Genomic DNA, 115,343 nt, shown 5'->3' with positions numbered 1-115,343 from the left:
CACTGAGCATTTTACTTACGGTTTTAACATCGCGAGTCAGTGGCGTTTGTAAAAATGCGGTGTCGCCAAATAATATTAGGCCTAACCTGTCGCCTTGGCGCTGTTCTATAAAGTCACTCAATACCGCTTTTACCATAGTGAGGCGATCAACATATTGGCCGTTGTAAGCCATGTCTTGTTCGGTCATTGAGCCAGATAAATCGACCGCAAGCATTATATCGCGCCCTTCGTTTGGTAATGAAATAGGGTCGTCTAACCATGTCGGGTTGGCTGCAGCAGTGACCAGTAATAGCCAAAGTAGCCATTCAAAAATAGTTAGTTTACGTGCGCTTTTTTCAAGGCTTTGGCTGGCTAAATTATGTTTGGCAAAGCTTGGAATACGTAACCGGGTATGGGCGTTACTGGCAGCAGGTTTTAATAATAAAAGTAATAAGGGCAGCGGTAGTAATAAAAACAACCATGGCCAGCTAAATTCAAACATGTACTGGCTCCTTTAGTTTAAATTGCTTTATGGCTTGGCGTAATTTTTCGTTAAGCGCGTCATTGGTTTGCTGCGCATTATACAGGCTTAAAAGCTCATGCTCGGTAAAGCTTAAACCGGTTAAGGTATTAAGTGTGTTACACCAGTTAGCTGTTGATTGCGTTGCTAGGCGTTTATCGTAATACTCTATTACTAGGCGCTTTAAAATAATATGAAGTGTTTGCGCGCTTTGCTCGCTGTGGCTTAAATCGATTGCGTAGCGCTTAGGCTTTTTAAATTTATAATTTTTGTAAAACCAAAAAGCAGCTGCACAGATTGCTATGAACAGCAGGGTAATAATAACCCACCAAGCAGGGGCAAGTGGCCACCAACTAACTTGGCTTGGCGCTATTATATCGTGCAGGCCATCGAGTGGATTGGTTTGCATGGTTATTTTCTCACTAATTGCAGCTCAAGCGGGCTCGCTGCATTGAATGATATTAAGTTAAGACCCGATTTAGTTAAGCGATTTAGGCGTGTGCTAAATGCTTGCTCGGCGTTTTTTGCAAAGCGCTCTCTAAAGCTTTTATCCATAAGCGGTAGCGCAAAATCTTGGCCGTTGGCATTAACAGTGACAGCGTTTTTAAACGCGGGGAGCGTATGTTCAAACGGATCACTTATATGACAGCCTATCAGCTCACAGTGGCGGCTTAATATTTCTAATTGTTTAAAGCTTGCATCATCTAAGGCATTAAAGTCAGAGACTAAATACACTAAGCTGCCAGGTTTAGCTAAGTGGTTAAGGCGTTTTAAATTATCGCTAAAGTTGTTGGTTGCTTGTTTGTCTATATTGTTAAGTGCTTGCTGGTGGCTGTCGCATAGATTATGACACAGCTTTAATACCGCTTTTTCGCGGGCGCTGGGCTTTAGTTCTAAATGCGAGTGTTGATTAAACACAATACCGCCAATTCTATCTCCGCGTTGACACGCCGACCACGCAACTAGCGCGCTAATGTGCGCAGCCTGTACCGACTTAAGCAGCAGCTTTGAGCCAAATAGCATAGAGTTTGAAAAATCAGTAAATACAAAAACTGGGCGCTCTTTTTCTTCTTGAAAAAGCTTTGTATGGGTTTCGCCGGTACGCGCTGTTACTCGCCAGTCAATAGAGCGAATGTCATCACCTTGCTGGTAATGACGCACTTCGGCAAACTCCATGCCTCGGCCTTTATGGGGCGCAAGGTATTGCCCAGTTAAACTGTTTTTAATTTTAACTTTAGGTGCCAGCTCTAATAACTGTGCTTTAGCTTTGTAATACAGCAGTTCTTTTAGCGCTAAATTTACACCGTGGCTGTGGCTTTCTTTTAGCCACGCCTTTGAGTCTAATTGTGTTTGCATAACTTAGGGTACGGCTACAAGTTCAACAATGCGGCTTATAACCTGATCTTTAGTAATGCCATCAGCCTGTGCTTCGTAGCTTAAAATAATACGATGGCGCAGTACATTATGTACAACGGCTTGAATGTCATCGGGTGCTACAAAATCGCGGCCATGTAACCAAGCGTGGGCACGGGCACATTTATCAAGTGCAATGGTAGCACGCGGGCTTGCGCCAAACTCAATCCAACGGCCAAGTTGCTCATCAAACTTAGCTCCTTCACGAGTGGCAATAATAAGCTGTACTAAATATTGCTCAAGCGGCTCGGCTAAATACAAGCCTAAAATAGCTTGGCGAGCGGCAAATAAATCGCTTTGGGTAATTTGTTGCATAACCGCTTGTTGTTCATTAAGTGCTTCACCACGGGTTAACCGCAGTATGTCTAGCTCGTGCTCTGCACCTGGGTAATCAATGCTTAAATGTAATAAAAAGCGGTCTAATTGTGCCTCTGGCAGCGGGTAAGTCCCTTCTTGCTCCAGCGGGTTTTGGGTCGCCATTACCATAAACAAATCGCTTAGCGGATAGGTGTTTTTGCCTACCGTTACTTGGCGCTCTGCCATGGCTTCTAGTAGTGCTGATTGTACTTTTGCTGGGGCACGGTTTATTTCATCGGCTAAAATAAGGTTATGAAATAAAGGGCCTTTCTCAAACACAAACTCGCTGGTTTGTTGGCGATAAATATCGGTGCCAGTTACATCGGCAGGTAATAAGTCGGGCGTAAACTGTACGCGCTGGAACGAGCCTTCAATACCTTTAGCAAGGGCGTTAACAGCACGGGTTTTTGCAAGCCCTGGCGGGCCTTCTACTAATAGATGGCCATCAGCTAAAATGGCAATAAGGAGTGCTTGAGTAAGCTCTGGCTGGCCAATAATTTGTGTATCTAAGTACGTTTTTAATTGTTTGAATGCGTTAGCTGCCATAATAAATAGACTTCCTCGTCAGCTGGATTTGTACCTAATTTATTTTAGGTGATTAATACTGACCTAGTTATAAGGTTTATAAGTGAGTAACTCAAGAGTTAGACTGTATTTTTAAAAATAGTTCGTTATTTTTTAACGGTTTTTAGCGTACCACAAAACTTTGTAAAAACGCGTAAAAAAGCCTATTGTGGTAGTCAATATTAAGCACTATGTATATATCTACCTTTAGTGCTTTTGTATAAATTTGTGTTTATCTATTGGCTTTAGCACACGGGTTGTTTAGAATCGAGGAAAACAAACAGGTCAGACCTGTCAGCGGGAGAGCATAAATGTCTGAGCAAAACATACTAAAAACACCAAAAGGCGACCGTATTGCCATCGTTAGCGGCTTACGTACTCCTTTTGCAAAACAAGCAACAGCGTTTCACCATGTACCAGCCCTTGATATGGGTAAGTTGGTGGTCAACGAAATGCTTGAACGATTAAATTTCGACAAGTCAGAAATCGATCAACTTGTATTTGGTCAAGTAGTACAAATGCCAGAAGCGCCAAATATTGCACGTGAAATTGTTTTGGGTACGGGTATGCCAGTAGGCGTAGACGCGTATTCAGTATCGCGTGCGTGTGCTACCAGCTTTCAGGCCATTGCTAATGTAGCTGAGTCTATTATGGCAGGCTCTGTAAATGTAGGTATTGCCGGTGGCGCCGACTCATCTTCAGTATTACCTATTGGCGTAAGTAAAAAATTGGCAGGTAGCTTAGTTGATTTAAACAAAGCACGTACCTTAGGCCAGCGTTTACAAATATTCTCAAAATTGCGTTTAAAAGATTTATTACCAGTACCGCCTGCGGTTGCTGAATACTCAACAGGCCTTTCAATGGGGCAAACTGCTGAGCAAATGGCTAAAACACATAACATAAGCCGTGAAGATCAAGATGCACTAGCGCATCGCTCGCATTCACTTGCAACCCAAGCATGGGCCGATGGCAAGTTAAAAGATGAAGTAATGACGGCACACTTACCGCCATATAAAAGCTTTATTGAAGAAGATAATAACATTCGTAAAAATTCTACAGTTGAAGGCTACGCTAAGCTTAAACCAGTATTTGACCGCCAACATGGCTCGGTTACCGCTGCAAATGCAACACCATTAACCGATGGTGCAGCTGCCGTACTGATGATGAGCGAAAGCAAAGCAAAAGCACTAGGCTACGAAATTTTAGGTTATGTACGTAGCTTTGCGTTTTCGGCAATTGGTGTAGAAAAAGACATGCTAATGGGCCCAGCGCATTCAACGCCTATCGCACTTGATAGAGCAGGAATTACACTTGCTGATTTAGATTTAATTGAAATGCACGAAGCCTTTGCATCGCAAACACTAGCCAATATGAAAATGTTTGCATCAGATAAGTTTGCGCAAGAGCAACTTGGTCGTAGCAAAGCAATTGGCGAAATTAACATGGATAAGTTTAACGTTAACGGCGGCTCACTAGCATATGGTCACCCATTTGCAGCAACCGGTGCTCGCTTAATTACGCAAAGCTTACACGAGCTTAAACGTCGTGGTGGCGGTTTAGCATTAACAACAGCGTGTGCTGCTGGTGGTTTAGGTGCAGCCTTTGTATTGGAGAGCGCGTAATGACAGATTCAGTATTTAATTTAACGGTAGATGAAAACAAAATTGCCGTAGTAACCATTGATGTGCCGGGTGAGAAAATGAACACCCTGCGCGACTCATTCGCTGATGACTTAAAAGCTTTACTTGAAGCGGCTAAGCAAGAGTCAGTAAAGGGGATGGTATTTATAAGTGGTAAAAGCGATAACTTTATCGCGGGCGCTGATGTAAAAATGCTTGATAGCGTGCAAAAGCGTGAAGATGCGTTAGCAATTAGTGAACTTTGTCATCAAGCCTTTTTTGATATGACAAAACTACCTTATACAACAGTAAGTGCAATACATGGTGCTGCGCTTGGTGGTGGTTTAGAGTTTGCTTTAGCGTGTGATTACCGCGTAGGCACAGATAGCGATATGACTAAAGTAGGCCTGCCTGAAGTACAACTTGGTTTATTACCAGGTGGCGGCGGTACGCAGCGTTTAACTAAAATTGTAGGCATTCAAAAAGCACTTGAATGGATGCTAACAGGCAAGCAGATTCGCCCTAAGCAAGCTAAAAAAGCAGGCGTATTAGATGATGTAGTACCACAAAGCGTATTACTAAAAGTCGCTAAAGAATTTGCCGCTAAGAAAAAGCCTGCAGATAAAGAGCCAAAGCTTGATAAAGTAAGCAAATTATTAGAGTCAAACCCGTTTGGCCGTAACTTTATCTTTAAAAAAGCCAAAGAAAACGTCCTTAAAAAAACCGGCGGACATTACCCTGCGCCGCTTGCAATTATTAAGGCTGTGCGTGCAAGTGTAGAGCTTGATAAATTAAAAGCATACAAAACAGAAGCTGAAAGCTTTGCAACACTTGTAATGAGTGATGAATCTAAAGCGCTTCGCGGTATTTTCTTTGCAACCACTGAAATGAAAAAAGAGTGGCGCAACGACGATGCGCCAGCAATTAGTAAAACAGCTGTTTTAGGTGGCGGCCTAATGGGTGCCGGTATTGCGCATGTAAGCGCAGTAAAAGCCAAAGTACCTGTACGTATTAAAGATGTAGCAGAGCAGGGCATTAGTAATGCCATGAACTACACCTACAAAATTTTAGATAAGCGCCTTAAACGCCGCATTATGTCTAAAGCTGATATGCAGTTAACAATGAACCGTATTACCGGTACTACCGACTACAGTGGCTTTAAACACATTGATTTAGTAGTAGAAGCTGTTTTTGAAGATTTAGCCTTAAAGCAAGGTATGGTTGCCGATATAGAGCAGCAATGCCAAAGCAATACTATTTTTGCAAGTAACACGTCATCACTGCCTATTTCACAAATTGCAGCACAGGCACAGCGCCCTGAAAACGTGATAGGCCTGCATTACTTCTCGCCAGTTGAAAAAATGCCACTCGTGGAGATTATTCCGCACGAAGGGACTTCACAAGAGACTATAGCGCGCGTAGTTAACTTTGCACGTAAGCAAGGTAAAACGCCCATTGTGGTAAAAGACATGGCAGGTTTTTACGTAAACCGTATTTTAGCGCCTTATGTAAATGAAGCAGCTAATTTAATGCTTGCCGGTGAGCCAATTGAAAAAATTGATGCAGCCCTTGTAGAGTTTGGTTTCCCAGTTGGGCCGCTTGCTTTACTTGATGAAGTAGGGATTGATATAGGCTCTAAAATTGCCCCAATTCTTGAAAAAGAATTAGGCGAGCGATTTAAAGCGCCTGATGCATTTTCTCGTATGATTGATTCAAAACGCCTAGGCCGCAAAACGGGTCGTGGTTTTTATGAGTACGATAAAAAGAGCAAAAAAGTTGACGAGTCAGTGTATGAGCTATTAGGTGTAACCCCTGCACCGCGTTTAAATAAAAGCGAAATTGCTAAGCGCTGTGTATCACAAATGCTTAACGAAGCCGTGCGTTGTTTAGACGATGGCATTATTGCCAGCCCACGTGATGGCGACATTGGCGCTATATTTGGTATTGGCTTCCCACCATTTTTAGGTGGACCGTTTAGCTATATGGATAAATTGGGTGCCAGCAAGGTTAGCTCTGATATGTCTACATTAGCTAATAGCAATGCAAATTTTGCCCCATGCGACACGTTAGTAAGTATGGCTGAATCAGGCGCTAAGTTTTTTCAAACGCAGCCTGTTGCAGATGAGCCAAGCCCAGCACCTGTTGCTGAACAAGCTATAGAAGCAGAGCCTGCTGATGAGCAACCTCAAGAAGAGAGCGTTGACTCACCAAAACAAGACTCGTAAAACAGCTTGATTAAAAAAACCGCATTATATGCGGTTTTTTTATATCTGCTATTTGTAAATATAGAATTCTAGGGCGCAATAATACCAACCCGCAATAATACTTAATCATTCTGCGGGGCTAAACGTGTCGTTACCTGTGTTAAAAACGTGCATTTATAAAACCTAAATTGCCAGTTTTTATTTAGTTATCGACAGGTTTTTACCCTCAAATAAGACTTATAATTAAGTGGCTTGCTATAAAGTATGTTAGCTTAATTTGCAGCTAAGCAGATAAGAGGTAAACCATTATGCAGTTGTTTACAGCACGATTGGCAATGCGCCCGCTTCAAAGCAGTGATTGGCCATTATTTTTGCAGTTACATCAAAATCCTACCGTGATCCGTTATTGCTACGATATGCCCAGCGAAGCGTTTGTACGCAGCCGCTTTGAACAACGTTTAAAAAGTTGGGATAGCACTTCTACTCATCCACTTTGCCTTGTGGTATTTGATAAGCATTCAAATGAGCCCATGGGTGTAACGGGGTTTACATACGAACTTGAGCAAGCTGAGCTAGGCTATTTGTTTTTACCCGCGTATTTTAATCAAGGCTTTGCCAGTGAGTCATTGCGTGCCGTGATTGAGTGGGCATGGCAACAATGCGGTATTACACAGTTTAAAGCCGTGGTTACAAAGGGGAATATAGGGTCTGAAAAGGTATTACAAAAGTGTGGATTAACGTTAACTGGCATTAATACGCAAGCGCACACTATTAATAATACACGTTATGACGATTTGATATACACATTAAAATTGTAGCAAATAGGGCTAGCAAGCTAGCCCGTGATGGTGGTTTCTATAGATGTGCTTCAATTGCTTTACGGTCTTTTTCTGGCATATTCTCAACAACTAATTTGAACGAATTATCGATCATTCTTTCAATTTCGCCTTGTGGAATAGAGCCATCTAATATCACCGTATTCCAAAGCCGCTTGTTCATATGATAGCCAGGGATCACCGCAGGAAAAATATCACGCAATTTAAGTGCTTCATCGGGATCGCACTTTAAATTAAGCCACCAAATAGGATCTCCATCATCATTAACGTCTCCATCATTACCTAAGGCAAGGGTGGCAAACATTTTATGATTTACTTTATAAACATCAACCTCTTGAGCAAATGGTTTTGTCACTTGCACCAAGGGCTTCTTTACTAAATACTCATGTACTGTGTTTTGGTCCATGATCCAATCCTTGAAGTCATACTCGGTAGAGATACCATAGCAGTTTTTTTCGCTTTTGATTATAGGTATTTAGTTTTAAATTAAAAATTTGCAAGTCTATATTAAATGTAGCCCCAAATTAACGTATTTTTAGTTGAACAATACCCAGTTCGTGGTATGTTTCTGGCAATCAAAAAAATAATAGGAAAACCCCCATGCCAAAGGCGAGTGAAGTTAAAAAAGGAACCGCGATTGAGTTTAATAATCGCGTGTTGGTAGTTAAAGATATTGTACGTTCAGTACCACAAGGTCGTGCAGGCGGTAGTTTGTACCGTATGCGTTTATACGATGTAGTAACAGGTGCAAAAGTAGACGAAACCTTCAAAGACAGCGACATGCTAACCCTAGCAGATTTAACTCGCCGCGAAGCAATGCTTTCTTACATTGATGGCGATGAATACGTGTTTATGGATAATGAAGACTACACGCCGTATAACTTAAACAAAGAGGCGATTGCAGAAGAAATTCAATTCGTTAACGAAGAAACGCAAGGCGTACACGTTATTGTAATTGATGGCTCGCCTGTAGGTTTAGATTTGCCATCAAGCGTAGAGCTGGTTGTTGAAGAAACAGACCCTTCAATCAAAGGCGCTTCTGCCAGTGCACGCTCTAAGCCTGCACGCCTGAGCACGGGCTTAACCATTTCGGTGCCTGAGCATATATCTACGGGCGACCGTATCCGTATTAATACGGTTGAGCACAAGTTTATGGGTCGCGCTGAAAAGTAACCCAAGCTATACAATAAAGCTGGAAAGCTGGCGCTATGCCGGCTTTTTTTATGCCTAAATTTTTAAACTAGGTAATAGTAATCTGCATCAATACTTAATTTATATGCGCTGATAGCTAAAATGGCGACTCATTGGCTTATCAAGCCTGCTGCTTTAAAAGTGTGTTATTTGCCGTTAAAATGCGCAGCGTTGTTTTGAGCTCAACTGGGGTGATGTTTGCTTTTCGTTTTTATTAATGCTCTATGTGCTTTGGCCATTTACATTCAAGCGCTTAAAAAAGGCATGCCAATTAAACGGTGGATTTTATTAGGGGCGCTAATAGGCCCTGGCGCATGGTGCTTATTCGGTTTGCATTACAGGCGTGCTTTTATACGCAACGTAGGAGCTGGTGCGTGTATATGGCGCCCGTAACATTACCTTATTTGCGCTAAATGTTTATTAGCACTAATAAGGCTTGGCGTAGAGTTGCTTTGTTGCTGTTTTAAAAAGGCCGTAAATTCATCTTTTGAAAGCGGTTTTGAATAGAAGTAGCCCTGTACGGTTTCACAATTTAGCGTTTTAAGTATGTCAATTTGGCTTGCTTGCTCCACACCTTCAGCAACCACATGTAAATCGAGGTTTTGCGCAATCGTCACGATAGAGTCAACCATGTTGCGGCCACGTTCGGTTTTCATGTCATCAATAAATGCTTTGTCTACTTTTAAGGTATTCAGCGGAAATTGTTTTAAGTACGCTAAAGATGAATAGCCTGTACCAAAATCGTCCATGGCTAAATGAATACCACGGGCACTTAGCGAGCGCATAATTGCAATGGCTTCTTGTGGGTCGTCCATTACCGTGCCTTCGGTAATTTCCAGCTCTAAAAAGTAAGAAGGTAGCTCGTTTTTTTGCAATATCACGTCAATACGGGTCGTTAAATCTGGCAAGCTAAACTGCTTAGCCGATAAGTTAACTGCAACGCGGCCGCTAAATAGTCCATCGTCTAGCCATTGTTTTACATCGCGACATGCTTTGTTTAAAACCACTTCACCAATTTCTATTATTTGCCCGGTTTCCTCAGCAATAGGAATAAATACACCGGGGCTGATAACGCCTTTTTTAGGGGTTATAAAGCGCACTAATGCTTCCATTCCGGTAAGTTTACCAGTGCGAATATTCATTTTTGGTTGGTAATACACTTCAAAATGGTTTTCTTTTAGACCAAAGCGCATTAGGTTTTCTATTTGTAAGCGTTTAACCGCTTGGCGGTTCATGGTGTCGTTAAAAAACAGGTAACTATTGCCTTTCTTTTTAGCATGATACATTGCGGTATCTGCGTTTTTTAATAACAGCTCTGGGGTACTGCCATCTTCAGGGAATAACACTATGCCTACGCTTGAGGTAATAGCGAGCTCGTGGCCTGCCATTTTAAATGGGGTCGCAATTGCAGCTAAAAATTGCTTTGCCATGCGAGTAATAACATGAATATCATTAGTATCTGCCATAACTAAGGCAAATTCATCACCCCCTAAGCGGTAAAAAACATCATTCTCACGGGTTAATTTATTTAATCGCATAGCCAGTTTTGCTAACAGGCTGTCGCCTAGCTGGTGGCCTAATGAATCATTAATTTTTTTAAAATTATCTAAATCAAATACCAAAAGGGCATGGTGGGTATTTTGTTTTACTAGCTTTTGTAGGTCGGTAAAAAATAAATTTCTGTTAGGTAAACTGGTCGTACGGTCTCTATTTGATAAATTATGCAGTTGCGATTGTGCATTTTTACGTTCGGTTAAATCTGAATAAACCACTACATAGTTTGTTATTTGGTGTTGTTCGTTTTTTATCTCATCAATAGAAATCTCTATTGGCAGTAACACTCGCTCACTATTGCGCAGTTTTACCTCTTGTTGAATTCGCTCACGCTCTCGTACTATATTTTTAATGTTTTCTGTGTAGCTTTTATCGTAACCAGGTAAGTTAAAAGGCTTTTTGAGATATTGCTCTCTAACGCCACCAAAAAGCGTTAAAAAGCTGGGGTTAATATCAACTAAGTTAAAGTTTTTATCATATATAGCAAGTGCATCAGTGAGTGATTCTACACACTTAGCAAATAAATTGAGGCGCTCTTGTGTTGATTTTAACACTGAAATATCGCGCACTGTGCCGGTCATTCTCAGTGGCGCTAAGTTGGCATCTTTTTCTATTATTTTTCCGCGGTCTAATACCCAGTGCCAGTGGCCAAAGGTGTCTTTAATACGGTAAGTGGCTTCAAAAAAAGCAGACTTTTGAGCAAAGTGTTTTTTTAATAAATGCTCTACTGAGGCAATATCGTGTGGGTGGATCAAGCTTTTATTTGGCGGAAAACCCATTAACGTTGTTGAATCCATCATGTATTTATCGTTAATACGAATAACTTCGCCAGTTTTTATATTCCAATCCCAAAGAGTATCGCCACTGCCTTCAACCGTGCTTTTTAAGCGCTTTTCCGAGAGGCTGTGCTGTAACCGAGAGCGCTTTAATTTATAAATTACAAATAATAGGTATGGCAAAGCCAGCGCAAGTAGGGCACTGGCAATAATTAAAACGGTGTTGGTATTTATATTAAAGGCGTGTTCAAAGGCAACCGCTGCGGGTGCTAGGCTTAGCAGCAACCAGTAAAAACCACATTTTATTGTTGTTATTTTTATCATTTGTTTTATTACTACTAATTAACAAATGATAATTTAAATCATGCCACTTGCAGAGTCAAAGAGATTGCGAGCAAAGCGGCATTTTTTGCGATTTATTTACTTTTGCGCTACTTAATAACTCATACCTTGGCCTATCTTTAGAAAAAGTAGCTATGGCATAGCTTTTCATTTCTTCTAGGCTGAGGGCGTGCAGTGCCTCTAGCAGGCGTTTTTGCATATGAAAGTCATGATCTTTATTGCCTATTGCAAGCCAAAAGCGCTGTGAACGTAACCGTAAGTTTTTATCTTTTTCAGCAATATGAGTTGTCAAACCTTGTTTATGCTGCTGCCATGTTGTTTCATCCAGGGAGTCTAGGTTAGCAATAAACTGGCTTACAAAATGATTATGCCTGTGCAGTAGAGTCTGAGCTTCAAATTTTGGTGATTGAATATAAAAAGCAATACCGGCGCGGGTGTTAAATGGTGCATAGCCAGAGCCAACTAAGTAACCTAGCTGTTGTGTGGTTCTCAGCTCGTTAAAATAGTCTTGGTTAATTATATGGTTAAGTGCCATTAATTTAATTTTTTCATCCACTTCTGCACTTTGTGCTTGGTAGTAAATGACCATGGCGTTATCACTGCATGGCAGTTCAAGTTCGCAGCGAGTCACTTGGTCTATCTCGTGCAGCGGGCGTGTTAAATCTTCAATAGCCGTGGCGTTTTTTAAATGCTCAGCCACTTTTTTATGAAATACCTTCGCGTCTGTTTGTTGCCAATTACCGTGTAAAAACGACTCAACATGTAGGGCTTTAAAAAAGTCGGCTCTAAATTCGTTAAATTGCTGAAAACACGTATTTTTAAGTGCCGTGGCTAACTCGTCAGGTTGTGGGTTCCATGGCATTATTTTGGCACCTAACACGCTAAATAATTTACTCACGGGTTTATTTTGGTTGCTGTTGCGCCAGTGCCTTACCAATTGCTTTTTGTATTCGGCAAAGCGGCGTGCGCAAATATCAACATTAAATAGCGCATCAAGTAATTGCTCCACCAACTCTAGCTGACTAGTCGATAGCCCAGCGGTGTGCAACGTAAGCCCGCCTTGGTGAGAGGTTAAATGATAACTTAAACCTGCCAATTCTGCGGGGTAAAACTGCTCGCCAACACTGTCCATAAATAAGTCACTAAAAAGGCGCGTTAATGCCATGTGCTTTACATCTTTTACTGCAAAGTGCGAGTCCATTGCTAAATAAAAATGACCTTTGGCCACTCTAAAGGTGTTGTCTTGTTTAAACCAAAAGTCAAACCCAGGCTCTTTAACTAACAGTAAAGGCTTGGTTTGAGGTTTTTCGACTTCGTATAGCACCACTTCTTTTGTTAAATAGGGGTTTGCTGTGGGCAGCAGCATAGTGCTCAGCGGTTTATTTATGTGCGCAAGCGACTCCAGCCAATGCGGCGAAATTGGCTCAACTTTGTAAGGGGTGTTGTACCACGCGGTGGTGTGCTCTGCCTCTACGCCTGGATGAATAAGTACTAAGCGCATATTATGTGGGTTAAGCCATTGCATCGCCATTTCGTGAGTGGCTTTATTAAAGCCCTCCATTAAGTAATCGCCTTGCACATAGTTAGCTTCGTCGTAGTGCTGCATATTAATGCTTAGGTTACTTACCCAATCTATTAAGCGTGATTTTTCTTGGTTATCAAACGCAATTTGTAACAGGTTTTTTTTATCTTGATATAGGCGCGGTAGTTTGTCGGTGTTATCGTTGATTAGGCAAATATACTCAAACACAATTTCTATTATGTCTTCAAAGTATTCAATGCCTTCATCGGTAAGCGCCATGCTAATGTTAAAATCTTTAAAGTTACTGCCATTTATACCGCCGCCGGCAGAAAGTGCGTTAATCCACCCTTGCTCTTTTAAAATTGAGTACAACGAGCCTGCGCCTTCGTAGCCGAGTAAATGGGCTATAAAGCTGACGGTTTTGTGGCGATAAAAGTCATCGATATTTGGCATAGCAAAACTAATAATGAGTTTTTGCATGTGCTTGTGTGGTTCAATGTGCAGTACTTTGCCAATATCTTGCGCGCGATATAATGGCTCCTCAATAGGGGCTTTAAGCGCACCTTTATGGCCATTAATGCCACTAAAATAGCGATGTGTCCACTGCGCGAGTGTATTAAGCGGTTCGTTGGCACAAATTACCAGTGTCATCCACTGCGCTTGATAGTGCTTATTAAAAAAATCTCTTAACTCGTCACTTATGCAGCGCTCTCTATCGGCGAGGGTATGTAAATTACCCACCGAAAATTTAGCAAAGGGGTGGGCTGGGTTTACGGTTTCTTTATGAGCCTGATAAATACGACGCCCATCATCTTTTATTTTTAATTTAAACTCAGCCTCTATGGCATTACGTTCTTTTTCGGTTTCAGCTGGGTTTAATAATGGGGCAATAAAAAAACGGCTAAATTGCGCAAGTGCTTTTTCAATGGCTTGGTTATTAATATCAAAGTAATAGCACGTGTGCTCAGTGCCGGTCCAGGCGTTGGTGTTACCGCCCGATTGAGACACAAAATTATTAAAGCTTCCAGAATCAGGGTATTGGTCGGTACCTAAAAAAAGCATATGCTCTAAAAAGTGTGCAAGGCCTTGCCTGTCAAGGGGGTCATCAAAATGGCCAGCGTTAACTGCCATAGAAGCAGCGGCTTTAGTTGAATCTTTATCTTGCACTAATAATACTTTTAGCCCATTGTCGAGTGTAATGGCGCGGTATGCTCTGTTATCATTGCGGCTGATATTCAAATGATGCTCCTGAAACTAGACGTTTACTTGTTAACAACAGATGATAGCTTCAGGACAGCGAAAAAATAGCGAAAAGATTTACCTGAATATCATGAGAGAATTATTCTTTGGAATAATAGTTAATATAGCGGACAAATGGGCAAACTGGCTACTGTTTTATATTCATTAATCGGTTGATTTTTTATGAAAACAATCTTAATTATGCGCCACGGCGAAGCGACACCGATGCAAGCTAACGACGCAGCAAGAAACCTAACACCGAAAGGCCATGCAGAAGCAGAAAAAATGGGCTTATGGCTACACAAACACTTTTCTGTTGATGCGTTATTGGTAAGTCCTTACTCGCGCGCGCAGCAAACAGCTAAAGAAGTTGAAAAAAACAATGTATTTAAATTTAGTGAAACCTGTAGCGACATAATCCCCGAGGGAAAGCCGCAAATAGCAGCTGATTATTTAGAAACACTTATTGCTATGCATCCTCAGTGTAATACCTGGTTAGTGGTCGCCCATATGCCCATAGTGAGCTATATAGTTGATCAGCTCAGCCCGGGTAATATGCCTATTTTTAACACCGCAGCGGTTGCTGTAATTCAGTATGATGAAACCTCACAGCGCAGTGAATATGTAAATATTAACGCGCCTGCAAACATATAGAGAAAAGAGATAACAATGAGTATAGAACGCCTTGAAACGGGTGCGCGCATGAGCCGTATAGTTAAACATAATGGAACCGTTTATTTATGCGGACAAGTATGCAGCGATGCAGAGCAAAACATTACAGAGCAAACACAAACTATGCTCGACAAAGTAGAGGCCTTACTTGAGCAGGCAGGGAGTTCTAAAAAGCATATGCTAAGCGCAACTATTTACGTTAAGAGCATGGAATATTTTGCCGATATGAATGCAGTATGGGATGCATGGGTGCCAGAAGGTTATGCACCAGCACGCGCCTGTGTTGAAGCTAAAATGGCGCGCGATGCGCTATTGGTTGAAATTTCGGTAGTGGCCGCACTTAAATAAGCGATTTTATAAAAGCACAGCAAGCCAAAACGAAAAGCTTACTACACTAAGCACCGTTGAAAGCACCACTGCACCGGCGAGCGTAACTTGATGCGTATTTAATTGGCTTGCAATTAAATACGCATTAACGCCAACAGGCGAGGCGCTTAGCAATACCAGTACGTTACGAATTTGCGTATCTAGTACAAACACCCACGTAGCTGCTACACACACAGCAGCAGGCAAAATCAGTATTTTTAACAGAGAAGAAATAAGGGCCGGCTGCCAATTTGCTGCCACCTTATAAAACACCAAATTAGCGCCTAACACAAATAAAGCACATGCAATAGCAGGGCTGGCGAGTAGCTCTAAGGCATTGGCTAAATTAGCAAATAATGTAATTCCCGACACATTTAAAAGTAATCCACAGCCAATACTTAACACTATAGGGTTAAGGACCATGTTTTTAGCAAATTTTGCCCACGAGAAGTCAGCTGTGTTTCCTTTCGCGCCTATTAAATAAGTTAACGCAAAAAGCAGCGTGCTATGAAATGTGATGATCATAAAGGCGATAGCAATCATGTCTTTGCCAAGTGAAGCAATAACAATGGGTATACCCACTAACACCATATTTGAATAACTACCGGCAAGACCAAACACACTATGCTGTTGATAATTTCCAGTATTGGCTTGTTTAGTTAAATAGTACCTATCAATAAGTATGCCCAAAGCAAATACCGCTAATACAGGAATATAAAAGCTTAAAAATGCTTCGAGGCTAATACTTTGATGCAAATTTATTTGCGACATATTGAGCATTAAAAAGGCGGGTAAGCTCACATAAAAAGTAAATTTACTTAAGCCGGCAATATGCTGCTGATTAAAAAATTTAAAATAACAACAGGTGTAACCCAGTGCGACAATAAAAATTAAGGGAAAAATAATCGAAAAAATTTGCACGTATTCTTCCTTTAATTAGCGTCTAAACTCATCGCTTTGTGGTAAATCAATTAAAATCAGCACGGCACCGCGCCCGCCATATTCAAGCGGTGCTTGATGCATGGCAATTACATCGGGGTGCTGTACCAAATACTGCGGTACTTTGTGTTTTAAAACACGCTCGCCAATGCCATGCACTATGCACGCGCAGTAATAATGCTGTTTTTTGCACTCGTGGATGAGTCCCGCGAGTTCATCTTTTGCACGTTCTTTATTAAGCCCGTGCAGGTCGAGTGTTAAATCGGGCGCAAAGTCGCCGCGTCGTAACTGTTTTGCTAAAAAAGAGTCGTGGCCATTTTGCACGTAATTAATGGTGCTATTTGTGTCTATATCGGGAATATATTCGTCAGAGAAGAAAAATTCAGACTCAACCTGCTTTTTTTGCTGGGCAAATTGCTTCGCTTGTGACACCTTAGGTTTTGTATCAAACCTATGGGTATCTTGTTTAAACACCTTAGCGCCTGTAATTGTTTGGCGAAAAAGGTCAATGTCGTCATTGCTTAGGGACGATTGTGATGAGATGTCTTTTTTCATAAATTTTACCTAAACAAAAAAACGTAAAAACGCAGCGCAAAAGGCGGTACAATATAAAGGTGAGGGGCAATTGTAATTTGCTCAGCACAGTTAGGCAATGCAATCGTCGCAAAGACTCAAAACAGTCAGTTAGCTAAAACAGGTAAAAAATATGAGTGATTTACAAATAGAAGAAGCAACACTTGATGAAGCTGTTGCAGAACTGTCAACGTTACATGACTGGTTACGCTGGACTACAAGCCAATTTGCAAGTAGTGGAATATTTTTTGGACATGGCACAGATAACGCGTGGGATGAAGCAGTTAGCTTATTACTTCCTGCACTAAGTTTACCTATTGATGCCCCCAAAGAGTTAATGCATGCGCGGTTAACAAGCACAGAAAAAAACCGCCTAGCAGGGTTAATCGCAGAGCGTATAAATGACTGCACGCCGGTTCCTTATTTAACAAACATTGCTTGGTTCGCGGGCATGCCATTTTATGTTGATGAGCGTGTGCTTATTCCGCGCTCGCCGTTTGCAGAACTTATTGCTAATAAGTTTTCACCGTGGCTTGAGCAGCCGCAAAGCGTTAACCGTATTTTAGATTTATGCACAGGCTCTGCTTGTATTGCTATTGCGCTTGCTCAGGCGTTTGAAACGGCGCAAGTAGATGCGGTTGATATTTCGTATGAAGCGCTTGAAGTAGCAGATATAAACATAAACGACTATATGCTAAGTGACCGCGTACTGCCTATTCAGTCAGATGTATTTAGTGGTGTACCAGGGCAAAAGTATGACCTAATAGTAGCCAACCCACCGTATGTTGATGCTGAGGACATGGCTGATTTACCACGAGAATTTCATCATGAGCCTGAGCTTGGTTTAGCATCTGGGCATGATGGCTTAGACGTTACCCGTACTATTTTAGAGCATGCTAGCAATCATCTAACTGATAACGGTTTGTTATTTGTAGAAGTTGGTAACTCTATGGTACATATGGATGCTTTGTATCCGGGCGCACCATTTGAGTGGGTTGAGTTTGAGCAAGGCGGCTTAGGTGTATTTGTAATAAGCAAAGCGCAGCTTGATACGTATTTTGCAAAATAAATTTTAGGCCGAGCGTATGCTCGGCAACTTTTGTAGTCATTAGGAATGAGGAAAGTTAATGGCAGGTAATAGCATAGGGCAGTTGTTTAAAGTGTCCACCTTTGGTGAGAGCCACGGCGTTGCCCTAGGCGGTGTTGTAGATGGTACTCCCGCAGGCCTTGAGATCACAGAGGCTGACTTACAAATTGATTTAGACCGTCGTAAACCAGGGCAAAGCCGCTATACAACGCAGCGCCGAGAAGACGATCAGATAAAAATTCTTTCAGGCGTTTTTGAAGGTAAAACCACAGGCACAAGCATTGGTTTACTTATCGAAAATACCGATCAGCGCTCAAAAGACTACGGTAAAATTAAAGATGTGTTTCGCCCAGGTCATGGCGATTACACTTACTGGCACAAATACGGCCTGCGCGATTATCGCGGCGGTGGTCGTTCTTCTGCTCGTGAAACCGCAATTCGTGTAGCGGCAGGCGCAATTGCTAAAAAATACTTAAAGCAGTTTCATGGTATTGAAGTAAAAGCATGTTTAAGCCAACTTGGGCCAATAAAAGCTGAAAGCTACGACTGGGATGAAGTTGAAAACAACTTATTCTTTTTCCCTGATGCAAGTAAGCTAGAAGCGCTTGATGAGTACATGCGAGACCTTAAAAAGCAAGGTGACTCAGTGGGCGCTAAAGTAAAAGTAGTGGCTAGCAACGTACCGGTAGGATTAGGCGAGCCTGTATTTGATAGGCTAGATGCTGAGATTGCGCATTCACTAATGAGCATTAATGCCGTTAAAGGTGTAGAAATTGGCGATGGCTTTGATGTGGTTGAGCAAAAAGGCTCCGAGCATCGTGATGAGTTAACCCCAGAAGGCTTTACCTCAAACCACGCGGGTGGCGTACTTGCTGGTATTTCTACAGGGCAAGATATTATTGCCTCTATTGCGCTTAAGCCTACATCAAGTATCACTATTCCAGGTAAAAGTATTAATACTGAAAACGAAGCAGTAGAGATGATCACCAAAGGGCGCCACGATCCGTGTGTTGGTATTCGTGCAATTCCTATTGCTGAGGCAATGATGGCCATTACCTTAATGGACCATTTACTGCGCCAGCGCGGGCAAAACCCTCATGTTAACCACGAACATGGACCAATTAATGGCTCTGTTTAACCGTTAATATTTTAAAAAAGCGCGGAGTACCGCGTTTTTTTGTGCCTGTAATTTGCTTTTAAGCCTTTCAGGGGTTGTTCAAGTTTGCGCTATATACTGTTTTAAGGAGGAGAGTAATCATGAACGATAATAAGCACGATAACACACACCTTGAAACCCAAGCTGCTATAGCAAGGCTAGAGCGCTTTAGTAAGCTTACAGACAGCAGCATTGGTATCCCTTTTACTAAATTTAATATTGGCCTAGAGGCTGTGATTGGTTTAATACCCGTTATAGGTGATGCCGCAGGGCTTATTTTATCAAGCTATGTACTGGTAGAGGCGCAGCGTTTGGGCGTAAGTAAACGCATAAAAACGAAGATGATCATTAATATGCTGATTGATTTTGTAGGCGGCTTAGTTCCATTTTTTGGCGATATATTTGATGCTTTTTTTAAAGCCAACACCCGCAATACCCGTTTATTAAAAAAACATTTAAATGCGCAGTTAGCTAATTGATAGTAATACTGTTTATTTTAGAGGCTTTAAATTTAGCATTAAGAATAAAAAACAAAGTGTTGTTGGTTGTTTAATCACCTAGTAAAGTAGGGAAGCCTATTCACTTTGGTATATACAAAATGCAATTATTTATCGGTAATAAAAACTATTCTAGCTGGTCATTACGCGCATGGTATTTAATGAGTAAATTTGATGTCCCGTTTGACGAAACCCAGCTTGTGCTCGACACCAGTGACTTTTACGACGAACTAAAACAACACTTCCACGTTCAAAAAGTGCCGGCGTTAATTGATGGTGATTTGCAGGTGTGGGACTCGCTCGCAATTTGTGAATATATTAACGATGCCCATTTATCGGGAGCAGGGTGGCCTAAATATATTACTCAGCGAGCTACAGCGCGCGCATTAAGCGCTGAAATGCATGCAGGCTTTATGGCACTGAGAAACGAAATGCCGATGAATATAAGAGCCACACGTAAAGTAACGCTATCAAGTGCTGCACTAAAAGATATTCAACGTATTGATGAGATATTTTCCCAGCAGCAAGATATGTTTCCTAATGAATGGTTTTTTGGCGACTTTAGTATTGCCGATGCGATGTACGCCCCCATTGTACTTCGTTTAAAAACGTATCAGATTACCTTATCCCCAGCGGCGCAGCAGTATTGTGATTTTGTGATGCGTTGCCCTGTTTTGCAAAAGTGGATAACCCAAGCACTTACAGAAACCGATATAGTGCAGTGCGATGAGGCGGGAGTAGAGGTATAACTCGCTCATCACTTTTACTTTAAAGGTAAAAGCCCGTACAATTCGTCTCGTTTTTAGTGCGCTAATTTTGCGCTGTAACCGAGACGAATTAATCAGTTTTTATGCATCATATAGCCGATCTTATATCTATTTTCGATAGTGTTTTTTATCAAAGCCATAACACTCGCTTAGTAAAAGGCGATGATGAGCCTGTTTATCTACCTGCCAATAATACCCATGGTTTTAATCAAATTGTATTTGCACACGGCTTTTACGCCAGTGCCCTACATGAAATAGCGCATTGGTTAGTGGCTGGCAATAAACGCAGAGAGCTTGAAGATTATGGGTATTGGTACTGCCCAGATGGGCGAGATAAACACCAGCAGGCTGAATTTGAAAACGTAGAAATAAAACCACAAGCCATAGAGTGGCTGCTCAGCACCGCTGCTGGCTTTGATTTTAATGTGTCGGTAGATAACTTGAACGGTGAGCAAACTTGTCGGTTTGACTTTCAGGCGCGAGTACACCAGCAAGTATTAATGTTATTAGAGCAGGGAGTTAACGCACGTACCCATGCATTATTAAAAGCGTTAAGTGATTTTTATAAAACACCGTGGCCGTTAACCGCTCAACAATTTAATTGGCACCACCCTCAGGAGTTACAAAATGCAGTTTAAGTTAGGCTTAATTATTAACCCTGTTGCAGGGCTTGGTGGCAGCGTTGCTTTAAAAGGCAGTGATGGCGAAAACACTGCTGCAAAAGCAATTGAGCTGGGTGCGCAAGCCAAAGCTAACAGCCGCACACAGGCAGCCCTAGAAGTACTTGTACCCTATAAAGAGCAGTTAACAATTTATACTGTAAATGGCGATATGGGCGAAAAAGCAGCACGCGCACTAGGCTTTAATGTTGAGGTAATTTATACCGCCAATACCATAACAAGCGCCGATGATACAGAGGCTAGCGCAAAGCTACTTAAAAATTTAGGCGTAGATTTAGTCCTTTTTGCTGGTGGTGATGGTACTGCGCGCAATATTTGTCATGCGATAGAAGATACCGTACCAGTGCTGGGTATACCTGCTGGCTGTAAAATTCACTCTGGCGTATATGCAATTACACCTAAAGCAGCAGGGCGCGTAGTAGAAATGCTAGTAAAAGGCGAGCTAGTTACACTTGCAGATGCCGATGTAATGGATATTGATGAAGAGGCGTTTAGGCAAGGCACCGTAAAAGCTAAGCGCTACGGAGAAATGCAAATACCAAGCGAAGTACGTTATGTACAAGCGGTTAAAAATGGTGGTAAAGAAACAGACGAATTAGTACTTGCCGACATTGCAGCGCATGTGGTGAGCGAAATGGATGAAGACACTTATTACATTATGGGTAGTGGCTCAACTGTTGAAGCAATAATGCAAGAAATGGGGCTGGATAATACTTTATTAGGCGTAGATTTAATTAAAGGTCAAACCCTAGTTGCGCAAGACTTAACTGCTAAACAGCTACTTGAGTACACGCATGGGCAAGCTACTCAATTAGTTATTACATTAATAGGCGGGCAAGGCCATATTTTTGGTCGAGGGAATCAGCAGCTAAGCCCTGAGCTTATTCGCACCATTGGCAAAGAAAACATTATTGTGGTGGCAACTAAAACCAAATTACACGCGTTGAACGGGCGTCCACTTATTTGTGACACCGGCGACAGCGCTTTAGATGATGAATTAACAGGTTACATTAAAGTAACCACCGGCTATAACGACCATATTATGTATGCTGTCGGTTATGAAAACCAGGAGAAGTAACACAATGAGTTTAGTGAATTATATTGATGCTGCGCAGCAATACTTTGATGATTTAGTAATTAAAGCAACAGATGATGAGCTGTTCGCTGGTGGTTACTTGCGCGGACATTACGACCTTGCAGTAGGCTATGCAGAAGTAGAAGAGCTGACAATTTCTATTGATGAGCTCAACGAAACCGTGGAGCAAAGCTTAGTTAAAGCATACCGCAATGGCGAGCTAAACGAAGAAGATAAAACCTTGGTTGTTAGGCTTTGGGAAGAAGTGAAAGCCCTCGCTTAAACGTTGTTTAGTTCACAATTATAAAAACGCGGCGACGATAATGAAGCCGCGTTTTTTTATGCTCTATTTGTGCCCATAATAGATTTATTAGTTAATTTACTGTTACACATTAATAGTATATTGTTACTTAAACCTATTTTGGGAGCTTTAAATGAACAATAATAATCAAGCTGCGGTACCTACAGGGTTAATCGCGCGTTTTTTAAACTTTGTGGAGCGAGTTGGTAACAAACTTCCCGATCCGGCGATTATTTTCTTATTCGCTATGTTACTTATTTGGTTGTGCTCGTGGTTACTGTCGGGGGTGAGCTTTGACGCGTTAGACCCACGGACAGGCCAAGCCATTGTTGTAAATAACCTATTAGAGGGCGACTCACTTGCCTCGTTTTTATCTTCCATGGTAAAAACCTTTACAGGCTTTGCACCGCTAGGGGTGGTATTGGTTGCCATGTTAGGTGTGGGAGTGGCTGAGCACTCGGGTTATATCAATACAGGCCTTAAGCTAATGCTTAAAGTTACCCCAAGGCAACTGCTGACCCCTTCAGTCATTTTAGTAGCTATTGTAAGCCATACAGCAACCGATGCTGGCTACGTATTAGTGATCCCATTAGCGGGTGTTATTTTCTTTGCCGCAGGGCGACATCCATTAGCGGGTATTGCAGCCGCATTTGCTGGTGTGAGTGGTGGGTTTGGGGCTAACTTTATCCCGTCAGGAATAGACCCATTACTGCAAAGCTTTACCCAAAGTGCAGCGCAAATTATTAACCCCGATATGTCGATTAACCCGCTTAATAACTGGGCGTTCACTTCTGCCTCGAGTTTATTTATTGTGTTATTAGGCTGGTATATCACTGATAAAATAATAGAGCCTCGGTTAAAAAACACAGCACTTAATGAAGACACCCAAAACTTACCCGCGTTTGATGAAGCTAAAAGTAATGAAAAACGTGCTTTTTTTATAGCCAGTAGCGTAATGATTGCAGGACTTGCTTTACTTGCATTTGTATCCGCTCCTGCCGATTCAGCAATGCGCAGTGCTGATGGCTCACTAACTAATTTTAGATCGCCCCTGATGCAATCTATCGTGCCTTTAATCTTTTTATTATTTTGGATACCCGGTGCCGTGTATGGTTTTACCGTTGGTACCTTTAAAACCTCAAAAGATATGATAGATGCGATGAGTACCGCGATGAGTGGCATGGCTTATTACATTGTAATGGCGTTCTTTTGTGCGTTGTTTATTGCAGCGTTTTCTAAGTCTAACTTAGGGGCATTAATGGCCATTGAAGGGGCGCAGCTTTTAAAAGCAATGGAGTTGCCCAGCGCCGTAACGGTTGTAGGTATTATATTTTTAACCGGCTTTGTAAACTTGTTCGTTGGCTCAAGCTCTGCAAAATGGGCGTTACTGGGACCTATTTTTGTACCAATGTTAATGCAGCTAGGTATATCACCCGATTTAACCCAAGCGGCTTACAGAATCGGAGACTCTAGCTCAAACATTATTACCCCACTTATGCCGTATTTCCCATTGGTTGTGGTGTACTGCCAAAAGTACGTAAAAGATACTGGTATAGGCACGCTTATCGCGCTTATGATCCCTTACTCAATCGCGTTTATGATTGGCTGGAGTATTTTCTTGCTAGGGTATTGGGCACTCGGTATTCCGTTAGGGTTAGATGCGAGTTACGTTTATCCGGCGTTACCTTAACTTAAACCTTAATTTATGAACCTCACTCACTTGAGTGAGGTTTTTATATAAAATTGCTGCAATGTAAAAAGAAGTTTTAATTACCTTTCTAATTCTCTCACTATATAGCCAAACAAACTGGCCTCACCAACAATATACACATAATCGTTTTTGTTATTCATTATTGTAGATTTATCGTCGTACCATCTAAAATCGTGCGTTTTGTTAGTTGTAGGGTCTTTAAAGTATAAACGAGTACAACTATCTTCATAATCAGACCCACATTCTTGTACATCAGTGAGGATATATTCCTTATACCAATAATCGCCTTGCGTGTAGTAAGCCCATAACTCAATGGGGGCAGAGAGTAAAAAATAGAGAGTTGCATAGATTAACAAAGGGAGTAATGGGTAGATGAAGATTAATGATAACTTCATTTTTGTATCTGAAAAGCTATCTTTAAGGTGCTCTCTATAGTCACTGCAACGTCTATATTTTTTGATTACAAGTACATGGAGATAGATAAATGATGCCCCGCAAAAAATAGGAAGCGCTATATAAAAAATAGCCTCATAAATTTTATTTTCGATAAATGGCGGATCGGTAAAATCCATTAACATAAGCATGGCAATGCTCAGTATTGGAAAGCTTATTATTGCTGCAAAGAGCAAGTTGTCATAATGTTTTTTCAATTTTAATTCATCCGTGAATTATAGTTTTTTCTTAGTTTACAGAATTTTTATTTTTTACAAAAGCAGTGGCTTTAAAACAAAAAAACCTTGGCACTTTCGTGGCAAGGTTTTTTATAACGTAAGCTATAAAGCTTAGTTAGATGTGAAGCTCACAGGGCGACGTTCTTTACGAGGACCGCCACGCTTATCACCGCGTTGGTTGTCTTTGTTAAAGCTACGCTTTTTATCACCACTTGGGCGCTCAGCGCGTTCACCACGTGGCTCAGCTGGACCTTGATCTTGTGTTAGTGTCATACCCATTGGGCGTTTACAAATAAACACTTTTTGGAAGTGATCAAGTACATCTTTAGGCATGTTTTGCGGTAATTGTACCGTACTGTGACTGTCGTGTAGACGAATGTCACCAATAAACTTGCTTGAGATATCAGCTTCGTTAGCAATCGCGCCAACAATGTTTTTAACCTGTACACCGTGCTCACGACCCACTTCGATACGGTAAGTATCCATAGGGCCTGCATCGCGGCTGTTACGCTCGCGAGGTTTACGCTCAGGGCGGTCACCACGTTCGTTACGACGACGGTCATTACGATCGCCACGCTCGTTACGTGTATTACGCTCGTTGCGAGGTTGAATCTTAACTTCTTCAACTTTAATTGGCGACTGTTGCTGTGCTAAACACAGTAATGCACCCGCTAGGTCTTCTAAAGATAAGTCTAGTTTTTGTGCCATGCTAGCAGCAACTTCATTGAAGAACGTAATGTCTTTGTTTTCAAGAGCAAGCGTAAGCTTTTCTTTTAACGCATTAATACGTTTTTCTTCAACTACTTTAGCTGTAGGTAGCTCAACTTGTGCAATTTCAGACTTAGTATGGCGAATAATATTTTTAAGCAAGTAACGTTCGTTATGCTTAACAAATAAAATTGCTTTACCAGTACGACCAGCACGACCTGTACGGCCGATACGGTGAACGTAGGCTTCTGAGTCTTGTGGAATATCGTAGTTGATAACTAAGCTTAAACGGTCTACATCAAGACCACGTGCTGCTACGTCTGTTGCAATAACAACGTTTAGCATACCGCTTTTTAAGCGATCTACCGTGCGTTCACGTGCTTGCTGGTTCATGTCACCATTGAGTGGCGCAGCAGAGAAACCTTCGCGCTCTAGTAACTCAGCAAGTTGCACAGTGTCGTTACGTGTACGTACGAAAACAATAGCACCTTCGTATTGCTCTGCTTCTAAGAAACGAACAATGGCTTTGTTTTTATGTACGTGTGCATTCCAAAACACTTGCTCAACAGATGATACAGTTGAGTTACGCGCAGATATATGAACCTGTTCAGGGTTATTCATATATTTGCTGCTGATGTTTTGAATTTGCTTAGGCATGGTCGCAGAGAAAAGACATGTTTGCTTTTCGCGCGGTGTTTTTTCCATGATGTTTTCAACATCATCGATAAAGCCCATACGTAACATTTCATCGGCTTCATCAAGTACAAGTGCTTGTAAAGCATCAAACTTGATAGTGCCACGGTTTATGTGATCGATTAATCGACCCGGAGTAGCAACAATAATTTGTGCGCCACGACGAAGTGCGCTTAATTGAATGCTGTAGCTTTGGCCACCGTACAGTGCTAATACTTCAACACCACGAGTACCTTTTGCATATTGTTCAAATGCCTCAGCAACTTGGATCGCAAGCTCACGTGTTGGTGTGAGTACAAGGATCTGTGGCTGTTTCACAGACGGGTCAATATTGTTTAGTAACGGCAGTGCAAATGCTGCAGTTTTACCTGTACCCGTTTGTGCTAGTCCCAGTACGTCCTTTCTTTCTAGCAATAACGGTATACATTGAGCTTGGATTTCAGATGGTGTCTTGTAACCCAACTCTTCAACTGCCTTTAAAATTGCAGGAGAAAGATTTAGAGATTCAAACGTGACTGGTTCTGACATTAATACGCCTCAACGAATTTAAAGAGGCGCGCATTGTATAGGAAATACGAGGCAATTGCTTGTATAAATTACAACTAATTTGTATGTGCTTGATGTTGGTCGAAATTTAACCAGTTTAAATTTTTGATTTTTTAAACTGGTTAACAAGCTATATACAAAGCGTTATTTATATAGGCCTAGATTTTCTTTTGCGTAAGCTTCAAATTCAGTAAAACCACCAATGTGAGTTTGATCTACAAAAATTTGCGGCACAGTTGGGCATGGTTTTCCTGCAGACTTTTCTAAATCCGCTTTGCTAATGCCTTCTTTGATAATATCGATGTAACGAAACTTAAAATCATCACGCTCATTTGATAGTTGCTCGGCAACGTCTTTAGCACGTACACAAAATGGGCAGCCTGCGCGGCCAAAAATTACTGTAAGCATAATACTCTCCTCAATTTAGTTGGGTTCATATTAAACGATTAATTAATAATTTAAAGCGCAAAAAATCGATTGGTTAATTCTGTTTTACTGTTAACTCGCTTAATTACTCATTTGCCATGCATTTTGAATTGCAATTTGCAAAAGCGCATTTATGCAAAGGATGTGTAATTTTTAAATCTAATGAATTCATCGTATTAGTAAAGGCGCTGCAAGTGGCATGTAAATTGATATTTAACTACAGAGCCATTCTTATTAGGAACGATGATGAGTAATAACAGCCATGTTTTAGAAATTATTCAAGGGGTAATTGCCCGCTTTTGCAAAGCAGACAACACAAATGTGGCAATTACACTCATCAACAAATTACAGTGTAATTATATTTGTTTACAGGTGTCTCCTGAGCAAATGATTATCCAGTGTGAAGCGTTTATTTTGCCTTCGCTAAAAGCCGCTAAAAGCCATTTTGTGCTAACAGTAGAGGCCAATTTACAGGGTATTAATTTAAATTACTGGGTAGATTCGAATCCTGAAATGCACACCATTGATATACACGGTTTACTTGCAACCCGTGAGCCAATTTCATCGGTAGATACAAACAAAGAGCTCATTAGCGCAGCTAATAGTAAAGTCGACTTAGAGCAAAGCATTCATTACCTAGTTAACTTTAGTGCGCAAAAGTATGGTTTAAAACTCGCCGACAGCAACCACACCAACGCTTTAAAAATTGAAGATGCGCGTCACCTATCTGCAGAGCAACTTGCGAGTAACTTTTTAAATAATGGGGCGTCTCAGAGTATAAAAATTTGCGCATTTGATGCGCTCAGTGAGCTGCAAAGCCAACACGCCATTTCTCAACCTGTATTGGCGTGGCCGTTTTTTGATACGGACTTAGTGAATGCGGTAAATAATTTAAATACCCACAGCAAATTATCTGTATTGGTTGCTGATGACAGCTTGCCAAGCCAAGTTGCGACCAAAGTCATGCTTGAAATGCTTGGCTGCGCAGTAACCTGTGCAGAAAATGGCTCAAGTGCCTTACTTATTGCCCAGCAAGAACCTTTTGATTTACTGCTGTTAGATGAGCGTATGCCAGGTATGTTTGGCAGTGATGTAGCTCAGCAGCTCATTAAACAAAACACCCCAAACGATAACACGCCAAAAGTTATTTTAACGGGCATTACTGAGGAGCAACAAATTGCTCAGTTGTTCGAAAAAGGGGTGACGCACTATCTTCAAAAACCGGTAACAAAAGCTGTATTAGAAGAGTTTATTAAGCCTTGGCAAGCTGCCTAAAGGCCCGTTTAGGAGGACGTTATGAACGATTTATCAAAAACAGCTTTGCTGCTCATTGGTTTTCAAAATGATTACTTTTCGCCTGATGGCATTTTATACCAAGTGGTTGAAGAGTCATCAAGAGTAACCGGTGTGGTAAATAACACGTTAGCGCTGCTAGACAAATACATAGATAAATTTGCATTAGTGCTCAGTACGCCTATTCACTTTACACAAGATTATAGCGAGCTTAAAAACCCAATTGGTATTTTAAAAGTGATTGCCGAAGTAGGGGCTTTTAAAGCCGACTCTTATGGTGCTCAAGGCATTAAAGAATTTGATAAATATGGCAAACGTATTATGCAAATACCCGGTAAACGCGGGTTAAATGCGTTTACTCATACAGAGCTTGCAAATGTGCTTAATAAAAATGGCATCAATAACATTGTTTTAGCAGGCACCGTGACCTCTATTTGCATTGACTCTACCGCGCGTTCTGCGGTAGAGCTTGGCTTTAATGTGACGGTACTTAATGACTGTACATCAAGCAGAACGCCGTTTGAGCAATCATTTTACTGTGAAGAGGTTTTTCCGCTTTATGCCAAGGTGTGCAGCCATACAGAATTAGTAAATGAATGAGGCGCATATGGAAGAAAAAGACGAGCTACAAGTACAAGTTCATTACGCGCTAATAGAGCAGCTTTCTGCAAACACCCGCAGGCAGACTAAGTTACTTGCCTTACTTGATGAGTGTGTATTTGAATGTGATAAACATTTAGTGTTTAGCTACGTGAACGAAGCATGGCTTAATAAGTTGGGTTTTACGCCGGCCATGCTCATAGGTAAAAAAATCACATCACTGCTAGAGACCAAAGACTCGTTAAAGCTGTCAGCGTATATTGAGTCTATTTTTGAAGGCGTTTTTAGTGCCAGTATAGAGCTGCAAGTAAAAAATAATGACGGCCTTACTAACTGGTTTGAAATGCGCTTGGCCTGCGACGATAGCGGCGGGTTTATTGGCTCGTTACACGACATTCAACGACATAAAGATTACCAATACTTACTCACCCAGCAACAAGAGTACGCTAAGCGACTTTCGTTAGTGGCAAGCCACACCAATAATTTAGTTATAATTACCGACCGATTTGGCAAAATAGAATGGGTTAATAAAAGCTTTGAAACGCTTACTAGTTATAAATGTGAGGAAGTCATCGGGCTTAGCCCCGGTAAACTGTTGCAAGGGCCTAAAACCAGCCTAGAGTCGCGCCAGTTAATGGCTAAAGCGATTAAAAATGCCGAGCCTTTTCAAATAGAAACCATTAATTATGATAAAAATAAAAACGAATACTGGGTTGCTATTGATGCCACCCCCGTAAAAGATGATGACGGTAATGTTAAGCATTTTATAGCCATAGAAACCAACATTACCCAGCGTGTAAAAGCTGAACAAGCCATGGCAGAAATAGAATATAACTACCACTCTGTGGTCGATAACATCCCTGATATTGTATTGAGGTTAGATGCGCAGGGCGGGTTATTGTTTATGAACAAAGCATGGCAAGATTTTTTCCAAACAGACATAAATAAACACCTTGGCTTACCCATTGCTAATTTTGTAATGAGCGAGGATGTGGAAAAGCTAAACACAGCACTTACAGGCTACAGTAGTGGCAACCGAGAAGTTAAACGTTTGGATATTAGGTTAACCAACGCGCTTAATGAGCCAAATTGGGTTGAAATGACCCTCACACCCATTACTTCATTTAATGGCACACACTTAACGTCTATAGCGGCGACCGTGGTTGATATTCAAGAACGTGTGATAGCTGAACAAATACTCTTAGATGCTAAGCACCAGGCTGAATCGTTGGCTGAGTCTAAAAGTCGCTTTATGGCCAATATAAGCCATGAAATACGCACACCTTTAAATGCAGTGATTGGCTGTGCAGATATCTTACACGACACTGGGCTTACAACAGATCAAAAACGTTACACCCAAATGATTAAAACAAGTTCAGATGCATTATTGAGTATTTTAGATGACGTGCTGACCTACTCACGCTTTGAAGCGCAAGCAATCTCAATAGATAATCAGCCATTTAGCCTCGATATTTGCTTAGAAGAGGCTATTGATATTGTAAGTGAAAGCGCCGTGCAAAAAGGCCTCGAACTTATTTTTGATCTGCACCCTGATGTTCCTGCGCAGGTGGTGGGCGATCATGGTCGTATAAGGCAAATTGCAATAAATTTACTCTCAAATGCCATTAAGTTTACTCAAAAAGGTTCACTTATAGTGACAGCACAGTGTGTTGAGTTTGAAAATAATAAATTTACGTTGCATCTTAGCTTTAAAGATACAGGAATAGGCATTGCGCAAAACAAGCTCGAGAGTATGTTTAAGCCGTTTATACAATCGGATAACTCTATCACTCGGGAATATGGCGGAAGTGGCTTAGGCTTAGCCATATGTAAGCAAATATGTGATGCTGCAGGGGGCAGTATTACGGTTAACTCGCAGTTTGGTAAAGGGAGTGAGTTTATTGTGAATTACCCTTTATTAATAGATACAAGCGAGCAGGTGCAAAGAGAAGGCTTTTCTGCCAGAGCTAAAAAGCCCTATGTATGTGTGAACAGCAAAAACTTGCCATTAAACAATGCGATAGAGCATATGCTTACTCGCCATTCGATAGATTTTTCACGCCTTGAAAACATCGAAAAGCTAGACATTATCGATACGCCCGACGCTATTGTTACCACTAACAAAGCCGATTTAGACGCAGCGCAACAATTTTTAAAAAGTTACAAGAGCCTAAATAAACCGTGTTTATTACTCATAGACCTACTGGGTAAAAACCAAAAAACAGAGGCGCCGAGCTCTGGTATGTTGATGTTTAATGGGCCTTTTAAGCCTTCGCATTTACCCAGAGCGATTGCTGCGCTTGAGGAAGAGCTTTTTCATCTTGATATTATTTTTACTAATAAAAAAGAAACCACACTAAACACAGCCACTATTAATGCTCAGCCATTTAAAGGTACCCACGTACTCGTGGTTGAAGACAATAAAAATAACCAAATTGTGATTCAGCAATTTTTAGAGCAGCAAGGGTGCTTAGTTAAAATAGCCAGTAATGGGCAAGAGGCGATTGAAAAAGTTAAAACGCAAACAATAGATTTAATATTTATGGATATTCAAATGCCAATTTTAGACGGTATTTCTGCTACTAAAAAAATCAGAGAGTTAGCTATTGTCACCCCTATTATAGCGTTAACAGCGAATGCGATTCATGGAGATAAAGAGCGTTTTATTAAAGCAGGAATGAATGACTATTTAGCTAAACCAATTATTAGCGAAAAACTCAATTTGCTCTTAAATCAATACTTACCAAAACTTAATGATGCTAAACACTCTAAGTTAGAGCGCATTAACGAAATTTGGTCGTTATTAAAGTAACAAGCAATGCAACCGTGCTTTTAGGTTAATAGTTACTGGTGGCCTTAAGGTATTTGCGATTAAATTTTTAATTTGTTAAGTGAACAAACATAAATAGTGGGTTTAGCAAAAATTTAACCTCAAAAGGTTAAAATTGACTGTTTTCTCAAAAAAGCGGTGGCGATTGAGTATTGCGTAGTCAATTACTTTTACTGCCTAAAAAGCCTTAATATATTAAGCAAAACTGTAAATAATGCTGAAATACTAATCCTTTTTAATTGATTGGGTTGTGTAGGTAGGTTCTTAATGGTTATTTTTAAATTGGTTTGCATTTTGCAAATCAAAATGAAATTGAAATCTCATAATGCAAATATCCGCTCAGCTATTTTTTATTATCCCTATCAAAGTAATTAATTTACCCATTGATTTATAAAGACTTAAATTTTTTATCATCATTAAATTTATTTTGGCATGGCTTTCGCAATATAAACACCAAGTAGAGCGAAGTTATCATTGATATAAATTTGCTAAGTAGTTAAATAAATTTTAAGGGTGTCCATTATGCAAACTAATACTAAAGTTAAACAGCAACCAAAAAAAATGTCTTTTGTTCTTACTCCAGAGTTAATGGTGCTGTCTATTATTATTGTTGCAGCTGTTATTGTTGGTGCAACAGCACTGCGAGGCACCGTTACTATTGAACCTGTTAATAAAGGTAATACCGAGATGTTCACCAATAAATTTAGCAATAGTGATTTAGATAATGCCACTATTGAAAGCAACACATTAAACTACGCTCAAAACATAGATGAGCAATCTGCCCAATCAGGCACTCAAGGTTTAAACAACTAAACAATACTTCTCCTTTAGTATTTATTTCGGCTGACTCTAAGCAATTAGGTCAGCCTTTTTATTTTTAAAGCCACTTTATACCCAAACCATCGCTTACTCCCGCTCCCACTTTAAATCAGCTTGCGTGTCAGTGTGATTTGCAAAATGCAAATATATATATCAATAATTTTAGACTAACAGCCCGACTTTAACTAATTGAATTTTATGTGTTTATTTTTTGTTTTTGACGGCTCGTTTTGGTCTGTAATTTGCAATTTATGTAACAAGCTTACGGTGAGCCCTTATTTGTGGAGAAATTTATGAATGCTTTTAAAAGTTTAGAGCCTATCAATACGGTCAACATTGCACGCTGGCATGAACTTGAGCAAATTATGGCTCATGCAATGAAAAACCATTGTTTTAATATGGTGTACCAGCCGCTTGTATCTTTAACAAGTGGGCAATTAGTTGGCTTTGAATCATTAGTGCGCTGCGAATCTTCACGCTATGGTGTTGTTGGCCCAGATGAATTTATTCCGCATGTAGAACAGTCAGGTATGATTTTAGATTTAGGTGATTGGATTTTTAAGCAAACCCTAAGCGATTTAGGCCAAATGAGAAAAATAGGTATGAATGATATAACTATTTCATTGAATATTTCGCCGGTACAAATTATTGAAGGGGATGTGTTTTCCAAAGTAATGAGCTTACTTGACAAGTATCAAATAGACCCCGCAGCCATAAAAGTAGAATTAACAGAAACAGCATTAATAAAAAGTCCGCAGCGTATTGCTAAAACATTTGAGCATTTTCATAAAGAAGGGGTAAAAATTTGGCTAGACGATTTTGGAACGGGCTATGCCTCTTTAGGCCTTTTAAGGCAGTTTAATATTGATGGGCTAAAAATAGATCGCAGCTTTATAAGTGGCATTACAACGAACAATGAAGACTTTACTCTGTGTAGTGCAATTATTGCTATGGCGCAAAGACTCGGGTTAGAAACCATTGCTGAGGGGATTGAACAGCGCGAGCAATTACAAATATTAGAGCAGCTAGGGTGTGATGTAGCACAAGGTTACTTACTCGGAAGACCAAGTAGTTTAGCTAATAATACGGCGACATGGGTAAAAATGTACACTTAACTTAATGTTTAGATTTGCAAAATGCGAAAAACGACTTACTCTAAAAGTATAAAAGCTTTGTATCACAATAATAAATAAAGGCCTAATATGCCAATACCTGAAGAATATATTGATAACACCATCACTCAAGCTCATGTGCTAGCGCAATTAGAGCAAGATGTTGGCTCACTCACTTTAGTAAGGCTGGTAAACTTATTTATTAATGAATTAGAAGAAATGCGAGTTCGTCTTAAAAATGCAATTGATGAGCAAGATGAAGATAATATTAAAGATATAATGCACGTACTTAAAAATTCTGCGGCGCTATATGGCGCATTAACTTTGGCAGCCCTTGCCAGTCAATTACATGATTACCCCCCCGTTACCATTGAAGAAAATATTCACGCTGCTCAGATCGTTCAACATAATCTAGAAAAAACCCACGCTGCATACCAAGTTATTGCTAATAATATTACTTAAAAGGCTCTGCCATGAACGATTCTCAAAAAAAATCACTGGTTTATATAGTAGAAGACAGCATTGCAAGCGGGGCTCTTTATGCGAGTCAATTAGAGCAAGTAGGGCACGAATGTAAACACTTTACCGATGGCTACTCTGCCTTGGTAGGTATAAAAGAGGTGATGCCTGATGTCATTGTCCAAGATGTTTGTTTACCCGATATTAGTGGCTTAGAAGTGCTGCAGTTTGTTAAAAAGCAAGAAAAGCCCGCTAACGTAGTCATGATCACCTCAAATAGCTCTATTGATGTTGCAGTAGAGGCAATGCGTTTAGGTGGTTTTGATTTTTTAGAAAAACCGTTTTCAGGCCAGCGCTTAGTAAGTGCCGTAGATAGCGCGCTTTCGCAAAAAGCACCTCCTGCAGTTAAAATTCAAGAACAAAAAGCGCAAAACACTTCCGGGTTTATTGGTGAATCGTTAGCAATGCAAACGGTGTTTAGGCTTTTAGATAGTGCAGCGCGAAGCAAAGCATGTGTTTTTATTACCGGTGAGAGTGGCACAGGTAAAGAGGTGTGCGCGCAAACTTTGCACGACACTAGCCCACGAAGTGAAGGGCCGTTTATTGCAATTAACTGTGCTGCTATTCCAGGAGAGTTATTTGAGTCAGAGTTTTTTGGCCATGTAAAAGGGGCCTTTAGCGGAGCGCTAAGTGACAGGAAAGGGGCTGTAGAAGTTGCAAACGGCGGTACTTTATTTTTAGATGAGCTGTGTGAAATGGAGCTCAACCTACAGGCTAAGTTATTGCGTTTTTTACAAACGGGTGCGTTTAATCGGGTAGGTAGTAGCGAGGTTTTACACAGTAATGTAAGGCTAGTGTGTGCAACAAATAGAAGCCCTGTAGTTGAAGTTGCCGAAGGGCGTTTTAGAGAAGATTTATACTATAGGCTTAATGTTATTCCTGTAAAGTTACCTCCGCTACGCGAGCGAGCTGGCGATATAATGTTGCTTGCAAAGCATATTTTAAAGCAAAAAAGTGAAAGTAACGCTAAGTTATTCCATCGCTTTTCAAAAGAAGTTGAAAACCTTTTTTGTAACTACGATTGGCCCGGTAATATCCGCGAGCTGCAAAATGTTATCGAAAATATCGTTGTTATCAACGAGGGTGACGTAGTTGAGTTAGATATGTTGCCAAGCTCATTTGGTGTTAATTCTGCTATTCCAATCAAAAATACCAGCTCGTCTCAATCTGCAGAGCAAATACAAACTAACTCGCTTATGGGCGTACACGACATAGAGCCCCTGTGGCAAGTTGAAAAAAGGGCAATAGAGTCGGCAATAGCCGTATGCGATGATAACATTCCACTTGCTGCGGCCTATTTAGGCGTAAGCGCCTCGACTATTTACAGAAAAATAAAAGGCTGGAGTTAGCTTTACGCTTCTTACATACACCTGCTTGGTGTTTATACTGTGCTAATGCTAGTTAAAAAGAGCAAGATGCCTGTTTTATCTAACATTTTATTATTCTGCTTACAGCTTATAATTCTCCTAATCACGTTAAACAAGGCTACTTAATAAAAGCGAGGCGCCTGCCATTTCGTTCTCAGTTACATTTTCATGGTTGAAATAAACAAAGATACCCTAAGCTCTATTACTACACCCCAAGTTTAATAGTAAAAGGAGATCACAATGAGTAACGTTAATTTACAGCCAGCGAGTGTAATGCAGCCTTTAGTGGTAAGCGATTTAGATAACAATGACGTGAATTTAGTTGACCGCGTAAGCGACAAACCTTGGAAAATGATAGTGGTGTACAGAGGCCAGCATTGCCCTAAATGTACCGAGCAACTCAACGAGCTTGCAACAATGCATGACGATTTTGCCAGCGCAGGTGTAGAAGTTGTAGCAGTAAGTGGCGATAGCGAAGAGCAGCTTAAAAAGCATCTTGAAAAAATAGACGTAAATTTCCCTCTTTATTACAATTTAACCATTGAGCAAATGACTGATTTAGGCTTATACATTAGTGAACCGCGCAGTGATGCTGAAACAGATCACCCATTTTCTGAGCCTTGTATTATTGTTTTAAACGAAGATAACCAAGTACAGATGCTTGATAAATCAAATAGTCCATTTGTTCGCCCAAGCCTTAAGCAGGTGCTAGGCGGTATTAAATTTTCACGCGAAAACGACTACCCAATTCGCGGTACTTTTATTAAGTAACGTGTATTGAGTAATTTGATGAATATACGAAGAGGGCACATTTTTGTGCCCTTTTTTATTTTTTTTCACTTTTTTTAATTTAATTACTTGAAAACTATTTTACTGCCCATAAATAGTTTAGTGAGGACGCCTGATGGGTCCCAAAAAATACAGAAGTTATTGAAATTTATATTATTAATTTAATTATGTTGTACTTGTTCAAACGAAAAGTAACAACATTATATCGCTTAAATATGAGGATATTATTATGCGTACAGTAGACTTATCACCACTTTATCGTTCATTCATCGGCTTTGATCATTTAGCATCTTTAATGGATGCGGCAGCTCGTACAGACAAGCAGCCTAGCTTTCCTCCTTATAATATCGAAGCACTAGATAAAGACAAATACAGAATCACTATGGCCGTTGCTGGTTTTAGTGAAAATGAACTGACCATTGAGTCAGAGAACAACACTTTAAAAGTTGCAGGCACGAAACCAAACAAAGATGAAAATGAAGAGCGCAAGTTTATTCATCAAGGTATTGCTGAACGTAACTTTGAGCGTAAGTTTCAACTAGGGGATCATGTAAAAGTACTCGGTGCCGATTTAGCCAACGGTCTGCTTAGCATTGACCTGGAGCGCGAAATCCCAGAAGCACTTAAACCTCGTAAAATTGAAATTGGCGGTGGAAACCTAATCGAAGGTAAATAATAGCTAATAAACATTTTCCCTGATTGTAGCCGCCTCAACTGAGGCGGCTTTTTCGTTTTTATAACTCGTTTATATGCGTTAAATAATAATTTGCTTGGGCTAAGGTCTGCTGTTGAAGTTGGGGTGTTTGTTTATCCCAGTTTCTATAAACCATGCCAATGCGTGGGTTTTTTTCAAGTAATGCGCGGTGTTTATCCATAAATTGCCAATATAAGCTGTTGTAAGGACACGCCTTCTCACCTATTTTTTGCTTAACATCATAATGACAGTTTTTGCAGTAATCACTCATTTTATTGATGTAATTACCACTGGCTGCATAGGGTTTAGTGGCGATAATAGCATCATCTGCAAATTGGCTCATGCCACGGGTGTTAGGCATTTCAACCCATTCAATGGCATCAATATAAACCCCTAAATACCACTGGTCGACTTCATTAGGCTCGATGCCTGTTAATAAACAAAAATTACCAATGATCATTAATCTTTGAATATGATGAGCGTATGCGGTGTATAAGCTCTGCGTTAATGCATGGCTTAAACAGTTCATTTTTACATTACCCTGCCAAAAGTACTCCGGTAACGACTGGTTAGCCTGTAATTGGTTTTTTTGTGCATAGTCGGGCATGTTTGCCCAATATATACAGCGAACATATTCACGCCAACCTAGGATTTGCCTAACAAAGCCCTCTACTTGAGAAATCGAAATTGTGTCGGGGTGAGCATTAAATTCGTCAATTACACGCCTAATAACGTACAGCGGGTGGATTAACTTGGCGTTTAAAGCAAATGATAAACGGCTATGGTACAAGCTGGCGTTATTTGTAACTTGGTCGGTCATTGCATCTTGAAACTGGCCGAAATTTTTTAGCAGGTGGGTACAAAAATACTCTAAACACGTTTTGGCTTGTTTGCGAGTGAGCGGCCATGGCAACTGCTGAGGATTTATTTCACCAAAGTAATTTACGTTATGTTTTTTAAGTCTGCTAATGATAGAGCTTACATCGTTATTAAATAATTTTGGCGGGGGGATAGCGTTTAAATCTGCTTTTTTAAATTTGTTTCTGTTATTGCTATCAAAGTTCCATTGCCCTCCTTGCGGGCTACTCCCATCCATAAGAATAGTGTATTGCTTGCGCATAGCACGATAAAAGTGCTCCATAGTCACATGTTTGTTTTTTTCAAACCGATCGTTAATTCGCTCAAATGGCAGCATAAAATGCTCGGTGTCATAGGCTTTAACAAGAAGATCAGACTCTTTTTTAAATTTACTTAGCTGTGCTTTGAGGCGAAATTCATCAGGGTACTGATAATGTATTTCACTGCAATGATACAGTTTAGCTATGCGCGTGAGTAAATCAGGCAAGGTTTTGTCTTGGTGGGTATCATCAAGGGTAAGGTGCAGTGTGCTGTAATCCGCACTTTGTAAAGCTGAAGCAAAACGCTCCATCGCATAAAAAAAAGCACATAACTTTTGCACATGGTGCTTAACGTAATTGGTTTCTTGTTTTAACTCAGCAATTAAATAAAGCGTATCGGGCTCTTTTTCTTTAAACCACGAATGCGAAGCATTGAGTTGATCACCTAAAATTAGGCGCAACACTTTATAATGAGCCATAAACCACCTAAATTTAGTTGTACGTAAAAAGCGACAACGTGGATCTAGGTAGTTTGCTCATACGTGCATAAAAGCTGGAGCTTGTGTTACTTAAAGCTTACTTGTGCGAAGTTGAGTGATTTTTTGCTCAAGCGAAATAACATTTGTTTTGTTAAACAAGGTTGTATTAGCAAAACTTTCAAAATAACGAAGCGCTTTTTGCCAAGCAAATTGTGTTTGTGCGGTGAATAAACGCCCTAGGTGCTCGTTTAAGGTATCGTAAAAGGCATCGCATAGTAGCGATATTTCTTTTGGCGTAACGCCCATCTTTTTTAAGTATTGCAAGTGAAAGGTTAAAAATGGGGCAACAGAAGATGGGTTATCTAAATGCCTAACTATACGTTCTAAAACACAATATAAAATATAACTTTTTTCGTTAAAATAAGCGGCACTTGGATACTGCATTGTTATATTTGACTCTTCAAGCTTTGCATGAAAGCGCGCGGTAAACGCATGAAAGTTTGGCTTAACTATATGCAAACTTTTAATTAACTGTGGCTGATAAGTATTCATTAGCAATCTCATTAAATTTTGTAATTTTTATTTTTATCCACATCGGTGAGCTTTTAGTATAGTGCGTTGCTCAAATATCGCACGTAATCTAAACGTAAAAAGCACAAAATTGTATCAGTTTTATGAATTTTAGATATTTTATTTATGAATATACGGCTTTTTACGTACATATTAGTGACGTTACGATTACCATTTTAACGTCTGCATAATCATAGTACATACTGGTGAAGCTTAAAATGGGGGGTCACTGATTTTATCAAACTTATTAGTTATTATGGTTGCTAATTACCCCGTATATCCTTATAATAGCCGCCATTGTTTAGCGGTTGATTAACCACTAACAGCGATATTGAATTTTAGGTTTAATATCTATTGGCGCGGGATGGAGCAGCCTGGTAGCTCGTCGGGCTCATAACCCGAAGGTCGTCGGTTCAAATCCGGCTCCCGCAACCAATTTTTATAGTAGGTATATCCTTACTAATTCTATATCGCGCATTCTAAGTAATGCGCGTTTTGCGTTTAAGCTAATGTAGTTTAATTTGGTCAGTGTAATGACCCGCAGCCAAGCTTGGCCTGAGGCCACACAGTTTTATGCTTTATTGGTGTGACGCCCCGCTTGGTTCGGGGCGTTGTTGTATCTGCACCATTGATTTATGGCTTTGTCATTAAATCAAAACTTAAACTCAGTATTTTAGGGCTATAAGCCCTTTTTTTGTTTGTATGGAGGATTTTCGTGACAAAACTTGAGCAAGATTTATTAACCATGCTTACGCCTGCAGTAGAAATGTTAGGCTTTGAATTACATGGTCTTGAGTTTGTACAAGCAGGCCGCCATTCTACCTTAAGGGTTTATATTGACCATGAGGATGGAATATCTGTTGATAATTGTGCGGATGCGAGTCGCCAAATTAGTGCGATTTTAGACGTCGAAGACCCAATTACAAACGAATATGATTTGGAAGTATCGTCTCCTGGTGTTGATCGTCCATTATTCAAACAAGATCACTACGAGAAGGCGCAAGGAGAGGAAGTACGCGTGCGTACTAAGCTTCCACAAGACGGTCGCCGTAATTTTAAAGGCGACTTAGTAGCAGTTAGCAGTGATATGATCACACTTAAAAGCGATGGCGAAGAGCACTTAATCATGCTTAGCAATATCGAACGTGCGAACATCATCGCAAAGTTTTAATTCGAGTGCGAAGGAATAGGGCAAGCGAGGCATTACCCATGGCAAAAGAGATATTATTGGTTGCTGAAGCCGTTTCCAATGAGAAAGCGGTTCCAAAAGAAAAGATTTTTGAAGCGTTAGAGTTCGCTCTAGCAACAGCGACAAAGAAAAAACACGATGGCGAAATTGAAGTACGTGTATCAATCGACCGTAAAACCGGTGATTACGACACGTTCCGTCGTTGGCAGATTGCAGAAGTTCAAGAAGATGGTTCTTTAGAAAACCCTTACAGCGAAATCACATTAGAAGCAGCTCAAGTTGAAGAACCTGACTTGCAACTGGGTGATTATGTTGAAGAACAGATTGAATCTATCAAATTCGACCGCATAACTACACAAATGGCAAAGCAAGTTATCGTACAAAAAGTACGTGAAGCTGAGCGCGCTTTAGTTGTAGAAGCTTATAAAGACCAAGAAGGCGAGCTAGTAACAGGTGTCGTTAAAAAAGCAACACGTGATGCAATCGTACTTGATTTAGGTAACAACGCAGAAGCGGTTATTTACCGTGACGATATGCTGCCACGTGAAAACTTCCGTCCAGGAGATCGTATCCGTGGTCTTCTTTACGAAGTTAAACCTGAAGCACGCGGCGCACAGTTATTTGTAACGCGTTCAAAACCAGAAATGCTGATGGAATTATTCCGCATTGAGGTGCCAGAGATTGGCGAAGAAATGATTGAGCTTCGTGCTGCAGCACGCGATCCGGGTTCACGCGCTAAAATCGCCGTTAAATCTAACGACAAGCGTATTGACCCAGTAGGTGCGTGTGTTGGTATGCGTGGTGCACGTGTTCAAGCTGTATCATCAGAACTTGGTGGCGAGCGTGTTGATATCGTACTTTACGATGACAACCCAGCGCAGTTTGTTATTAACGCAATGGCACCGGCTGAAGTAGCTTCAATCGTAATGGATGAAGACACTCATTCAATGGATATCGCTGTAGAAGCTGATAACCTAGCACAAGCAATTGGTCGCAATGGTCAAAATGTTCGTTTAGCAAGCCAATTAACTGGCTGGGAACTAAACGTAATGACAGTTGAAGACATGCGCGCTAAAAACGAAGCAGAGTCAGATAAGTTAATTAACTTATTTACTGAAAACTTAGATATTGATGATGAATTTGCATCATTACTTATCAACGAAGGTTTCTCAACACTTGAAGAAGTAGCATATGTGCCAGCTTCTGAGTTTTTAGAAATCGATGGCCTAGATGAAGAAACGGTTGATTTACTGCGCTCACGTGCAAAAGATGCATTAACCACTAAAGCGCTTAAAACGGAAGAAAGCTTAGAAGGTGTAGAGCCTGCTGAAGACTTACTTGCGCTTGAAGGCTTAGAGCGTCATCTAGCATTTGTTATGGCAAGCAAGGGTGTAATTACACTTGAAGACTTAGCTGAGCAAGGTATTGATGAATTGGTAGATATTACAGAGCTAACACCTGAAAAAGCAGGTGAGCTAATTATGGCTGCACGTAATATTTGTTGGTTCGCAGACGAGTAATTTATTAACGGAGGTATTACACACTATGGCAGAAGTAAATGTTGAAAAACTAGCCGGCGATATAGGTACAACTGTTGATAAATTGCTTCAGCAATTTTCACAAGCGGGTATCACTAAAAAAGCAGGTGATAATGTAACTGAAGCTGAAAAAGCACAGTTACTTGATCACTTAAGCAAATCGCACGGTGGTACTGGTTCAGATGGCCCAGCACGTATGACTTTACAACGTAAGAGCAAAAGCACATTAAGTGTAACGGGCTCTACGGGTAAGGCAAAAGCTGTTCAAGTTGAAGTTCGCAAAACACGTACTTACGTGAAAAAGAGCGCAATGGAGCAAGAGCAAGAACAGCAACGTCTAGCCGCTGAAGAAAAAGCGCGTATCGAAGAGCAGCAAAAAGCTGCACAAGAAGCCGCTGAATTAAAAGCGAAACAAGAGGCAGAACGTAAAGCAAAAGAAGACGCTGATCGGAAAGCCAAAGAAGAAGCTAAACGCAAAGCAGATGCAGAGCGTAAAGCTAAACAACAGCAGATGACCCCAGAGCAAAGTGCTAAGTCTGAGAAAGATCGCATCGAAGCTGAGCGTCTGCAGAAAGAAGCAGAAGAGGCCGCATTGAAGAAAGCTGAAGAAGAAGCGAAACGTCAAGCAGAAGAGGCAAGAAAGCTAGCTGAAGAAAATGAAGCTCGCTGGAAAAAAGAAGAAGAAGAACGTAAGAAACGCGAAGAAACCGCGGATCACCATCTTACGACTTCTACTTATGCACGTGAGGCAGAAGATGTTGCCGATGCACGTGATGAGCAAGGTTCACGCCGCGCGAAGAAAAAGAAAAAAGCCCCAGCAAAAGATAAATTTGCAGGCGCTAAAGGCCGTAAAGGCAAGCTAAAAGCACCTACATCATTGCAACATGGTTTCCAAAAACCAACTGCCGATGTTAAAAATGAAGTGCGTATTAGCGAAACAATTACAGTAGCTGAGCTTGCATCGCGCATGGCTGTTAAAGGCGCTGAAGTTGTTAAAACTATGATGAAAATGGGTGACATGGTTACCATTAACCAAGTGATTGACCAAGAAACAGCACAACTTGTTGCTGAAGAAATGGGTCACAAAGTTATCATCGTTAAAGAAAACGAATTAGAGCAAACAGTACTAAATGACCGTCATGAAGATGGTAAGTCTGAGCCGCGTGCGCCAGTAGTAACTGTAATGGGTCACGTTGACCATGGTAAAACATCAACGCTTGATTACATTCGTTCAGCTAAAGTTGCATCAGGCGAAGCCGGTGGTATTACACAGCACATTGGTGCATACCACGTTGAAACTAACGGCAACATGATCACTTTCTTAGATACACCAGGTCACGCCGCGTTTACATCAATGCGTGCACGTGGTGCTAAAGCGACAGATATCGTAATCCTAGTGGTTGCAGCAGACGATGGTGTAATGCCACAAACTAAAGAAGCGGTACAGCATGCTCGCGCAGCTGGCGTTCCTTTAATCATTGCTGTAAACAAAATGGATAAAGAAGGCGCAGATCCAGATCGCGTTAAAAACGAGCTAGCTCAGCTAGACGTTATCCCTGAAGATTGGGGCGGCGATACGCAGTACGTTCATATCTCAGCTAAAACAGGCTTAGGTATTGATGACTTACTAGAAGCTGTTCTTATGCAATCTGAGCTTTTAGAGCTTCGTGCTCCATCAGAAGGCATGGCAGCAGGTGTTGTAATTGAATCTCGTCTTGATAAAGGGCGTGGTCCGGTTGCTTCTATCTTAGTTCAATCAGGTACCCTTAACCAAGGTGATATCGTACTGTGTGGTCTTGAATACGGCCGTGTTCGTGCAATGAAAGACGAAAACGGTAAAGACATTAAATCAGCAGGTCCTTCTATTCCAGTTGAAATTTTAGGTCTATCTGGTATTCCGGCTGCAGGTGATGAAGCGACTGTTGTTAAAGATGAGCGTAAAGCGCGTGAAGTTGCTTTATACCGTCAAGGTAAATTCCGCGACGTTAAATTGGCTCGTCAGCAAAAAGCGAAGCTTGAAAACATGTTTACTAACATGGCTGAAGGCGATGTATCAGAAGTTAACGTGGTACTTAAAGCAGACGTTCAAGGTTCAATCGAAGCAATTTCAGACTCACTAACTAAGCTTTCTACTGATGAAGTAAAAGTGAAGATTGTTGGTTCTGGCGTAGGTGGTATCACCGAAACTGATGCAACACTTGCTGCTGCATCTAACGCAATCGTAGTTGGCTTCAACGTTCGTGCCGATGCATCTGCACGTAAAGTGATTGATACTGAAAACTTAGACCTTCGCTACTACAGCGTAATCTACGCGCTAATCGAAGAAGTTAAGCAAGCCATGTCTGGTATGCTTGCTCCTGAGTTTAAGCAAGAGATTATTGGTCTTGCTGAAGTTCGTGACGTGTTTAAGTCTCCAAAAATTGGCGCAATTGCTGGTTGTATGGTTACTGAAGGTACTATTAAACGCAGCGCACCAATTCGTGTACTACGTGATAACGTGGTTATTTACGAAGGTGAGCTTGAGTCACTACGTCGCTTTAAAGATGACGTTCAAGATGTTCGTAACGGCATGGAATGTGGTATTGGCGTTAAGAACTACAACGATGTTCGCGTTGGTGACCAAATCGAAGTATTCGAAACAGTTGAAGTACAACGTACACTTTAATTGCTCGTAAACTAAGATTGTAAATGGGGGCTTTGCCCCCATTTCTGTATCCATTATTTAATTAACTTATTATTTTAATTCAGTAAGTTATGATTTTAGGAAAACAATCATGAGAGAATTTTCTCGCACTGATCGTGTTGCTCAGCAAATTCAAAAAGAAATTGCTGTAATTTTACAACGCGAAATTAAAGATCCGCGCTTAGGCATGGTGACAGTGTCTGCGGTAGAAGTATCGCGCGATTTATCTTACGCAAAAGTTTTTATTACGGTGTTTAATACCGAAGATGAAAACAAAGCAAAAGAAAGCGCAAAAATACTTAACGAAGCAACGGGCTATATCCGCTCGTTACTGGGTAAGCGTATTCGTGCTCGTATAATGCCTGAGCTTAAATTTGTAGTAGATAACTCACTAATGGAAGGGATGCGTATCTCTAACTTAGTGGACTCAGTTATTCGCGAAGATAACGCTAAACATGTTGATGATGAAACTGATAGCGAAGAAGGCACTAAAGACTAATGGCAAGACGCAGTAAAGGCCGTCCGATTGATGGTATTTTGTTGTTAAACAAACCTCAAGGCATTTCATCGAACAAAGCCCTACAGCAAGCTAAAGGTATTTATTTTGCCCAAAAAGCTGGCCATACCGGTGCGCTAGACCCACTGGCCACTGGCATGCTACCTATTTGCTTTGGTGAAGCGACCAAGTTTACCCAATTTTTGCTCGATACAGATAAAACTTATGTGGTAAGAGCAAAGCTAGGTGAGCGCACAACTACCTCTGATTCAGATGGCGAAGTGGTTGAAACCCGTGATGTAAACGTTACCACTGAACAGTTAGCTGCAGAAATTGAAAAGTTTTTAGGCGAGTCAGATCAGTACCCATCAATGTACTCAGCGCTTAAATATGAAGGTAAGCCTTTATATAAATACGCGCGTGAGGGCATTGAAGTACCGCGTAAATGCCGAAAAATAAACGTGTTTAGCTTAACGCTTGATGAGTTTGATGAAGCAAATAACGAAGTACAAATGACTGCCCATGTATCTAAAGGGACCTACATTCGTACTATTGTTGATGATTTAGGCGAAAACCTAGGCTGTGGCGCACATGTTATTATGCTGCATCGCTCAGCGGTTGGCCATTACCCTAAAGATAAAATGGTATCGCTTGAGCACCTTGAAACCTTGTTAGCTAAGGCTAAAGAAGAAGAGGTTGCCCCTTCTACATACCTTGATGAATTACTATTGCCAATGGATAGTGCATTGGTTGATTTACCCGTTGTAGAAATTAGCAAAGAGCAGGGTGTTTCGTTTAGCCATGGCCAAGCAGTCGTATTAGGCACTGATTTACCCGTAGGGGCAATTAAAGTCCTGGCTGATGGTGTGTTTATTGGCACCGGTGAGCGCAACCCTGACGGGCATTTAAAATCAAAGCGTGGCTTGTCTAATCAGCAACCCGAGTAAACTTTAACTTGTAGTTATTCTCATAGTTGGTAGAATACGCCCGCTTAATCGTTTTGGCTGAATTAGTGATCGGCTAAAGCACCTATTAAATTTAACTTTTGGAGTTATTATGTCACTAAGCAATCAAGAAAAAATCGATATCATTGCTAAATTTGCACGTGCTGAAGGCGACACTGGTTCACCTGAAGTACAAGTAGCTTTACTTACTTTTGATATCAACAAGCTTCAAGGTCACTTTGCTGACCACAAGCATGACTTCCACTCACGTCGTGGTCTGCTTCGTAAAGTAAGTACTCGCCGTAAATTGCTTGATTACCTTAAAGGTAAAGATATCTCGCGTTATACTGCGTTAATCCAAGAGCTTGGCCTACGTCGCTAAGAACTTGATTACGAGAAAAGGAGCTTTATAGCTCCTTTTTTTGTGCCTAAATTTAAAGCTTCACACCCCATCGTTAACTTAACCTCCCTTTAATATAAATAACACCAACCTTGTGCTAGCACTTAACAATTAAGGGTAGGCAACGCTTGCAACAACTGCGTTAAAATTATCTTTAAGAACAATTTAATAGCGAATTATTCACCTAGCTATCTAAAGGTTTTTAATAGCTAAAAATTACACGCTTAATTAAACGCTTTGCGATAAAACAATTAAAAAATAATGTGGCAAAAGCGATTACGTTTTATCTTTGGGTAGGCTCGCAATTTTACGTCGCTTTGGTATATACTATGCGCGTAGATAAATAGGTTATCTGCAGTCATTAAAAATTTTGCCAATTGTAGTACTTAATTGATTTCCAACTGAATACAATTATGTACTGTAATTGGCCCTTTTAATGACACTTATTAATGAAATATAAAAACATTTAAGGAATATTTTAAGTGCAAGCAATTATTAAAGAATTTCAACTAGGTCAACACACAGTTACCCTAGAAACAGGTGCAATCGCACGTCAAGCAGACGGCGCAGTATTAGCAAGCATCGGCGACACGTCAGTATTAGTTACTGTCGTTGGTAAGCGTGAAGCTCAACCTGGTCAAGACTTTTTCCCACTAACAGTTAACTACCAAGAGCGTATGTACGCTGCGGGTCGTATCCCGGGTGGTTTCTTAAAGCGTGAAGGTCGTCCTAACGATGGCGAAACACTTATTGCACGTCTTATTGACCGTCCAATTCGTCCGCTTTTCCCAAATGGTTTCGTAAACGAAGTACAAGTTATTGCAACTGTTGTTTCTGTAAACCCTGAAATCCAACCAGATATGGTTGCGATGATTGGTACATCAGCAGCACTTGCTATCTCTGGCATCCCATTTAGCGGCCCAATTGGTGCTTCTCGCGTTGGTTACATCAACGGTGAGTACGTACTTAACCCTACACTAAAAGAGCTTGAAGAAAGCCAACTTGATTTAGTAGTTGCAGGTACTGATAACGCAGTACTAATGGTTGAATCAGAAGCTGACGTACTAGCTGAAGACGTAATGCTAGGCGCAGTTGTATACGGCCATGAGCAATCTCAAGCTATTATCAACGCAATCAACGAATTTAAAGCAGAAGCGGGCAAGCCTACATGGGATTGGTCTGCACCTGAGAAAAACGTATCGCTTGAAGAAAAAGTAGCTGAACTTGCTGCTGATAAAGTAGGTGAAGCTTACCGTATTACCGATAAAGTAGCGCGTAAAGAAGCATTAACTGCAGCAAAAGACGCTGTAATTGAAGCGCTTACAAGCGAGCTTGCTGAAGATGAAACACTTGATAAGCAAGAAGTAGGTAAAGTATTTGGTTCTTTAGAGAAGAAAATTGTACGTGGCCGCATCACTGCTGGTGAAAAACGTATCGATGGTCGCGAACCAGACATGATCCGTGCATTAGACGTAATGACAGGCGTATTACCACGTACTCACGGTTCTGCAATCTTTACTCGTGGTGAAACTCAAGCATTAGTTACAGCTACACTTGGTACAGAACGTGATTCACAGTTAATCGATGATTTAACGGGTACTCACAAAAACCACTTTATGCTTAACTACAACTTCCCTCCATTCTGTGTAGGTGAAACTGGTTTTGTAGGTTCTCCTAAGCGTCGTGAAATTGGTCACGGTAACCTAGCTAAGCGTGGTATTTCTGCTGTAATGCCTACACTTACTGAGTTCCCTTACTCAATTCGTGTTGTATCTGAAATCACTGAATCTAACGGTTCGTCTTCAATGGCATCTGTTTGTGGTACGTCACTAGCTCTTATGAACGCGGGTGTACCAATTAAAGCGTCTGTTGCGGGTATCGCGATGGGTCTTGTGAAAGAAGATGAGAAGTTTGTTGTTCTTTCAGATATCTTAGGTGATGAAGATCACTTAGGTGACATGGACTTTAAAGTAGCAGGTACTACTAACGGTATCACTGCACTACAAATGGATATCAAGATTGAAGGTATCACACAAGAAATCATGCAAATTGCGCTTAAACAAGCAAAAGCTGCACGTTTACACATTTTAGGTGTGATGGATGAAGCGATTTCTGCTCCTTCTGAAGAATTATCAATGTTTGCTCCTCGCATCTACACTATGCAAATTCCTGCTAAGAAGATTGCTGAAGTAATTGGTAAAGGTGGCGCTACAATCCGTCAACTTACTGAAGAGACTGGCACAACAATTGAAATTGAAGACGACGGTACAATTAAGATTGCTGCAACAGACGGTGAAAGCGCGCAAAACGCAATTACACGTATTGAGCAATTAACAGCAGAACTAGAAGTAGGTACTATCTACACTGGTAAAGTTGTACGTATTGTTGACTTTGGTGCGTTTGTAAACATTCTTCCTGGTAAAGATGGCCTAGTGCATATTTCTCAAATCAGCACAGAGCGTGTTAACAACGTAACTGACCACTTAAGTGAAGGTCAAGAAGTTAAAGTTAAAGTACTAGAAGTAGACCGCCAAGGCCGTGTACGTCTAAGCATTAAAGAAGCAATGGAATCAGCAGCACCTGCAGCTGATGAGTCGAAAGACGCATAATTGCTAAACTTTAACCCGTTAATATACGCGGGATAATAAAAAAGGGGCTGTTTAGCCCCTTTTTTTATGCTTTAATGAAACCTTATTAGACAAGGTCTGTCTTATTTTTATTGCGATATATCTTGGTATTAAGGATTTTAATGATACTCAAACATTTAGCTTTGGCATCTTTTGCTATTTTGTCTTTAAGCGCTTGCCAAACCACGACTGAATCAAAACCTACGCCGATTGTTAATGTGCCTTTTACTGCACCCCTTGCATCTGACTTTAGAAGTGAAATTGCGATTGCACGTTACTCTGAGCTGTTAAATAGAGCCGATTTAAGTACCGAGCAACAAGCTAAGCTTTATTATGACCGTGGGGTATTATTTGATAGCTTAGGAATGACCACGTTATCGCGCATTGATTTTAACCGCGCTATAAAACTAAAGCCTGATTTAGCTGAGGTGTATAACTTTTTAGGTATTCAGCACACTTTAATGCAGCAATACGAAAAAGCGTATGAGTTTTTTGACTCAGCCCTTGAGCTTAATGAAGAGCATGAATACGCTTATTTAAACCGTGGCATTGCACTGTATTATGGTGAAAGAGCAAACCTAGCGCAAAGTGACTTTGATGAGTTTTTAGCGCGTTCACCAAACGATCCTTATCGTGTGTTATGGCTTTACCTTGCACAATCACAAGAGGATAAACAACAAGCATTAGCGGCTCTTAAAACAAATGCTGCAGCCCTTGATGAATCGCAATGGGCGTATCAGTTAATTTCGCTTTATACCGGCGATATGAGTGAGCATACGTTTTTATCGGGTATTAGCGAGGGCGTTAAGTCAGAGCAAGAATACGCACAGCGCTTGTGCGAGGCGTACTTTTATTTAGCCAAAATGCACCAAGCAGCCGGGGAGCAGTTTTTAGCTGCTGATTACTTTAGGTTGGCATTATCCACTAATGTGCATGAGTTTATTGAATACAAATATGCACGTTTAGAGCTTGAGCTTATGGCTGGTGCAGACGCTAGTTAAATACGTGTGTTATCTGATTGGTTTGCTATTTAGCCTGCTTATTGCAGGCTCTAGCAACCACTTAAGCAGCATTAGCTTTTGGCATGTACTTCACGCTCAGGCTAATCCGCTGCAAAGTTATTGGCAATTCCCCCGTTACTTTTCAAATAATATTGCACATCTTCCCGAGCTGACCTTAGGCTTTTTAGCGCGTAAAAATATCCCATCAGCCCAGTACAATTATTCTTTGACGCTTATCAATGCAAGCAAAAACGAACAAGCAAAGTTATTTTGGCTACAAAGTATTGAGCATGTTGGGCATAACAAGCGCCAACAACTCGCGCATGCTCTTTTAAAGCAAGGTCGCTGGAATGACCTTCAACTATTGTTAACCCAAAACTTACTGCCTAAAGGCGCGGCATTTAACCATTTAGCGCTGCACAAAGGGAGTGACTATGAGCAAGTTTCGCCTTCCTTTTTACATCAACTTGGTTTTGCAGCGTTAAATACACGCCCGCCGATTAACAATAGCTGTAGTTACAATGTGCTGCTATTAGGTGTAAATAGAGAAGCCTTGTTTAAGTTATCAAGTTTTGCCGCGCAGTATAATAAAAAACCTGAGCCGCAAAGCGGGGCGTATTGCTTAAGTAAACCGGTTTACGCTGGGGGCGCAATTGACTGCGCTACCACTTCGGGCATGGCTAATTGCCTATGGCAAAAGGCGTACTTAAAAGCGCAGTCTACTAACGGCTATGACTACACTGTAATTATGGGTACGAGCGGCAGCGCCAATGTAACAGGTAAAAAAATGCAGCTAAGTACCCAAGCAAACTATAATGTATTTTTGCATGAGCTAATGCACTTTAGTGGTTTTGAAGATGAATATACGCTGCCTATTTCTAAACAGCGTTGGTTGTGTAAACGCCAAGGATACGTGGCCCCAAATTTATATATTTCGCAAGGTGAGGCTGCGCCAAATGGATGGTACAAAAGCTTAAGTTGCCAGCAAGGCGGCGTGGCATATAAGCCAGCTAAGCAATGGTCAATTATGCAGTATCAACAACTAGGTTTATCAAAGCGGTACAGGGCTTTGTGGGTTGATCAAATCAATGCTGCTAAAACCGCTCAGCTTGATTAAATTTAAATCGATTAGGCTTGCTATCTATAGACAAAATGGCCGTTTATAAGTATAACTGTACGTATTAATGTCGTTTAAAAACAGACAGTAAAAGCATCTTTTCGTGATGTATAAAACGTAAGGATAAACTTATGATTATAAAAGGCCCTACATTATGACTTTGCTCTGGATACCTTTGTTATCCTTAATTGGCAGTGTTATTTCTTCATGCACCGGCAAACTATCCCGTACGCAAGCTGCAGCTGTCACTGTACTTGCCCCTTTAGCAGCATTAGGTATTACGCTATACCACACCCCCGCTATTTTAGCAGGTGAAACAATTCGTTATGCTGTAACGTGGATCCCCGCTGTTGGACTGGACTTATCATTTCGTCTTGATGGCTTGAGCTTACTGTTTATGTTTATGATTTTAGGCATAGGCATACTGGTAATTACCTACGCACGTTATTATCTGAGTAAAAACGACTCCTTAGCTAAGCTGTATAGTTACTTATTGCTATTTATGACCGCAATGCTGGGCATTGTTATGTCTAACAATGTTATTCAGCTTTGGCTGTTTTGGGAACTGACCAGCATTAGCTCGTTTTTATTAATTAGCTATTGGTGGCATAAAACAGAAGCACGAAAGGGCGCTCGCATGGCGCTAGCTGTTACTGGTGCCGGTGGCTTAGCATTGCTGGCAGGTTTAATGTTAGTGGCCGATATAGTTGGCAGTTACGACCTAGATGTAATTTTAGCTAGCAAGGCAATTGTTCAATCACATGATTTATACGAAACAGCACTGGTATTAGTTTTGCTAGGTGCATTTACTAAATCGGCACAGTTTCCATTTCATTTTTGGCTACCTCACGCTATGGCAGCCCCAACCCCTGTTAGCGCGTATTTACACTCTGCGACTATGGTAAAAGCAGGTATATTTTTATTAGCGCGTTTTCACCCAGTACTTTCTGGTACAGATACTTGGTTTTTACTGGTTGGTTTAACCGGTTTAACAACGCTTTTATTTGGCGCTTATATCGCCTTATTTAAACACGATTTAAAGGGCCTGTTAGCGTACTCAACCATTAGCCATTTAGGGTTAATTACCCTGTTATTGGGCCTAGATACTGAGCTCTCTACTGTGGCGGCAATATTCCATATTATTAATCATGCCACGTTTAAAGCCTCGCTATTTATGGCAGCAGGTATAATTGACCATGAAACCGGCACTCGTGATATGCGTAAGCTTAATGGTATGTGGCGGTATTTACCGTATACGGCCACACTTGCCATGGTTGCGGCTGCTTCAATGGCGGGTGTGCCATTGCTTAACGGCTTTTTATCTAAAGAAATGTTTTTTGCCGAAACCTTACATCAGCAAGTGCTTGGCTCTATGTCGTGGTTAATCCCGGTGTTAGCCACTATTGCAGGGGCGTTATCGGTGGCTTATTCGTCGCGTTTTATTCACGATGTATTTTTTAATGGCGAACCAATTGATCTACCACGCCAGCCGCATGAGGCTCCGCGTTACATGCGACTACCCATTGAAGTACTGGTTGTGCTGTGTGTGCTGGTTGGTTTGTTCCCGCATTTTTCAGTCGATGGCATTTTATCTGCTGCGTCTTTGGCTGTACTTGGTCAAAAGGTACCAGAGTATGAACTGGCTATATGGCATGGTTTTAACTTACCGCTATTAATGAGCGCCATGGCAGTAGTGGGTGGTTTGTTTATTTATATAAATCGTAAATACCTATTTCAATTTCAAGCATCATTACCGCCACTTAATGCTAAAAAAACCTTTGAGCTAATTGTGCTTAAAGTTATTAATTGGTGCCAAAGCAGGGTAAACACTATCGAAAACGGCTCATTACAACGCTACATTTTTGTAATGCTGGCGGTGGTATTGTTATGTGCCGGTTGGCCATTATTTGAAATGCAACAATTAGCGGGCAGTATGCCGCGTATTCCGGTTGATGTGCATAACGCAATAGGTGCAGGCCTACTGATTATAGGTGCTTTTGCTACCGTTATTTGGCATCGCTCACGCGTAGTTGCGTTACTAATGATTTCTATTGTAGGACTCATGGTGTCGGTGGCGTTTACGCGTTTTTCTGCGCCCGACTTAGCGCTTACGCAATTAACGGTAGAAGTAGCAACCGTTATTTTATTAATGTTGGCATTGTTTTTCTTACCACAACATACGCCTAAAGAGTCTAGCTCGTTACGAGTACTCAGGGATTTAGGGATAGCCTCAACATTAGGTGTTGTGGTGGCAAGTATATGTTATGCATTACTTACACGCCCACTCGAATCGATATCAGATTTTTTCATAGCCAATGCCAAAACAGGAGGTGGCGGTACCAATGTAGTAAACGTTATTTTGGTTGATTTTAGGGGCTTTGACACCCTAGGCGAAATAACCGTATTGGGTATTGCAGCGTTGGGTATATTTAAAGTGCTTTCTCGTATTCCATTGTTCATGCCAGCAAGTGATGGTGAAGGGCGCCCATGGGCTCGCGAGCGCCACCCTATACTACTTGCCAGTATTTCGCATAGCTTATTACCGCTTGCATTATTAGTATCGGCTTATATTTTCTTACGTGGTCATAACTTACCTGGCGGCGGCTTTATTGCAGGTTTAGTAACATCAATTGCCTTTATATTGCAGTACATGGCTCATGGCTCAGCTTGGATAAGCGAGCGCTTTGCAGTCAACTACCGTAAAATTATTGCATCAGGTATCGGTATTGCCTTGTTTACTGGGGTCGGTAGCTGGTTCTTTGAACGGCCGTTTTTAACTACGTGGTTTGATTATTTCGATATCCCATTTATTGGCAAAACAGAACTTGCAAGCGCAATTGTGTTTGATTTAGGCGTTTATTTAACAGTGGTTGGAGCCACGTTAATGATATTAGCAAGCCTTGGCAACATGACAGCAGATACCCAGAAAAAAGAGGTAAATATTTAATGGAGCTATTGTACGCATCTTGCGTTGGTGTATTAGTTAGTTGTGGAGTGTTTTTACTGCTAAGAGCCCGTACGTTTCCGGTAGTGCTTGGCCTTACTATGATTTCCTATGCCGTTAACTTATTTTTGTTTTCTGCGGGTCGCTTAACCATAAATAAAGCGGTTGTGCTTGGTACAGGGGCTGAATATGCCGACCCTTTACCTCAAGCACTAGTACTTACTGCAATAGTGATAGGGTTTGCAATGACTGCGTTTGTGGTTATTTTGGCTATACGTGGTAGAGCCGATTTAGGAAGCGATCATGTTGATGGGCAAATCATCAAAAGTGCAGCCGATAGCAAGGAGCAAAAATGATTCAACATTTAACCTCTTTGCCTATTTTATTACCTATGTTGGCAGCGGTAATATTGCTTTTGCCACCCTGTGGTAAAAGTTTACGTATTCGCCGTATTGCCTCGTCAATCATGGCGGTGATCACATTTATTGTCAGTGCATTGCTGTTAATCCATGTATATAACAGTGGTATCAATGTATACGCTATTGGTAATTGGTCTGCTCCTTTTGGCATAGTGCTTGTTGCCGATATGCTTTCTACTTTATTGGTTGCACTTACATCCTTTTTAGGAATGGGAGTCATTTTATATGGCTGTGCCGGCGATGATGCAAAAGGAAACTTTTTTCATCCATTAGTTCATTTTTTAATATTAGGCGTTAATGGGGCATTTTTAACGGGTGACTTATTTAATGTATTTGTATTTTTTGAGGTGTTGTTGATTGCTTCATACTCACTACTTATGCATGCCGGAGATAAACAAAATACCCGTGCAGCGCTCCAATACGTCATATTAAATTTGGTTGGCTCGAGCGTATTTTTAATTGGTTTAGGTATTTTATACGGCGTACTGGGTACATTAAACATCGCTGATATGACGCAAAAAGTAGCCCTGTTAACGGGCGATGATGTCTTTTTGGCAAAGGCCGGCGGCTTACTGCTGTTAGTTGTATTTGCTTTAAAAGCCGCATTGCTCCCCTTGCACTTATGGCTACCTAATACTTATGCCAGTGCAAAGCCTGTGGTTGCCGCTTTATTTGCTATTATGACCAAGGTGGGTGTATACGCCATGCTGCGCGTTTATACCGTTATTTTTGGTGAGCAAGCCGGTGAGCTTGAACATATGGCGCAATCGTGGTTATGGGGCTTAGCCATTGCGACTATAGTGGTTGGTGCAATTGGCGTAATGGCTGCGCAAGATTTACGTAAGTTAACGGCAAATTTAGTTGTTGTATCAGTGGGCACGTTAGTCGCTCTAATTGCACTGCAAAACGTCACTGCAACAGCTGCACTGCTTTATTATTTAGTGCACTCCACATTAGTCAGCGCTGCACTATTTTTATTAGCTGATTTAATTGCCACACAAAGGGGCAAAGTAGGGGATAGACTGGTTGCCGGACGAGCCGTAAACCAACCTTACTTATTGGGAGCATGCTTTGTAATTGCTGCATTAACCGTAGTAGGTATGCCGCCGCTATCGGGGTTTGTTGGAAAAGTTTGGATCCTCAAAACAACCTTAAATAGCGAGCAAGCCTTACTATTTTGGCCTGTTTATTTAATTGCTAGCTTTGTTTTATTAGTTGCACTTTCTCGTGCTGGTACAAGTCTGTTTTGGGAAAGAAAAGGCAATAAAACAGAAAGCGCCGAGGGCGAAAATGCTCACCCATTACAAGTGATGATAATTGTAGGGCTACTTGCGTGCTCACCTTTGTTAGTTGTTTTTGGCGGACCAATAAGTGAATACATGGTCAGTGCTGCTACGCAATTGCATGATATAAGTGGTGGCATTAATGCAGTTATGAAGGGAGGTGAGTAATGAGGTTACAAGCCCGTTATCGTTGGTTGCCAACGCCGTTTCGTAGTTTGTTTTTATTTTTAATTTGGTTGTTGCTTAATAATAGTGTATCCGCAGGGCATATAGTATTAGCTACGTTTTTTGCGATATTTATTCCGCTATTAAGTGTTTCATTACGTGATCCGCAACCTTTAATACTAAAACCAGGTTTGGCACTAAAACAATTGCTCATTGTACTTTACGATATAGTGGTTGCTAATTTACAGGTAGCCTTATTAATCATTGGTCCAGCTAAAAAGTTACGTCCTGCTTTTGTTAAAGTGCCTATAGATTTAATACACGATATGCCCATTACTATTCTTGCCAGTTGTGTATCTCTTACACCTGGTACAGTAAGTGCCGAGGTATATCCTATTCCTGAGTCACTAGATGAAGGCGAAAAGCCTAAACAGCGCTATTTACTTATACATGTGCTTGATTTAAAAGATGAAGAGGCACTTATTAAACAAATTAAACAGCGCTACGAAGCTCCCCTAAAGGAGATATTTCAATGTTAGATACTGTATTACTTATTGTATTTGCCATGATAGGTTTATCGTTACTGTTAAACCTATGGCGATTAATTATAGGCCCCTCAGTGCCTGATAGAGTTTTAGCCCTAGATACTATGTACATTAATGTTATCGCGTTAATTATTTTATACAGTATTAGTATGGGCACTGGTTTGTACTTTGAAGCAGCGTTATTAATCGCGATGCTTGGCTTTATAAGTACTGTTGCAGTTTGTAAGTATTTACTACGCGGCGACTTAATTGAATAGGATATTAAAATGATAAGCGAGTGGGTTGTATCAATATTACTACTTTTTGGTGGGCTATTTATTTTAATAGGGTCGCTGGGCTTAATTAAATTACCTGATTTTTACATGCGCTTACACGGCCCTACTAAAGCAACAACATTGGGTATGGCCAGCATATTAATTGCTGCAATGGTGTTTTTTGCCACGTCGGTGCACACCATAAGCGTAAAAGAGATTTTAATTACCGTGTTTTTATTAATTACTGCCCCTATTAGTGGGTATATGTTAATAAAATCAGCGATTCATCATAAGCTTAAAGCAAAGGAAGGCACAAAAGGGCTCGATAACGTAGAAGACGATTAGCCCCTGTGCACTGATAAAAAGGCCAAATAAACATGTTTTATTTGGCCTTTTTAGTATGGGTTTACACATTTACAAACTATTTTATACCCGTTCGCATAATTAAGTAATTTACTCTGAGGCTGGTAAAACGTGTTGATAATTTAGTAAAAAATTAGCTATTTAATTGTTCTGAATGAGCATTTTTTAACGTAAGTAACGGCACGTTTAGCCCCGCAAAATGAGTAAGTATTATTGCGGATTGATATTAATCATGTGAGTATGGTCTTACTTTTTATATTTAAGGATATGACAATGGCTAAGGCACTATTACTTTCGTTACTTATATTTTCTGGCAGCGTATTGGCTGACGAGGCAACTAAGCAGCAAAAAATAGATGAGCTGATAAACGTGATGAACATGGATGCTATGGTTGATTCTATGTACGGGCAAGTTGAAGGCATGATGAAAAACATGTCTGCACAAATGGGTGTTAAGCCCTCTGAGCAAGCTATTTTTGATAAATACTACGCAGATATGACCAACGTACTTAAAACCGAAATGAGCTGGAAAAAAATGCAGCCGATGATGGTTAACGTTTACGACAAACATTTTAACGAGCAAGAAATTGCCGACATGCTGGCGTTTTATAAAACTGAAACAGGGCAAAAAATTCTTCAAAAAATGCCTGTAGTAATGCAAGAGTCTATGCAAATGTCGCAAAGCCTAGTACAAGATGCAATGCCAAAAATTCAGCAAATAGCCGGAGAGCTAAGTGAAGAGCTAAAAGCCTCTCGCCAACAAGAAAATTAATCTCTCTGCCTCTTTTTAAGCGCGCTCATTAGCGCGCTTTTATTTTATCAGCTCCAGTAAATTTAAATTATGCTTTAATGCTCCCCTCTATTGACCTGTGTGTCACACATAGGTTTACAATTGAGCTCTAAAATCTAAGGGGGCTAAATTATGTATGTTAAGCAATTAGCGACGTTAATGGGTGTAACGCCTGATACAGTTCGTCATTACACACGAATAGGCCTTTTAACGCCCATACGTAGCCAAAGTAATGGTTATCAACAATATACAAAAGCAGACCGCCAACGTTTACAGTTTATTATAAGCGCCCGAAAGCTCGGGTTTTCCCTAAAAGATATACAGCATATCATTGGCGAGTCAGAACAAGGGCATTGCCCATGCCCACTTACACGGCAAATTATTGCAAAACGTTTAGAAGAAACCGAAGCCTTGTTTCAAGAAACCCTTAAATTACGAGTGCGTATGCAAGCGGCGTTAAAACAGTGGGAAACATCGGCAGACGGCGCTGTTGCAAGTGATGTGTGTAGCTTAATAGAGACGTTTGTTGACCCACTTGTTGAGCCAAACAAAAGCGGAGATGTGCAATGAGTAGCAGTAAAACAACAGAGCAAAACTTTATTATTGAAGGTGCTAATTGTGGCAGTTGTGTAGCCAAAATAGAAAAAGCCCTCAATAGTGTGCAAGGCGCAAACAATGTCGAAATGAACTTTGCAGATCGCACCGTACGAGTAGAGGGCAGCGCGCAGCAAAGCACATTAATTAGCGCCGTTGAAAATATAGGTTACGGCGCAAAACCTATGGATAACACATCAGAGCAAGATGCGCTTGATGAAAAAGCCAAGTCAGACGAGGCACATTACAAAAAGCTAATGCGCAACATGATGCTGGCTTTAGGTGTGGGCGTACCGCTTATGATTTATGGGCTTATTTTTGATATGAGCGTGACAACCACTAACCAGCGAATTGCATGGGGTGTGGTCAGTATTATCACGTTTGTCGTTATGGCTGTAGCAGGTAAGCAATTTTATAAAGGTGCTTGGCAGTCATTTAAAAATCATGGTGCTAACATGGATACGCTTATTGCTTTGGGAACGGGCACTGCGTGGTTATATTCAATGTTTGTTGTACTTGCGCCTAGCTTACTACCTGAGGTTGCAAGGCACGTTTATTTTGAAGCTTCTTCAATGATAATTGGGTTAATTAGTTTAGGCCTAGCTTTTGAAGTGAAAGCGCGTGGACGTACTTCGCAGGCTATTAAGCGTTTAATTGGCTTACAAGCAAAAACAGCCCGTGTAATACGCGATGGCGCAGAGCAAGATATAGACATTAGTGATGTGCAAAAGGGCGACCATGTAAGGGTACGCCCAGGCGAAAAAATCCCGGTAGATGGTGAAGTGCTCGAAGGTAGCAGCAGATTAGATGAATCTATGCTCACGGGTGAGCCTATGCCAGTGAGTAAGCAAGCTGGCGATAAAGTGGTTGCTGGCAGCATTAATAAAAGTGGTACATTATTATTTGAAGCCACACATATAGGCCAAGAAACAACCCTTGCCAATATCATTAATATGGTAAAACGCGCGCAAAACTCTAAGCCTTCAATAGGGCGATTAGCCGATGTTATATCGGGCATTTTTGTGCCCACAGTAATGATAATTGCGATACTAGCAGCCCTTGCATGGTTGAATTTTGGCCCAGCCCCTTCAATTGCTTATGCAGTGGTAGCGTTAACCACCGTGCTGATTATTGCATGCCCGTGTGCGTTGGGTTTAGCAACGCCTATGTCGGTAATGGTGGGAATAGGTAAAGCCGCCGAGTTTGGCATATTAATTCGCAATGGCGAGTCACTGCAAACTACCTCTAAAATTACTACCATGATTTTAGATAAAACCGGCACTATCACCCAAGGTGCACCACAGGTAACAGATGTTGTAACGTTTAATAACGCAGATGAAAATAACGTAATGCAATTAGTTGCAAGCCTCGAGAGTAGCTCTGAGCACCCACTTGCGGAGGCGATTACACAGTACGCTCAAAAACAAAATGTAACCTTGAGTAAAGTTACCGACTTTGATGCCATTACCGGTAAAGGTGTAAGTGGAACGGTGAATGAGCAAACACTGTTATTTGGCAATAAAGCGCTTATGGATAAATACGAGATTGCAGTTGATGACGCCACAGAGCAAGCACACACCTTTGCAAATGATGCAAAAACCCCGATGTACTTTGCCTGTAATAACCAACTTATGGCCTTAATTGCGGTGGCGGACCCGCTAAAAGAAGACTCAGTACAGGCAATCAAGCGCCTGCAAAATGAAGGTATTCATCTAGTAATGCTCACTGGCGATAATAAAGCGACCGCACACGCTGTGGCTAAAAAAGTCGGTATTGATGATTTTATCGCAGAAGTGTTGCCAGAGGATAAAGTAAACGAAGTCACTAAACGTCAACAGCAAGGCGAGATTGTAGGCATGACGGGTGATGGGATCAATGATGCCCCCGCGCTTGCTAAAGCAGATGTCGGTTTTGCAATTGGCACAGGTACAGATGTAGCCATAGAAAGCGCCGATATTACCTTAATGCGTGGCTCACTGCATGGCCTTGCCGATGCTATTGCCATTAGCAGCGCAACAATTAAAAACATTAAACAAAACTTGTTTGGTGCATTTATTTATAATGTTGCGGGCATTCCTATTGCAGCTGGTGTGTTGTATCCGTTTATTGGTGTACTGCTAAACCCAGTAGTAGCGGGCGCAGCTATGGCGCTTTCATCACTGACAGTAGTCACCAATGCTAATCGCTTACGTTTTTATAAACCCAATAAGCGCTAAGGAGTCGATAATGTTAATGATAAATTTACTTGGTGCAGTATTAATAGTGGTCATTATTTATTGGTTTTGGCTTTATAAGCCAAAGCAAATACACAGTAATGATAATACGCAAACCATAGTGGTAGATAACGGCGTTTATCAACCAAGTCATATAAAGGTGGCGGCCAATAAAAAAGTCACACTTACATTTGATAGAAAAGACAGTGCACCGTGCGCCGAAACTATGGTGTTCCCGCAGCTTGATGTAAGTGAAAGCCTTGCAATGGGAGATAATACAATCACTTTGCCTGCACTAAAAGCAGGTGAGTACGACTTTCATTGCCAAATGAAAATGTATAAAGGTAAGTTAATCGCTGAGTAACCAATAAGTTGATGAAGTAACATTAATACGGCCTAACTTTATGTTGAGCTAAACAACGGGTTATGTCGTATTAGTGTTAATTAAGCACACTAGATTATTTAATGAATAACTTAAACCCTAAAAAATTACTAAACAGTAAGTGGACTGCCACTCCAGCTATCAATAAAGAAAAACACTTTATCATTGTAGAAGTAGAATACGATGAAGAGGGTAATGTAATTGAGTGCCTTACCGAGTCGGTATTTTCTAAAAATCAGTACTCAATACGCTGGCGAGATTTAAAAGACACACAAAAATGGCGTCAAGGCTGGAAGTAGTTAAATTGTTTTTATACTTTAAAAACGCCAATTTGTTATGCCCAACTAAATGCAATGCGCTCTTTTTTTAATCCCTGCCTTTTACTAAATTCGCCATTTGGCAACAAATGCCTGTTTTTTACAGGCTTGCCATGCTTTTAAAAAATAAACGCTAAATATTTTTTAAATATCAATATATTTCAATTGGTTATGTTTTAGGTTTTATGACGTTTAATTGTTTTAATTAAGCTGTTCAGCTTTAGTTTATTCTTAAACTTCCCCAGATTATGTTTTTAGTTAGCTTTTAGCTCATGTGTGGCTTTTTTATAAATCATAAGCTGTTGATTCTATTGCTTTATTTTAAGTGGCTCATCTAACTGTTGCTAAAAAGCAACAAAAATACCCCTCGAAACTTAATTTTTCCATATACTTATCGCATAACTCATTGTTTATTAATTGAAAATAAAACATGGCACTGAAGTTGTAACTGAAGTTGTAATAGTTAAGCTGTATTAAGCAAAACGTGGGTAACGCCAATTGGCTACTCCCCTAACCCTATGAAGGATTTCATTATGAAAAAGGCACAATCAACATTGGTATTAATGGCTTTAGCCTCTTCATCAGCGGCTTTTGCAGTAACAGATTTTGACACACTCGATAAAGATGGCAGTGGCACATTAAGCCCGTTAGAAGCATCTGCTGATGCTGAATTAATGAGTCAGTTTACAAAACTTGATACTGACAAAAACAACGAGCTATCTAAGAGTGAGTTCGACAAAGCATAAGTGAGTGCTTTGAGTAGTTAACGCCCAGTGGCACGTTAATTCTGAGTTGCCAAAGACAACCTAAGTAGGCAAGGGAGCTTACCATAAAGAATAACAAGGACAGTGTAATACACAGGGCATTTTATTATAAACGCATAGCGAAGGAATCGATATGTAAAAGCGATACCCAACTTTGCTTGCAATAGCGCTGGTATTTTCTGGCACATTTGCAAAGTTTGACACCAACACAAACGGTAAACTTTTTAAAGCAGAGGTTTTACAAGCGTAGACGATTAATGCGCTGTGGTGTAAGCATAATTCTGAGTTGCCAAAGACAACCTAAATAGGCAAGGGAGCCTATTAAAAAGAATAACAAGGAAGTGAATTGTAACCACCTCAGTGCAAATTTATACAGGTAATGCATATTATTGAAGGATTACATTATGACTAAGCTGAAAACAACACTTGTACTTATCACCTTGGTGTCATCATCGGTGGTATTGGCAAATACAGAGTTTAAAACACCTATGCAAGGCGAAGGTGGTTTAACAAACCAAAGTGATCAATCAGCAGAACAAATAATGCAGCAATTAAATATGCAAAGCCGAAATAGCCTAACCGAAAACGATTTTTTTGAATACAAATAACCGATTCTCCCTTTATGGATCTCAGAAAAGGATTTCTTCCCCTTTGCCAGGCACTTAACCTAAGGAAATGATTATGAAAAAATTTATCGCACTTCTAGCCCTTGCCTCTTCATCAGCGGCGTTTGCCGCGGTCGACTTTAACAGTTTTGATGCCAATGGCGATGGCGTAATTAGCAAAACAGAAGCACAAGCCAACGCACAGTTAGCACGGTTGTTTGATAAGCTCGATACAGATAAAAATGGTGAGCTTTCACAGCAAGAGTTTTCTAAAGTACAATAATTTTATGGCGTAGTTTTACGCGCTTAAAATTTATCAGGTCATACTCACAAAGCAGTTAAGTAACATTTACTTAGCTGCTTTTTTTGTGCATGGCGCAGGCATAACTGCTTTTTCACCAAATAGGTGCAAATGAGCGCAAGTTAAAACCTTAACCTGATGAATAAAAACACTTTTTATACTTGGTTTTAAACTTGCTTAGTTAACGCTATAGCAACTGAGTGAGTACACAATTATGGCGCGAATGAGTTATATAAGTAGTGTTGAGCGCTACCATGAGTATGAGCAAGTAATACACAGCTTGCTTGACTCTATTTTAATGAGTATTGAAGACGGGCTTAACAAAAATCGAGATACGCGTTTTTTAGTAAAGCAATATCCCTTTTTAGAGCTGCAATATTGTTTAAACGAATCTGGGCTTCAGCAAGGCAATAACGTTTGCTTTAAGCGTGCCTATAAAAAATTAGCCGAGCAAGGCAATCAGCAAGACTTAAGTGAGCGCCCTTACTTTTTACAATCTAAACAAACCGATTCGGTGTGCTTTACCGATCCGTATATTTCTATCGCAACTAATCATGTATGTATTTCGGCTATTAAAGAGCTAAAAAAGCCAATTAACCAGCAGCATTATTTAGTGTTAGACGTATGCTTAACCCAGTTAATTGAGTTTGTAATGGGAGACAGCGCGCGTGCCGGTATTTCGCCTTATTTTAAAGCGGGTTATGGGGTGATTGTGGCGTGTTTATTTACTTTGGTACTCTTTTTACTGAGCATAGTATTTAACGATATATATGCATTATTAACCCACTTTGACTCAGCGTCTGATCCCCTCGAGCCCTTTAGCATTATTATATATATTACTTTAGCGTTGGCCGTGTTTGATTTAGGAAAGACCATTCTCGAAGAAGAGATTTTAATGCATAAGGATATATTTAGGCACTCTTCTACACGGCGCACAATTACCCGGTTTATATCTACCGTGCTAATTGCAATATCTATTGAGGCGCTATTAACCATGTTTAAGGCAGCGTTGGGGCAGGCTGAATACTTATTACCGGCCATTGCGATGATGCTTGCGGTGGTAGGGCTTTTAATAGCCTTGGCTATTTATGTGTATTTAGGGGCCAAAGCCGAAACCTTACTAATGCGGGCGCGCTCAAAATTAAAATCCTCCAAGTAGGAGGATTTTAATGCGATTGGTATGATTATTATTTAGCTTTAAACTTTACCTGCTAATGCGGCTTATCTTGCTCGCGCTTTGCTTTAAAGTCTGAGTCACTCGTCCATATAGGCCAATCGCCATTGTTAGCAAGCTGTGTGGCTATATCAACAATAAGCTCTATGTCTTGCTTTACGCCACCTAATGACCACTGCGGCGAGTAATCGTCGGCTTCTTTATGGTATTTATGCGCAATGTAATCAGGGTCGGTATCGCCAAGGCTCATAAATAATAAACTAGGCACACCTTGCTTAGCTAAAGAAAAATGATCTGATCTAAAAAACAAACCGTTTTGCGGGCGAGGGTCCATTTTAACAACGCGACCTTGCGCTTTTGCCGCGTTTGCTAGGTAGTTTTCTAGGGTGGATAAATCGTTACCGTATTGCAAAATGTAATCGGTGCCATCTAGCACGTTCATTCCGTCAATATTCAATAGCCCGACCATTTGTTTAGTGGGCACAACGCCACCGGTTGCAAATTCTTGCGAGCCAATGAGGCCAGTCTCTTCTGCGGTAAAATTAGCAAATAAAATAGAGCGTTTAAACTGTGTTTGCTGGTGGATTTGATTCATAATGCGGGCAATTTCAAGTGTGGCCGCTGTGCCAGAGGCATTATCCACTGCACCGTTATAAATTTTAGGGCCGCTGTCGGTTTGCTTGGTACCAAAATGATCCCAATGAGCACCTATTACCACGTACTCATTAGGGGCGTCGCTTCCTGTAATTTGCGCAACTACGTTATGTGATTTGGCATGCGATACTTCGTTTTTAAATGAAAGGTTGGCTGTTAAATTAAGCGCTGTGGCTTTAAAGTCATCACTTAAAGCCTTTTGTTTTAAATTTTGATAGTTAAGCTGTGCGGCATTAAAAATTTGCTCAGTAGTATTAAGTGTTAGCCAGCCCATAACTGGGAGCTTAGAAGCGTTTAGGTTATTGTCCATCAGGGTGTATTTAGTCCCTGTGTTTGAGCTTTCAACCACGCCCCAAGGGTAAGCCGCAGGGGCAGTTTCGTGCACAATAAATACTGCTTTGGCACCTTGGCGTGCGGCTTCTTCGTATTTGTAAGTCCAGCGGCCGTAGTAGGTCATAGCATTACCTGTAAATAACGCATCGTTTTGTGTAGCAAAGCCAGGGTCGTTTACCAATACAATAACGGTTTTACCTTCAACATTAATGTTTTCGTAATCGTTCCAGTTGTATTCGGGGGCATTAATACCGTAACCCACAAATACAATGTCAGAGTTTCGTACATCTATTACTGGCTGTAATTGCTCTGTACGGGCGGTAAAATCGTTACCTGCTTTAAACTTTAAGTCGCCCACCTGCAATTGCATATTTTGATTGGCCGTGACCATTGCCATTTTTACCGGCTGTAAAAACTTACCATTATACGCCCCAGTTAAACCCATAGCTTCGTATTGCTCGCTCAAGTAACCTACTGTTTTTACTTCACCATGAGTAAGTGGGCCGCGACCTTGAAAGTCATCAGAGGCGAGCGTTTTTATATGCTGTTTAACGTTATTTAGGCTTACGCCGGGCGTATTTTCTAAAGAATAATGCTCGCTTGCAGGTTCAGAGCAACCAAAGAGAGCGACTAGCAGGCTTAGGCTAGCGCTTTTAAAAAGAGTAGAGGCCATAGTTTTCTGAATAGTTTTAAAAATTGGTTTTTAATATAAAGGAAGCACTGATGTGAGTCGAATATTTATCATCTTGCCAGTTCTATTTTTCAAAAATTGAAAATTGCCGGTGTAGGGTGTATAAATAATCGACAACAATAAATGGAGCACACATAATGAGCCAATCTAAAAAAAGCGGATACCTGTTTATAGGCAGCGGCGTAGCATTTTTTGCAGCAGCTTTGCTCGCACAGCAAGCCATGTTTTTTGCTTTAGCTGCATCCTTTGTAGTGCTAGGTACAATTAGTATAAAAAAAGCGGCACCCTAGGCGCTTAATATTTTAAAGCGTCGCGCTAATATTAATCTGTTATATAGCGTACCTTAAAACGTAAAAAACCAGCAAATAGCTGGTTTTAATCATATAGCAAGTAACTAATTACTCATCTGCGTATTTTACGCGAATTTTGCTTTTATCAACGCTTAATTGATTAAGTGCTTTAATAGCGCTTCTACTTTCTATGTCGTTTGGCATTTCTACAAAGGCAAAACCTTTTGATAAACCAGTGTCTTTATCAAGCACCAAGTTACAGGTAGTTACTTTACCGTGTGCTGCAAACAACGTGCGAAGGTCTTGCTCTGTGGTAGCGCGAGACAAATTACGAACTAATAATTTCATATATAACCTAAATAAGGGGTTCGCTGAGGATTATCTCAAGTAACTTGGTTTTAACCTAATTTTATTTAGCCTTTTATTTAATTTGGGAGAAAAGAGCAAATATTTACAATGCATAAAAAATATACTAAATTCAAAATAAGTTTAAATTAAGAGGGACGATTATGAAAAAAGTACTAGTTTGTATTTCTGCTTTATTGTTAACAGCTTGTAATTCCACCACAAGTTCAAATAATGATACTATTGTTTTGCTAAACGCTGAAAAAACAAATGCTATTAGTTATCATAAAACATATAAAGAGTGTCAATCTGCAAAAATTTTGCAAGACATTAGAAGTAAAGCTGAATGGGCTCGCAACTCTGTTGCAAATAGGTCAACACATGTTAGTGGTTTTAAATTAGCTACTTGTGAAGGTTAACTTATAAAAGCCGGTAGATAATCGGCTTTTTCATTTTGTACCTTCCTTGTCCAATGAAGCCACCCTTCCAAATATACTGCTAAAATCAAGTTATCTCCTTATTAAGTTAAAACCGATTTCGTTATTCTGGTAATAAAAATCTAGTTATTAAAACAAATAATTGGTAAGTTATATTTCACTTTATTTACTTACCATTAACCTGGGGTGGTTGTTTATGTCAAAGTTTGGCTTGCGTGTTTTAACTATTACTTGTGTTTGTTCTTTGGGTATTTTAGCTGTAGGGTGCGGCAGCTCAGGGTCAAAAAGTGAGCCTGTAAATGCATCGGTTGTAGCGCAAAACGCCGCAGTAATTAGCGGTCAAACAGCTGTAAGTATTGAAAATACCCGCGATATAGCAATTACAGGTGAACTATCTATAACGGATGCACAAGCCAATGAGGCAGTATTTAAAACGCAAAGCAATAACACCACAACTTATGGTTCATTTAGCTTAACTGAGGATGGTAATTGGTCATATACACTTAATGGCGAGCATGCCACTGTGAGTGCATTAAACGAGGGCGAAACCTTACTTGATGAAATAACCGTCACATCTGCAGATGGCACCGAAGCGACAGTGTCTATAACCATTATAGGCACTGCAGGCCGTGATGATTTTATAGTAACGCAAGAAACAACCCTCAATGCCGATGGCGAAAACACAGGGCTAAGTGCTTATACATTAATAGAAAATGCGTTTAGTGAAGGTGCAATTGAATCGCCTGATATGTATAGCGGTAATCATCAAAATGTTGTGCATATTATTGAAGATACTGACTCAACTGTAGGTAATCACTTTGTGTTTTTAGCACATCGTGATGAAGACCAAGATAAAGATAAGGGCGCAACCGACCGCCAGCGCAACGAAATAAAAGCCTTTGATAAATCGCCCGCCGCAACACTTGCCTTTAAAGACGAAACCGTACAATACAGTTGGAAGTTTAAAGTCTCTAGCGAGCTTGAGCTGAGTAGTAAATTCAGTCACTTTTTCCAAATAAAAGCCCGTAACGACAGCAACGACAATACCAATGGCAACGACGACCAACCTATTATTACGCTCTCTGGTGCACAAAAAAACAGTACAGGTAATCAGCTGCAAGTACGTTATAGCGCAGGCTTTGATGAAAACGGTAACAGCACAGGGCTTGATAAAAACCTTATCGAAACCGACTGGTCACTCATTACTGATGAATGGATAGCGGTATTTGTACAAGCCACTTTTAGTGAAGCGGGGCAATTTGAAATGACCCTAACCCGCTTAAGTGACAACGAGGTGCTATTTAGCATTAGCGAGCAAAACATAGATATGTGGCGTGGCTTTAGCGATGATGACTTTGCCCGTCCTAAATGGGGTATCTATCGTTCAATAGTCGAAACCGATAGCCTTCGCGCTGAAGAAGAGCAAGTACGATTTGCTGATTTTGTGATTAAAAAAGGCGTTCTAGCGCAGTAAATATTTGCCTAGTTTTTTATCGTGGCTACTTACACGTTGTTGAATAATAGCCACTATGTGACGGCGTATCCACTGCAAACCGGCATCGTTGTCTTGGCGCTTATGCCAAATAACAGAGACGGGTGTTGGTGGCGTATCAATAGGGCTTTTTAAAACCACGAGCTTATTGGTAAATATTTCCTGCTCAAGCGCTATTGAGGGGAGGACACAAATAAGATCGGTATTTTTAAGAATGTTAGGTACATTTGCCGCGTTATTTACCGTCATCGCTACTCGGCGCTTTAACCCTAATACTCTTAGTGCTTGATCAGATGGCCCTAAAATATCGCCCGTAATTGATACTAATAAATGATCTGTATTAGCAAAGTCAGTAATACTTAAAGGGGCATTAGCAAGCGGGTGGTCAGGGCGCATAAGTACAACATATTTAGGCTTTAATAAGTGCTCGGCTCTAATAACGTTTTCAGACAGGGTGTAGCGATTAATTGCCAGTTCGGCTTCGGCGTCTTTAAGTACATTGGCAGCCTCTACCGCCCGATTAGGGATTGCATGGATATTGATGCCTGGGGCCTGCTGCTCAATAATTTTACGAAGAGGCCCCCATATCATTTCTACAAATATATCAGCGGCAGAAATACGAAAAGTGCGCTGCGCTGTCGCTGGGTTAAATTCACTTTGGTTTATAGCATGTTCTAATGATCCAAGTGGCCCCTGTATTTGCCCCCATAAATTGTTAGCAAATGCTGTAGGTTGAATATTTCGGCCATCTTTTATAAATAACTCTTCTCCCCACGCTGCGCGCATACGTGCAAGCGCGTTAGATACCGCAGGTTGTGTCAGCGATAATTGCTCTGCTGCACGAGTGATACTGCCTTCAGTCATGATGGCATCAAAAATCATTAGTAAATTAAGCTCTTGAGGACGCATATAGCACCGTTATAAATTTTAAATGTAAGATTATTTTACATCATTTTTAGTGATGTGTTTTATACAATAATATAATTATTTTTATGCTTTTACCGCGTTCATAATATAAGCAGATTTTAACACAACTCGTACAGCAAGAGAGTTAACCATGTCAGCTATATATAAATTTACATACACGTTTATTATTGCGCTATTAGCGATAATACTGGGTGCATGCAGCGATAAACCAAGTTCTATTCAAAGTAATGATGATTCTACGCAAGGGGTGGCCGTAGAAGTGGCCGAAGTAATAAGTCAGCGAATAACCGAGTGGGACAGCTTTACAGGGCGGCTAGAGTCGCCGCAAATAGTGTCTTTGCGTCCTCGCGTATCTGGTTATATTGAAGCGGCAGTATTTGAAGAGGGTGAGCTGGTAAATAAAGGCGACACCTTATTTTTAATTGATAGCCGCGAATTTAATGCACAAGTAAACCGCCTAACAGCGCAACTTGATGAAGCAAAAAGCCGCTTAAAACTAGCAAAGCAAGATTTTAATCGAGCTAAAGAGCTATTTAAAAGTAAATCAATATCTAAAGAGTTATTAGAGACCCGAGGCGCAGAGGTTGACCAAGCAAATGCCTACGTAGCACAAAGTAATGCATCCCTTGAGCTTGCACAGCTAAACAAAACCTTTACACGCGTAGAAGCGCCTATTTCTGGGCGAGTGTCTCGTGCGTTAATTACCGAGGGCAACTATGTCAGTGCAGGGAAAACTGAAATGACCTCTATTGTCTCTACAGAGCAGGTTTATGCCTATTTTGATATTGATGAAGCAACATGGCTTAACTATCAACAAGCGCACCTTGATAACAATCAATCTACCGCGTTACCTGTGGCGATGCGTTTAGCGAATGAGCAAGATTACCAACACTGGGGCAAGCTTGATTTTGTTGATAACCAAGTAAATACCCAAACCGGTACATTACGCGTGCGGGCTGTATTTAATAATCAAGACGGCGCGCTTTTACCTGGGTTATTCGCCCATTTAAAATTAGCAGGTGGCAATACTGAGCAAGGTATTTTAATTGCTGAGAAAGCTATTGGTACCGATTTAAATAATAAATACGTTTTAACGGTTGATGAGCAAAATAAAGTGCAATACCGCGCCATTACTTTAGGCGACAAAGTGGGTGAGCTACGAGTTATTAAACAAGGTTTAAAAAGCGGCGAACGCATAGTAGTTAATGGCTTGCAGCGCGTGCGCTCTGGCGTACTCATTACGCCAGAATTAATTAATATGGCAAAGCAAAGTACTTTAAACGAGTTACAAGCTTGGCAGCAAAAGGTTGATAACCAAAACCGCTTAGCCAATGCCGAGCCAACACTTGAAATAGGCATGTAATAATGAATTTTTCTCAGTTTTTTATTCATCGACCTATTTTTGCAGCGGTTTTATCTATTCTTATTTTTATAGGGGGTGCCATAGCCATATGGCAGTTACCTATTACAGAATACCCAGATGTAGTACCCCCAACGGTTGTTGTTACAGCTAACTACCCAGGTGCAAATCCTAAGGTAATAGCCGAAACCGTGGCCACAGTGCTTGAACAAGAGATAAACGGCGTAGAAAACATGCTGTACCAGTCATCGCTTGCAAACTCTGCAGGCACCATGACATTAACAGTCACCTTTGCGATAGGGAGCGATCCTGACGAAGCAACTACCTTGGTACAAAATAGGGTAAATAGAGCAATACCTCGCCTACCAGAGGAAGTACAAAGGCTAGGTGTGGTCACCGAAAAGTCATCACCTAACCTTACCCTCGCGGTACATATAACTTCGCCTTCAGGGCGATACGACAGTTTGTATCTGTCTAATTATAGCGATCAATTTATAAAAGATGAGCTAAAGCGTATTAATGGCGTGGGCCAAGTACGTGTATTTGGCGCAGGCGATTACAGTATGCGTGTGTGGCTAGAGCCTAACAAATTAGCGGCGCTCAATTTAAATCCAAGTGATGTAGTCAATGCTATTCGCTCGCAAAATCAGCAAGCTGCGGCAGGAAGCCTAGGCGCACAACCCATAGGCACCAGTGAGTTTCAATGGCTTATCAATGTAGAAGGGCGCTTAATAGAGCAAGACGAGTTTGAAGAAATAATCGTAAAAACGGGCGATAACGGCGAAATTACACTGCTAAAAGATGTTGCTAGAGTAGAGCTAGGTGCAGATAGTTATACCCTTAGGCCACTTCTTAATAATGAATCCATTGCCGCTGTGCCTGTTTTTCAAGCGCCAGGCTCTAATGCATTACAAATTTCTGACGATGTGCGCGCTAAAATGGCTGAACTATCGGCGCTATTTCCAGAGGGTATGAGCTATGAAATAGTGTATGACCCTACCGTATTTGTAAGGGGCTCTATTGAAGCCGTAGTCGATACATTATTTGAAGCGGTTTTATTAGTTGTGTTGGTCATCGTGCTGTTTTTACAAACATGGCGAGCATCTATTATTCCGCTGGTGGCAGTGCCAATTTCATTAGTGGGCACCTTTGCTTTTATGCATTTAATGGGATTTTCACTTAATGCGTTGTCGTTATTTGGCTTGGTGTTAGCAATCGGTATTGTTGTTGATGATGCCATTGTTGTGGTCGAAAACGTTGAAAGAAATATCAGTGAGGGATTAAGTCCTATTGATGCAACCACTCAAGCAATGAAAGAAGTAACAGGGCCTATTATTGCCACTACTTTAGTGCTTGCTGCGGTGTTTATTCCTACTGCGTTTATGAGCGGTTTAACAGGGCAATTTTATCGTCAATTTGCTCTTACAATTACTATTTCAACAGTGCTTTCTGCCATTAACTCGCTTACGCTAAGCCCCGCGCTGGCTGCGTTATTACTCAAACCTCATGGGCAAGACAACGATTGGTTAAGTCGTGCCATTAATAACTTATTTGGCCGTTGGTTATTCGCGCCTTTTAACAAAATGTTCGATAAAGCCTCGGGTAAATACACAGGAGCCGTTGGCCGAATAGTGCATAAGGGCGGCATAATTGGTGTGCTATACGTTGGTTTACTGGCATTAACGTGGCAGCAGTTTGAAAATACGCCAACAGGGTATGTTCCGCCGCAGGATAAAATGTATCTCGTCGCTTTTGCGCAATTACCTAATGCAGCATCGCTAGATCGCTCTGAAGCGGTGGTTCGCCAAATGTCAGAGATAATCAGGGCACACCCAGGCGTTAGTGACGCCGTCGCCTTTGCAGGTTTAAGCATTAATGGTTTATCTATAAACCCAAGTTCGGGGATGATGTTTACACCGTTAGAGCCGTTTTCAAAGCGGCAGAGCCCGCGCATGTCGGCAGCTGAAATAGCGGAAGATTTAAATAAACAACTTAGTCAAATAAAAGGCGCTAATGTTGCTATATTTCCGCCTCCTCCAGTAAGGGGAATGGGCACCATTGGTGGCTTTAGGCTGCAGCTTGAAGATAGAGGCTCACTAGGGTTTGACACCTTGCAGCAAGTAACAAATGGAGTCATTGCTAAGGCTAAAGCCGACCCCGCTCTTGCTAATGCGTTTACCAGTTTTACAACCGACGTACCGCAGCTAGATGTAAAGGTAGACCGTAAAAAGGCGCTAAGCTTAGGGCTTGAAATAAATACCTTATTTGAAGCGATGCAAGGCTATTTGGGCACAGTTTATGTGAACGACTTTAATTTATTTGGTCGCACGTATCAGGTAAATGTGCAGGCAGATGCACCCTATAGGGAAGATGTAGAGCAAATTAAGCAATTAAAAGTGCGCAATAAAAATGGCGATATGATCCCCCTTGGCGCAGTGCTTAGTATTGAGCATAGTTTAGGGCCAGATAGAGTAATGCATTATAACGGCTATGTTACGGCTGAGGTTAACGGCGTACCCGCACCAGGGTATAGCTCTGACCAAGCTAAAGCCGCAATAGAAGAAATACTCGATGAAACACTGCCAATGGGTATTGCGTATGAGTGGACAGACATAACCTATCAGCAAATTTTAGCGGGCGATACTTCAATGTATGTATTTCCACTTATTGTGTTGCTTGTATTTTTGGTTTTAGCAGCGCAGTACGAAAGCTTACGTTTGCCTGTCGCTATTATTTTAATTGTGCCTATGACATTGCTAAGTGCGCTGATTGGGGTGGCTATTTATGGTGGTGATAATAATATTTTCACCCAAATTGGCCTAATCGTGTTGTTTGGACTTGCCACTAAAAACGCTATTTTAATTGTTGAGTTTGCAAAAGAGCTGCAAGATACCGGTATGGATGCATTTAATGCCATTAAAGAGGCGAGCCGGTTGCGATTACGCCCAATATTAATGACCTCAATAGCATTTATTATGGGGGTTGTACCTATGGTGTTCTCATCGGGAGCAGGCTCTGAAATGCGCCAAGCTATGGGCGTTGCGGTATTTTCTGGCATGATAGGCGTAACGGTATTTGGCTTAATACTTACACCTGTGTTTTATTATATACTTAAACGCAGTGGTAAAAATTAAAGCGACAAAAAAGCCCTTAGCAATTTAATTGCTAAGGGCTTTTTTAATGCGTTTTAAAAAGTAACTATTTTACTTCTTTACCTGCAGCTTGTTGGTCAGCGTGATAGCTTGAACGAACAAATGGGCCAGAGGCAGCATGCGTAAAGCCAATTTCATCAGCGTATTCTTTTAGTGCGTCAAATTCCGCTGGTGGCACGTAACGTTTAACTGGCAAGTGATGCTTAGAAGGCTGTAAGTATTGGCCAACGGTAAGCATGTCAACGTTATGCGCACGTAGGTCACGTAATACTTCTTCTATTTCACTAATTTCTTCACCTAGGCCAACCATTAAGCCTGACTTAGTTTTTACCTCTGGGTGTGCTTCTTTAAAGCGACGAAGTAATTCTAACGACCATTTGTAATCGGCACCTGGGCGCGCAAGCTTGTACAAACGCGGGGCAGTTTCTAGATTGTGATTAAACACATCAGGTGGCGTTTCAATTAAAATCTCCAGTGCGCGGTCCATACGACCACGAAAATCTGGCACTAAAATCTCAATAGTAATAGTTGGGTTGTGCTTACGGATTTCGCGAATACAATCGGCAAAATGCTGTGCGCCGCCATCACGTAAATCATCACGGTCAACCGAGGTAATAACCACGTAGCTAAGCTTCATGTCTTTAATTGTCAGTGCAAGCTTTTCAGGCTCTGCTGCATCAGGTTTTAATGGGCGACCATGGGCAACATCACAAAATGGGCAACGACGAGTACAAATAGCACCTAAAATCATAAAGGTAGCAGTACCGTGGTTAAAACACTCAGAAAGGTTAGGGCACGAGGCCTCTTCACATACTGAGTGTAAGCCGTGCTTGCGCATAGCTTGTTTTATACCGTCGATACGCTCGGTAGATTTTGGTAAGCGAATTTTAAGCCACTCTGGCTTGCGCAACATTTCAGTTTTTTCTGTAGGTAAAACTTTAACGGGGATCAACGCCATTTTTTCTGCGTCGCGTAGTTTTACACCTGGTTCCATTTTGACTGGTTTATTCATTCGTTTTCAAACCCTTCAGTATGCTTAACCTGTGTTGCATTAAGCTTCTTTATCATGTGTTTTACCAGCCCTGCACCTGCTTGTGCTAAGTTTTGAGGGCCGTTTAATTCTTTCGTTTGCACCATGTTCATGCCAGCATAACCACATGGGTTGATGCGTAAAAACGGGCTTAAGTCCATGTTAACATTTAATGCTAATCCATGAAACGAGCAACCACGACGAACACGTAATCCTAATGATGCAATTTTACTGTCGTTTACGTACACACCGGGTGCATCGGCTTTTGCGTAGGCTTTTATATCATACTCATTAAGGGTATCAATAATGCACTCTTCAAGCCATGTAACAAGCTCGCGCACACCAATTTTTAAGCGGCGCAAGTTAAATAATACATACATCATTTGTTGGCCGGGGCCATGGTAAGTAACTTGCCCGCCACGGTCTACCTTAATGACTTCTATGTCACCAGGGGCGAGTAAATGCTCATCTTTACCTGCTTGGCCTTGTGTAAATACACTCTCGTGCTCTACAAGCCAAATTTCATCTGGCGAGCTGTCGTCACGGGTGTCGGTATAGGCTTGCATTTTTTGCCAAATTGGCATGTAACGCTGACGGCCTAGTTGGCGTACGATTAAAGTGTTTTCGTTCACAACAAGTCTCAACTATGGCTTAAAGCATATGGCGTACGTCATCAATGTTGCTGATCACGTTGTAAATTTCTTCTATGTGTTTACCGCTTGTCACTGTGGCAACAAACGTTACCGACTCATAATTGCCTTTACTGCTTGGCTTTACTTTTGGTGCGTAGTCACCAGGTGCAATAGGTTGTAATTTAGCTAAAATTTGTTCCGTAAGGTTAACGTTTGCTAAACCCATAACTTTAAATGTGAACGGACATGGGTACTCAAGGTACTCATCAAATTTAGTATTTTTAACAGGTTGAACCACGACGGTGACTCCTCAAACAAAAATGTTGGCTACGTGAGATAATATCAATCCGCAATAAGACTTAATCATTTTGCGGGGCTAAACGTGTTGCTACCTGCGTTAAAAAATGCTCATTTAGAACAACTAAATAGCGATTTATTAGCCAAGTTATCAACACGTTTTTCCAGCCTCAAAATAGATTACTTAATTAACCGAATTGGTATAACGCTAAGCGTGACTGGCAGGTTTAGGGTGATCCTGCTTATATGGGGCGCATTCTAGCATTTTTCAAGCAAAAAAAAACGCCTCATAACAGAGGCGCTTCGTTTAACAACCCAACGACTGTCGGGTTATTTTTACGTTTACATAATTTGTAAACGTAAGTAGTCGTAAATTTTGCTAAAGAAGCTGCCTTCTTCCACTTCTTCAAGTGTAACTAGTGGGTATTGTGCAATGTCTTCGCCCTCTAGTTGTAAGAATAACGTACCTACTTTAGTGCCTTTCGCTAATGGTGCTTCAAGCGTGTTGTCTAGCTCAAAGTTAGCTTTAAGGTTTTTATGTTGACCACGTGGAATGGTAATTGGGGTATCTTCTAAAATACCTAACGATACATTTTCTTTATTACCCATCCAAATACGTTGTTCTGCAAAGCTGTCGCCTGCTTTGTAAGGTGTAATTGTTTCAAAAAAGCGAAATCCGTAGTTAAGTAGTTTTTTGCTTTCTACTTTACGTGCGCGCTCGCTTGATGTGCCCATAACAACCGCAATTAAACGCATGTCGTTTTTAGTCGCAGACGTTACTAAGCTGTAACCTGCCTCTGATGTGTGACCCGTTTTAATACCATCAACATCTAGGCTTTCATCCCATAACAAAGAGTTACGGTTGTACTGTTTAATACCGTTGTAAGTAAACGATTTTTGCTTATAAAGTGCGTACTCATCAGGTACATCACGAATAAGTGCAGCGCCTAGGGTCGCCATATCACGTGGGGTAGTGTAATGCTCGTCTGTATCTAAACCGTGGCTATTAATAAAGTGGCTGTTGCTCATGCCTAATTTTGCGGCATGGGCATTCATTAAATCAGCAAATGCGCTTTCACTACCTGCAATGTGCTCAGCCATGGCTACACATGCATCATTACCTGATTGAATAATAATACCGTGGTTAAGCTCATCAACACTTATTTGCTTGCCTACTTCAATAAACATTTTTGACGATTCAGGGAAGTTTTTAGCCCAGGCTTTTTCGCTCACGGTAACCATATCGGTTGGTGCAATGTTACCGGCGTTTATTTCTGTACCAATTACATAACTGGTCATCATTTTAGTTAAGCTTGCAGGGGCTAGCTTTGTATCAGCTTCACCTTCAGCAATAACTTTACCTGTTGTAAAGTCTACTAAAAAATAACCTTTTGCATTAATTTGAGGTGGAGCCGGAATAATTTGGGCGCTGGCTGAAAATACGGCGGCTGTGCAAACTAAGCCGCATACACCTTTGAGGATTTTATGTTTAATTGATTTCATCATACTCATTAATGGTTAAAGTTAAAAATTCGCGTTAGTCCATCTTATACCCAAACTACCCCGAGATGCGAGCGTCGTTGGAATTAAAAACAGCTTAGACAAGGCATTGATTGTCAATAATAGTCACTCTATTGTTCAAATCAATAGCGCAGTATAAATCGTTTTTAAACCACGCTTCAGGGCGTTTCACTGAGGCTGATTTTCTGTGTTGTTATTTTTTAAAAGGGATCGCCATTTAAAAAATAACACCTAGATTTTAAGCCCCAATACAACGCTGAATCCTACATTTTGGCGTGGTTTAGGTATTTGTCTTACTGAGTGTAAAGCAAGAACGCGTTTTGAAATTGGTTTTGTTTTAATTTTTTTAATACGTCTTGTGCATGCTGGGCATCTTTAATCGGGCCCAAATGCAAACGATATATGTTGTCTGCTTTTACTATATTAGTAGGTACTTGATACTGCAGGCGTAATGTAGAAGCTAATGCTTCAATATTGCTAAGCGTACTACCCGCAGCTACCTGTATATATGTTTTACGTGCAGGAATGCTGTCGAGCGTAATCGCCTCTAGCTTAACCTTGGCTGTACCGTGAGTGTAATAGCCTAATTTATAAGCAGCAGCATACGAAAGATCTATTATTCTGTCATCATGAAACGGCCCACGGTCGTTTACACGTACAATTACCGATTTATTGTTGGCAGTATTAGTAACGCGTACAAAGCTTGGCAGGGGTAAGGTTTTATGGGCCGCGCTCATGGCAAACATATCGTAAATTTCACCGTTTGAGGTATGGTAGCCATGAAACTTACGGCCGTACCACGAAGCGATCCCTTCTTCTGTATACCCTTTTTCATCAAGCATTGGCGTATAACGCTTGCCTAATACCTCGTAGGGACGACTTGCACTGGCACTTTTTTTAACATCCACCACAACGGCATCTTGCATTTCAAGTGCGGTTGGCGCGCGTAAAGGTGCGGCATCGTGCTCCATATGATAACGACTATTAGAGCCGCTACTACATGCGCTTAACATAAATATTAAGGCTGAAATAAATAACAGCTGGGTAGGCTTATTCATTATTTTAAAAGCATCCTTTTATCTGTCGCAATTGACATAATAATGCCAAATCCGGCCATTAACGTCACCATAGAGGTGCCGCCATAACTAATAAGGGGTAAAGGTACACCTACAACAGGCAACAAGCCCGATACCATGCCTATATTTACAAAAATATAAACAAAAAAGGTGAGGGTAAGGGCGCCGGCCAATAATTTACCAAACGCATCTTGCGCGTTTACCGCAATGTATAAACCACGGCCGATAATAAATAAGTACAGGCTTAATAAAACACACACACCAAATAAGCCAAACTCCTCACTTAATACCGAAAATATAAAGTCGGTATGGCGCTCTGGTAAAAATTCGAGTTGTGATTGCGTGCCTTGCAACCAGCCTTTACCTTCTATACCACCAGAACCGATGGCTATTTTGGATTGAATAATATGATACCCCGAGCCAAGCGGATCGCTCTCTGGGTCTAAAAACGTTAATACGCGCTGCTTTTGGTAGTCGTGCATACCGTAGTGCCAAAATGGCCATGCAGCCAGTGCGACAACCGAGCTTAAAAAGCCAATTAAACGCCAGCTTAAACCGGATAAAAACAACACAAATATTCCTGAGCTGGCAATCAAAATTGAGGTGCCTAAATCGGGCTGTTCTTTAATTAATAAGGTAGGCAGCATCACGATGACAAAGCCAATAATTAGGTGTAATGGACGTGGCGGAAGTTGGTTACGGCCAATATACCAAGCCACCATCATAGGGACCGCTAGCTTCATAAGTTCTGAGGGCTGAAAGCGAGTAATGCCTAAATTTAACCAGCGCTGAGCGCCTTTTGAGCTCACGCCAAATAGCAATACGCCCACCAACATGAGTAACCCAACACAGTAAAGGGGGATCACTAAGCGTTTAAGTGTCGCGGGGGAGAACTGTGCAAGCACTATCATGCCTATAATAGCGCCGCCCATACGGGTTATATGGCGGATCATCATGGCCGAATCTTGGCCGCTTGCGCTATATACTATGGTGATACTGCCTGCCATCATAAGTAATAAGGCAATTAGTAACGGTAAGTCTAAATGCATGCGCATCCATATCGAGCGCTGGGTGTTTAATACGGTCATTGCGCTGTATTCCTAGCAACTTCTATTGGGTTTGCTGCAAAATAGTAATCCATTAGCTCACGTGCAATAGGGGCACCCACAGAGCTGCCGCCACCGGTGTTTTCTACCACAATTGAAACCACAATTTTAGGGTCGTCATACGGAGCAAAACCAATATAAATCGCGTTATCGCGTTGGCGCTCCTTAAGTGATTTTGCATCGTAACGCTCACCTTGGGCAATACTCACTACTTGCGCTGTGCCTGTTTTACCCGCAGGGTCATAATTAGCGCCTTTAAAAGCACGGTGTGCCGTTCCTGTTACTTTTTTTACGGTATTGTGCATGGCATCGAGCGCGATACGCCAGTTATCAGGGTTATTAAGTACCACTGGCGGTTTTTCTTCGTTATTAATTTGCGTCACTTGGTCTTCTTTTTTAGCCACTTGTGCTAAATGCGGCGGGTGGTTTATGCCTTTATTAACCAATATGTTAGTCGCGTTAGCAATTTGAATGGGGGTGGCAGTCCAATACCCTTGGCCAATGCCCACGGAAATAGTATCGCCACGCCACCACGACTCTTTAAAGCGGCCTTCTTTCCACTCTTTTGAGGGCAATATGGCTGTGGTTTCTTCGTGTATGTCTATTCCCGATAAGTCACCAAAGCCAAAGCGCGCCATAAAATTACTAATTTTTGTTATGCCTAAGCGGTATGCCGCATCGTAAAAGTAAGTATCGCACGACTCTTCAATCGCTTTGTAAACATCTACGTGGCCGTGGCCCCAACGTTTCCAATCGCGCCATTTATGTTCAACATTCGGTATTTGAAAAAAACCAGGGTCCCACACCGAGGTGCTTTCACTGACAATGTTTTCTTCAAGTGCCAGTATAGCCATATGCGGTTTTACTGTGGAAGCTGGCGCATAGCGCCCTTGAGTGGCACGGTTAATTAGAGGGCGGTCGGGGTTTAGCAGTGCTTTATAATCTTTACTGCTAATACCATGGACAAATAAATTAGGGTCGTAACTTGGGTTTGAATAAAGTGCTAATACGCCGCCATCTTTGGCATCCATTACTACAACCGCGCCGCGCATATCTTTAAGCGCATGTTGGGCTATTTGTTGTAAACCTATATCTAAGGTAAGCACTAAATCACTGCCCGGCTGCGGGGGGGTCATACTTAATGTGCGAATAACACGGCCGCGGTTATTTACTTCAACGCGTTGAGAGCCGACTTGGCCATGCAAAAGCTGCTCGTAATATTTTTCTATGCCAAGCTTACCAATATCGTGCGTAGCGCGGTAATTTGTGGCTTGGTCTTCTTGTTCTAACTTATTAAGTTCTTTACGGTTTAGTTTGGCAACGTAGCCTAGTGCATGGGTTAGCGTATCGCCATACGGGTAAAAGCGTGCTAGGCGCGCCTCAATGCTAAAGCCCGGAAATTTATGCTGATTAACCGCAAATTGGGCCACTTCGGTTTCATCTAAGCGGGCTTTTAGTACTTGCGACTTAAAACGACGCGTATGCTTTATGTCATCAATAAAGTCTTTTTTTTGCTGCTCGGTAATCGTAATTATTTTGCTAACTTGCTCAAGCGATTTAGCTAAATCATCGACCTCTTCAGGAATAACCTCGAGGTTATAAACGGGTTTGTTTTCAGCAAGCAGTACACCGTTGCGGTCGTAAATGAGGCCACGGTTTGGCGCAATAGGAATGACTTTAATACGGTTATCGTTAGAGCGGGTTTGATAGTCGGTGTGTTCTTCTACCTGAATGGTATAAAGATTAGAAAGCAAAATTGCCACTAAGCCTAAAACAAAAATAAAACCCACAAATGCGCGCCGTGCAAATAAGTTTGCCTCAGCGGAATGGTCGCGTATTGTGGGTCTTTGCTTAATCATAACAAGGCGTTACTCGCGATGATAAGGATGGTTGTTATTTAAGCTCCAGCCTCTGTATAGGCTTTCGGCAACAATAATACGCACCAAAGGGTGCGGTAACGTTAAGTTAGATAACGACCATTTTTGCTCAGAGGCGGCAATGCACTCAGGGGCTAACCCTTCAGGGCCGCCAATAAGCAAACTAACGTCGCGGCCATCGAGCTGCCACTTTTCCATATTTTTAGCAAGCTGGTGAGTATCAAGTGGTTTACCTGTTACTTCAAGGGTAACAATGCGATTGCCTTTTGGAATAGCGGCTAAGGTTTTTTCACCTTCGGTGTGCAAAATGCGTTTAATATCGGCATTTTTACCGCGTTTACCGGCCGGAATTTCTATTAACTCAAGCGCCATATCTTTAGGAAAACGGCGTTGGTACTCTGCAAATCCGGTTTCTACCCACGCTGGCATTTTTGTGCCAACGGCAATCATTTGTATTTTCACGTAATACTTCCAAGCTCAATTAAAAAATAGTGGCGCTTAGCCCCACAGTTTTTCTAGATCGTAATAGCTACGTGCGTGATCTTGCATCACGTGTACAACTACATCACCTAAATCTACCAGTACCCATTCGCCTTCGTCTTGACCTTCGTAACCTAAAGGTTCTTCGCCAGCGTGGCGAGCTTCTTTTGCTACGTTATCAGCAATTGATTGCACATGACGCTTAGAAGTACCCGAACACACAACCATGTAATCGGTAATGTCTGAGCTGTCACGTACGTCTAGTTGTACCACGTCGCGTGCTTTCATATCGTCAATTTTGTCTAGTGCAAAGGCAAGTAGTTGTTTCGAATCCAAGGTATTGTCTCAATTTTAAATTTAATAGCGTGCATTTTAACATGCTAGGGGGTTTTAATCATCACTTTGATAAAGCTGGTGTTGCTTAATGTAGTGACTGACAGGTTCGGGTAATAGTTCATTATTTTTATTGGTTTTTTTTAATTGCTCTCGAATAGTGCTTGAGGCAGCATCAAGGGTCTCACCAGATAAAAAATAAAGCTTACCAAAGTTGTGTGTGGCAAGTTGCTGTGGCGCTTCAGTGTGGGCATTACTGACATAGCTTTTAAGCGCCTTATTTGGGTTACATGTTTGCCCCGGGCGATGATAAACCACTATATGGCATAGCTGTGTAATTGCTTGCCATTCATACCATTTGTTGAGGTTATTAAACGAGTCCATGCCCATTAAAAAAAGAATTGGCGTATCTGGGTGCTCAGCTCTTAGTTCTTGTAAACTCAACAATGAGTACGAGGGCCCAGTACGATTAAGCTCTCTTAAATCAAGTGCAAAATGAGGGTAAGGAGCTATAGCGGCATTGAGCATATTAATACGGTGCGCTGTACTTATACCTGGCGCAGCTTTGTGCGCGGGCAGGGCACAGGGCATAAAGTACAACGTGGATAATTTAAATGTATTTACACACTGTGAGGCCATATTTAGGTGGCCTAAATGCACGGGGTCGAAGGTGCCGCCAAAAATTGCAATCATGTTAAAAATCTTTAGTTAAGTGCGTGGCAAGGTATTGGAATATCAAGCGGCTGGCAAAACTTAATACAAATATGGGCAAGCGCTTGGTAAGGCGCAATTAAGTTACCTTGTTTGTAGCTTGAATCAAACAGTGCAAGCTCACTGCTTATTTGCTCAAGGGTATTAATATTTAAGCGGTTAATCGCATTTTGCACTGGGCCTTGCTGGTTTTTCCAAATACCATTTTTTTTAAATAACTGTGCGATAGGCTCGCCATTTAAAAGCCCTTGCTGAATAGTGAGCAAACTGGTGAGTTCTTTATTTATAGCCCATAAAATACTCACCACTTCGGTGTTATCGCTGGCCAGTTTATTAAGTACTTTAATTGCTTGCTTGGCGTGGCCATTTAATAGGGCATCACTTAAATCAAAAATATCAAACTTGGCTTGATTTAATAGCCCTTGCATCACAAGTTGCTGGGTTATTAAGGCATTACCATGCAGTAGCGAGAGCTTTTCGAGCTCCTGAAAACACGCTAACAAATTGCCTTCGGTAGCGTTAATTAAGCTCAGTTTTGCTTCGTTTTGCATATTTAGAGAAAGGCGCGCTACTTGTTCATCTAACCAGCGTTTTAAATGATTCCCTGCAAGCGGGTAGCACGGTACAAATACACCGTGTTTATCGAGCGCTTTAAACCAAGCGCCACGTTGTACGTCTTGGCTGGCTTTAGCCCCTTTTACAATTAAAATGGTATCAGGGTTAATTAACTCGACTATTTTTTTAAAGGTATTACTACCTGGGGTGCCAGGTTTTTGTTGGTTTAAATCAAGCTCAATTATAGTGCGCGCACTAAACAAAGACATGCTTTGATATTGAGCTATAATTTCTTGCCAATCAAACCCTTGCATTAGGGTAAATTTAATTACCTCATCAAAGCCTTGGGCTTTTGCTGTGTCGCGTATTTGCTGCACACATTGCGCTTCTTGAAACGGTTCTTCACCAAACACTAAATAAAAGGGTTTCAAACCTTTATTTAATTCACTCGGTAACTGATTAGCATAACAGCGCATTATAGTTGCGACAGCTCTCTAACAATACGACCACTGGCTTGCTTACGAATTTCGCTAATAAGCAGCTCAAGCTCTTTTGCTTTTGCAAGTGCGTGATCGGGGTCGTCTTGGTAGTTACGATAAAGCTCAAAGCGTTTTTCTATGGCTTTTTCGCCTGGGCGTTTAACAACATAGCTAACCCCGTAGGCAAGCTCGTATTCAGCCACCTGACCATTTTGAAACAACGACAAGGTTTGGCGCTCAATGCTTTCTTTGCGTAAGTAAAGCTGGGCAACATTTTTAGCCGAAGGCGTCAGTTCTACGTTACTGGCTTTAAGCTCTTTTTTAAGGTTTAAAAATAACGATGATTTTTCATCATCACCTTTAAGTGTAAGCGTTTTAAGGTTATCAGGCAGGCTAGAGGCTTTCTTTAAATGAAAGCCACAGCTAGATAACACAAAACACATTAGCACTAAGGCTAATGTGTTTTTAAGGGTGTTAAAGCTAACCATTTAGTTAGCTACCACGTTAAGTAGTTTACCCGGTACGTAAATAATTTTACGAATGGTTGCGCCATCAGTAAATTTAGTTACGTTAGACTCAGCAAACGCAAGTGCTTCTACCTGCTCTTGTGTTGCATCGGCGGCTACAGTTAGCTTAGCGCGTAGTTTTCCGTTTACTTGTACGATGATTAATTTTTCATCTTCAACAAGGGCAGACTCGTCAACTTTAGGCCATGCTGCATCTAAAATGTCACCCTCTTTACCAAGCTCTTGCCATAACTGGTGCGATAAATGCGGCGTAATTGGCGCAAGCATAATAAGTAGGGCTTCTAATGCTTCGTTAGCAATAGCAACATCTTGTGTATCGTTTAACGGCGCTTTTAATAACTTATTAGAAAGCTCCATAATGGCAGCAATTGCAGTGTTAAACGTTTGACGACGTTCAATATCATCGCTCACTTTTGCAATGGCTTTGTGTAGCTCACGACGCAGCACTTTTTGTGGGTTACTAAGCGCTGATTTATCAAGTGCTTGGTAGCCAACTGTTTTCACATCTACTGCGTATTTCCAAATACGTTTTAAGAAGCGGTGCGCGCCTTCAACGCCTGAGTCTGACCATTCAAGCGTTTGCTCTGGTGGTGCGGTAAACATCATAAATAAACGCACAGTATCTGCACCGTATTGGGCAATTACTTCTTGTGGGTCTATACCGTTGTTTTTAGACTTAGACATTTTGCTCATGCCCGATGAGAACACAGGTTCACCATCTTCTTTATGCCATGCTTTAGTTACGCGGCCTTTTTCGTCAGTTTCGGTATTTACATCGCTTGGCGAAATCCATACGTCACCGCCTTTTTCATCTTTACGGTAGAACGTTTCGGCAAGTACCATGCCCTGACAAAGTAAGCGATCGAATGGCTCGTCTGAATTTACTAAACCAAAGTCACGTAATAACTTATGGAAAAAACGCGAATACAATAAGTGTAAAATAGCGTGCTCAATACCACCTATGTATTGGTTTACTGGTAACCAGTAGTTAGCTGCTGCTGGGTCAAGCATACCTTCGTCGTGACGCGGGCTACAGTAACGTGCGTAGTACCAAGACGACTCCATAAAGGTGTCAAAGGTATCTGTTTCGTGTGTTGCTGGTACGCCATTTACCGTTGCTTTTGCCCATTCTGGGTCTGCTTTGATTGGCGAAGTAACGCCATTCATAACTACATCTTCTGGTAAACGTACTGGCAGCATTTCTTCGGTGGCGGCTAATTCGTTACCGTTTTCGTCGCTCAGCATTGGGATTGGTGAACCCCAATAACGCTGGCGGCTAACACCCCAATCACGTAAGCGGAAGTTAACTTTACGCTCACCCACACCCAGTGCTTCTAGTTTGTCGGCAATAGCGTTAAATGCGCCTTCAAAATCAAGGCCATCAAATTCGCCAGAATTAACTAACACGCCTTTTTCAGTGAATGCTTCTTCTTTTAAATTTACTTCAAGCTCTGAGCCTTCAACCGGTGCAATTACTTGTTTTATGTCTAGGCCGTATGCTGTGGCAAATTCATAGTCGCGTTGGTCGTGTGCAGGTACTGCCATCACCGCGCCTGAGCCGTAATGCATTAATACAAAGTTAGCAACCCAAATTGGAACTTGCTCGCCCGTTAATGGGTGAGTCGCGTAAAAGCCTGTTGCAATGCCTTTTTTCTCCATAGTGGCCATGTCTGCTTCGGCAACTTTGGTGTTTTTGCATTCTTCAACAAACATTGCAATTGCATCGCTGTTTTTAGCGGCTTCTTGCGCAATAGGGTGGCCACCGGCAACGGCTAGGTAAGTTACACCCATAAATGTATCTGGGCGTGTTGTGTATACGCTAAACTTTTCGTTGTTGTCGGTACGCGTAAACTCAATGTCTAACCCTTCAGAGCGACCAATCCAGTTGCGCTGCATGGTTTTAACTTGCTCAGGCCAGTCTTCTAACTTGTCTAAGTCATCTAAAAGCTCTTGTGCGTAGTCAGTAATTTTAATAAACCACTGTGGAATTTCTTTTTGCTCAACCACTGCACCAGAGCGCCATCCGCGGCCATCTATAACTTGCTCGTTAGCAAGTACAGTTTGATCAACTGGATCCCAGTTAACCGTTGACATTTTTTTGTACACTAAGCCTTTTTCGTACAGCTTAGTGAAAAACCATTGTTCCCATTTGTAGTATTCTGGGTGACACGTGGCTATTTCACGATCCCAGTCGTAACCAAAGCCTAATTGCTTAAGTTGGTTACGCATGTAATCAATGTTTTCGTACGTCCACTTAGCTGGCGCTGTTTTGTTTTTGATAGCGGCGTTTTCTGCAGGTAAACCAAACGCATCCCAACCCATTGGTTGCATTACGTTTTTGCCTTGCAGGCGCTGGAAACGAGAAACAACATCACCAATGGTGTAATTACGCACATGACCCATATGCAGTCGGCCACTTGGGTATGGGAACATAGAAAGGCAGTAATACTTTTCTTTGCTCTCATCTTCGGTGACTTTAAATACCTGGTTTTCTTCCCAGTAACTTTGGACTTTTGACTCTATGTCTTGCGGGTTATATTGCTCTTGCATCTATGATTCCAGACTTCTTGCAAACTAATAAAAAATTGCCGATAGGATACCCCAAATAAAAGCCTAATCACAGCGTATAAGCACGGTTTTGTTAAAATCTCACTTTCAGTGCAGGTTAACCTATACTTATCTATGTTAAAGGCCAACACGCCCTTGATTTTGATGGAGTATAAAATGGCAGATTATAAAACATGGCTTAACGATTTAACTAATTGGCTAAAAGATGTAAAAGATCACGAAGTAAAAGATGCAATGACCCGATTTGTTGAATCTGAGCAAGCACTTAAAGACCTAGGCAAAGAAAAATACGGACTCTATAAAAGTTATTTGCAGCGCGACATAGAACACGTTCAAGAAAACGAATCGCACTATAATTCGCTTGCATGGCAAGAGCTTAAAGAGTCGTTATGGTATGAGCTTTCACACATAGAGGACAAAACCCAGCTTGAATGGCAGTCTCTTAGTCAAGATTTTAAGCACAATGGGATGTATCACGCAGGCGAATGGATAGCCATGGGCACATTAGTATGTAAGAATTGCACCCATAGTTTTGATATTTATCACGCTACACAAATTACACCGTGCATTGAATGTGATGGTATTTATTTTAGCCGTAAGGCATTACAACCCTAAATATATGTATTAAGTGGCTTGTAGGCCACTTAATACGCCCAAAGCCAGCGAGTATGTTGGTACAAAAAGAAGTTAGAATGACGAAAAAACTGCAGCCATTATCTGTTTCACAGCTCGCACCGAGCATTTCTACTAATCACGTTAGCACGTGTATGAGCAATCCATACCCAGAGCAACTTACCTTTATAGGCCAACAACGCGCCCAAAGTGCTCTCGACTTTTCACTTGGGATGGAGCTGCCAGGCTACAATGTTTATGTAATGGGTGAGGCCGCGCATGGCCGATTTACACTCGTAAAAGACAAACTTAAACAACACGCAAAAGATCGCCCCACACCTAACGAGTGGTTGTATGTTAATAATTACGACGACCACCGCGAGCCAATTGCGCTATTTATGCAAGCAGGGCAAAGCAAGCAATTAAGTGACGACATAGACTCATTTTTAGATGAAGTACTCGACACCTTTCCGGCAGCGTTTGATAATCCTGCTTATCAACGCAAAAAAAAGTCAATCGAGAGCGAATTTAACGACGCTTACGACAGCGCTATTACCGCAGTAGAAGAAATGGCGCTTGAGCAAAGCGTAGCGCTAATAGAAGAGAAAAACGCCGTAGGTTTTGCGCCTTTAGTTGAAGGCAGGCAGTTAAGCGATAACGAATTTTCCGCCTTAGATGAAGAGCTTCGTGATGAGTTTTTTGAAAAAATAGAAAAACTAGAAGATGCCTTAATTGAAGCGCTGATTGAGCTGCCTCGCTGGAAACGCGAATCAAAAGAAAAACAGCGTAATCTAAAAAAGGCCACAGCCGAGCAAGCTACAAAGCCATTATTAAAAGACTTAGAGCATAAATACGCTGCACATATTGGAGTGCTGCGCTACTTAAAAGACATTCGCGTAGAAATAATTGATGCAGTACTTGAATGGCTAGATGATGAAGATGAAAGCGAAGAAAGCAAAGAAGACTTTGACCGTAAAGGCATGCTTACCGACTTTTTTGCGCCTAATATTTTAGTTGAATTTAAAGAAGACGATGCCGCACCTGTGGTGTATGAGCCAAACCCAACCTTTGGCAATATATTTGGCAAAATTGAGTATTCAACATCGCAAGGCTCGCTTATAACTAGTTATCGCTCTATACAGCCTGGTGCATTGCACCGTGCAAATGGCGGTTACTTAATTATGGATGCCGAAAAAGTGATGGCCAACCCGCAAGTGTGGGATGGTTTAAAGCTTTCGCTTAAAACGCACCAAATTAAAAACGACCTACCGTATCAAGACAGCTCAGTAGGCAGCAGTTTTACGCTGCGCCCGCAATTAATTCCTCTTGATGTAAAAATTATTTTATTAGGCTCGCGCGATTTGTATTACACCATAGGTGAGTACGATGAAGAGTTTGCAGAGCTGTTTAGAGTACTTGCCGACTTTGATTACTATTTACCAAGTAGCGATAAGCTTCAGTACCAATTTATTACTAAAGTGAGTGAGTACTGCCAGCAAACGTTAAAGTGCACAACCACAGAGGCCGCCATGGTGCGGTTACTTAAATTTAGCTACCGCCAAGCAGAGCACCATAATAAATTATCGGCGCGCTTTGCCGATGTGCTTGAACTGGTGGCTGAGGCCAGCTTTTACGCCAAGCAAGATAAGCAAACACTGATTGATGCGCATCATATTGATGAAGCCATTGAAGGTAAGCAGTACCGCACCGGCCAAATAAGCGAAAACATGCTAAGCGATATAAAAGAAGGCCACACGCTTATTGCCACACAAGGCCAAGCCATTGGTAAAGTAAACGGCTTAACAGTGCTGCACATTGGCGATACGTCGTTTGGTACACCCGCGCGTATTACCGCCACCGTATATGCCGGCGCCGATGGTGTAATAGATGTTGAGCGTGAAGCCGAACTAGGTAAAGCAATTCACTCAAAAGGTGTAATGCTACTTACCGGTTATTTAGGTAACAAATACGCCCAGCACTTTAGTTTAACGCTAAGCGCTAACATAGCTATAGAGCAAAGCTACGGGTATATAGATGGCGATAGCGCCTCACTTGCTGAGTTATGTGCGCTTATATCGGCTATTACCAGTTTGCCTATTAGCCAGTCTATTGCCCTTACAGGCTCTATTAACCAACACGGTGATGTGCAAGCTATTGGCGGCGTAAACGAAAAAATAGAAGGCTTTTTTAAGCTGTGTAAAATGCGCGGCTTAACAGGCGAGCAAGGCGTTATTATTCCTAAATCTAACCAAGTTAACTTAGTACTTGATGATGAAATACTTGATGCAGTAGAGCGCGGTAAATTTAATATTTACGCAGTAGAAACTGTAGACCAAGCACTTAACTTATTAATGGATATTGATGCCGGCGATATTATTGACGGCGAATACCCAGAGGATTCTGTTAACGGTATTGCTTTAGCACGCTTAAAAGACATAGCCGACATAGTTAATGGCGATAGCGAAGAAGATAAAGAAGCCGATGAAGATGAGGAAAAACACTAAATGATAAATATAATTTTAGCGGTGATCATCGCTATATTTTGTTTTTTAATTTTTCAAAATAGTAAAAAAGCAAAGCAACAAGCTGGCATTAATGCGCAAATTGAAGCCGACTACCTTGTCGCTAACGCAAAAGTAGAGGGCGTAATAGAAACCGCCTCAGGCTTACAGTATAAAGTGCTGCACAAAGGTGAAAGCGAAAATACACCTAACCCTACTAGTAAAGTAAACGTGCATTACCACGGCACGTTAATAGATGGCACCGTATTTGACAGCTCAGTAGAGCGTAAAACGCCAATAAGCTTTGGATTAAATCAAGTTATTAAAGGCTGGACCGAAGGCTTACAACTTATGAGCCCAGGTGATAAGTACATATTTTATGTACCGCACCAATTAGCCTACGGCGAAAAGCGAGTGGGCAGTATTCCACCTGCATCACTGCTTATTTTTGAAGTAGAGCTTTTGGCTATTGAGTCTTAATACACGCGATAAAAAGTGTTATTAACTTTATAGAAAACCCGTTAGCTAACGGGTTTTTTATTGCGTGTTTTTTTAAGTTATTTAATATTAATACCAATTCGCTTAATTAAGTATTATTGCGGTTTGGTATAACTTTAATTATTTGGCCACTGTTGCCATAGAAAGCTTATTAAGTACCACAGCTATTTTATTAAGTACTTCTTCGCAGCCTTTTATATTGTGGCGTTCTTGCAAATAAGTGGGGCTGTTATAGGTTAGCCAAACCTGGCCATTGTTGTCTTGAGATATATGTACTTTTTGCGGTAAGTCTATCGCCACACTTTGCTGGCACTGCATTAACGGTGTGCCTACCTTTGGATTACCAAAAATAATCACTTCACTTGGGGCCAATTCCATATCAACATTTTGAGCGTTTTTTTGATGATCTACCCGCGCAAAAATGGTTATCCCTTTGTTACTGGCTATTTTTTCAAAACGGTTAGCCGTTTCTTGAACAGAATAATTACTTTGAAAACGTACTAAGCTGTCATTCGCACTCGCCACGGCCGTGGCCGAGAGTAAAATAACCCCTAAAAATAGTCGGTTTAACATGGTTTGCTCCTCATAAAAAGGCTGATACCAATTCGCTTAATTAAGTGGTTATTTTGATGCTAGAAAAACGTGTTGATAGCTAGGCAAAAAATTCGCTATTTAGTCGTTCTCGGCAATTGCTCCTGCATTGCGCTACCTTTTGCATCCATGCAGTCGTAAAAGAGAATTTTTAACGCAAGTAGCGACACGTTTAGCCCCACACAATGATTAAGTATTAATGCGAATTGCTATTATAAAGCGTATGAAAAATACACACTATCTGAGTTCCTTAATTGGTTCAACACTGCGCAAAGGGAATATGTATAAAACGTGAGCATAAAAGTCTTTAAGTACCTATTTTAGTTGCGATTAATTCGAAAAATAAGGATGAATATGAAATTATTTGCATTGCATATAGTAATGATAGTCGTTATCATTCGCGGCGCTTTATACACCTCTTTTCAGGATCAACATGTTTAACCAAAAATACTTGGCGCTTAGTATTGCTGCGTCTTTTTCTGCTTTTTCTAATGTGGCATTTGCCGAGCAAAATAACGAAATTGAAACAATAGAAGTAACAGGCCGCGCTCAGCAGTTTTACCTAGAAACCGAAAGTAAAATTGGGACTAAAACGGATTTAGATCTTATTAAATTACCGCAATCTGCGCAGGTATTAACCGAGCAGCTTATTATTGACCAAGCCGCGCGCGATATCACCGATTTATACCGCTCAATAGCCGGGGTAAGTGAGTACAGTTATTCGGGCGTTACTTTTCGTGGATTTAGAGACGATGCCAATGTATTTTACGATGGAGTACGCGGCGACCCGTACTCGGGCTTTGGTGTACCCCAATTATTTAATGTTGCACGTGTAGAAGTATTAAAAGGCCCAGCCTCTGCGTTATATGGTGGCGGTGAGCCAGGCGGTATGATCAACTACGTGACTAAAAAGCCAAGTTATACGCAAACTAAAGAGCTAAAACTAACGCTTGGTAATTACAACACACATGGTGCCTCACTTGATATGACCGGCGGTTTAACCAACACCATGGCATACAGAGTAGGTGGTTATTATGAGGAGCAAGACAGCTTTCGTAATAATGCAGATTCAAAAAACAGTGAGTTTACCGCTGGTTTATTATTTGATTTAACCGATTCAACCACACTAACCACCACTGTTGATTACATTAAGCAAGACTTAGGCGGTAACCGTTTACGTGGTGTACCGGTAGATGATAATGGCAACTTTTTAGTTGACCCTAGTTACAACGCAAATGAAGCATTTGACTACCAAGACATGGAAGCGTTAGTGCTGCAAGCCGAGCTAAAGCATTACTTTAATGATGATTTTTCTGTAAGTAGCACACTGCGTTACATGGATAACGAACGCGACCAAGCCTACCATGAGTCGCAAAGCTGGGTAGATGTAAACGGCGATGGTGAAGCAAACATTGATGACGAAACCATTAAACGCGAATACCGAAAGCAATACCGCGCCAACGAAGAAACAAGCTTAACCACCGATTTTGTTTATAGCTTTGAGCAAGGCCAATTAGCACACCAAGTATTATTTGGTGGCGACTACCACATAGTTGATACCGAGTACGATTACTTACGCGCCCGTTATGAAGCGGATGGCGTGGCTAACTTAAACATATTTGACTTAAATTACGGCGAAACCGACCCAAGCACTTATAACCTTACCGACATGAACCGCGATGGTGTTGAAACCGACCGTTTTGGCTTTTACGTACAAGATGTTGTAAGCATTAACGAGCAATGGACCGTGATTGCCGGCCTGCGTTACGACTATTTTAAAGAGCTAAATAAAGAAACTGGTTACAGTTACTCAGATAACGATGTAACACCGCGCGTGGCCGTTACATACCAACCTGTTGAAAATACCTCGTTATACATAAACTACTCAGAAAGCTTTAACCCAGCATCATCGGGCGATCAAGAAGATGTAGAGGGCGAGGGCAACTTAACGCCAGAAACCGGTAAACAAACCGAAATTGGTATGAAAAACCAATGGCTAGATGGCAAAATTATGAGCACCTTTGCTATTTACCAAATTAATAAAGAAAACGTAGTAATGAGTAACCCCGACGACACTGGCGCGGGTGATGGCATTGCAGCACTTTTAAATATTGGTGAGGTAGAAAGCCGCGGATTTGAAACAACGCTGGTGGGCGATTTAACCGAGCACTGGACGCTAACCGCTAACTACGCCTACAACGATACATTGGTTGTTGAAGGTGCAACCGGCGATACTATTTCAAGCACCTACGGTGATGGCTCTCGCTTTGCTAATGCGCCGCGCCACCAAGCAGGTTTATGGTCGCGTTTTGCGCTTGATAGCATCGACTCGTCTATAGCATTTGGCGCAAATTACGTAAGCGAGCAAATAAGCCAAGATGGCCAAAAAGTTAAACCCTTTACTGTATTTGATATGAGCTGGACTACGCGCTTTGACGATGTGTTATTAAGCGTAAATATTAATAATATATTTGATAAAGAATACGCAGTAAGTGGCTTTAGTGAGCGTAACGGTCATTTCCCGGGCAGCCCACGAGAAATAGTAGGCCAAGTAACCTATAAATTTTAAAGCAATTTAAGCGCGAGCTTATCTCGCGCTTAATTTTTATCGCTATTAAAATTAGCGGCTTCTTGCGCTGTGTTAATAGCTGTAATAGGGAAGGGGATCACAATACCTTCTTGGTTATAGCGTTTATGTAGCGCTTTAATAAAAGCAGATTTAACCCAAAACCGATTAAAGTACTCTTTTGCGCGCAGCATTACGGTAAAATTAATGCTTGAGTTATCAAAGGTGTGATACACCACAAAGGTATTGTAATCATCAACCCCCCATTCATGGTCAATTAGTACTTGGCGCGCAACTTCTAGCGTTACTTGCTCTACAAATTCTAGGTTTGAGCTGTAGTGAACGCTTACATCAACAGGTACACTCAGTTCTTTTTCTGGGTAAAAGTAATTAATAATACGCGATTTAGAAAGCTGACTATTAGGAATAATAATCATATTATTTGGCAGCATTTTAACCCATGTAGAGCGCCAACCAATTTTCTCTACAAAGCCTTGCTCCTTAGACTCAAGCTCAATAAAATCCCCCACCCGTATGGGTTTATCTATAACAAGCTGTACGCCCGAAAAAAAGTTTTCAAGGGTGGGTTGCAGGGCAAGTGCCACCGCTAATGACGTAATACCTAACGAGGCAATTATAGGCGTAATAGAAATACCCAAGGTGCCTAACAGCACTAAAGCCCCGACCGATAAAACGCTTACCCTAATAATGCCTTTAATAATACTTTGCGAATTAAAAATCACCGCCGACTCTTTGCTGTAGTAATTAATGGTGCCCACAAAAAAGCGGTCAAAAAATAAAATAATAGCCACTAAGCCCAAAATAATATTAATGGTCGAAAACGAAATATAGCTCGCAACCGGCTCGCCTTGTATTAACAACCCTTGCTCTATAATGGTGAGTAGCACAATAATTGTGCAAAGGGTAAGCGGTTTAGAGATAGAGGCGATAAGTAAGCTATCGAATATAAATTTAGTATGAGAGGTCCACTTTTTAAGCCAGTACATTATAAAAAAGCGGATACAAAACAAAGCTATAGTTATAGAAACTAAACAAATAGCAATAACAACCCAAGGTTGCTCTGTTAGGTTGTAAAAAGTAGTAGCAGACATTACTTACCTCTCTTTTATAAACTTAAAAGAGTAAGCAGCAAGTTATGTACCTATATGAATAGTTAGCCAAGGCAGGAAAGAGAGGCTATTTAAATAGCGTTAAAATGCAATCTAATACCTGCCAGTTTTAATAAAGGACTAAGGCCGTATATCTTTCGAAGTTAAATTTATACTTTTTTAGCTATCCACATACCGCCAAGTACGGCTGCAAAAAATAACCAAAATTCCATTTTAAGTGAAGTAAGTTGCACAAGGCCCGGCCCTGGGCATATGCCGCTTAATCCCCATCCTAAACCAAACAGTACAGAGCCAGTGATTAGCCGAGGGCTAATGTTTTTAACATCACTTAAAGTAAACGTTTCACCAAGCAGTGGTTTATCTTTTTTGGCAACCCAAAACCACGCCAGCATCATTATTCCCATAGCCACAGCCATTACAATAATTAAACTGCCATCCCATTGGTTTTGAAAATTTAAAAAGTTAAGTACTTTGTCGGGGTTTGTCATACCACTAATGATAAGCCCTAAACCAAATATAAATCCTAAAATAACATGAATTACTGCTGTCATTTTTTTACCCTACTAGGTTTGCTGTAATTATAGCCACGGCCATAAATGTACATGTTGAAACCCACGAACGGGTAGAAAAACGCGACATGCCACATACGCCATGGCCACTTGTACAGCCATTAGCTAATGAGGTGCCCATACCGACAAGTAGCCCAGCTACAACTATAAGCACAGGCGATAAGCTCAGCTCACCTTCTAATAAAGACGGCGCAAATATACGCACCGCAATACCGGCTAATAATAGCCCTACAATAAAGTATAATTTCCAACGCGACTCAGCCGTTTGCTTATTAAAAACAGATTTAACAATGCCTGATATACCGGCTATTTTTCCGTATAAAACCAGTAATAGTGCGCACGCTATTCCTATTAAAGCCCCCCCTATAGCTGCCGCTATTGGCGTAAACTCTGTAACCATTTTATATTCCCCAAACAACCGACACACCTAGGCCTGATTGCTCCATTTCAATTGATACTTGTTGGTTTGGCGCTAAGTAGTTAGCACCCGATACTTTTTTAGCTGGCGAGTAAAAAGCCATTGCATTTAATTGTACCGTGTTACTAATAGAATGGCTAAACCCCGTAGTAAAATGCCATTCTTGCACACCTGGCGCTAAAATATTAAGTAAAACGTTTGATGAAGGAATAGGTTGCTCTGTATACGAAATACCAAAGCGAATTTTTTGTTTTGCTGTACGCTGCCACTGATAGCCAAGTTTATAAATGGTCATATCGTCCCAACCAAAACCTGCGCCCGCATCACCACCTAATGGAGCCGACATTAAATTATCAATCGGGTTAGCAATGCTGTTTACTTCACTGTAATTTATTTTTTGCCAATCAAATACAAGCTGGTTGTTTGGCGTAATTTTATAAGCTGCGCCAATTTGAAGCGAACTAGGTAAATCAAATCCACCTTGCTCTGCAAACAAACCTTTATAGCTATCAAACTCTTGCATAGATACTGATGAGCGGTAACTTGCTCCCCAGCTTAATGACGAGTTTATATCTTGGCTAATACCTAATTGAATACCTAAGCCTGTGCTGGTGTCGGTGCCATTATTGGTAAGGGCTTGGGGCGATTGAGAAAAAGGCGCAAAGTTTCCAAGGCCTGTAGCTTTAAACTGCTGCACTGCATAAATTGGCGATACACCAAGGCGTATTTGTTCGTTAAGTTTGTAGCTTATTGTTGGGCTAATAAACATTTGCTTTAAATCAACACCAGTAGTGCCAGCATAAAATGTGCCTTCAGGCTCTGAATCGGCGCTGTAGTCGGTGTTCATACCGCCATTACCATAAACTAATAAGCCAATACTTACTTTGTCATTAAGCTGGTGGCCAATAGCAAACTCAGGAATAGCAAATAAAGTGTTATCACTTTTTTGGGTTTTTGCTTGCAGGTAAAATGCGTCAGGGTAAAAGGTATCTACATCAGATGCTGAGTATTTTCGATCAGGCGAAAAAAGCTCCAAGCCCACAGATAATTGCGTGCCATTAGCTAAAAAGGTAGCAGGGTTATTAGCGCCAGACATTAACTCTTCAGATAGCGCAACACCCGCACCCGCCATGCCTTTGTGGGTCATGCCATAACCATGAGTAAAATACCCATTGGTAGCAAATGCGTTAAACGAACCTAAAGTGAGGGTTAGGGCCAAACCAGATACTAACTTATTTTTCATTTTGATAGACATACGTAGTGGGAAAACGCGGACAATAGCTAATTTTCTATATTCAAAAAAGGAATTTAAATCGATTCCTTATAGTAAAAAGGAATACTGAACGCGATTGGTAAGCCAATGTTTAGTGCAGTAATTATTAGATGGTTTAATGCTGCTGTTAAATCAATCACTTACCTAAAAAACACAAAGCGGTGAAAAGGGTTCACCGCTTTCAGGACTAATTACATAGACTCAAGTGTTTTACCACGGGTTTCTGTAATGTATTTAGCCACAAAAAATATGCTAATAAGTGCCGATAAAGCATAAAAGCCGTACGCTCCGGCAAGGCCAATATTAGCCAGCATAATAGGGAAGGTCATGGTAATGGCAAAGTTAGCAATCCACTGCGCGCTTGCAGCAACAGCAAGCGCTGCACCGCGAATACGGTTATTAAACATTTCGCCTAATAGCACCCACACAACAGGGCCCCAACTTAAACCAAAAAATACCACAAATAAGTTAGCCATTATAAGCGCAAACGTACCCATGTTATCGCTAAGGGCAAGTTTGCCTGCTTCATCAAGGCCTGCGCTACCAAATATATAAGTAAGCGCGCTTAAGCTGATAAACATACCAATACTGCCTATAAGCAACAGTGGTTTACGGCCAATTTTGTCAACAAGGGCAATAGCAATAAAGGTCGATACAATATTAGTCGTACCCGCTAATACATTTATAAATAACGATTGCGACTCGTCAAACCCAGCGGCTTGCCACAGCTCAGAGCCGTAATAAAACACCACGTTTATACCTACAAATTGCTGAAACACACTCAGCGCAACACCCGCCCATACAATCGGGTGTACTTTTTTACTGCCATCAATAAATAAGTCGCGAATACTTGGCTTTTTATCGCTACGTAAGGAGCTTTTAACATCGCTTATTTGCGCAGCAACGTTGTCGTTCGAAATTTTACTAAATACTGTTTTTGCATCGTCTAATTTACCTTGCGCCACTAAATAACGAGGCGACTCAGGAATAAACAACACCCCCACTAAAAAAAGTATTGCAGGCACAAGCTCAGCCCAAAACATCCAGCGCCAAGCGGCTATATCAAGCATTAAAATATTTTGCGCGCTGCCTGCTGCATCAGCAATTAAATAGTTACTTAAAAACGCAGCAAATAAACCCAATACAATAGCGAGTTGCTGTAATGTAGCTAAACGACCACGAAGGGCAGGTGGTGCAACCTCTGCAATATAAGCCGGCGCCAATACCGATGCAGCACCAATACCTAAGCCACCAAATAAACGGTAAAAAATAAACTCGGCCGAGCTTTCGCTAATGCCTGAGCCAAACGCACTAATGGCAAAAATAATCGCGGTGATGATCATAATTGCACGGCGACCAAACTTATCAGCCAGCGGCCCCGCAGCAAGTGCACCTAAGGCACAGCCAAGTAATACAGACGCTACGTTAAAGCCCGTAGCTACACTGCTTGAATTAAACGCATTACCGAGTGCCGACACCGTGCCGTTAATAACACCCGAGTCAAAACCAAATAAAAAGCCACCAATAGCAGCCACGGCAGAGATAAAAATTACGTAAAAAAGAGAGCATGTGCCCAATGTGTGCGCCGAGCTATTACTGCTCGGCGAGAGAGGTGATGTCATAATTGTGTGTCCTGGTTTTTATTATTGTGTACTTTACTATATTGAGACGTGTGGTGCTGCGTATTTTAAACGAATTTTATCTGGGCTAACTCTCTCATAATCAATATTAAAATTATTGTTTAATACTTCTAGCAGTCCTTTAATATCGCCCGTTTTGAACATGCCAGCTACTTGTACTTTTTTGAGACGGTCATCCTCTGAAAGCTCGAAATCTATATTTGTATAGCGGCTGATTTCAGCCATGGCTTCAGCAAGTGATTCACCTCTAAATATTAAGCTACCTTTACGCCACGATAATCTAGCGGCTACATCCATAGGATCAACTTTTTCGGCCGCTTTAGCAATTTTGCCTTTGAAGCTTAAATCAAGTTTTTCTCCCTTTGACACCGAAGTTGAACTATTTGATAAATACTGACCTTGTTTATTAGTCCCTTGGGAAAGATTTGGTAACGGTTTGGTACTTTGCTCTGCAACAAGGACTTTGCCATCTGTCACAATCAGTTCTATTTGCTTTTGACCTACTTCTACATTAAATGCAGTACCAACAGCCTGAATAACTTTATCACCAGCGATAACACTTAAAGGGCGCATTTTATCGTGAGCTACGTCTATATGAATTTCGCCACGCAGTAAATTTATTACGCGAGCGTGTTGGGTATACCTCACTTGAACAAAGCTATTTGTGTTTAAGGTGATTTTACTTTTATCAGAAAGCAGTATGTCCTTACTTTCACCTACGTCGGTTTGAAAATTAAGCTGTTTAGCAACCACAGCTGATTGATTAACCGGGTAAAAAAATGAAAAGTTAAACGCTTCTTGAAAAAAGCTAAGTGCAACAGCTAATAAAATAGATGCAGCTGTTGCACCTAACCACACAGGGAGGCGTTTTTGTTTTACTGGTGTTTGTGGAAACAGATCTGACAAGCGGCTGAGGTCGTCCATTTTGTCCCAAAGCTGTGCTACTTCAAGTAACACCTCTACATTTTTATAAGATTGTGACAACCATTGCTTTAACGCTTGTTCTTCGAGCTTAGACAGTCCACGATCAAGTTTAGCCAGCCACTCACTTGCTTTATCAAGGCGCGCATCGTCGCTAGTGTTTCGTTCGTTTATATGATGAACATTACTCATTCCTCCCTCCTGCATTTAGCTGCGAAGAAGTATTTGGTTGCCCATAAACACTTTTTGTAGATTGACGCATAAATTGCGTACAACGTTTCATGCCTGTTGCTATATGTTTTTCCACGGTACTTTCACAAAGGTTTAATTGAGCAGCAATTTCTCGCTGCGAATAACCATACACTTTTTTTAATACAAACACTTTACGGCACTGCACAGGTAAAAGCCGTATGGCTTCACAAAAATTAGAAAATTCACTATCGGTGAGTGCTTTTTCGTACATTTCGTCTTGCTGGTGTTCCGCTAAGAGTTGCTCTAACGCTTCCATGTTGTCGATCCCATCGACTAGGCGTATATTGGCTTGCTTTTGGTAATCGAGCGCTAAATTTCGCGCCGTTTTATAAATAAAAGATTTTGGTGAGCTTATGTTTTCAGTGTTTTTAATCTGACAAATTCGCACATAAGTTTCTTGCACTATATCTTCAATTTCATGTGGCGGCACTATACGTGCAACTACATTTGAGAGACTTTTGCGCGAGGCCAAATAGACCTTATAAAAAAGTGTGTCTTTCGTCATTTAGTGTGTGTCTCGTGTGTGTGTTTACGGCAATTATTGTTATTGTTTTGCCAATACAAACTAAGACGAATGGTAAGAAAAAATCCGCCATTAAATTTAAAAAATAAATAAGTTTTTTTATTTTTAAATTTAATGTTCACTAACCGCAAAGGGCATAAAGCTTGTAATGTAAAGGCGAAGTGTACTACAGTTTTTGCCATTATAAATACCTTACTAAGTACTGGCTCTGTACTTTAGAAACTTTAACTTTTTAATTAATAAGTAAAAAACTGCAATGTGGACTGTATTTTTAATTGTTTAAAAATACAGTTAAAAGCGCAAACAATAAAAATAATAAAGGCATAAAAAAAATTAGCATGGCTAGTCAAAAAAATAATTTATTAAAAAAAAATAAAAAAAATTTATGGAGGAAAATAAAAAGTCACTCGTCTTTGTTCTGTGTGTGGCCAAAAACTATACACAAGGAATATTTACATTTGCCGCTTTGTTTACCGCTTTATGCGCTGGTTTTTAGCTTACTCACCACCGAGGTAAAAGCGAGCGCTGTAAACGATAAAGCTGTGTTTAATATTCCAAGACAAAGGGCCGATTTATCGCTAATAAATTTTGCCGAGCAAGCCGATATTACTTTGCTTTTTCCGCTGGATAAAATTCAGCAGTTACAAACAAATACTATTGCTGGCGAGTATTCAATAATAAACGCATTACAGATTTTACTCGATGGCACAGGGTTGCAACCGCATGTTAGCGAAGATGGGCAAATATCTATTTTAATAGACCCAAGTTTCGAGAGAACTGACAACATGGCTAACTATAAAAAAAATGGCGTGTCCAGTGCTGTACTAGCTGTACTAAGCACAATGGCAACGCTCCCTGCAGTGGCAGAGACAGCAGCACAAGAACCAGAAATAATTGAAGTACGCGGGATCAGAGGCTCGCTTGGCCGAGCTATGGATGCCAAAAGAGAAGCGGGCGGCGTGGTCGACTCCATTTCAGCAGAAGATATTGGTAAATTTCCTGACACAAATTTAGCTGAGTCTTTACAGCGAATTACGGGGGTTTCAATAGACCGTTCAGGCGGTGAAGGGCAGCTTATTACGGTGCGTGGTTTTGGCCCGCAGTTTAATACTGTGCTTGTAAATGGTCGCCAAATGGCCTCTGAAAATCAAAGCCGTGCGTTTAGCTTTGATACTATTGCATCAGAGCTAGTTAAAAGCTTAGATGTATTTAAAACCTCAACAGCCACTATGCAATCTGGTGGTATTGGCTCAACAGTAAATGTAAATACTGCGCGACCATTTGCGATTAGCGGTTTTAAAGTGGCAGGTAGCGTTAAGGGTATTTACGATGAAAATAGCGAAGAAACCACACCTGAAATTTCTGGATTAATTAGTAATACATTTAATGATGACACATTGGGTGTGTTGTTCGCTGTTTCTCGCCAAGAGCGCGAAACACGCTTAAACCAGGCGCAGGTAGACGGCTGGTTAGAAAACGTGGGCGTCCCAAACCCGCAAACTCAAAGCGGGCAAGCATACACCGGTAATATTTTTTCGCCGCGTAATTACGATCATAAAGTAACAACAGAAACACGTACACGTACCAATGCAAACTTAGTAATACAGTACGCACCTTCAGATGATTTAGTTATCACTGCTGATGCGCTCTACTCTGATTTTGATGTAGAAGCAGACACAACGTCTTATGGGCATTGGTTTACAGCGCCAAACTTAGAAGGCTTTGGCGGCGCTGCAGGGCCAACTGTTGATGAAAATGGCACTGTGGTTGATTTATATCAAGAGGTAGGCCTTGCCACCGATATGCACGCTAAAAAGTTTGATCGTTTAACCAACTCTAGCGCATTAGGTTTAAACTTTGATTGGCATGTAAACGATAACTTAAATATGAAGTTTGATTTAAGCCACTCAAAAGCTGAGCGTGAGGCTAATAATGGTGGCGGGGATCAGTTATCGTTGATTGGCTATGCTAACCGAGTTCGATTTGAAGTGGATGGGGGGATTTTACCTTATGCGAGTGAGTTTGCCTCTGCTAACCCTAACATTTATAGCGGCCAGCAAGAGCTGGACGGTGTTGCTTATAACCCTGCAGTTACACCTGATGGCGTATCAAACCATTTAGATACAGCCAATAGCCGAGCACATGTAATGCTACGCCGTGGTTGGGCTGTAGAAGATACCGTGGATCAGTTTCGTTGGGATAGCATTTGGCATAACGATGGTACATCAGGCCTAGTCTCGGTCAAATTTGGTGCTATGTATTCAACTGAAACAAAAAATCTCGATCGTTGGGATAACGAAGGTGTTGGTATTCACTGTACTTTTTGTGGTTACCCAGATGACCCAAGTATGGATGGCTTAGCGCAATTTGTATTTGACGCAGGAGATGACTTTTTATCTGATGTGAGCGGCAGCGGTCGTATGCCAACGTCATGGCTTGCACATGATGGTGAGGCAAACTTTGCGTACCTTGAGCAAATAGCTGCAGCGAATGGTCAGCCTATTAGTTTTGATGCAGTTAAGCGTAATAAGTCGTTTGAGATAACTGAAGATACTTTCTCGTTTTATACAGAATTTGATTTTGAAGCTGAACTTGCAGGCATGCCTTTATACGCAACAGCCGGCTTTAGATACGAAAGCACCGATGTAGAAGTAAAAGGCACAGACGAGCCAGTTAGTGCATTAACGATCTTAGATAAAACGGAAATGCTTGCTAACTTTGGCGCCGTAGAAAATATTTCAGCAAGTTCAGATTACGAAGCGATTTTACCTAACTTTAGTGTAAAGCTTGAAATAAGTGATGAGCTAATAGCACGTGCTGCTGTATCACAAACAATTACACGACCAACACTCGATAGTATGTCGCCTGTAACTGTAATCGAAACAACTCGGCAGGGGGGCAATTTAACATCAAGCTCTGGTAACCCTGAACTTGAACCGTTTACCTCTGATAACTTAGATTTATCATTAGAGTGGTATTACGCTGATGCCAGTTATTTATCCGCTGGTTACTTTAGAAAGAATGTTGCTAACTTCATTATCAATACCACTGAAGATTTAACCTTTGAATTGTCTGGTGGCGGATTGTTGACTGACCCTTCAACAGGTAACGATGTAGATAACCCTGATGCAGCCGACTCAACGGCTGTATTTACAAACACCTTACCAAATAATAGCGAATCGGCGATTGTTGATGGCTGGGAAATAGCCTTACAGCATAGTTTTGACAGTGGCTTTGGCTTTATGGTTAATGCAACATTTGTAGACAGTGATGCAGAGCTAGACCCTGCAGATATAACTCAAGTATTTGCATTAACAGGCTTAAGCGACTCTTATAATGTGGTTGGCTTTTATGAGAATGGACCATTTCAAGCGCGTTTAGCCTATAACTGGCGCGATAGCTTCGTACAGTCACTTACACAGCTAAATGGTGATGGTGTGACAATTGTGGAAGATTACGCACAACTTGATGCTAGCGGCAGCTATGACATTACCGAAAATGTATCGGTATTTTTTGAAGGTATTAACTTAACCGAAGAATATGTGCACAAGCGTGGTCGTTTTTCTAATCAATTATTATTGGTTGAAGATAGCGGACGACGTTTTGCGTTAGGTATTCGCGGTAGTTTTTAACTTTAATTAATAAAGTGGCTTTTACATTTAGTAATAGCCACTTTTTAAATATGCCTTTATAGGTAACAAGTATGAACCAGCAAAATAAAAAAATAAAAACAGTGGTTGTCGTTGGTGGTGGTATAGCGGGCTGGCTAACAGCCGGACGATTAGCGGCGCACCATAAAAGTAATACCCCCGATGGCCTTAATGTTGTGCTAGTTGAATCTCCAAATGTACCAATTATAGGTGTTGGTGAAGGCACTTGGCCTACCATGCGTAGTACATTAATAGCACTTGGTATTAGCGAAACCGACTTTATACGTGAGTGCGAAGCAAGCTTTAAACAAGGTGCAAAATTTGCCAAATGGGTGGATGGCAGCAATGATGATTTTTATTATCACCCATTAGTTTTGCCACAGGGCTTTTCAAAAACAGATATGGCAGGGCATTGGTTAAATAACACCGCTGAGTCAACGTCTTTTTCAAATGCAGTGTGTTACCAAGAAGCTATTTGTGAGCAAGGGCTTGCTCCTAAAACAATTCGCACCCCAGAATATGCTGCCTTAGCCAATTATGCCTACCACTTAGACTCGGCAAAATTTGCCGTTTTTTTACAAAAACATTGTACGCAGGAGCTTGGCGTTAAACATTTTTTAGCTGATGTAACACAGGTCAATAGTGGTAAAAATGGCGATATTGCAAGTGTTACCACAAAGCAACAAGGTGAAATTAGCGGTGATTTATTTGTCGATTGTACCGGTTTTTCATCATTGTTATTAGGCGAGCATTATAAGGTTCCTTTTATGCCTTGCGATGATGTGCTGTTTATCGATACCGCCTTAGCAGTGCAAGTCCCCTATGAGAATGAAGATGAGAGCATTGCGTCTCACACAATTTCAACAGCGCAAGAAGCAGGCTGGATATGGGATATAGGGTTACAACACCGCCGTGGGGTAGGTTATGTGTATTCGAGTAAATACAGTAGCGAAGCACAAGCACGAGAAAAGCTTAAAGAGTATGTTGGCGATAAAATAGAGTCGTTAACAATTAGAAAAATCCCTATTAAAAGTGGCCATCGCTCACACTTTTGGCAGAACAACTGTGTTGCGGTAGGGCTTTCGGCTGGCTTTTTGGAACCGCTTGAAGCTTCTGCATTGGTATTAGTAGAAATGTCAGCGCAAATGATAAGCGAACAACTCCCCCACACCCGCGATATTATAGATATTACCGCCAAGCGCTTTAATGAGACGTTTAGCTACAGGTGGGAAAAAATAATCGACTTTTTAAAGTTACACTATATTTTATCAACCCGTGACGATAACGCATTTTGGCGTGATAACAGAGACCCAAAAACGATTCCTCAAAGCCTACAAGATCTAATGAAATTATGGCAATACCGCGCCCCTGCTGACCACGACTTTACAAGTAACAATGAGGTGTTTCCAGCGGCGAGTTATCAATATGTTTTATATGGTATGGGCTTTAAAAGTGACTACAGCACAACTTCCTATATGCTTAAAGACACTGATTTTGCTAAAAGTCAGTTTGATAAAAATAAAAGCATGATAAACCAAGCAGTCACTAACTTACCTAGTAACCGAGAATTGTTAAATAAAATTAAGAGTCATGGCTTTAGCGCTATTTAGCTTAAAAATTTACACATAAAAACAATAAAGAGACACGCATGGAAAATTTAGTCGCATTAGAGCAAAGTGCTCATCAGCATATAAAAATAGACACACAAAAAGCACAATCACACGCTGAAAACATTAATATGATCCCTGTTGTTATGGCAGAACTTAATCAAATTGCCGTTCAGCAGCCTATAGTTTTTGCAAAAAACTCAGAAACAGGGGAGTTTACACTCAATGCTTTATTAGGCTTTGAGCAACATGAGAACTTGTTTTATCAGCACTCGCAGTGGCAGGGAGTATATTTACCGCTTCAGTTACAGCGTCAGCCATTTTTTGTTGGTGATACTCATGCAAAGCAAACTCAATACCCTGTGTGTATTAATTTAAATAGCCCAGCAGTCATTGATAACCAAGCGCAAAGCCAGAATGATTTAGAACCAATTTATACCCAAAACGCAGAAGAAAGTGGTTATTTTAAAAAAATAAAGCAGTGTTTAGGGCATTTACTACAAGGCGAAATAGACAATAAAAAGTTAATAGATACCTTGTTACAGCATGAGCTACTGCAGCCATTATCGCTTGAGGTAACGTTTCAGAACAGTCAAAAAACAAAGTTAAACGGCTTATACACTATTAATCAAGAAAGACTCGCACAACTTAATAGTGATCAAATTACGCTTTTACATCAACGCGCTTTATTACCCGCTATTTATACTGTTATAACCTCACTTGGCCAAATATACCCATTGATTGAGCGTAAAAATGCGGTGCTTAATTTAGCCGATGATTGATTTTACACTTAACAAAAATATGGTGTTACAGATACACACTGTTGGGGAGGAGCAAACCCCAATTATTGTTATTGATGATTTTGTAAATAATGTAGATGAACTTATTAATTTTGCTGTGTTTTCTCAAAACGCCAGAGAAACATTTTGCGCACAAGAAAGTGATTTTTATCCAGGAGTAAGAAAAGCAGCACCGCTTAGTTATATCGAGCGGTTAAAAGACCTTGCGCCAATTATTAATTCACACTTTGATATGACAGATAAAAGCGAGTTTGATGTAATACTTTCTGCTTTTTCAATTGCATGCACTGAACCTGATGAGCTAAGGCCAATACAAATGCTCCCTCATTTTGATACACCTAATATGAATCAACTTGCTATGGTGCACTTTTTATGTGATGAAACGCATGGTGGCACTTCATTTTATAAGCATAGAGCCCTAGGGTATGAACGCATAACAAAAGAGCGACTTATGCCATATAGGCAAACTATTAAGCAGCAAGCTATGGCGCAAAAGCTTCACAAAAACCCACATTATATAAATGGCAGTACAGCTTTGTTTGAGCAAGTTTACAGTGTAGAGGCAAAGTTAAATCGGGTTGTTATATACCCAAGCAACTTATTGCACTCTGGTAATATAAATGCGGCTAACGATTATGTATGCGATCCAATTAATGGGCGTTTAACTATTAGTAGCTTTGCTGTTTTACGTTAGCTTTTTATTACCTGCTAAAACTTGCAAAGTACTCTTTTTGCAATGCTATAGTCAGTGCTTTAGGGCGAATACCTTGTACTAAGCTGTATACCTCATCTTTTGTGTAACCTGCCGAATTTAAAATAAGCGCAGCGACCAACGCTGTGCGGTCATATTGATATTACCTTTTTTCTTTTACATTAAAAGTTGAATATATCCCCTGAAAGCTGGTTAAAACTAATTAACCAATTAGCACGCGTAATTTATAGCGCAGTTTAGCTTATTCAATTAAAGTGGCTAATTAGTTTATTGAGTATTAATTCTTTTTTGAGGCTAGATGGATGCTAGAGATTGTTGCTACTGAAGACTTAAAGGCTGCCGCACAGTTTACGTTTAACAATATGAAACCCTATTACGAAATGTATGCGGTAGATTGGGATGTAGAAGACGTTTATCAAGCTACCAAAAACCTTAAAAATTTTGATATTTTGTGTAAGGAGCAACACATAGGTGTCGTGCGCTTATCGTTTGATGAAGGGCGTTGCCAACTTCGCGATATTCAGATTGCAGCTATTTTTCAAAACAAAGGTTATGGTGCTCTTGTTATTGCTAAAGTAGTTGATATAGCTCGACAACACAGCGTCAAATTCATAGACCTCAAAGTATTTCAGCGTAGCCCAGCATTTAAGTTATATAGCCGTATTGGATTTGCAGTCGATAGAAAAGATGATCGTTTCTACTACATGAGCTTGCGAGTCTAATAGCAACAGTATTAAGAGGCGTAAAGTACCTGGTTTCACTACTCTTTAACTAACTTTAGTCAAGTCCGACTGTATTACCCTATGCAGGCATTAGTTTTTAGGAGAGTTAGGTGTATTTAATTGCTGTGTGGTCTGCTCAAAAATTTAAAAGTACATTTAGGCCTGCAGGTTTTGGCTCATTCCTATTTGGAGGTTTTTTGGTTTACATAATTACGATTAGTTACCGTTAATAAGTGGCTAAGCTTACCAAGGGTAACTAAGAATGAGCTTTAACATATTCCCCTGTTTTCCCCTCACACCTCAAAGTTATTAAAGTATTCTTTTTGCAGCTCTATAGTCAGTGCTTTAGGGCGAATACCTTGTACTAAGCTATATACCTCATCTTTTGTGTAACCTGCCGAATTTAAAATAAGCGCAGCAACCAACCCTGTGCGGCCAGTGCCGCCTTTGCAATGTATGGCCATGGTTTGTTTTTGCTGTATGGCTTGTAGTATGTCTGTTTTGTGGGTGTTCCAGCTTGATGTAAAAGGCTGTTTGGGTGCTTCGTCGTCATTTATAGGTAAATGAAACCAAGTTATATCGTGCTTATTGCACTCACTATTAATTGTTTGTACGTTGTTTTTTTCAAGCTCCTTTTGTGGCATAAGCGATAGTAGCATGTGAGTGCCAGTGGCTTTTAATGTAGCGATTGAATCCGCTAGGTTTTGCGTTTTTGTACCAGGGCAAGGCGTAAAAATAATATTTGCGCCGTTATTAAGTGATAAAACATCGTATGGGTGCGCGCTCATGGTAAGTCCTTTATTTTTAATAAATTTACTTTTATACGCTCACTATAGCGTGTTTTAGTTACAAGTTTAAGATTGAATAATAAGCACAAATGCTAGATACTGTTTTTATATACAGTTGTGGCGATGTTATGAAAAAAGAATTACCAGCAAAATACTATTTAGCGCATTTTAGAGAGCTTATTGAGTTTGTAACAAGTAAATGTATGCATTTACTTGAGCCTAAACATAGTGAATTTATTAGTAAAATTAACCAACTAGATGAGCAAAGCCAATGCATGTTGGCGCGTGTGTATTCGCGCAAGCCTTATTTAGTGCAGGCGCAATCGCTCAATTATGAAGAAATAACTTCGCCGCATCAGGCTATTTATACGCTAAAAACAGCGGGTATTTTATATGAGCCAAACGCACAGCATTACAAGCAGCTTATAGCGCATTTAACTAAGCCCATGCTGGTGGAGTTACTCAGTAATTACAGTGAGCAAGTAAGCTTTAAGAAAAGCGCAGCTAAAGGGGATTTGGTCACTATTGCGTGCCAATTTTTTAGTGAGCGCGCAGATGATTTAGCCCCTTTATATAGCCAATATGTGATAAATAACCGTGAAGATTATTACGAGTATTTTGAGTTTTTATTTGCAGGGCGCTTAAGTAGTGGCGATGTAAACCACCAAAACCGCTTTGTTATGCGCGATTTAGGGTTAACCGCTACCCGCGAAGGGCACAGCGAGAGCTTGTCACGCTTTAATACACTCGCTGAGGCGCAATCTAATTACGTTTTAAATCGTTACCGTTTAGCGTTTAAAAACATCGGCAAAACAGCCGGTAATACAAAAGATGAAACCTTTGATGACAAAACCCCTTACACCGAGCTTGCGCATTTAGTATTAGTGCAACCGGCGCACGGTGCACAAGCGCACGATATTAAAAATAAATTGCTGGTTAGGCTGTACAAACAACTTAAAAATACCGATAGCGAACTTGCCTTTAGCCTACTTGAAGGCTGCACCGATTACGCCGAAGCACAAGAAATTCAAATAAGAGAGCAATACCGCCTAGGTAATAAAGCGTGGGTTAAAGCGCAGCTAGAGCAAATTATAGAAAACCCGCTCACCGACGATTTACTGTACTTCGCTGATGACTTTTTAATGCGTAAGTTTAATAAACAAACGCGTTCGCGCTTAAGTACTATGTTGGCCGACACCCAGTGTGTGCTTGAAATTGACGAAATTTACCGAGGCGATGTAGAGCAAGGCGTAAATGAGCATTACAGTGCAAAAGGGTTAACGGTTTTTAATACCGAAAACACCTTATGGCAAAGCTTATTTGGCTTAGTATTTTGGCACGAGTTATTTATTGAATCGCCTTACCCACCGTGTAATGAATTTGATATTTACCCGCAAGTTTTGCAGCTTGGTAATTTTTATGAAGCACAAAGCACGCAAATTGACGCACGTTTAAAAAGCTGCGGCACTAATCAGGCGCTGCTTAATTTGGTATGTAAACATGCCGCGCAATATTTTGAGCAGCCCAATGGTTTATTTAGATGGCGCAGCAATTTATTAGAGCCACTAGAGGCACTTATTTTAAACAGCCCGCTTGAAGCGTTAATTGCGCACTTAACGGCAATGAGTAAACACTATTTACAGCTAAAAGACGGCTACCCCGACTTAATGGTTATTAATAATGGCCAAGTACATTTTGAAGAGGTAAAAGCCCCAGGCGATAAGCTTAGGCGCAACCAATTAACCACCATTGATAATTTAAAAAATGTGGGTTTTACAGTACATATTGCTGCAGTTAAGTGGTTTGTAGACCCTAACCGTATTTACAGCGTGGTTGATATAGAAACCACGGGCGGCTTAAAAGGCGGTAACCGCATTACCGAAATTGGCATTGTTAAAGTGCAGCACGGTAAAGTAATTGATACCTGGACGACTCTTATTAATCCGCAGCGCCATATCCCAAGCTTTATTACTAAGCTAACCGGCATAAGCGATGACATGGTTTGCAACGCGCCTGTATTTGCCGATATAGCACAGCCACTACTAGATAAACTTGCAGGCAGTATTTTTGTAGCCCATAACGTGAACTTTGATTACGGTTTTATTAAAAAAGAATGCGAGGTTGCAGGGCACTTTTTTAAAATGCCAAAAATGTGCACCGTGGTTGAATCGCGCAGAGCGTTTAAAGGCTTAAAGTCGTATTCGCTTGGTAACCTCAGCGCGCATTTTAATTTAAATTTAACCAGCCATCACCGCGCATTGGCCGATGCTACCGCCACTGCCGAGCTGTTATTGCTGATCCAAAACAGTGAAACGCTAACGCAATAAACGAGTAATTTATATTTAAGAGTATGAAACTTAAATAATTAAGTAACGTTATTATAATTTTTAATTATTTTTGGAATAAAGTGTTTTTGTAAATCGTCTTCTTTATGTCAATCCGACAAACTAGAGGACAAAACAATGACTAAATTAAATAAAATTGTAAGCGTAATGATGTTAAGCGGTGTGTGTACTTTTACAGGTGCAGTGCACGCCGCTGATATTGAACTATCTCAGTCAACGTCGGCGCAGCAACAAACATCTACATCTATTGCGCTTTCACAAAATGGTTTAACAGCCAGTGGTAGCAACGAGTCAAACGTATCTAACGATACACAAGTAACGGCTGATGATTCGCAAAACACAGATCCAACGGTGAATAACACGCAAACTCCAGCGCAAGAAAGCAGTGAGGCCGCAGAGCCTGCAAATACATTAGTTGCATCTGCAAGCGGATCTTTAAATAATGCATTAAATGCATCGGCCTCGTCTTTGAATGCCACAGGCAATACCACAGCCAATACAGCGCTCGATGCAACAGCGCAGTTAACCTCATCGGCGGGTAATTTAACAACCGCTGTGAGCCAGTCGTCATTACTTTCTGTTGCCTCTGAGCAAGGCACTCAGCCAGACTCTACCGATACACCAGCCGATGCCTCTTTACTTTCAAATGTGGGCAGCGCTACCGATTCAGTTACACAAGCTGATGCAACTAATGCGCTTAATGCGGGTGAGCTTACAAACCAATTAGCAATTACTAATACGGCTGCAAACTCAGTAAGCTCTGCACTGCAAATGGTTGATGCAATTAATACCAGTAATGAAGTAGTAAGCAGTGTTCAGCAATCTTTAATTGCCAGTGTGCAAGACAGTACGGTTAGTAGTTTACAAAGCACGGTACAGCAAAGTGTTAGCGGGCAGGTGAGTGCAGCGGTCACTGATCAAATTAGTAACGATGTAGCACTTAGCACCGCAAGTGAAGTAGTAACCAACATTACTAACGATTTAGACCTAGGGCTTTAATACGCCAAGTGCTTGCACAAATGCCGAATGGGGAAACCTATTCGGCCTGTTGGAGAATAAATATGAAAGCAGTTATAACCGCCACTTTGTGTGTTTTTAGTGCCCAAGCGGTGCTTGCACAAACCAACCACGTTAAAACAGCTGAGCAAAATAAGCCCTTTAAAAGTAGCTTTGAGCTAAATGCTGATGCTGAAGTTGGGGTATTAAGTAACTCGGCGCTCTCTGTTCAAGAGCTTGACGATATTTCCTCGCAAAGCGACAGCGGCATAAAAACCGCAGCCGGTGTTAATGCAAAATGGCAAGTAACCAAAAGCGCTAAATTAGCCTCAAGCTATAAGTTTGAACAACAAGACTACGATGAATTTGATCAATACGATTTAGACCTGCATCAATATGGTTTAGATGGTAGCTACAGCTTTAATAGCCATGAGGTAGGGGTTCGTTACGACGGTGCAAAAGCAAATGTAGATGGCGATACATTTTTACATTTTAATCAAGCCAGCGCCTACTATGGCCATTTTTTAAACCCGCATACGTATTTGCGTATGAGTGTAAAAACCAAAGCTAAACGTTTTGCTACTGCAAAAGCACGTAATGCCGACGGCGTAGGTGGGGATGTAGCGCTTTATCATTTTATAAATAACGGCCAAACCATGCTAATGGCAGCGCTAAGTGCCGATAAAGAAAACGCCGACGACAACCAATACGACTTTAACGGCTACGGTTTTACTACTAAAGTTACGCACAAATTTACGGCCTTTAATATGGCTAACAAAGTGGGGGCAGGTTGGCGTTATCGAAATAAAGATTACGATGAGCAAACAACGGATGATTTTTTTGAGCAAATACCGTCGCGAGATGAGCACAGAAATGTCGTTAATGCGTTTTATAACCTAGCTTTATTTGAGCACGTAACACTCATAGCCGAGGCTGAATACGGCGATTATCAATCAAAGCTTAGTAGCAATACCTATACGCAATCGGTTTTATCGGCGTCAGCTAAAGTGCACTTTTAGGTGGGTAAATGGCGCCATAACCAAAGGTGGTATCTTTGCCTTGCTCGCCTAAGTCGACGGCCAGCGATGTAAGCTCGTTTAGTGCTTTGGTTTTATTATTACCATGTTTTAACAATAAACAACTTAATGCCGCGCTTACATGCGGCGCCGCCATTGACGTACCCGACTCCCTTCCAAATTTTCCATTGCCTTGGCTTGTAACAACATTTACACCAAGGGCTGCAAAGTCTATGTAATCGCCTTTATTTGACCATCTATAAATTTGGTTATTTGCATCAATAGCACTTACCGCTATCACGCTTTTATACGCAGCTGGGTATAACGGCTGCGACGCCGGCCCTTGGTTACCCGCAGCGGCTACAATTAATACCTTTTGTTTTATTGCTGCAGTAATACTTGCTTCTAAAATTGCGTTATTTGGCCCCGTTAGGCTCATATTAATTACGGGTATTTTATTACTTACTAACCAGTTAAGTGCTTCTACTATGGCAAATAATGTAGCCCCTTGAGCATATTCAGATTGTCTATAAAACACCTCGGCACTGTAAAGCTTGGCATTGCCTAAAAGCGGGCTAAGTTTTGCGCCTTTACCTGTAATTAGCCCTGCAATGGCGGTGCCGTGTAAATTTGGCGAGCTTAACCCTTGTGGTAAAAAGCTTTGCGTAGTGATATTTGCACCTTCAAAAGCACTGTGTTTGGTATTAATGGCGCTGTCGATCATGCCAATTTTTACGCTTTGTGTGCAGTAGGGGGCAATAGAGTTATTTGGTGTTACTTTTTCGGTAGGCTCGCCTGTTTGCGCTTGGTATATGTGGTTTCGGTCAAGTATTGCAGACTCATCTAAGTTAAGCGCTTTTAATAACTCACTTTTAGAATTAACACCTTGGGGCACGTTAAAGCGCACTAAGCTCATGTTAAGTGCGTTGTAATTTTTTACCGATACAATGGTTACATTTTGCTGTTTTAGGGTATTAAGTTGTTGGCTATTTGCCATTAATAACCATTGGCGCTCTATTGCTCTAAAGCCGTTTTCTAGCTCTACTTCAACAAATGCGGTGTTTTGGCTATTTATATTAATGTTAAGCACATTGGGTAAGCTGCTAATTGGCTCATTAATTTTCGCTTTTAGTTCATCAATCGAAACTTGTGGTACAGGCACCGGAAGTGGCAGGCGCTGTGCGCGCTCTATAGTTTGCTCAATACGCTGCTCTATTGGGTTTAACTGCTCAAGCACTTGATCGACTCTCACTATATTGGCAGAGCTCGTTGCGCTAAATATGCAAAGCGAAGCGGCTATTATGTGTTTAACGCGTGTGTTTTTAATATTCATAGTGGGTTACTTCTATTAAATTTATCATGCTGGTTAGTTAACGTTTAACACATAGAAATATTTCATTATTCAAATTATTTTGATTATTTGGGAATAAATGTTTTTTTGAATCGTCTTCTTTATAAAAGGGGTAAAAATCAATGAACGAAACTCTAAAAACCTTATTGCCCATGCTTAGGCGCTTTGCCTATTCGCTAACGGGTAGTAAAGCAGATGCAGACGATGTAGTGCAAATAACAATTGAAAAACTATTAGTAAAAGGCATTCCGGATGACGTTGAGCCTGCTAAATGGGCGTTTAAAATTTGCCGCAATGTGTGGATAGACGAATACCGCTCGCGCAAGGTAAGACAAAATACGGCTCAGGCCGATGTTTTACCAGAGCCAATTACAAGCAATGAACACCAAACACTCGAAAATAAACAAATGCTTAAAAATGTAAATACAGCACTTGGGCAATTACCCGAAGAGCAACGCGCCATAGTATCGCTGGTGGCAGTGCAGGGCATGGCTTATAAAGAGGTAGCACATACACTCGATATACCTATAGGCAGTGTAATGAGTAAATTATCGCGCGCACGCAGTACACTTTATAATTTAATAAAACCCGACTTTAAAAAGGAGCAAGTATGAACATTAACGACGAAACACTTAGCGCCTTTTTAGACTCAGAGCTAAGCGAGCACGAAATGGAGCAAGTGCGTAAAGCCCTTGAAACCGATGATGA

General features: G+C 41.0%; 106 protein-coding genes, 1 tRNA gene and 1 pseudogene (2 of these 108 cut by a window edge). 67 read left to right on the top strand and 41 right to left on the bottom strand.

The genetic code is table 11. The features are described 5' to 3' along the window. The 4 genes in view from NQT65_RS05405 to NQT65_RS05390 are tightly spaced (at most 3 nt apart) and all read right to left on the bottom strand, a layout consistent with a single transcriptional unit that may run on beyond the window. Positions 1-481 carry the 5' end (the start) of a vWA domain-containing protein gene (locus NQT65_RS05405; protein ID WP_024031872.1) on the bottom strand. Its footprint begins 506 nt before the window's first position, so the window shows 481 of its 987 coding nt (coding positions 1-481); the start codon lies at positions 479-481; its stop codon lies beyond the left edge, outside the window. Then, complete coding sequence (locus NQT65_RS05400; protein WP_256850667.1) at positions 474-908, bottom strand: DUF4381 domain-containing protein; 435 nt, start codon at positions 906-908, stop codon at positions 474-476. Before NQT65_RS05400 ends, NQT65_RS05405 begins: the two co-directional genes overlap by 8 nt. 2 nt (positions 909-910) lie before the next feature. Beyond that, on the bottom strand, positions 911-1,855 hold the full coding sequence (locus NQT65_RS05395) for a DUF58 domain-containing protein (RefSeq protein WP_004587308.1): 945 nt from the start codon (positions 1,853-1,855) through the stop codon (positions 911-913). A 3-nt stretch (positions 1,856-1,858) separates the two neighbouring features. Further along, positions 1,859-2,815, bottom strand: a complete 957-nt coding sequence (locus NQT65_RS05390; RefSeq protein ID WP_004587307.1) for an AAA family ATPase — start codon at positions 2,813-2,815, stop codon at positions 1,859-1,861. A 329-nt stretch (positions 2,816-3,144) separates the two neighbouring features. Here NQT65_RS05390 and fadI point away from each other — a divergent pair, with 329 nt between their 5' ends. The 3 genes from fadI to NQT65_RS05375 all read left to right on the top strand — a co-directional run bounded on the left by fadI (position 3,145) and on the right by NQT65_RS05375 (position 7,474). Next, a complete protein-coding gene (fadI, locus tag NQT65_RS05385; protein WP_024031879.1) occupies positions 3,145-4,455 on the top strand; it encodes an acetyl-CoA C-acyltransferase FadI in 1,311 nt (436 codons plus the stop codon). Next, positions 4,455-6,677: a fatty acid oxidation complex subunit alpha FadJ gene (gene fadJ, locus NQT65_RS05380; RefSeq protein ID WP_256850666.1), complete on the top strand. Its 2,223-nt coding sequence runs from the start codon at positions 4,455-4,457 to the stop codon at positions 6,675-6,677. Before fadI ends, fadJ begins: the two co-directional genes overlap by 1 nt. Before the next feature lie 287 nt (positions 6,678-6,964). Then, entirely contained in the window at positions 6,965-7,474 is a 510-nt protein-coding gene (locus tag NQT65_RS05375; protein ID WP_024031882.1) for a GNAT family N-acetyltransferase, read from the top strand. A gap of 37 nt (positions 7,475-7,511) precedes the next feature. On the opposite strand, the gene NQT65_RS05370 is transcribed toward NQT65_RS05375, so the two are convergent. Then, positions 7,512-7,898, bottom strand: a complete 387-nt coding sequence (locus tag NQT65_RS05370; protein ID WP_004587303.1) for an MmcQ/YjbR family DNA-binding protein — start codon at positions 7,896-7,898, stop codon at positions 7,512-7,514. A 194-nt stretch (positions 7,899-8,092) separates the two neighbouring features. Between NQT65_RS05370 and efpL the strand changes: the two genes are divergently transcribed. Beyond that, a complete protein-coding gene (efpL, locus tag NQT65_RS05365; protein ID WP_004587302.1) occupies positions 8,093-8,665 on the top strand; it encodes an elongation factor P-like protein EfpL in 573 nt (190 codons plus the stop codon). 413 nt (positions 8,666-9,078) lie between these two features. Here the strand turns inward: efpL and NQT65_RS05355 are convergent, their stop codons facing one another. Further along, positions 9,079-11,337, bottom strand: a complete 2,259-nt coding sequence (locus NQT65_RS05355) for a sensor domain-containing protein (protein ID WP_055253033.1) — start codon at positions 11,335-11,337, stop codon at positions 9,079-9,081. 55 nt (positions 11,338-11,392) lie between these two features. Then, positions 11,393-14,116, bottom strand: coding sequence for an insulinase family protein (locus NQT65_RS05350; protein WP_256850665.1), 2,724 nt, complete (start codon positions 14,114-14,116; stop codon positions 11,393-11,395). 183 nt (positions 14,117-14,299) lie between these two features. Here NQT65_RS05350 and sixA point away from each other — a divergent pair, with 183 nt between their 5' ends. Beyond that, complete coding sequence (sixA, locus tag NQT65_RS05345) at positions 14,300-14,770, top strand: phosphohistidine phosphatase SixA (RefSeq protein ID WP_004587298.1); 471 nt, start codon at positions 14,300-14,302, stop codon at positions 14,768-14,770. Between the two features lie 15 nt (positions 14,771-14,785). After that, a complete protein-coding gene (locus tag NQT65_RS05340) occupies positions 14,786-15,136 on the top strand; it encodes a RidA family protein (protein WP_004587297.1) in 351 nt (116 codons plus the stop codon). Between the two features lie 6 nt (positions 15,137-15,142). Here the strand turns inward: NQT65_RS05340 and NQT65_RS05335 are convergent, their stop codons facing one another. Continuing rightward, a complete protein-coding gene (locus NQT65_RS05335; protein ID WP_256850664.1) occupies positions 15,143-16,075 on the bottom strand; it encodes an AEC family transporter in 933 nt (310 codons plus the stop codon). Positions 16,076-16,090: 15 nt separating this feature from the next. Beyond that, entirely contained in the window at positions 16,091-16,648 is a 558-nt protein-coding gene (gene smrB, locus NQT65_RS05330; RefSeq protein WP_024031888.1) for an endonuclease SmrB, read from the bottom strand. 151 nt (positions 16,649-16,799) lie between these two features. On the opposite strand from smrB, the gene prmB reads away from it, so the two are divergent. The 8 genes from prmB (at position 16,800) to NQT65_RS05290 (ending at position 23,919) form a co-directional block, all read left to right on the top strand. Further along, positions 16,800-17,735, top strand: a complete 936-nt coding sequence (gene prmB, locus NQT65_RS05325; RefSeq protein ID WP_004587294.1) for a 50S ribosomal protein L3 N(5)-glutamine methyltransferase — start codon at positions 16,800-16,802, stop codon at positions 17,733-17,735. Between the two features lie 58 nt (positions 17,736-17,793). After that, entirely contained in the window at positions 17,794-18,891 is a 1,098-nt protein-coding gene (aroC, locus tag NQT65_RS05320; protein WP_024031890.1) for a chorismate synthase, read from the top strand. Positions 18,892-19,010: 119 nt separating this feature from the next. Continuing rightward, positions 19,011-19,388 carry a DUF4112 domain-containing protein gene (locus NQT65_RS05315; RefSeq protein ID WP_024031891.1) on the top strand — a complete coding sequence of 126 codons (378 nt, stop codon included), beginning with the start codon at positions 19,011-19,013 and terminating at the stop codon, positions 19,386-19,388. 119 nt (positions 19,389-19,507) lie between these two features. Beyond that, the gene (locus tag NQT65_RS05310) at positions 19,508-20,155 is read left to right on the top strand and encodes a glutathione S-transferase family protein (RefSeq protein ID WP_054982195.1); all 648 of its coding nucleotides are present in this window, start codon (positions 19,508-19,510) and stop codon (positions 20,153-20,155) included. 101 nt (positions 20,156-20,256) lie between these two features. Continuing rightward, positions 20,257-20,811, top strand: coding sequence for an elongation factor P hydroxylase (locus tag NQT65_RS05305; RefSeq protein ID WP_055253038.1), 555 nt, complete (start codon positions 20,257-20,259; stop codon positions 20,809-20,811). Next, positions 20,801-21,931 (top strand): ATP-NAD kinase family protein, encoded by a 1,131-nt coding sequence (locus NQT65_RS05300; protein WP_256850663.1) that lies wholly within the window; start codon positions 20,801-20,803, stop codon positions 21,929-21,931. The genes NQT65_RS05305 and NQT65_RS05300 overlap by 11 nt, the downstream gene beginning before the upstream one ends. 4 nt (positions 21,932-21,935) lie before the next feature. Next, positions 21,936-22,211, top strand: a complete 276-nt coding sequence (locus tag NQT65_RS05295) for a YfcL family protein (RefSeq protein ID WP_004587288.1) — start codon at positions 21,936-21,938, stop codon at positions 22,209-22,211. A gap of 151 nt (positions 22,212-22,362) precedes the next feature. After that, on the top strand, positions 22,363-23,919 hold the full coding sequence (locus NQT65_RS05290; protein ID WP_256850662.1) for an AbgT family transporter: 1,557 nt from the start codon (positions 22,363-22,365) through the stop codon (positions 23,917-23,919). 80 nt (positions 23,920-23,999) lie between these two features. Here the strand turns inward: NQT65_RS05290 and NQT65_RS05285 are convergent, their stop codons facing one another. The 3 genes from NQT65_RS05285 to NQT65_RS05275 form a co-directional block, all read right to left on the bottom strand. Beyond that, on the bottom strand, positions 24,000-24,590 hold the full coding sequence (locus tag NQT65_RS05285; protein WP_256850661.1) for a hypothetical protein: 591 nt from the start codon (positions 24,588-24,590) through the stop codon (positions 24,000-24,002). 132 nt (positions 24,591-24,722) lie between these two features. Continuing rightward, positions 24,723-26,540, bottom strand: coding sequence for a DEAD/DEAH box helicase (locus tag NQT65_RS05280; protein ID WP_004587284.1), 1,818 nt, complete (start codon positions 26,538-26,540; stop codon positions 24,723-24,725). 162 nt (positions 26,541-26,702) lie between these two features. Then, a complete protein-coding gene (locus NQT65_RS05275; RefSeq protein WP_256850660.1) occupies positions 26,703-26,966 on the bottom strand; it encodes a GrxA family glutaredoxin in 264 nt (87 codons plus the stop codon). 261 nt (positions 26,967-27,227) lie between these two features. On the opposite strand from NQT65_RS05275, the gene NQT65_RS05270 reads away from it, so the two are divergent. The 9 genes from NQT65_RS05270 to NQT65_RS05230 all read left to right on the top strand — a co-directional run bounded on the left by NQT65_RS05270 (position 27,228) and on the right by NQT65_RS05230 (position 36,989). Further along, positions 27,228-28,259, top strand: a complete 1,032-nt coding sequence (locus tag NQT65_RS05270) for a response regulator (protein WP_256850659.1) — start codon at positions 27,228-27,230, stop codon at positions 28,257-28,259. Between the two features lie 21 nt (positions 28,260-28,280). Then, positions 28,281-28,877 (top strand): cysteine hydrolase family protein, encoded by a 597-nt coding sequence (locus NQT65_RS05265; protein WP_024031899.1) that lies wholly within the window; start codon positions 28,281-28,283, stop codon positions 28,875-28,877. Next, the gene (locus NQT65_RS05260) at positions 28,870-31,689 is read left to right on the top strand and encodes a PAS domain-containing protein (protein WP_256850658.1); all 2,820 of its coding nucleotides are present in this window, start codon (positions 28,870-28,872) and stop codon (positions 31,687-31,689) included. Before NQT65_RS05265 ends, NQT65_RS05260 begins: the two co-directional genes overlap by 8 nt. Before the next feature lie 540 nt (positions 31,690-32,229). After that, positions 32,230-32,520, top strand: coding sequence for a hypothetical protein (locus NQT65_RS05255; protein ID WP_024033795.1), 291 nt, complete (start codon positions 32,230-32,232; stop codon positions 32,518-32,520). Between the two features lie 299 nt (positions 32,521-32,819). After that, positions 32,820-33,641 (top strand): putative bifunctional diguanylate cyclase/phosphodiesterase, encoded by an 822-nt coding sequence (locus NQT65_RS05250; protein WP_256850657.1) that lies wholly within the window; start codon positions 32,820-32,822, stop codon positions 33,639-33,641. Positions 33,642-33,728: 87 nt separating this feature from the next. Beyond that, positions 33,729-34,100, top strand: coding sequence for an Hpt domain-containing protein (locus tag NQT65_RS05245; protein WP_138577442.1), 372 nt, complete (start codon positions 33,729-33,731; stop codon positions 34,098-34,100). Between the two features lie 11 nt (positions 34,101-34,111). Further along, on the top strand, positions 34,112-35,506 hold the full coding sequence (locus tag NQT65_RS05240) for a sigma-54-dependent transcriptional regulator (RefSeq protein WP_256850656.1): 1,395 nt from the start codon (positions 34,112-34,114) through the stop codon (positions 35,504-35,506). Positions 35,507-35,764: 258 nt separating this feature from the next. Then, positions 35,765-36,295 carry a peroxiredoxin-like family protein gene (locus tag NQT65_RS05235; RefSeq protein ID WP_004585879.1) on the top strand — a complete coding sequence of 177 codons (531 nt, stop codon included), beginning with the start codon at positions 35,765-35,767 and terminating at the stop codon, positions 36,293-36,295. A gap of 247 nt (positions 36,296-36,542) precedes the next feature. Beyond that, a complete protein-coding gene (locus NQT65_RS05230; RefSeq protein WP_004585880.1) occupies positions 36,543-36,989 on the top strand; it encodes an Hsp20 family protein in 447 nt (148 codons plus the stop codon). Positions 36,990-37,047: 58 nt separating this feature from the next. Here the strand turns inward: NQT65_RS05230 and NQT65_RS05225 are convergent, their stop codons facing one another. Both NQT65_RS05225 and NQT65_RS05220 read right to left on the bottom strand, forming a co-directional pair. Continuing rightward, a complete protein-coding gene (locus NQT65_RS05225) occupies positions 37,048-38,604 on the bottom strand; it encodes a cryptochrome/photolyase family protein (protein WP_256850655.1) in 1,557 nt (518 codons plus the stop codon). A gap of 90 nt (positions 38,605-38,694) precedes the next feature. Next, a complete protein-coding gene (locus NQT65_RS05220) occupies positions 38,695-39,156 on the bottom strand; it encodes a globin (protein ID WP_004585882.1) in 462 nt (153 codons plus the stop codon). Positions 39,157-39,532: 376 nt separating this feature from the next. On the opposite strand from NQT65_RS05220, the gene NQT65_RS05215 reads away from it, so the two are divergent. From NQT65_RS05215 to NQT65_RS05095, 25 genes are all read left to right on the top strand, one after another. Beyond that, a tRNA-Met gene (locus NQT65_RS05215) sits at positions 39,533-39,609 on the top strand. A 280-nt stretch (positions 39,610-39,889) separates the two neighbouring features. Beyond that, positions 39,890-40,345: a ribosome maturation factor RimP gene (gene rimP, locus NQT65_RS05210; protein WP_004585883.1), complete on the top strand. Its 456-nt coding sequence runs from the start codon at positions 39,890-39,892 to the stop codon at positions 40,343-40,345. 38 nt (positions 40,346-40,383) lie between these two features. Continuing rightward, positions 40,384-41,883, top strand: a complete 1,500-nt coding sequence (gene nusA / locus NQT65_RS05205) for a transcription termination factor NusA (protein WP_004585884.1) — start codon at positions 40,384-40,386, stop codon at positions 41,881-41,883. Between the two features lie 25 nt (positions 41,884-41,908). Continuing rightward, a complete protein-coding gene (gene infB / locus NQT65_RS05200) occupies positions 41,909-44,566 on the top strand; it encodes a translation initiation factor IF-2 (protein ID WP_004585885.1) in 2,658 nt (885 codons plus the stop codon). Between the two features lie 109 nt (positions 44,567-44,675). Next, positions 44,676-45,083, top strand: a complete 408-nt coding sequence (gene rbfA, locus NQT65_RS05195) for a 30S ribosome-binding factor RbfA (protein WP_004585886.1) — start codon at positions 44,676-44,678, stop codon at positions 45,081-45,083. Then, positions 45,083-46,027 (top strand): tRNA pseudouridine(55) synthase TruB, encoded by a 945-nt coding sequence (gene truB, locus NQT65_RS05190; RefSeq protein WP_256850654.1) that lies wholly within the window; start codon positions 45,083-45,085, stop codon positions 46,025-46,027. Before rbfA ends, truB begins: the two co-directional genes overlap by 1 nt. Positions 46,028-46,136: 109 nt before the next feature. Beyond that, positions 46,137-46,406 carry a 30S ribosomal protein S15 gene (gene rpsO / locus NQT65_RS05185; RefSeq protein ID WP_004585888.1) on the top strand — a complete coding sequence of 90 codons (270 nt, stop codon included), beginning with the start codon at positions 46,137-46,139 and terminating at the stop codon, positions 46,404-46,406. Positions 46,407-46,906: 500 nt separating this feature from the next. Next, positions 46,907-49,033, top strand: coding sequence for a polyribonucleotide nucleotidyltransferase (pnp, locus tag NQT65_RS05180; RefSeq protein ID WP_004585889.1), 2,127 nt, complete (start codon positions 46,907-46,909; stop codon positions 49,031-49,033). 140 nt (positions 49,034-49,173) lie between these two features. Beyond that, positions 49,174-50,052, top strand: a complete 879-nt coding sequence (gene nlpI / locus NQT65_RS05175; protein ID WP_029773956.1) for a lipoprotein NlpI — start codon at positions 49,174-49,176, stop codon at positions 50,050-50,052. After that, positions 50,036-51,169: a hypothetical protein gene (locus tag NQT65_RS05170; protein WP_256850653.1), complete on the top strand. Its 1,134-nt coding sequence runs from the start codon at positions 50,036-50,038 to the stop codon at positions 51,167-51,169. The genes nlpI and NQT65_RS05170 overlap by 17 nt, the downstream gene beginning before the upstream one ends. A 154-nt stretch (positions 51,170-51,323) precedes the next feature. After that, positions 51,324-54,116, top strand: a complete 2,793-nt coding sequence (locus tag NQT65_RS05165; RefSeq protein WP_024033786.1) for a monovalent cation/H+ antiporter subunit A — start codon at positions 51,324-51,326, stop codon at positions 54,114-54,116. Beyond that, on the top strand, positions 54,116-54,469 hold the full coding sequence (locus NQT65_RS05160; RefSeq protein WP_004585893.1) for a Na+/H+ antiporter subunit C: 354 nt from the start codon (positions 54,116-54,118) through the stop codon (positions 54,467-54,469). Before NQT65_RS05165 ends, NQT65_RS05160 begins: the two co-directional genes overlap by 1 nt. Further along, the gene (locus NQT65_RS05155; protein WP_256850652.1) at positions 54,466-55,983 is read left to right on the top strand and encodes a monovalent cation/H+ antiporter subunit D; all 1,518 of its coding nucleotides are present in this window, start codon (positions 54,466-54,468) and stop codon (positions 55,981-55,983) included. Before NQT65_RS05160 ends, NQT65_RS05155 begins: the two co-directional genes overlap by 4 nt. After that, the gene (locus NQT65_RS05150) at positions 55,983-56,519 is read left to right on the top strand and encodes a Na+/H+ antiporter subunit E (RefSeq protein ID WP_029772199.1); all 537 of its coding nucleotides are present in this window, start codon (positions 55,983-55,985) and stop codon (positions 56,517-56,519) included. Before NQT65_RS05155 ends, NQT65_RS05150 begins: the two co-directional genes overlap by 1 nt. Next, positions 56,513-56,782 (top strand): K+/H+ antiporter subunit F, encoded by a 270-nt coding sequence (locus NQT65_RS05145; protein WP_004585896.1) that lies wholly within the window; start codon positions 56,513-56,515, stop codon positions 56,780-56,782. Before NQT65_RS05150 ends, NQT65_RS05145 begins: the two co-directional genes overlap by 7 nt. A 9-nt stretch (positions 56,783-56,791) precedes the next feature. Beyond that, positions 56,792-57,124 carry a Na+/H+ antiporter subunit G gene (locus NQT65_RS05140; protein ID WP_004585897.1) on the top strand — a complete coding sequence of 111 codons (333 nt, stop codon included), beginning with the start codon at positions 56,792-56,794 and terminating at the stop codon, positions 57,122-57,124. Positions 57,125-57,415: 291 nt separating this feature from the next. After that, the gene (locus NQT65_RS05135) at positions 57,416-57,913 is read left to right on the top strand and encodes a DUF2059 domain-containing protein (RefSeq protein ID WP_054982209.1); all 498 of its coding nucleotides are present in this window, start codon (positions 57,416-57,418) and stop codon (positions 57,911-57,913) included. A gap of 150 nt (positions 57,914-58,063) precedes the next feature. After that, positions 58,064-58,501 (top strand): MerR family transcriptional regulator, encoded by a 438-nt coding sequence (locus NQT65_RS05130; RefSeq protein ID WP_004585899.1) that lies wholly within the window; start codon positions 58,064-58,066, stop codon positions 58,499-58,501. After that, the gene (locus NQT65_RS05125; RefSeq protein WP_256850651.1) at positions 58,498-60,741 is read left to right on the top strand and encodes a heavy metal translocating P-type ATPase; all 2,244 of its coding nucleotides are present in this window, start codon (positions 58,498-58,500) and stop codon (positions 60,739-60,741) included. The genes NQT65_RS05130 and NQT65_RS05125 overlap by 4 nt, the downstream gene beginning before the upstream one ends. A gap of 10 nt (positions 60,742-60,751) precedes the next feature. Further along, positions 60,752-61,102 (top strand): cupredoxin domain-containing protein, encoded by a 351-nt coding sequence (locus NQT65_RS05120; protein WP_256850650.1) that lies wholly within the window; start codon positions 60,752-60,754, stop codon positions 61,100-61,102. A gap of 101 nt (positions 61,103-61,203) precedes the next feature. Beyond that, the gene (locus tag NQT65_RS05115) at positions 61,204-61,419 is read left to right on the top strand and encodes a TIGR02450 family Trp-rich protein (protein ID WP_256850649.1); all 216 of its coding nucleotides are present in this window, start codon (positions 61,204-61,206) and stop codon (positions 61,417-61,419) included. A 551-nt stretch (positions 61,420-61,970) separates the two neighbouring features. Continuing rightward, the gene (locus NQT65_RS05110; protein WP_004585903.1) at positions 61,971-62,183 is read left to right on the top strand and encodes an EF-hand domain-containing protein; all 213 of its coding nucleotides are present in this window, start codon (positions 61,971-61,973) and stop codon (positions 62,181-62,183) included. A gap of 422 nt (positions 62,184-62,605) precedes the next feature. Continuing rightward, positions 62,606-62,809: a hypothetical protein gene (locus NQT65_RS05105; protein ID WP_064386783.1), complete on the top strand. Its 204-nt coding sequence runs from the start codon at positions 62,606-62,608 to the stop codon at positions 62,807-62,809. A gap of 73 nt (positions 62,810-62,882) precedes the next feature. Beyond that, positions 62,883-63,089: an EF-hand domain-containing protein gene (locus NQT65_RS05100; RefSeq protein WP_029772194.1), complete on the top strand. Its 207-nt coding sequence runs from the start codon at positions 62,883-62,885 to the stop codon at positions 63,087-63,089. Between the two features lie 232 nt (positions 63,090-63,321). Then, entirely contained in the window at positions 63,322-64,266 is a 945-nt protein-coding gene (locus NQT65_RS05095; protein ID WP_096042016.1) for an EAL-associated domain-containing protein, read from the top strand. A 52-nt stretch (positions 64,267-64,318) separates the two neighbouring features. On the opposite strand, the gene NQT65_RS05090 is transcribed toward NQT65_RS05095, so the two are convergent. Continuing rightward, positions 64,319-65,941, bottom strand: coding sequence for a M28 family metallopeptidase (locus NQT65_RS05090; protein WP_256850648.1), 1,623 nt, complete (start codon positions 65,939-65,941; stop codon positions 64,319-64,321). A gap of 155 nt (positions 65,942-66,096) precedes the next feature. On the opposite strand from NQT65_RS05090, the gene NQT65_RS05085 reads away from it, so the two are divergent. Next, a complete protein-coding gene (locus NQT65_RS05085) occupies positions 66,097-66,249 on the top strand; it encodes a hypothetical protein (RefSeq protein WP_171046485.1) in 153 nt (50 codons plus the stop codon). A gap of 108 nt (positions 66,250-66,357) precedes the next feature. On the opposite strand, the gene NQT65_RS05080 is transcribed toward NQT65_RS05085, so the two are convergent. Continuing rightward, on the bottom strand, positions 66,358-66,597 hold the full coding sequence (locus NQT65_RS05080) for an RNA recognition motif domain-containing protein (RefSeq protein WP_024033770.1): 240 nt from the start codon (positions 66,595-66,597) through the stop codon (positions 66,358-66,360). Between the two features lie 161 nt (positions 66,598-66,758). Between NQT65_RS05080 and NQT65_RS05075 the strand changes: the two genes are divergently transcribed. Further along, positions 66,759-67,013 carry a hypothetical protein gene (locus NQT65_RS05075; RefSeq protein WP_055253059.1) on the top strand — a complete coding sequence of 85 codons (255 nt, stop codon included), beginning with the start codon at positions 66,759-66,761 and terminating at the stop codon, positions 67,011-67,013. Positions 67,014-67,227: 214 nt separating this feature from the next. Continuing rightward, the gene (locus NQT65_RS05070; RefSeq protein ID WP_256850647.1) at positions 67,228-68,505 is read left to right on the top strand and encodes a VCBS domain-containing protein; all 1,278 of its coding nucleotides are present in this window, start codon (positions 67,228-67,230) and stop codon (positions 68,503-68,505) included. Here NQT65_RS05070 and NQT65_RS05065 read toward each other — a convergent pair. Next, positions 68,494-69,432 (bottom strand): LysR family transcriptional regulator, encoded by a 939-nt coding sequence (locus NQT65_RS05065; RefSeq protein WP_096042013.1) that lies wholly within the window; start codon positions 69,430-69,432, stop codon positions 68,494-68,496. The genes NQT65_RS05070 and NQT65_RS05065 overlap by 12 nt on opposite strands. 148 nt (positions 69,433-69,580) lie before the next feature. On the opposite strand from NQT65_RS05065, the gene NQT65_RS05060 reads away from it, so the two are divergent. Both NQT65_RS05060 and NQT65_RS05055 read left to right on the top strand, forming a co-directional pair. Beyond that, positions 69,581-70,813, top strand: a complete 1,233-nt coding sequence (locus NQT65_RS05060) for an efflux RND transporter periplasmic adaptor subunit (RefSeq protein ID WP_256850646.1) — start codon at positions 69,581-69,583, stop codon at positions 70,811-70,813. A gap of 2 nt (positions 70,814-70,815) precedes the next feature. After that, on the top strand, positions 70,816-73,944 hold the full coding sequence (locus NQT65_RS05055) for an efflux RND transporter permease subunit (RefSeq protein ID WP_256850645.1): 3,129 nt from the start codon (positions 70,816-70,818) through the stop codon (positions 73,942-73,944). Positions 73,945-74,008: 64 nt separating this feature from the next. Here NQT65_RS05055 and lipA read toward each other — a convergent pair whose 3' ends face one another. The 13 genes from lipA to leuS form a co-directional block, all read right to left on the bottom strand. Continuing rightward, complete coding sequence (gene lipA, locus NQT65_RS05050) at positions 74,009-74,974, bottom strand: lipoyl synthase (protein ID WP_004585911.1); 966 nt, start codon at positions 74,972-74,974, stop codon at positions 74,009-74,011. Next, positions 74,971-75,624: a lipoyl(octanoyl) transferase LipB gene (lipB, locus tag NQT65_RS05045; protein ID WP_138684562.1), complete on the bottom strand. Its 654-nt coding sequence runs from the start codon at positions 75,622-75,624 to the stop codon at positions 74,971-74,973. Before lipB ends, lipA begins: the two co-directional genes overlap by 4 nt. Before the next feature lie 19 nt (positions 75,625-75,643). After that, positions 75,644-75,922: a DUF493 family protein YbeD gene (ybeD, locus tag NQT65_RS05040; RefSeq protein WP_024033764.1), complete on the bottom strand. Its 279-nt coding sequence runs from the start codon at positions 75,920-75,922 to the stop codon at positions 75,644-75,646. A gap of 341 nt (positions 75,923-76,263) precedes the next feature. Continuing rightward, the gene (locus NQT65_RS05035; RefSeq protein WP_004585914.1) at positions 76,264-77,424 is read right to left on the bottom strand and encodes a serine hydrolase; all 1,161 of its coding nucleotides are present in this window, start codon (positions 77,422-77,424) and stop codon (positions 76,264-76,266) included. 311 nt (positions 77,425-77,735) lie between these two features. After that, the gene (locus tag NQT65_RS05030) at positions 77,736-78,500 is read right to left on the bottom strand and encodes a septal ring lytic transglycosylase RlpA family protein (RefSeq protein ID WP_054982217.1); all 765 of its coding nucleotides are present in this window, start codon (positions 78,498-78,500) and stop codon (positions 77,736-77,738) included. After that, on the bottom strand, positions 78,500-79,606 hold the full coding sequence (gene rodA, locus NQT65_RS05025) for a rod shape-determining protein RodA (RefSeq protein ID WP_004585916.1): 1,107 nt from the start codon (positions 79,604-79,606) through the stop codon (positions 78,500-78,502). The genes NQT65_RS05030 and rodA overlap by 1 nt, the downstream gene beginning before the upstream one ends. Beyond that, on the bottom strand, positions 79,603-81,483 hold the full coding sequence (mrdA, locus tag NQT65_RS05020; RefSeq protein WP_004585917.1) for a penicillin-binding protein 2: 1,881 nt from the start codon (positions 81,481-81,483) through the stop codon (positions 79,603-79,605). Before mrdA ends, rodA begins: the two co-directional genes overlap by 4 nt. Positions 81,484-81,492: 9 nt before the next feature. Beyond that, complete coding sequence (rlmH, locus tag NQT65_RS05015) at positions 81,493-81,963, bottom strand: 23S rRNA (pseudouridine(1915)-N(3))-methyltransferase RlmH (protein ID WP_004585918.1); 471 nt, start codon at positions 81,961-81,963, stop codon at positions 81,493-81,495. Positions 81,964-81,999: 36 nt separating this feature from the next. Beyond that, positions 82,000-82,317, bottom strand: coding sequence for a ribosome silencing factor (gene rsfS / locus NQT65_RS05010; RefSeq protein WP_024033760.1), 318 nt, complete (start codon positions 82,315-82,317; stop codon positions 82,000-82,002). A gap of 54 nt (positions 82,318-82,371) precedes the next feature. Beyond that, the gene (nadD, locus tag NQT65_RS05005) at positions 82,372-83,007 is read right to left on the bottom strand and encodes a nicotinate-nucleotide adenylyltransferase (RefSeq protein WP_256850644.1); all 636 of its coding nucleotides are present in this window, start codon (positions 83,005-83,007) and stop codon (positions 82,372-82,374) included. 11 nt (positions 83,008-83,018) lie between these two features. Then, entirely contained in the window at positions 83,019-84,056 is a 1,038-nt protein-coding gene (gene holA / locus NQT65_RS05000) for a DNA polymerase III subunit delta (RefSeq protein ID WP_256850643.1), read from the bottom strand. Beyond that, complete coding sequence (locus NQT65_RS04995) at positions 84,056-84,547, bottom strand: LPS-assembly lipoprotein LptE (protein WP_024033758.1); 492 nt, start codon at positions 84,545-84,547, stop codon at positions 84,056-84,058. Before NQT65_RS04995 ends, holA begins: the two co-directional genes overlap by 1 nt. Further along, the gene (gene leuS / locus NQT65_RS04990; protein WP_029772179.1) at positions 84,548-87,136 is read right to left on the bottom strand and encodes a leucine--tRNA ligase; all 2,589 of its coding nucleotides are present in this window, start codon (positions 87,134-87,136) and stop codon (positions 84,548-84,550) included. 174 nt (positions 87,137-87,310) lie between these two features. On the opposite strand from leuS, the gene NQT65_RS04985 reads away from it, so the two are divergent. The 3 genes from NQT65_RS04985 (at position 87,311) to NQT65_RS04975 (ending at position 90,747) form a co-directional block, all read left to right on the top strand. Next, positions 87,311-87,769 carry a zinc ribbon-containing protein gene (locus NQT65_RS04985; protein ID WP_121637210.1) on the top strand — a complete coding sequence of 153 codons (459 nt, stop codon included), beginning with the start codon at positions 87,311-87,313 and terminating at the stop codon, positions 87,767-87,769. A 77-nt stretch (positions 87,770-87,846) separates the two neighbouring features. Next, positions 87,847-90,270 carry a Lon protease family protein gene (locus tag NQT65_RS04980; RefSeq protein WP_256850642.1) on the top strand — a complete coding sequence of 808 codons (2,424 nt, stop codon included), beginning with the start codon at positions 87,847-87,849 and terminating at the stop codon, positions 90,268-90,270. Then, the gene (locus NQT65_RS04975) at positions 90,271-90,747 is read left to right on the top strand and encodes a BamJ family beta-barrel-assembly machinery protein (protein WP_029772177.1); all 477 of its coding nucleotides are present in this window, start codon (positions 90,271-90,273) and stop codon (positions 90,745-90,747) included. It abuts the gene before it with no gap. Positions 90,748-90,885: 138 nt separating this feature from the next. Here NQT65_RS04975 and NQT65_RS04970 read toward each other — a convergent pair whose 3' ends face one another. Beyond that, a complete protein-coding gene (locus tag NQT65_RS04970) occupies positions 90,886-91,338 on the bottom strand; it encodes a DUF302 domain-containing protein (protein ID WP_248462480.1) in 453 nt (150 codons plus the stop codon). Between the two features lie 451 nt (positions 91,339-91,789). Between NQT65_RS04970 and NQT65_RS04965 the strand changes: the two genes are divergently transcribed. Beyond that, a complete protein-coding gene (locus NQT65_RS04965; protein ID WP_256850641.1) occupies positions 91,790-93,925 on the top strand; it encodes a TonB-dependent siderophore receptor in 2,136 nt (711 codons plus the stop codon). A gap of 29 nt (positions 93,926-93,954) precedes the next feature. On the opposite strand, the gene NQT65_RS04960 is transcribed toward NQT65_RS04965, so the two are convergent. The 7 genes from NQT65_RS04960 to NQT65_RS04930 all read right to left on the bottom strand — a co-directional run bounded on the left by NQT65_RS04960 (position 93,955) and on the right by NQT65_RS04930 (position 100,630). Beyond that, positions 93,955-95,034, bottom strand: a complete 1,080-nt coding sequence (locus tag NQT65_RS04960) for a mechanosensitive ion channel family protein (RefSeq protein WP_256850640.1) — start codon at positions 95,032-95,034, stop codon at positions 93,955-93,957. A 167-nt stretch (positions 95,035-95,201) separates the two neighbouring features. Next, positions 95,202-95,603, bottom strand: a complete 402-nt coding sequence (locus NQT65_RS04955; protein WP_029772173.1) for a DUF6691 family protein — start codon at positions 95,601-95,603, stop codon at positions 95,202-95,204. 4 nt (positions 95,604-95,607) lie between these two features. After that, positions 95,608-96,021, bottom strand: coding sequence for a YeeE/YedE family protein (locus NQT65_RS04950; protein WP_054982225.1), 414 nt, complete (start codon positions 96,019-96,021; stop codon positions 95,608-95,610). Position 96,022: 1 nt separating this feature from the next. Next, a complete protein-coding gene (locus NQT65_RS04945) occupies positions 96,023-97,282 on the bottom strand; it encodes an OmpP1/FadL family transporter (RefSeq protein WP_256845536.1) in 1,260 nt (419 codons plus the stop codon). Positions 97,283-97,503: 221 nt separating this feature from the next. After that, positions 97,504-98,934, bottom strand: a complete 1,431-nt coding sequence (locus NQT65_RS04940; protein ID WP_256850639.1) for a sugar porter family MFS transporter — start codon at positions 98,932-98,934, stop codon at positions 97,504-97,506. 36 nt (positions 98,935-98,970) lie between these two features. Then, positions 98,971-100,065, bottom strand: coding sequence for a FecR family protein (locus NQT65_RS04935; RefSeq protein WP_004585932.1), 1,095 nt, complete (start codon positions 100,063-100,065; stop codon positions 98,971-98,973). Then, positions 100,058-100,630: an RNA polymerase sigma factor gene (locus tag NQT65_RS04930; protein WP_256850638.1), complete on the bottom strand. Its 573-nt coding sequence runs from the start codon at positions 100,628-100,630 to the stop codon at positions 100,058-100,060. Before NQT65_RS04930 ends, NQT65_RS04935 begins: the two co-directional genes overlap by 8 nt. 356 nt (positions 100,631-100,986) lie before the next feature. On the opposite strand from NQT65_RS04930, the gene NQT65_RS04925 reads away from it, so the two are divergent. From NQT65_RS04925 to NQT65_RS04910, 4 genes are all read left to right on the top strand, one after another. Continuing rightward, positions 100,987-104,280: a TonB-dependent receptor gene (locus NQT65_RS04925; RefSeq protein ID WP_029772169.1), complete on the top strand. Its 3,294-nt coding sequence runs from the start codon at positions 100,987-100,989 to the stop codon at positions 104,278-104,280. A gap of 71 nt (positions 104,281-104,351) precedes the next feature. Further along, positions 104,352-105,908 (top strand): tryptophan halogenase family protein, encoded by a 1,557-nt coding sequence (locus NQT65_RS04920; RefSeq protein WP_256850637.1) that lies wholly within the window; start codon positions 104,352-104,354, stop codon positions 105,906-105,908. A 38-nt stretch (positions 105,909-105,946) separates the two neighbouring features. Further along, a complete protein-coding gene (locus NQT65_RS04915) occupies positions 105,947-106,687 on the top strand; it encodes a SapC family protein (RefSeq protein WP_256850636.1) in 741 nt (246 codons plus the stop codon). Beyond that, the gene (locus tag NQT65_RS04910; RefSeq protein WP_154945258.1) at positions 106,680-107,399 is read left to right on the top strand and encodes a DUF6445 family protein; all 720 of its coding nucleotides are present in this window, start codon (positions 106,680-106,682) and stop codon (positions 107,397-107,399) included. The genes NQT65_RS04915 and NQT65_RS04910 overlap by 8 nt, the downstream gene beginning before the upstream one ends. A gap of 7 nt (positions 107,400-107,406) precedes the next feature. Here the strand turns inward: NQT65_RS04910 and NQT65_RS04905 are convergent. Further along, positions 107,407-107,547 (bottom strand): annotated as a pseudogene (locus tag NQT65_RS04905) (protein phosphatase); the annotation flags it as partial. A gap of 172 nt (positions 107,548-107,719) precedes the next feature. Between NQT65_RS04905 and NQT65_RS04900 the strand changes: the two are divergent. Then, positions 107,720-108,139 (top strand): GNAT family N-acetyltransferase, encoded by a 420-nt coding sequence (locus tag NQT65_RS04900; RefSeq protein WP_138684575.1) that lies wholly within the window; start codon positions 107,720-107,722, stop codon positions 108,137-108,139. Between the two features lie 293 nt (positions 108,140-108,432). On the opposite strand, the gene NQT65_RS04895 is transcribed toward NQT65_RS04900, so the two are convergent. Further along, positions 108,433-108,927: a phosphatase domain-containing protein gene (locus tag NQT65_RS04895; protein ID WP_256850635.1), complete on the bottom strand. Its 495-nt coding sequence runs from the start codon at positions 108,925-108,927 to the stop codon at positions 108,433-108,435. An 89-nt stretch (positions 108,928-109,016) separates the two neighbouring features. Between NQT65_RS04895 and NQT65_RS04890 the strand changes: the two genes are divergently transcribed. The 3 genes from NQT65_RS04890 (at position 109,017) to NQT65_RS04880 (ending at position 113,287) form a co-directional block, all read left to right on the top strand. Beyond that, positions 109,017-111,254, top strand: a complete 2,238-nt coding sequence (locus NQT65_RS04890; RefSeq protein ID WP_256850634.1) for an exonuclease domain-containing protein — start codon at positions 109,017-109,019, stop codon at positions 111,252-111,254. 135 nt (positions 111,255-111,389) lie between these two features. Continuing rightward, positions 111,390-112,271 (top strand): hypothetical protein, encoded by an 882-nt coding sequence (locus NQT65_RS04885; protein ID WP_256850633.1) that lies wholly within the window; start codon positions 111,390-111,392, stop codon positions 112,269-112,271. A 62-nt stretch (positions 112,272-112,333) separates the two neighbouring features. Further along, entirely contained in the window at positions 112,334-113,287 is a 954-nt protein-coding gene (locus NQT65_RS04880; protein WP_256850632.1) for a hypothetical protein, read from the top strand. Here NQT65_RS04880 and NQT65_RS04875 read toward each other — a convergent pair. Continuing rightward, complete coding sequence (locus NQT65_RS04875) at positions 113,271-114,617, bottom strand: S8 family serine peptidase (RefSeq protein WP_256850631.1); 1,347 nt, start codon at positions 114,615-114,617, stop codon at positions 113,271-113,273. The genes NQT65_RS04880 and NQT65_RS04875 overlap by 17 nt on opposite strands. A gap of 140 nt (positions 114,618-114,757) precedes the next feature. On the opposite strand from NQT65_RS04875, the gene NQT65_RS04870 reads away from it, so the two are divergent. Together NQT65_RS04870 and NQT65_RS04865 are read left to right on the top strand one after the other, a co-directional pair. Continuing rightward, a complete protein-coding gene (locus NQT65_RS04870) occupies positions 114,758-115,249 on the top strand; it encodes an RNA polymerase sigma factor (RefSeq protein WP_054982238.1) in 492 nt (163 codons plus the stop codon). Next, positions 115,246-115,343 carry the beginning of an anti-sigma factor family protein gene (locus tag NQT65_RS04865; protein WP_256850630.1) on the top strand. It continues 643 nt past the right edge of the window, so only the first 98 of its 741 coding nucleotides appear in the window; its start codon is at positions 115,246-115,248; its stop codon lies beyond the right edge, outside the window. The genes NQT65_RS04870 and NQT65_RS04865 overlap by 4 nt, the downstream gene beginning before the upstream one ends.

This window comes from Pseudoalteromonas agarivorans (genome assembly GCF_024518735.1).
Classification (GTDB): domain Bacteria; phylum Pseudomonadota; class Gammaproteobacteria; order Enterobacterales; family Alteromonadaceae; genus Pseudoalteromonas; species Pseudoalteromonas atlantica.
Note: the sequence above shows the minus strand (reverse complement) of the source record. Positions and strands in the feature narration are given on the sequence as shown.

Coding starts and splice junctions, on each gene's coding strand:
- mrdA (WP_004585917.1), bottom strand. CDS start 81,483: ATGATTAAGCAAAGACCCACAATACGCGACCATTCCGCTGAGGCAAAC.
- fadI (WP_024031879.1), top strand. CDS start 3,145: ATGTCTGAGCAAAACATACTAAAAACACCAAAAGGCGACCGTATTGCC.
- NQT65_RS05095 (WP_096042016.1), top strand. CDS start 63,322: ATGGCGCGAATGAGTTATATAAGTAGTGTTGAGCGCTACCATGAGTAT.
- prmB (WP_004587294.1), top strand. CDS start 16,800: ATGAGTGATTTACAAATAGAAGAAGCAACACTTGATGAAGCTGTTGCA.
- rpsO (WP_004585888.1), top strand. CDS start 46,137: ATGTCACTAAGCAATCAAGAAAAAATCGATATCATTGCTAAATTTGCA.
- NQT65_RS05355 (WP_055253033.1), bottom strand. CDS start 11,337: ATGATAAAAATAACAACAATAAAATGTGGTTTTTACTGGTTGCTGCTA.
- nadD (WP_256850644.1), bottom strand. CDS start 83,007: ATGATTGCAATTTTTGGCGGCACCTTCGACCCCGTGCATTTAGGCCAC.
- NQT65_RS05160 (WP_004585893.1), top strand. CDS start 54,116: ATGGAGCTATTGTACGCATCTTGCGTTGGTGTATTAGTTAGTTGTGGA.
- NQT65_RS05370 (WP_004587303.1), bottom strand. CDS start 7,898: ATGGACCAAAACACAGTACATGAGTATTTAGTAAAGAAGCCCTTGGTG.
- lipA (WP_004585911.1), bottom strand. CDS start 74,974: ATGAATAAACCAGTCAAAATGGAACCAGGTGTAAAACTACGCGACGCA.
- NQT65_RS04920 (WP_256850637.1), top strand. CDS start 104,352: ATGAACCAGCAAAATAAAAAAATAAAAACAGTGGTTGTCGTTGGTGGT.
- NQT65_RS05340 (WP_004587297.1), top strand. CDS start 14,786: ATGAGTATAGAACGCCTTGAAACGGGTGCGCGCATGAGCCGTATAGTT.
- sixA (WP_004587298.1), top strand. CDS start 14,300: ATGAAAACAATCTTAATTATGCGCCACGGCGAAGCGACACCGATGCAA.
- fadJ (WP_256850666.1), top strand. CDS start 4,455: ATGACAGATTCAGTATTTAATTTAACGGTAGATGAAAACAAAATTGCC.
- NQT65_RS04880 (WP_256850632.1), top strand. CDS start 112,334: ATGAAAGCAGTTATAACCGCCACTTTGTGTGTTTTTAGTGCCCAAGCG.
- NQT65_RS05130 (WP_004585899.1), top strand. CDS start 58,064: ATGTATGTTAAGCAATTAGCGACGTTAATGGGTGTAACGCCTGATACA.
- NQT65_RS05075 (WP_055253059.1), top strand. CDS start 66,759: ATGAAAAAAGTACTAGTTTGTATTTCTGCTTTATTGTTAACAGCTTGT.
- NQT65_RS04910 (WP_154945258.1), top strand. CDS start 106,680: ATGATTGATTTTACACTTAACAAAAATATGGTGTTACAGATACACACT.
- infB (WP_004585885.1), top strand. CDS start 41,909: ATGGCAGAAGTAAATGTTGAAAAACTAGCCGGCGATATAGGTACAACT.
- NQT65_RS05280 (WP_004587284.1), bottom strand. CDS start 26,540: ATGTCAGAACCAGTCACGTTTGAATCTCTAAATCTTTCTCCTGCAATT.
- NQT65_RS05295 (WP_004587288.1), top strand. CDS start 21,936: ATGAGTTTAGTGAATTATATTGATGCTGCGCAGCAATACTTTGATGAT.
- NQT65_RS05145 (WP_004585896.1), top strand. CDS start 56,513: ATGTTAGATACTGTATTACTTATTGTATTTGCCATGATAGGTTTATCG.
- NQT65_RS04930 (WP_256850638.1), bottom strand. CDS start 100,630: ATGACGAAAGACACACTTTTTTATAAGGTCTATTTGGCCTCGCGCAAA.
- NQT65_RS04965 (WP_256850641.1), top strand. CDS start 91,790: ATGTTTAACCAAAAATACTTGGCGCTTAGTATTGCTGCGTCTTTTTCT.
- NQT65_RS05100 (WP_029772194.1), top strand. CDS start 62,883: ATGAAAAAATTTATCGCACTTCTAGCCCTTGCCTCTTCATCAGCGGCG.
- NQT65_RS05270 (WP_256850659.1), top strand. CDS start 27,228: ATGATGAGTAATAACAGCCATGTTTTAGAAATTATTCAAGGGGTAATT.
- NQT65_RS05035 (WP_004585914.1), bottom strand. CDS start 77,424: ATGAAATCAATTAAACATAAAATCCTCAAAGGTGTATGCGGCTTAGTT.
- rodA (WP_004585916.1), bottom strand. CDS start 79,606: ATGACCGTATTAAACACCCAGCGCTCGATATGGATGCGCATGCATTTA.
- NQT65_RS04995 (WP_024033758.1), bottom strand. CDS start 84,547: ATGGTTAGCTTTAACACCCTTAAAAACACATTAGCCTTAGTGCTAATG.
- efpL (WP_004587302.1), top strand. CDS start 8,093: ATGCCAAAGGCGAGTGAAGTTAAAAAAGGAACCGCGATTGAGTTTAAT.
- NQT65_RS05250 (WP_256850657.1), top strand. CDS start 32,820: ATGAATGCTTTTAAAAGTTTAGAGCCTATCAATACGGTCAACATTGCA.
- NQT65_RS05290 (WP_256850662.1), top strand. CDS start 22,363: ATGAACAATAATAATCAAGCTGCGGTACCTACAGGGTTAATCGCGCGT.
- NQT65_RS04935 (WP_004585932.1), bottom strand. CDS start 100,065: ATGAGTAATGTTCATCATATAAACGAACGAAACACTAGCGACGATGCG.
- NQT65_RS05115 (WP_256850649.1), top strand. CDS start 61,204: ATGAATAACTTAAACCCTAAAAAATTACTAAACAGTAAGTGGACTGCC.
- NQT65_RS05265 (WP_024031899.1), top strand. CDS start 28,281: ATGAACGATTTATCAAAAACAGCTTTGCTGCTCATTGGTTTTCAAAAT.
- NQT65_RS05255 (WP_024033795.1), top strand. CDS start 32,230: ATGCAAACTAATACTAAAGTTAAACAGCAACCAAAAAAAATGTCTTTT.
- NQT65_RS05060 (WP_256850646.1), top strand. CDS start 69,581: ATGTCAGCTATATATAAATTTACATACACGTTTATTATTGCGCTATTA.
- leuS (WP_029772179.1), bottom strand. CDS start 87,136: ATGCAAGAGCAATATAACCCGCAAGACATAGAGTCAAAAGTCCAAAGT.
- NQT65_RS05135 (WP_054982209.1), top strand. CDS start 57,416: ATGGCTAAGGCACTATTACTTTCGTTACTTATATTTTCTGGCAGCGTA.
- NQT65_RS05110 (WP_004585903.1), top strand. CDS start 61,971: ATGAAAAAGGCACAATCAACATTGGTATTAATGGCTTTAGCCTCTTCA.
- NQT65_RS05230 (WP_004585880.1), top strand. CDS start 36,543: ATGCGTACAGTAGACTTATCACCACTTTATCGTTCATTCATCGGCTTT.
- NQT65_RS05240 (WP_256850656.1), top strand. CDS start 34,112: ATGAACGATTCTCAAAAAAAATCACTGGTTTATATAGTAGAAGACAGC.
- smrB (WP_024031888.1), bottom strand. CDS start 16,648: ATGAAAAAAGACATCTCATCACAATCGTCCCTAAGCAATGACGACATT.
- NQT65_RS05225 (WP_256850655.1), bottom strand. CDS start 38,604: ATGGCTCATTATAAAGTGTTGCGCCTAATTTTAGGTGATCAACTCAAT.
- NQT65_RS04960 (WP_256850640.1), bottom strand. CDS start 95,034: ATGTCTGCTACTACTTTTTACAACCTAACAGAGCAACCTTGGGTTGTT.
- NQT65_RS04900 (WP_138684575.1), top strand. CDS start 107,720: ATGCTAGAGATTGTTGCTACTGAAGACTTAAAGGCTGCCGCACAGTTT.
- NQT65_RS05305 (WP_055253038.1), top strand. CDS start 20,257: ATGCATCATATAGCCGATCTTATATCTATTTTCGATAGTGTTTTTTAT.
- NQT65_RS04915 (WP_256850636.1), top strand. CDS start 105,947: ATGGAAAATTTAGTCGCATTAGAGCAAAGTGCTCATCAGCATATAAAA.
- NQT65_RS04970 (WP_248462480.1), bottom strand. CDS start 91,338: ATGTTAAACCGACTATTTTTAGGGGTTATTTTACTCTCGGCCACGGCC.
- NQT65_RS05055 (WP_256850645.1), top strand. CDS start 70,816: ATGAATTTTTCTCAGTTTTTTATTCATCGACCTATTTTTGCAGCGGTT.
- NQT65_RS05245 (WP_138577442.1), top strand. CDS start 33,729: ATGCCAATACCTGAAGAATATATTGATAACACCATCACTCAAGCTCAT.
- nusA (WP_004585884.1), top strand. CDS start 40,384: ATGGCAAAAGAGATATTATTGGTTGCTGAAGCCGTTTCCAATGAGAAA.
- NQT65_RS05080 (WP_024033770.1), bottom strand. CDS start 66,597: ATGAAATTATTAGTTCGTAATTTGTCTCGCGCTACCACAGAGCAAGAC.
- nlpI (WP_029773956.1), top strand. CDS start 49,174: ATGATACTCAAACATTTAGCTTTGGCATCTTTTGCTATTTTGTCTTTA.
- NQT65_RS04925 (WP_029772169.1), top strand. CDS start 100,987: ATGGCTAGTCAAAAAAATAATTTATTAAAAAAAAATAAAAAAAATTTA.
- NQT65_RS05155 (WP_256850652.1), top strand. CDS start 54,466: ATGATTCAACATTTAACCTCTTTGCCTATTTTATTACCTATGTTGGCA.
- NQT65_RS05375 (WP_024031882.1), top strand. CDS start 6,965: ATGCAGTTGTTTACAGCACGATTGGCAATGCGCCCGCTTCAAAGCAGT.
- NQT65_RS04945 (WP_256845536.1), bottom strand. CDS start 97,282: ATGAAAAATAAGTTAGTATCTGGTTTGGCCCTAACCCTCACTTTAGGT.
- NQT65_RS04885 (WP_256850633.1), top strand. CDS start 111,390: ATGACTAAATTAAATAAAATTGTAAGCGTAATGATGTTAAGCGGTGTG.
- NQT65_RS04895 (WP_256850635.1), bottom strand. CDS start 108,927: ATGAGCGCGCACCCATACGATGTTTTATCACTTAATAACGGCGCAAAT.
- NQT65_RS05070 (WP_256850647.1), top strand. CDS start 67,228: ATGTCAAAGTTTGGCTTGCGTGTTTTAACTATTACTTGTGTTTGTTCT.
- NQT65_RS05315 (WP_024031891.1), top strand. CDS start 19,011: ATGAACGATAATAAGCACGATAACACACACCTTGAAACCCAAGCTGCT.
- NQT65_RS05165 (WP_024033786.1), top strand. CDS start 51,324: ATGACTTTGCTCTGGATACCTTTGTTATCCTTAATTGGCAGTGTTATT.
- NQT65_RS05235 (WP_004585879.1), top strand. CDS start 35,765: ATGAGTAACGTTAATTTACAGCCAGCGAGTGTAATGCAGCCTTTAGTG.
- NQT65_RS05085 (WP_171046485.1), top strand. CDS start 66,097: ATGAGCCAATCTAAAAAAAGCGGATACCTGTTTATAGGCAGCGGCGTA.
- NQT65_RS05125 (WP_256850651.1), top strand. CDS start 58,498: ATGAGTAGCAGTAAAACAACAGAGCAAAACTTTATTATTGAAGGTGCT.
- NQT65_RS05065 (WP_096042013.1), bottom strand. CDS start 69,432: ATGCGTCCTCAAGAGCTTAATTTACTAATGATTTTTGATGCCATCATG.
- rbfA (WP_004585886.1), top strand. CDS start 44,676: ATGAGAGAATTTTCTCGCACTGATCGTGTTGCTCAGCAAATTCAAAAA.
- NQT65_RS05030 (WP_054982217.1), bottom strand. CDS start 78,500: ATGAATAAGCCTACCCAGCTGTTATTTATTTCAGCCTTAATATTTATG.
- NQT65_RS05260 (WP_256850658.1), top strand. CDS start 28,870: ATGAATGAGGCGCATATGGAAGAAAAAGACGAGCTACAAGTACAAGTT.
- NQT65_RS05120 (WP_256850650.1), top strand. CDS start 60,752: ATGTTAATGATAAATTTACTTGGTGCAGTATTAATAGTGGTCATTATT.
- NQT65_RS05105 (WP_064386783.1), top strand. CDS start 62,606: ATGACTAAGCTGAAAACAACACTTGTACTTATCACCTTGGTGTCATCA.
- NQT65_RS05390 (WP_004587307.1), bottom strand. CDS start 2,815: ATGGCAGCTAACGCATTCAAACAATTAAAAACGTACTTAGATACACAA.
- NQT65_RS05310 (WP_054982195.1), top strand. CDS start 19,508: ATGCAATTATTTATCGGTAATAAAAACTATTCTAGCTGGTCATTACGC.
- holA (WP_256850643.1), bottom strand. CDS start 84,056: ATGCGCTGTTATGCTAATCAGTTACCGAGTGAATTAAATAAAGGTTTG.
- NQT65_RS05150 (WP_029772199.1), top strand. CDS start 55,983: ATGAGGTTACAAGCCCGTTATCGTTGGTTGCCAACGCCGTTTCGTAGT.
- NQT65_RS04955 (WP_029772173.1), bottom strand. CDS start 95,603: ATGACAGCAGTAATTCATGTTATTTTAGGATTTATATTTGGTTTAGGG.
- NQT65_RS04870 (WP_054982238.1), top strand. CDS start 114,758: ATGAACGAAACTCTAAAAACCTTATTGCCCATGCTTAGGCGCTTTGCC.
- NQT65_RS04985 (WP_121637210.1), top strand. CDS start 87,311: ATGGCAGATTATAAAACATGGCTTAACGATTTAACTAATTGGCTAAAA.
- NQT65_RS04975 (WP_029772177.1), top strand. CDS start 90,271: ATGATAAATATAATTTTAGCGGTGATCATCGCTATATTTTGTTTTTTA.
- NQT65_RS05395 (WP_004587308.1), bottom strand. CDS start 1,855: ATGCAAACACAATTAGACTCAAAGGCGTGGCTAAAAGAAAGCCACAGC.
- truB (WP_256850654.1), top strand. CDS start 45,083: ATGGCAAGACGCAGTAAAGGCCGTCCGATTGATGGTATTTTGTTGTTA.
- NQT65_RS05300 (WP_256850663.1), top strand. CDS start 20,801: ATGCAGTTTAAGTTAGGCTTAATTATTAACCCTGTTGCAGGGCTTGGT.
- NQT65_RS04980 (WP_256850642.1), top strand. CDS start 87,847: ATGACGAAAAAACTGCAGCCATTATCTGTTTCACAGCTCGCACCGAGC.
- NQT65_RS05140 (WP_004585897.1), top strand. CDS start 56,792: ATGATAAGCGAGTGGGTTGTATCAATATTACTACTTTTTGGTGGGCTA.
- NQT65_RS05220 (WP_004585882.1), bottom strand. CDS start 39,156: ATGAATACTTATCAGCCACAGTTAATTAAAAGTTTGCATATAGTTAAG.
- NQT65_RS05400 (WP_256850667.1), bottom strand. CDS start 908: ATGCAAACCAATCCACTCGATGGCCTGCACGATATAATAGCGCCAAGC.
- NQT65_RS05090 (WP_256850648.1), bottom strand. CDS start 65,941: ATGGCCTCTACTCTTTTTAAAAGCGCTAGCCTAAGCCTGCTAGTCGCT.
- NQT65_RS04950 (WP_054982225.1), bottom strand. CDS start 96,021: ATGGTTACAGAGTTTACGCCAATAGCGGCAGCTATAGGGGGGGCTTTA.
- NQT65_RS04890 (WP_256850634.1), top strand. CDS start 109,017: ATGCTAGATACTGTTTTTATATACAGTTGTGGCGATGTTATGAAAAAA.
- NQT65_RS04875 (WP_256850631.1), bottom strand. CDS start 114,617: ATGAATATTAAAAACACACGCGTTAAACACATAATAGCCGCTTCGCTT.
- NQT65_RS05275 (WP_256850660.1), bottom strand. CDS start 26,966: ATGCTTACAGTAATTTTTGGCCGCGCAGGCTGCCCATTTTGTGTACGT.
- NQT65_RS04940 (WP_256850639.1), bottom strand. CDS start 98,934: ATGACATCACCTCTCTCGCCGAGCAGTAATAGCTCGGCGCACACATTG.
- aroC (WP_024031890.1), top strand. CDS start 17,794: ATGGCAGGTAATAGCATAGGGCAGTTGTTTAAAGTGTCCACCTTTGGT.